We start from the raw sequence: 114289 nt of genomic DNA on the forward strand, positions 1-114289 counted from the left end.
GCTTCGGCTTCGGCTTCGGCTTCGGCTTCGGCTTCGGCTTCGGCTTCGGCTTCGGCTTCGGCTTCGGCTTCGGCTTCGGCTTCGGCTTCGGCTTCGGAAACGTCCTCTTCCACAGGTTCGCCCGCGTCAAGACGCTGGGTGTCCGACTCGGCAACGGCCTCGGCAATATCTTCCGATTTTGGGTCTTCTACCGGCTTTTGATCGGAGTTTTTCTTACCAGCCACCGCAATATTCCCCTTATCGAATCCGAAAACACATGAATAACAGACCAGACCAAGTTAATCGGTGACCCGGTTCCCCTCAACCCGCATCGCGTGTTTCACCAGCTTTTTCACGGCTTTCCTCATTTTCTTGGGCGTCGGTTCCTGCGCGATCTTCAGGCGCTCGTAGGTCAATGAATAAAGGGGCTCGGCTGTTGCCTCGCTTATGGCGGCCAGCCACAACGGCGCTGTTCCGGCCCAGATGTCGGCAAATTGTCGCGCCGAGCGCGGAGAAAACAGTGGCGCGATGACCGGCGTGTCGCCGCCGGCGATCGCGGTCGCTTCGTCGGTCAGAGGCAAAAGGCGTTGCCGATACACCGCCTGTTCCCGCGTCGTCAGCCCGGACGCAGTCAGACGTTCAGCAATCTGTCCACGGCTGTGTTCGCCGCGCAGGTGCAAAAGCGGGCTTTGCGGTCGGATTTGCAGCAGCGTTGCCACCAACTCTTCCGCGGTTCCACCAACCATCTGCGCGTCCCAACCTGCCCCTTTGGCTGTTCCGGTAGTGGCAGGGCCCACGCAATAGGCCGGAAGCCCTGTTGGCACGCCAATGGACGCTGCCGCGTTCACCGCATTGGCAGAAGTAAAAATCAACCCTTCTGCGTCAGAGATGTCCACCTCAACCGCCAGTGGTTTTATTTCAATGATCGGCGAATAGATGACCTGAACCCGAGACCTTGAGCGGGTCGGCAGCTGCGCAACGAACCTTTCCGAGGCAGCGCGAGGGCGGGTCATCAACAAATACAATGGCGGGGCTTTCGGCCTTGGGATTGTTTGCGTCCGCGCAGGGTGCTACCCCGCTTTGCAACTATCGTGTAACGGATTGGGCCGATCGTGCAAACACTTACTGTCCTTGGGCTTGAAAGCAGTTGTGACGACACAGCCGCCGCCGTGGTGCGCCAAAACGATGATGGCACGGCCGAGATATTGTCCTCGGTCGTCCATGGGCAGGCCGAATTGCACAGCGCCTTCGGTGGCGTGGTGCCGGAAATCGCCGCCCGCGCGCATGCCGAGAAACTGGATGTCTGCGTTGAGCAAGCCCTTGATCGCGCCGGGCTTGCGCTGGTGGATCTGGACGCAATTGCGGTGACCGCAGGGCCGGGCCTGATCGGCGGTGTGATGTCAGGCGTCATGTGCGCCAAAGGCCTGAGCGCTGCAACCGGGTTGCCGCTGGTGGGCGTCAATCACTTGGCGGGGCACGCGTTGACACCGCGCCTGACGGACGGGATTTCATATCCCTATCTGATGCTGTTGGTTTCCGGCGGCCATTGCCAGTACCTGATCGCCCATGGTCCCGAGCTGTTCACACGTCTGGGCGGCACGATTGATGACGCTCCGGGCGAGGCCTTTGACAAAACAGCCCGCCTGCTGGGACTGCCGCAACCCGGCGGTCCTGCGGTCGAGAAAGAGGCCCGGTCTGGTGATCCCACACGGTTCCGGTTCCCGCGGCCTCTGTTGGATCGGCCGGGATGTGATCTGTCTTTTTCGGGATTGAAGACCGCGTTGATGCGTATGCGAGATCAGATCGTGGCCGAAAAAGGCGGGCTGACACGGCAAGACCGGGCAGACCTGTGCGCCGGGTTTCAGCAAGCGATTGTTGATACGCTGGCCGAAAAGACCCGCCGCGCAATTGATCGCTATTTGGAAGAAACACCCGCTGAACCGGTGATCGCGGTGGCTGGCGGCGTCGCTGCAAATGCGGCCATTCGGACAGGATTAGAGACTGTTTGTATTGAGAAGGGGGCTCGTTTCACGGCCCCGCCGCTAAGCCTGTGCACAGACAATGCCGCCATGATCGCCTATGCCGGGATTGAGCGGTTTCGGAACGGCGCGCAAGATGGTCTGGATCTGACCGCGCGTCCACGATGGCCATTGGACCAATCCAGCCCCGCGATGCTGGGCAGCGGTAAGAAAGGTGCCAAGGCATGAGCGTCTCGGTCCTGGGTTCCGGTGCTTTTGGCACCGCATTGGCCATATCGCTGGCGGAAAGCGAACGAGTGACACTTTGGTCGCGAAATGCGGATCAGGCTTCGCTCATGCAGAACGACCGCAGAAACGAGGCGCGGCTGCCAAACGTGACTTTGCCGGACGACATCACCGTCACTTCGGATATCGGTGAAGCGGTAAAAAACTCGGTCCTGTTGGTCTCTGTTCCAATGCAACAGCTGCGCACCGTATTGGAATTGCACGCAGCGACCCTTTCGGGGAAAACGCTGGTTGCCTGCTGCAAGGGGATTGAGCTTTCGTCGGGCCTTGGACCCATTTCAATAATCCGTCAGGTAGTCCCGGATGCGCGCCCTGCCCTTTTGACCGGGCCAAGTTTCGCGGACGACATTGCCAAAGGACTACCGACAGCGCTGACGTTGGCCTGCGCAGAAGATGCACACGAACTGCAGCACGCTCTGACGACCACGAACCTGCGTCTTTACCGGACAACCGATGTGATCGGCGCTGAAATCGGCGGCGCGTTAAAGAATGTCATGGCCATTGGCTGCGGCGCTGCGATCGGTGCCGGATTGGGCGACAGCGCGCGCGCGGCCCTTATGACCCGAGGCTTTGCCGAGATGCAACGGTTCGCCCTGATGCGCGGCGCACGGCCCGAGACATTGATGGGTTTGTCAGGCCTCGGAGATTTGGTTCTGACCTGCTCTTCTGAACTGTCCAGAAACTACCGGTTTGGACTGTGTTTGGGTCGAAATCAGACCTTTGATAGCCAGACCACAGTGGAAGGCGTGGCCACCGCCCGCGCAATGGCGGATATAGCCAAATCCGAGAATCTCGACATGCCCATCAGCGCCACTGTGGCAGATCTAAGCCATGGCGCTTACAGTGTAGCCGACGCCATCGAAACATTGCTCAATCGACCCCTCAGGGAGGAATAACATGCTGATCGCCCTAATCGCCCGAGACAAGGACGGAGCCTTGCAAACCCGCCTCGATAACCGTGCAGCGCACCTTGCCTATATCGAGGAGACAGGCGTGGTGTCGCAAGCCGGACCTCTGTTGAATGATGACGCAATGATCGGCTCGCTGATCATCCTCGAGGTCGAGGACATGGCCGCCGCCCAACACTGGGCGGAAAATGATCCCTATGCCAAGGCCGATCTGTTTCAGTCCGTCGAGCTTATCCTTTGGAAAAAGGTCATTGGCTGATGGCGTTTTGGCTTTTCAAATCTGAACCCTCAACCTGGAGCTGGGATCAGCAGGTCGCCAAAGGCGAAGCAGGTGAAGAATGGGATGGCGTCCGAAACTACCAGGCGCGTAACTTTATGCGGGCTATGGAGGTCGGTGATCGGGGGTTCTTTTACCATTCCCAAAAAGACAAGGCGATCGTGGGTATCGTTGAGGTCTGCGCCGAGGCCCACCCGGACAGTACAACCGATGACGACCGTTGGGAGTGCGTTGACATCAAGGCTGTGCGCCCATTTGCAAGGGTGGTGACACTGGACCAGATCAAGGCTGACGAGCGCCTCGCAGACATGGTTCTGGTAAAGAACTCACGTCTGTCTGCCCAGCCAGTCACCGAAGCGGAATGGCGCGTGATTTGCGAGTTTGGGCAAACCCAAGCAGACTAGCGCAGGCAACCGAAGGAAACGCAAAACTTTTCTGTAGTTTGATTAACTGGTATGATGGGCCAGGTTTCATCGAGCGGGTCAATTTCGGCAAAAAAAGACGTGATGTCATCACGCTGGCCGTCGCCTGACCGGCAGTTGTGTGTTTTTTGCGTGAGAGTTCGAACCTGTGTCCGATGTAGAAAGAAGTAGCGGGAAATCCGCAACCAAGGGCGCTGCGCCGGTGCGGCAAACTTGGGAAACGCGCCTTGAGGCGGCGCGTAAACAGCGGGCGATTGCGCTGGAACGCAGCGCGCGCAAGGACTCTGACCCGCGACCCGAAAACCCTGCCAATGTGACGCCGGTGTCCTCGGACGATTCCACTCTGGAAAAGGTGGTTGCGCGTCAGACGCGATCTGACCTTGCGACCACGGGCGCGCAACCCGGAATGCGGCGCAGGGGTATCCCGCTGGCGGTGGCGGCTGCGGTAAGCGCGGCAGTTTTGGTCTGGATAGCGTCCCAGCGGGGCCCGGCGTTTTCCGGTTTGTCCGGGATACTCAGCGATGGCCCAAGATTGCAGTCTCCGGCGTTTGGTCTGAAAGCATACGAGCCCATTTGGGATGCCGGTGTCCGCGTCGCGGACCAAATGCCTGCACCGATCATCTTTTATGGGACACCTTCCGCGTACAGACCGTTGGAACCTCAGACCGAATGGCCCTATGCCCCGGATGCGACTGCCTTTGATCCGTCCGAGCCGCATGACACTGTAGATGTCCCAAGCACGGCCCCGCCATTCGTTGGTGGTGCACCTGAATTTGCCGGACCTGCAGCGAATTTCGATGGTTCCGCGCTGGGCCAGGTCACGCCAACTCCGGTCGCGCTGAATGATGACGCCCGGCCCATCGTTGCGTCGGATCAAGCGCCATTAGCAAAATGGGTGCCGGTTTCGCCGCCCGAACCGGTTTTGGCAGATAGCTTGCCAACAGGACCTGTTCAGGATCTTTCGGGCCGGATCGAGGCGGTGGAAGACTTGCTGGCAGAGTCGCCCACCGATGCCAATCTGGTCCCATCCCTTACGGCCGATGTTTCGCTTTTTGTTCCGAACCAGGTTTCGGAAGGAACCGGCGCGCGCGCGCTGGCATTGCTAAGTAGCGGGCGCGCCAATGTGGTTGATACGGCCCGTGTGGACTATTCCGTCAGAAACACGCAGGTCCGATTTTATCATGCGCAAGATGCCGCGGTTTCCGGACTGGCGGCCGAGGCGCTTGGTGGTACATCCCGCGACTTCACCAATTCAAACAGCAAGACCAGACCCGGCCATATCGAGGTGTATCTAGCGGGCAGTGGACAGCGCGCAACACGCAGCGATACCGAGACGCCAACTGGTTTTGAGCGGTTTCTGGCGCGGCTTCTTAAAGCGGCAAACTGAAAATTAGGGAAGGTCCTGACGGTTCAGAACCTTCCCTGCCCCGCGTGCTCCCAACTCACCACACGCGTATGGAAATTTCTGGTTCTGACCGTCCTGGTCACAATCTGACACTAGCCCAGTTTCCGGACCAAGTACAAACGCCAAGTATCTAAAATTGAAAACGCCCGCCGAACAAACGACGGGCGCGGCAATGGGTTGAAACGGGGTCAGCCGTAAACGGATTCCTTACCGAAATGTTTGGTCAGCATATAGTAGACCACGGCGCGGTACTTGTTACGCTCGGACATACCGTAGGTTTCCATGGCTTTGTTGATCGCTTCCATCAGCTCGGGTCCGTCGGACAAGCCCAGCTTTTTGATGAGGAAATTGTTTTTGACCGTTTCCAGCTCGCCGTCCTGGCTTGCCGCCACGGTGGATGCATCAGCGTCGTATATGGCCGGACCACATCCGATGGTGACCTTCGTCAGCAATTCCATATCCGCGTCCATTCCGCATTTGGACTTCAGGTCGTCGGCATATTTGGCGATCAGCTCGTCGCGTTTTCCCATTATTGTCTCCTGGTTCCGTTGGTTGTCATCCCCATACCCGCCGCACGGTAACGACATCAAAGGATTGCACAAAGGGAAAATTTCCGGGCATTCCCCCTAAGGCATGGCCCCGCTTGTTTCGGCAGTTGATTTTGCAAATGGTTTAATTTAACATTTTTGTTAAATAAAGGATGGAGGAGAATGAAATGCCCGTTTCCCTGCCGAATGAAAGCGCCGAATACCGGGCCGCACGAAACACGCTTTTGGCTGCCGAAACCGATCTCAGAGCGCGGGTTGAGGAAGTCGCCGCCCAGCGCAGAGCGCTGCCCTTGGGCGGCCTGCTGCCGCAGGATTATGCATTTTCCGATTTGACCGGAAAACCTGCGCCTTTGTCATCCTTGTTTGGCCGACATGACACGCTGGCAATTTATTCGCTGATGTACGGGCCCAACGCCTCTGCGCCATGCCCAATGTGTTCGGCCTTTTTGGATGGCCTGGACGGTCAGATTGCGCATATCGAGCAAAATATCTCGTTTGCTGTGGTAGCCGAAAATACTCCGGAAAAGCTGGTAGAGCTTAAAAAGCAAATGGGGTGGGCCAGCTTGCCGCTCTTTTCTGCGGGCGGAACAAGTTATCAGCGCGACTACCTTGCACAAGGCGAAGACGGAAGCCAATTGCCGATCCTGAATGTCTTTCATCGCAATGGCGAAGCGATCCACCATTTCTGGAGTTCCGAGCTGTTTTTTGAACCCAGCGAGTGGCACCCCCGGCATGTAGACGCCGCTTGGCCGCTTTGGAACATTCTGGACTTCACGCCTCAGGGGCGCGGTGATTTCATTCCATCTGTACGCGGGGCTGCTTAGCGGCAATACCCCCAGCCTGGACCTTGCAGATGAAAGTGGTCTGCGTGCAACCGGTTGTAATTTGGTCCCAAAACAACCCGGAACCAGTCACAGGCTCCGCGTCCGATCCGATGTAGAAAGTCGGCTTCTGGGCCGGTCGTCGCCCAGTCCCGTAACAGGTTGAGTTGCCGTCCGTCAGCCAGGTCCATCCCAACGATGTCCACCGAATCCGCGGTGGCATGGCTGCTCCAACCGTTGGCATTGCCCTGCGCTGTGCGCATTTGGCGGCAATTGTAGCTGCCGAGGTGTCGCAATGTGCGCACATCCGTTCCCAGCAATTCCCGCGCAGCAGGTTGAACCACATGGTGTTCCCACATGGCCAGTCTCAGGGTGGTGGTACAACGGGTTTCGACCGGCGGGATGCGGGCCTTGACCAGACGCGAGAGAAGGCCCCGGCCTGCGATGCCGCAATTCTGATCGACGATCAGGTCATCCATGCGCGTAAATGCGGCACCCGCCTGCGAAAGTGCTGCCCGGCACTGGGCCTCATCCGCCAGCGCCCGGTTCAGCTGGTATCTGGTAACAGGTGTGACCGGTGCAGTCACGGTCAGGTCACGTAAAGGGTTCCAATGGTCAGCAAGCGGTGATTTGGGATGCGCCAGCAACACATACCCCGCCGATCCAACAAGAAATAGAAAGACGATGACCGAAAAGAAAGACGCCGCCAGATACATAATCCGGCGGCGTCCTGTGCGTTTGGTCATCCCTGACCCGCGATCAATAGCGGTAGTGCTCGGGCTTGTAGGGGCCTTCCGGTGCCACGCCGATATAGGCCGCCTGTTCGCTGTCCATCTTGGTCAGTTTCACGCCGATGCGGTCCAGGTGCAGACGGGCGACTTTTTCGTCCAGATGCTTGGGCAGGATGTAGACATCGTTCTTGTACTGATCGCCTTTGGTGAAGAGTTCGATCTGCGCCAGAACCTGGTTGGTGAACGAGGCCGACATCACGAAGGATGGGTGACCGGTCGCGTTGCCGAGGTTCAGCAAACGGCCTTCGGACAGCAGAATGATACGGTTGCCCGAGGGCATCTCGATCATGTCCACCTGTTCCTTGATGTTGGTCCATTTGTGGTTCTTCAGGCTGGCCACCTGAATTTCGTTGTCGAAGTGGCCGATATTGCCGACGATGGCCATGTCCTTCATCGCGCGCATATGCTCGATGCGGATCACGTCCTTGTTGCCGGTGGTGGTGATGAAGATATCGGCTGTCGCGACTTCGTCTTCCAGCAGGGTGACTTCGAACCCGTCCATCGCGGCTTGCAGCGCGCAGATCGGGTCGACCTCGGTCACTTTCACGCGGGCACCTGCGCCACGCAGCGAAGCAGCCGAGCCTTTGCCCACATCGCCATAGCCGCACACAACGGCAACCTTGCCAGCCATCATGGTGTCGGTGGCGCGGCGGATGCCGTCAACCAGCGATTCCTTACAGCCGTATTTGTTATCGAACTTCGACTTGGTGACCGAGTCGTTCACGTTGATCGCCGGGAACGGCAGGTGGCCGTCTTTCACCAGCTGATACAGGCGGTTCACACCGGTGGTGGTTTCCTCGGACACGCCCTGGATCTGATCCCGCATCTTGGTGAACCAGCCGGGCGAGGCCGCCATGCGCTTGGCGATCTGTTTCTTGATCACCTCTTCTTCTTCCGAGCCGGGAACAGGGATGATGTCCTCACCTGCTTCGGCACGTGCGCCCAGCAGGATATAAAGCGTCGCATCGCCGCCATCGTCCAGGATCATGTTCGGGCCTTCGTCGAACAGGAAGGACTTGTCCAGGTAATCCCAATGCTCTTCCAGCGTCTGGCCTTTGATGGCAAAGACAGGGATACCCGCCTCGGCAATCGCAGCGGCTGCGTGGTCCTGTGTCGAGAAGATGTTACACGACGCCCAGCGCACATCCGCACCCAAGGCAACTAGCGTTTCGATCAGAACGGCGGTCTGGATGGTCATGTGCAGCGAGCCGACAATGCGGGCACCCGACAGCGGTTTGCTGTCGCCGTATTCGGCGCGCAGGGACATCAGGCCCGGCATTTCTGTTTCAGCGATATCCAGTTCCTTGCGGCCAAAGCCCGCCAGTGAAATGTCTTTAACGATATAGTCCCCGGCCATCAGGTGCTCCACTCCGGTTAATCACGGTCGGCAGAGCCACTAACACCCCTTTTCGGGCGAGGCAATGAAGATGGCCGGAAACAGGAATGAATACCGCATTAATCAGCTTGGTGTTCCCTCTGCTTCAATCTTGGGGATCGCTTCAAAAAAATCTGTGCCGACGGCAACAATACAACTCAGGCCGTTGGCGTGGGTCATAAGAACGGTATAACTTCCCGTTTTCTTCGAGGTCCAAACCTCCATGACCGATTGTGCGCCGCGTGTCTTTTGCAATCCGCCAAATGTCAGCTCTTCCGAGTAGCTGTCCTTTAGCTTGGCAATCACATGTTCACGCTGCGCGCAGCTTTTCTGAGCAAAAGCGGGAGGGGCGGTGGCGGCCATTCCAAAGGCCAAAGCAATTCCAAACAAACGCTTGAACATAACAAGCTCCTTTCGATACGAGTTTCGCTTCGTTCGAGAGGGGCACACCGGGAGGAGCGTGCGCCCCCCTCAGCACTTAATGTCGGGATCGCCATGCGCCGGTTCAAAGCACAAACGCTCAAGAAAAAGTTGGCAGCAGGTGATCTTGACAGGTACATCTTAGCACAAAATTGAGATTTTTATGTGTCCCACTTCACAAGGCATGGCAGAATGGCAACACAACCCAGAGCGTGGCAAAGAATGCTGTCAGGCCGCAGACTTGACCTGCTGGACCCGACACCGGTGGATATCGAAATCGAAGATATCGCGCATGGTCTGGCCTTTGTGGCGCGCTGGAACGGTCAAACGGGCGGCGATTTCGCCTATTCCGTGGCCGAGCATTCCCTGCTGGTCGAAGAGCTTTTTGGCCGGATTGCACCAAAGGCACCGGCAAAATGGCGGCTGGCAGCCCTGTTACACGACGCACCCGAATATGTGATCGGAGACATGATCTCGCCGGTCAAATCCGCCGTTGGGCCGGATTATGGCGCGCTGGATGACCGACTGGCGGCAGCGATCCACATCCGGTTTGGACTGCCTGCCGAGGTGCCGAAGACGGTGAAACGGCAGATCAAGAAGGCTGACAAGATCAGCGCTTGGATGGAGGCGACACAGATTGCTGGTTTCTCTGAAACCGAAGCAACAAAGTTCTTTGGCCGGCCTGACAAGACGGTGATGGAAGGGCTAGAGATCACATTGCGTCCACCGGTTGAGGTGCGCGAGGCTTATGAGGGGCGGCACAAAGCGCTGCTACGTGAGATTGGGCAATAAACCTTTCGCAGGTCAGTAAACTCTTGGGTCAACGCCGTATTCTTGCATCGCGTCACCCAAAAAGCTGTCCGGTGGCACCTCGCTCAAGCCCCAGGTTTTCATCCTCGAATACTGCACTGATCCTGCAAGATGCACCAAATAAGACGTGCTAAAATCGCACACGCGTTTCACGCGCGCGGCGCGGCGTAGCACCATGCGGGGCGGTACAGGATGATGGCTTGCCTCTGGAAGTACCCACTTGTCCTCGTTGTGCTTATGCAAAAGTGACGTCAACGCCAGTGGGCCCAAGGCCTTGTATGGCAATTTTTCCTTTGGAATGGTTCCGTCCGCGTTTTGGTGGGCGCTTAGCTCATTCGAAAACCGTTTTAGCCAGGGAAGATCTATCGTCGGCGCGTGGCAGGACTTGCGTAGATCCGCAAGCGTTTCAGAAGACTTCGGCAAACTGAGCACGGCGTTTGAAACAATATGCTGATGTCTGGCCAGAAAATAATCTGTCTCGAAATCGAACGCCTTAAGCGCCAGAACATCACAGTCTAGCCAATAGTGATTTGTTTTGAAAAGCAATTCGTACCGAAAAAAGTCCGAGAAAGGCGCAAAGGAATCACGCTCTAGGTTCTTGAAAACTCTGTCTTCGGAAACGATGTGGCCTGCATTTCTAACCTCGACACCGTCGGGAACATTTGAGGGTGATCTGTACGAATAAAGAACGGGCTTCATCCCATGTCGCACCTGAGACAACAGCGACAATTGCTCGATCGGGCCAAGCCTTTCGCCAATCCACAACGTCGCTGGTTCTGTTCTTGTGCGAGAATGCATCATTGTACCACAAGATTGTCTGATTTTCTGAACTGACCGACAGCGCAATCACAGTGTTTGCAATCCGTTCGGGCAGCACGACACAATACGGAAAAGCTTTAACCAGCCAACGGCATTGCGCCCTACCGAGGGCTGCGCTTTGCCAATATCCGCTGCAATGTCCGACGGTGCATGTTCAGGCGCCGGGCGGTTTCAGATACATTCCGATCACACAGCTCGTACACCCGCTGGATATGTTCCCATCGCACGCGATCGGCGCTCATGGGGTTTTCTGGCGGCGGGGGCAGTTCGTCGCCTTTGGCCAACAGCGCATTGGTGATGTCTGTGGCGTCGGCTGGTTTGGATAGATAGTCGGTTGCGCCGATCTTGACGGCGGCGACGGCGGTGGCGATGGCTCCGTAGCCAGTCAATACCACGACCCGGCTGTCGGGGCGTTTTTCGCGCAACACTTCGACCACGTCCAGACCGTTGCCATCCTCAAGGCGCAGATCGACGACGGCATAAGCTGGGGGACGCGCGGTCGAGATGGCGCGACCTGCGGCGACGGAACCGGCGGTTTCCACTTCGAACCCGCGCTTCTCCATCGCCTTGGCAAGACGTCTCAGAAACGGCTCGTCATCATCCACCAAAAGCAGGGTTTTGTCAGGGCCGATATCAAGCTGGGAACTGTCTGCCATACGTTGGGTCTTTCCGCTATTTCATGCCTTTGGCTCAATCATGAGTAATAGCAGCGCCACTTCAAAGGTCAAACAGACCGTTGCGTTCTAGAGCTGATCCAGAAAGCAGCCCACCTTGTCCGCCATCTGTTCGGCGGTGTCGTCGCGTTTGAAGAATTCCAGGAATCCATTCTCGGGCGTGACGAGATAAGTAAAGGTCGAGTGATCGACCAGATAGTATTCATCACTTTTGTCATGGGCCTTGTAATAGGTCTTGTAAGCCTGGCTTGCGGCCTTGACCTGGTCCGGAGAACCGGTCAGCGCCATCGTCTTGCCGCCCAGATTGAACGCGTAATCAGCCACGACCTCGGGCGTGTCGCGGTCTGGGTCGATCGAGATGAACAGTGGTGTCACCGATTGGCCCCGCTCGGCCAGAATATCCACGGCTTCGGCATTGCGCGACATGTCAAAGGGGCAGACATCAGGGCAGAACGTATAACCAAAATAGACCAGCGTCGGCTCGGTGATCACATCCGTGTCCGTCACGGTCTCGCCCTTACCGTTGAGCAGTTCAAATGGACCGCCAATTGCTGCAGTACCGCCCGCAATCGAGCCGGACCGGCACTGCGCAAACTTGTCGTCCGCCCCTGCCCCGCGCGTCAACAGCCACATGGCCCCAAGGCCAACGGCCAGAACAACAAGCGCGAGGATGGCATAAAGGCGGGTCATGACGGCGGTCCTGTCACAAGGGATTGTTGATCGTTTCGGCGCGGACACCTATCAAGTTGCACAGCCGATGCAACAGGACATAATCGACCGATGAAGGATTCCAATATCAGTCTTTGGCGCGGGCAGGAACGCAGCAGCTGGATTCGGTTGCGCACATTGATCCTGTTGCGCTGGGTGGCGATCATCGGCCAGATCACGGCCATCACCGTCGCGCAGCGCACCTATCATGTGCAGCTGGATCTGGTCTTGTGCTATCTGGCCATTGGCGTGTCGGTCATGGGCAACCTGACGGCGATCCTGCTGTTTCCTCAGAACAAACGGCTGTCCGAGTTTGAAAACTTTCTGATGGTGCTGTTTGATCTGTCGCAGCTTGCGATCCTGCTGTACCTGACTGGCGGGCTCAACAATCCGTTTGCGTTGCTATTGGTTGGGCCAGTGACGATTTCCGCCTCGGTCATGAGCACACGGTCGACCCTTATCATCGGGGCGGTGGCAGTGGTTTTGACCACTTTGCTTGCCGAGTTTCATCTGCCCTTGCGCACGGACCTGGGTCTGGTGCTGGATATTCCAGACATCCTGCTGTTTGGCAACTGGGCCGCGATCATCATCGCGATTGTGTTTATCGGCGCGTATTCCCACCGTATCAGCTCAGAGGTGCAATCCATGTCCGAGGCGCTCTCGGCCACGCATATGGCGCTGGCCCGTGAACAAAAACTGACCGATCTGGGCGGTGTTGTTGCAGCCGCCGCGCATGAGTTGGGTACCCCGCTTGCCACGATCAAACTGGCCAGTTCCGAGCTCATCGAAGAATTGGACGAACGCCCAGAACTGCGCGAGGACGCGGCCTTGATTCGCGAGCAGGCCGACCGCTGCCGCGATATTTTGCGCGACATGGGGAGGGCCGGCAAAGACGACTTGCATCTGCGCCAAGCGCCGCTGTCTACCGTAATCCACGAAGCCGCCGAACCGCATATCAACCGCGGCAAAAGCATCCATTTTGACGAAGGACCCACCGATGACGGCGACGTTCAGCAGCCCTCGATCCTGCGCAAGCCCGAGATCATTCATGGGCTGCGAAACCTGATCCAGAATGCCGTGGACTTTGCCCGGTCAGATGTTTGGGTCGAGGCTGAGTGGACCTCGGACGTGATCACCGTCAGTATTATGGATGATGGGCGCGGGTATCCGTCGCACATGATCGGTCGGATCGGAGATCCCTTCATGCGCCGCAAACGGGCCGACCGCAGTGCGCGACCGGAATACGAAGGGATGGGGCTGGGACTTTTCATCGCCAAGACACTGCTGGAACGCAGCGGGGCCGAATTGGAATTCGCCAATGGCTCGGACCCGTACCAGACGCTGACCGACCAGCGTGATCGCAGCGGCGCCATCGTGCGGGTGGTTTGGCCCCGCAAGGCCATCGACGCCCAAACCGGAGTATCCCCGGTGCCATCGGGGGCCAATATACCTTTTGAGATCTGAGTTAAGACCCCGTTAACACTTGCCGCCGATAAGTAGGATCTGCAGCATTGCGGAGAAACATCGATGATCGACTGGATCATACTGGGTTTTATCAGTCTGGCCTCGGCCAGCTTTGCGATCTGGTGGTTTGCCCCGCGCCGTATGCCCGGAAATGACGGATTTGGACTGTATTCGAAAGAATGCCTGTTCGATGTGGTCTTCCTGTTTGACGGGGACAGGCTGATCAGCCATTCGGACATCGCCCTTTCAGGTTATGAAGCTGTCCGAAATTGGGATGATCTTCGGCGATTGTTGCAACGTGATTTTCCTGCCTTTCCCGCAACGCCGGAAACTGTTCGCGACGAAGGCAGCTTGGTGGTTTCCGCCATCGACTGCACTGTTGAGCGTGAGGTTCTTTGCGAGTGGATCGACGGCATCGTCCGCGTACAATTGAATGAATTGTCCCAGTTGTCCGGGCCGGCACGACGTGATCCAAACGATCCGATCCGACTGGCGATGGACAAGGCACCCTACCCTGTCTGGCTGCTGGATCATGGCAATCGGGTCAGCTGGTGCAACGCGGCCTATGTCGCGCTGGTGCGCAAGGTGGGCGGGCCGGATGCAGATCTGACCATGCCCCTTGTCCCAGTCGCGCAGGACGACACCCAGCTTGGTCGCAAGTTCCGGGTTTCGGTCCCGGCCAAGGACGGTGAGGCCAAGCTGTGGTTTGATCTGACATCCGTGAAGCGCGATCAGGGCATGCTGTGCTATGCGGTGGACGTCAATGCGATCGTCGAGGCTGAAACGGCACAAAGAAAGTTCGTGCAAACAATGACCAAGACCTTTGCGCAGTTATCCATTGGTCTGGCGATCTTTGACCGTAACCGCCAGTTGGCCCTGTTCAACCCGGCGCTTATTGATTTGACCACCCTGCCCCCGGATTTCCTCAGCTGTCGCCCAAGCCTGTCCAGCTTTTTTGACCGTCTCCGCGACCAGCACATGATGCCTGAACCTAAGAATTACCGCAGTTGGCGGCGTCAGATGGACGATCTTCTTGAGGCCGCGCAGGACGGAAACTACCAGGAAACGTGGTCGCTGCCCTCTGGTTCGGTCTATTCCGTCAGCGGCCGTCCGCATCCCGACGGCGCGGTGGCGTTTCTGTTCGAGGATATCACCGCGGAAATCACCCTGACGCGTCGGTTCCGGTCCGAGATGGACCTGATGCAGGCCATCCTCGACAAGCTAGCTGATGCCATCGCGGTTTTTTCCGATGACGGGACTTTGGCATTCACCAACTTCGCCTATCAGCAGCTTTGGGGTGAAAGCGATCAGGCTGGGTTTGAGGCGGCAACGGCTCTTGACGTGACACGCATGTGGCAGGATCGCTGCCTGGCGACCCCCGCACTGGGAGAGATCAGGGACTTTGTCCAAATGCGGGACCGCCGCGCCGAGTGGTCGACCCAATTGCGCATGCGAGACGGTGCAGAAACGACCTGCACGATCAGCCCGATGCAAAACGGTGCAACCATTGTCCGGTTTTCCAGCTCTGACGGAGTTTCGGGTCAGGCCGAAATGCAAAAAATCAGCGCCTGATCCGGGTTGCAGCCGACCCGGTGCGCGTCCATTGTGGCGCAATGAAATCACCTCTGTCGATCGAACTGAATTCGCCTGAAAAAACCTCTGCTTTGGCGGCGCAATTGGGCTGCAATCTGCAGAAGGGCGACGTTCTTCTTCTTGAGGGAGAGATCGGCAGCGGAAAAACCCATTTTTCTCGAGCATTGATTCAGTCCGCGATGGACATATTCGAAGACGTGCCCTCGCCCACATATACCCTGGTGCAGGTCTATGACACGCAGATCGGCGAGGTCTGGCATTCCGACCTTTATCGTTTGTCTGCGGTCGAAGAAATTGATGAGTTGGGGCTGACCGACGCGTTCGAAACAGCCATAACTCTGGTCGAATGGCCAGAGAAGCTGGAAGCGCTGACGCCACCCTCGGCGCTGGTGCTGCGGTTCAAAGTTGACCCATGCCATCAGGGCGTGCGCCATTTGGATATCTCGTGGTCGGATCCAAAATGGCCCCAGAAGCTAAGGGCAATCGCATGACGAACCGTACCGTTTTGGCCGAGGCCCTGATCGCCCAAACACCGTGGGCCGGAGCGCGCCGAACCTCATTGGCCGGGGACGCGTCCAACCGCAGATACGAGCGGTTACTGGACGACGAAACCGGGCGCACGGCAGTGCTGATGGATGCGCCTCCGGAGAAGGGTGAAAACGTCGAAGCCTTTGTTCGCATGGCAGAGTTTTTGCGATCCTTGGGCCTGAGTGCACCCGAGATTTATGCCGAGGACAAACAGTATGGATTTCTGTTGCTCGAAGATCTGGGCGATGCGTTGTTTGCGCGCGTATTGGTAGAACAACCGGCCTTAGAGCGCACGTTGTACGAGGCGGCAACGGATGTTCTGGTCCATTTGCATGCGGCTCCGACGCTGTCGCTGGACAGTTACGACCCGGCAATGATGGCGGATTTTGCCGCGCTGTCCTTCACCAAATACACACAGGGCATCCTTGGGGCGCATGACGCAATCGCGCGCGATCGTTTCGAACATCGTTTCGCGGATATTCTGCACATCGAAACGGGTGGCACGCGAGTTGTGGTACAGCGGGACTATCACGCTGAAAACCTGATCTGGCTACCGGATCGCGATGACATCGCCCGCGTTGGTCTTTTGGATTTTCAAAGCGCGATGCTGGGTCATCCGGCCTATGACCTGATGTCGCTGCTTCAGGATGTGCGCCGGACCGTGCCCGCCGGGCTCGAGATGCGAATGATTGATCGCTACATCTCCTCGACCGGTGTCGACTCGCATGATTTCCGCACCGCTTACGCGGTACTCGGGGCACAGCGAAACCTGCGCATATTGGGCGGGTTTGCCCGTTTGGCGACGGATTACGGCAAACCGCAGTATATTGATCTGATACCTGCCGCCTGGGCGCATCTGATGCGCAATCTCGAACACCCTGCCCTAGTGCAAATTTCCGATCTGGTGCGCGACGCTCTGCCGCCCCCCACCCCTGAAAACCTGGCGAGGCTGAGGCCACAATGACCGAAACTCCGCAAGCCGCAATGCTCTTTGCAGCCGGCTTTGGCACACGCATGGGCGAATTGACCAAGGACCGACCAAAACCCCTGATCGAAGTGGCTGGTCGAGCCTTGATTGACCACACACTGGACCTTGTGGAAGATGTTCGCCCAGCGCAAGTGGTGGCCAATACGCATTACTTGGCTGATCAGATGGAAACGTATCTGGAGCCAAAAGGCATTGCCATCTCGCATGAGCGGGAACGGATTCTGGAAACCGGTGGCGGCCTGCGCGCCGCCTTGCCCCTGTTGGGATCAAATCCGGTCTGCACGTTAAACACAGACGCCATTTGGGCTGGCCCCAATCCGCTGATGCTGTTGCGTGACGCCTGGAATCCAGAGGCGATGGACGCCTTGCTGATGTGCGTGCCCGTCGAACAGGCGCTTGGCCACTCCGGCCCTAGCGATTTTTCTGCGGACCAAAATGGACGCATCACCCGAGGTCCAGGACTGATTTATGGGGGCGTGCAAATCCTCAAGACAGACGGGCTGCATGAAATTCGGCAGGAGGCGTTCTCGCTAAACCTGTTATGGGACCGGATGCAGGCGCAGGGCCGCCTTTTCGCGCTGGCCTATCCTGGCCGCTGGTGCGATGTCGGCCGCCCCGAGGGGATTGCTCTGGCAGAAGGTCTGCTGGCGGATGTTTGAACCCACTACCCACCCTCGGGTTTTTGGTGTCCCTCCCGGCGTGGACTTTCCTAAGGCATTGGTTCACGGCCTGCGCGAACGTTGTGCTGACTGCCCGCCGGACGCGTTGGCCCATGTTCAGCTTGTGGTCAACACACGAAGGATGGCCCGGAGAATTCGGACCTTGTTCGATCAAGGCCCGGCCTGCCTGCTGCCGCGCATATCGCTGATTACCGACCTTGGCGAACATGTCGATCTGGCACAAGTTCCATCGCCAGTCCCACCGCTGCGCCGCAGGCTGGAATTGACGCAACTCATCTCAAAACTGCTGCAACAGCAACCCGATCTGGCCGCCCGGTCATCCCTTTTTGACCTGTCCGACAGTCTGGCCGCGCTGATCGACGAAATGCAGGGCGAAGGCGTTTCGCCCGAGGCGATACGCCAGCTGGATGTCAGTGACATGTCCGGCCATTGGGCACGGGCAAAAACGTTCATCGACATCGCGGATAATTTCGTCGGGTCAGGTGCGGACGCGCTTGACCCTCAGGCCCGGCAACGGCGCGTGGTCGAGAACCTGATTGAACGTTGGCAAAGCGTGCCACCGGAGCACCCGATCATTCTGGCGGGTTCAACCGGATCGCGCGGCACAACCTTGATGCTGATGGAGGCCGTGGCACGCCTGCCCCAAGGTGCGTTGGTTCTGCCGGGATATGACTTTGACCAGCCGGATCATGTCTGGCGTCAAATGGATGACGCGCTGAAATCCGAAGATCACCCTCAGTTCCGCTTCCGCAAGCTGATGAACCAGCTTGCGCTGACACCCGATCAGATTGCGCTCTGGTCGGATGACAAGCCGCCCTCGCAACCCCGTAACAAATTGATTTCTCTTGCGTTACGCCCAGCGCCGATTACCGATGCGTGGATGTCCGAAGGCCCGCGGCTGACCGATCTGGATGGTGCAACCGCGGATCTCACTCTTGTCGAGGCGACCTCGCCCCGCGCCGAAGCTCTGGCGATTGCCTTGCGCCTGCGCGAGGCGGCGGAAACCGGGCAGACGGCAGCCCTGATCACGCCCGACAGGATGCTGACACGACAGGTCAGCGCGGCGTTGGATCGCTGGGATATCCTGCCCGATGACAGCGCGGGCCTACCATTGCAGCTTTCGCCTCCGGGGCGATTTCTGCGCCATGTGGCCGGGTTGTTTGCGCGGCGGTTGACCGGTGAGGCCTTATTGACCCTGCTGAAGCATCCCTTGAGTCACAGTGGCGGCGACCGAGGCGCCCATCTGCTGCACAGCCGTGATCTGGAACTCGACCTGCGCCGCAATGGCCCGCCGTTTCCTGACAGTGTCAGCCTGACCGGGTTTGCCATCCGGAAAGACGTGCCAGAGGCCTGGACAAAATGGGTCATCGCCCACTTCTGCAATCAGCATGTCGCGGGTGAGCATCCGTTGTCCGACTGGGTCCACCGGCTGCGCAGCCTGGCCGAGGCCATCTCAAGCGGTCCCTCAGGCGAAACTGGCACATTGTGGGCAAAGAATGCCGGGCAAAAGGCGCTGACGGTTCTGTCCAAGCTTGAGGATGAGGCCCATCATGGCGGCAGGATGACCGCCCATGATTTTGCCGATCTTCTTGGCGCGCTGCTTGCGGGTGAAGAGGTCCGCGACCGGGATGCGCCGCATCCACATATCATGATCTGGGGCACGCTCGAAGCACGGGTGCAGGGCGCTGATCTGTTGATTCTCGGCGGCCTGAACGAGGGCAGTTGGCCCGAGTCACCAGCGCCCGACCCTTGGCTGAACCGACAAATGCGTGACAAGGCTGGTCTATTACTTCCAGAACGCCGGATCGGTTTGTCGGCCCATGATTTTCAGCAGGCCATTGCCGCGCCCGAGGTCTGGCTGACCCGAGCGACCCGGTCCGATGATGCCGAAACCGTTCCGTCGCGCTGGCTGAACCGATTAACCAACCTGCTTCAGGGTCTGACCGATCAGGATGGCCCTGAGGCGTTGTCAGCCATGCGCAGTCGGGGCGCGCAATGGTTGAATTGGTCAGAACAGCTAGAGGCCGCGCCAGCGATTGCGCCGGCATTCCGCCCCTCGCCACGCCCTCCGGTCTCGGCCCGCCCGCGCCAACTGAGCGTGACCGAAATCAAGCGCCTGATCCGCGATCCCTATGCGATCTACGCAAAACATGTGTTGCGACTGAGGCCGCTTGATCCGTTGGTACAGGCCCCGGATGCACTGCTGCGCGGCATCGTTGTTCATGAAATCCTTGAGCATTTCGTCAAAGAAAGCATTCTGGACGCTTCTCTGCTGACCCAAGAGAATTTTCTAAAACGTGCCGAGACTCTTTTGGATCAGCATGTTGCGTGGCCGACAGCCCGCAACCTGTGGCTGGCTCGGCTGGAGCGGATCGCCGACGATTTCCTGACGGCCGAATCCGCGCGGCGCTTGGACGGTGGGCCAGTCGCCTTTGAGGCGACCATGAAACTCGGCCTGTCACCGCTCGATTTCATGATTGTGGGACGCGCTGATCGTATCGATCGCAACAGCCGCGGGGCGTTGCGGATCGTGGATTACAAGACCGGAATTCCGCCAACGAAAAGCCAGCAATCGAAATTCGAGAAGCAGCTGCTGATAGAGGCGGCGATGGCCGAACAGGGCGGTATTGACGGATTCGATCCGCTTCCTGTGGCTGAGGCTGTCTTTATCGGCATGGGCGGAAGCTACAAAGAAGTCGCTGCACCCCTGGATTCCGAACCGACGGACAAGGTGCTGACCGAGCTAAAACTATTGATTTCCTCCTATTTAGAGCCTGATCAAGGGTTCTCGGCCCGCCGAATGCTACACAAGGACACCGATATCGGCGACTATGACCATCTTGCGCGTTTTGGCGAGTGGGACCGGACCGACGAAACCGTTCCCGAGGACCTGTCATGACCGCACGCAACGACGCGACAGAGCGGCAGGTGCAGGCGGCACGGCCAGACGCCTCAACCTGGTTGGCGGCCAATGCTGGGTCGGGCAAGACGCGCGTTTTGACCGACCGGGTTGCGCGCTTGTTGCTGGATGGCGTGCAACCTCAGCACATTCTATGCCTGACTTACACCAAAGCCGCCGCCAGTGAGATGCAGAACCGGCTGTTCAAGCGGCTGGGGCAATGGGCGATGTTAGAGAACGACCCCTTGCAGACGCAGTTGGCCGATCTGGGTGTGCAGGGCGCGATTGAGCCCGAAACTCTGGCACAGGCCCGCACCTTGTTTGCCCGTGCAATCGAAACGCCCGGCGGGCTGAAGATCCAGACCATCCATTCGTTCTGCGCATCACTCCTGCGCCGGTTTCCTTTGGAGGCAGGGGTCAGCCCCCAGTTCACCGAAATGGAGGATCGGGCTTCGGCGCTGTTACGCGATGAAATCGTTGAAGATTTCGCCGGTGGGCCGCAGGCCGACTTGATTAAGGACGTCGCCCGGTTCGTGACCGATACCGGATTCGAAAGTCTGACCGCCGCAATAACGCACAGACGCAGCTTTTTTGCACGGAAGCTGAGTTGGGACACGGTTCTGCAGCTGTTTGATTTGCCCGCAGAGTTCGATGAGAACGTTTTGCTGTCCGAGGTTTTTTTGGGCGGTGAGGTTGAATTGATCCGTTCAATCCTGCCCGCGCTGACGGAAAGCGGCGGCAACAATGCGAAAGCTGCCGAAAAACTCAGGGCTGTCTCTCAAGCAGGGATGAACAGCCTACCAGCCCTTGAGAGCGTCTTTCTCACCGGAAAATCCGCCAAAGAGCCGTTTTCGGCAAAGGTCGGCAGCTTTCCTACCAAAGCACTGCGTGAAGGCGTTTTGGCTGACAAGATGCCACAGCTCGAAGCCTTTATGCTGCGCGTCGAAGCGGCGCGCGAACAGCGCCTGGCTTTGGTCGCGGCGCGAAAAACGATGGTGCTACACCGCTTCGCCGCAGCCTTTCTGCCAGAATACGAGCGGCGCAAACAATTGCGCGGTTGGCTGGATTTCGACGACCTGATCCTGCGCGCGCGGCAGGTGCTGAACGATCCGGCGGTGGCAGAATGGGTGCTGTATCGACTGGATGGCGGGATCGACCACATCCTGGTCGACGAAGCACAGGACACCAGCCCGGATCAGTGGGATGTGATCGAAAAACTGGCGCAAGAATTCACCAGTGGGGAAGGGGCCCGATCCGGGGTCGAGCGGACGATTTTCGTGGTTGGAGACAAAAAACAGTCGATCTATTCCTTTCAGGGCGCCGATCCCCAGGCGTTTGACCGGATGCAGGCCGAATTTGGTCGGAAACTCTTGGAATCAGGCTCTAAACTTTGGGATTCTACACTGGAGTATTCATTTCGATCTTCCAGCGCGATCCTGTCCTTGGTGGATATTCTATTCGATAACCATGGTGATGCCGGGTTTCACGAGGACGGCTTGCATCGGGCCTTTAAGGCAGATCTGCCCGGTCGCGTTGACCTGTGGCCGGTCGTGGAGAAAGTGGAAGACGAGGATGATGGTGACTGGACCGATCCCGTGGATCGCCCGGGTTCGCGTCACCATACGGTCCTTTTAGCCGAGAAAATCGCCAGTACCATCAAGTCGATGATCGAAAATGGCGAAACGATCCCGGAAGATGGCGAAACACCCGGCGCATTCGTGCGCCGTCCGGTACGGCCCAGCGATTTTCTGATCCTGGTGCAGCGGCGCTCGGACCTGTTTGCCGAGATCATCCGCGCCTGCAAAGCCAAGAGATTGCCAATTGCCGGTGCAGACCGGTTGAAGGTCGGCGCGGAACTGGCAGTCAAGGACCTTGCCGCTTTGCTCAGTTTTCTGGCGACGCCCGAAGACAGCCTGTCGCTGGCAACGGTGCTGAAATCTCCGCTTTTCGGGTGGAGCGAGCAAGACCTGTTTGATCTGGCCCACAAACGGCAGGATCAGTTCCTTTGGGCGGCCTTGCGCAATCGTGCAGAGGATTTTCCCAAGACGCTGGCCGTTTTGAATGACTTGCGCGCGCAGATCGACTTTCTCCGCCCTTATGATCTGATCGAACGCATTCTGACCCGCCATGATGGGCGGCGCAAACTGTTGGGTCGTCTGGGGGCCGAGGCCGAGGACGGCATTAACGCGCTGCTATCCCAGGCTTTGGCTTATGAGCGCACGGACATTCCCAGCCTGACGGGTTTCCTTGTCTGGATGCAAACCGATGATCTGGAAATCAAGCGACAAATGACCGGCGTCGGAAACATGATCCGGGTGATGACCGTGCACGGCTCGAAAGGACTTGAAGCGCCGATCGTGATCCTGCCGGACACGGCAAAACGACAGGCCCCGCGCGATGCCGAGATCATGGTTGCGGATGGCGTGCCGCTTTGGAAAGTGCCTGCGGATGCCTCGCCAAAGCTGATCGGGCAGGCGCGTTCCGAGGCGCGGAGCAGGGAAGAGAATGAGCGGTTGCGACTGCTCTATGTGGCTCTAACACGGGCCGAAAAGTGGTTGATTGTGGCGGCGGCAGGCGACGTCGGAAAGGATGGAACCAGTTGGTACCAGATGGTCGAAGCCGCGATGAAGCGGGCAGGAGCGACAGCTTTGCCCGGCTCGGACATGATACGGTTGAGCCACGGGGATTGGACCGGACCGCCCCTTGTCGAACGCCAAAGGGAGATATCCGAATATCAGGCCTTGCCCCCGCAATTCCTGTCACCTGCACCGCCGCCCAGGCAAGAACCGGACACGTTCAGCCCGTCTGATCTGGGTGGGGCCAAAGCGTTGCCGGGCGATACGGGCCTTGATGAAGACGCCGCAAAGCTGCGCGGCACCCGGCTGCACACTTTGCTGGAACACTTGCCGTCAGCACCGCCGGAACACTGGCCCGAGCTTTGCGCGCGGGTTCTGCCGGATATGCAAGCCGCGGACCGTCAGGAATTGCTGAACGAGGTGACAACGGTTCTGACGACCAATCATTTACAGCCCGTCTTTGCCGCAAGTGCTTTGGCCGAAGTCCCTGTCACAGCCGAGGTGAACGGGCACCGCCTGCACGGGGTTATCGACCGCCTGATCATCACGGAATCAGAGGTACAGGTCATTGATTTCAAATCAAATGCTTTGGTTCCCGACACTGCCAAGCAATGCCCGGAAGGCCTGCTACGGCAAATGGGGGCTTACGCGCGGGCGCTGTCGCAGATTTATCCGGATCGCCCCATTCGCACCGCGATCCTTTGGACCCGGACTGCGCAGTTGATGTGGTTGCCACACGATCTTGTGACGGATGCACTGGCGCGCACCCAGATATCTTGACCTCGGAATACCTCGCACATAGGTTCAGTGACCAAGCATTCCCCATTCAGGAGACAGAATATGTCGACCGTAGCCGTAACCGACGATACATTTGACGCCGAGGTCAAGAACTCTGACATCCCCGTGGTTGTCGACTTCTGGGCCGAGTGGTGTGGCCCCTGTAAGCAGATCGGCCCCGCTCTGGAAGAGCTGGCCACTGAGTACGGCGGCAAGGTGAAGATCGCCAAGGTGGATGTTGACAGCAACCCGAACGCAGCCGCTGCCATGGGCGTGCGCGGCATTCCGGCGCTGTTCATCTTCAAGGACGGTCAGGTCGTGTCGAACCGCGCAGGCGCGGCACCTAAAGCGGCGCTGCAAAGCTGGATCGACGAATCCATCTGATCCCTCAGGTTTCCTGACAAAAAGAGCGTCCGTAGCGGCGCTCTTTTCTTATTCCTCACCCATCCATTCTGCGGGTAACGCCAGTGCGGGGACATGCGCCCTATGCGGCACATCCAAAGGATGCGGCAGGGATTTGACCGGATTTAAGTGTTTCACCCGGTCGCGGCGCAAAAAAGTTGCCTCGATCACGCGGGGAAATTGGACACCTTCGACCTCAACCGTTCCGGATGCGTTGTTTGGATGCAGATGCGCGCAGGCAAAGCCATCGTGCAAGGCGGACAGTGCAGGCTGCGCCTGTCTGAACCGCCGTTCTTTCGTCAGGATCGAAGGGATGCCGTGAAGCTCTAGCACGATGATCCGAAACCGTTTCAGGTCTATGACGGGCAGGGGCGTCAGCACTTTGTACTCGGCACCCTCGATATCCATTTGCAGGATCAAGTCACCCGTTTTGGGAGCGCACTGCGCCATCCAATCGGCCAATGAGATCACCCCGTCCCCCGTCTCGTCTGCCAGATGTTTCTGAATGAACTCGGCCCTGGGAACGTTCAGCACCGGGGCATCGACCGACCCATCCGCCATGAACGACGGGATGCCATGTTTTGCAAGGTCCATCTCAAAGCTGGACTGCAACGACACGCCGGGGGAAAAACACGCGGCGATCCCGTCCAGATCGTTTGGCAGCAGATAACCACCATCGCCGAATTCACCGACGCGAAACATCTTGTGACCCAGATCAAAGGGTCGGATGACATCGGCAAGGAACGCCCGGCGCTGTTCGACGGTGGTTTCCGTAACAATAGGCTGGGGCATGAGACCTCTGCTGTGACAACACCCGACTAGACAGCCTTGTGTGTCACGGGGCGGCTTTTGTTTCAAGCGGCGCCGGACTGACTTGCCACTTGCCCCAAAAAGAAAAAAGCCGCCTGGGCGAACCGGCGGCTTGTCTCGTCATATCTGGTAGATCGGGGATCAGATCTTTGCGATTTCGGCGCGGGTAATGCCGATATCTTCCAGTTGTTCGTCACTCAGATCCGACAGAAGCTTGCGGGTCTTGCGTGTGTTGTTCCATTCGACGACGTTCTCGTAAGCGCCGATAAATGCGTCCACTGCATGCAGGATGGTGACTGCTCCGAGCGGCGCGTGGGATTGTGCTGTAGTAGCCATTTGCGCGTTCCTTTTAACTGAAACAGCCGACCTCGTGTCGGTTGTAGGGCTCATGTAACGTCCGCCACTGAGTCCAACAATTGCTAGTCCGGTAACCCCGAAATGCACACAGTGCATATCTTTTGGGCAGTTTGTGAACGGTTGCGCTGCGCGCGCGTGCGGCCCATATAGGGTGCCGGAAAGAACGGAGGCTTTGATGGCAGACAGCGATTTTCCCGGTTGGCACGGCACGACAATCATTGGCGTCAAGAAAGATGGCCATGTAGTGATCGCCGGGGACGGGCAAGTGAGCCTCGGCCAAACCGTGATCAAAGGCACTGCCCGCAAGGTCCGACGCCTGTCGCCGGGCGGGTTCGAGGTTGTCGCCGGGTTCGCCGGATCGACGGCTGATGCCTTCACTTTGCTGGAACGGCTGGAGGCCAAGCTTGAGGCGACGCCCGGTCAGCTGGCCCGCGCTTCGGTCGAACTGGCCAAGGACTGGCGCACCGACAAATATCTGCAAAAGCTCGAGGCGATGCTGATCGTCACGGACGGCAAAGATTTGTTGGTCATCACCGGGGCCGGCGATGTGCTAGAACCCGAGCACAATGTGGCGGCCATCGGATCGGGCGGCAACTTTGCCCTCGCCGCTGCGCGCGCAATGATGGACAGCGACAAAGACGCTGAACAGGTCGCGCGCGAAGCTATGGCGATCGCCGCGGATATTTGCGTTTACACCAATGGCAACCTGACGGTTGAGACAATCTCAGGCTAGCAGCGCCTTAATCTCTTTTCCCCTCCAACGCAGTTGCATCCCGATCAAGCCCAGCACGGCCGTCGCGATGACGATGTAGTAGGGCAGTCGGATATCAAAGCTCATCAGCCCGCCGCCGATCAGGGACATGATGCCTCCGGCCAGACAGAAGACGGCTGTGGTCACACCCATGACCCAGCCCTGATCCGTTTCACTGACGGCAGAGGAAAACAGGCCCAGAAGGGTTGGGTATGAAACGCCGAAGAAGAAGTAGAAAAAGAATACGGGTACATAGCTGAGAACACCGCTTGGGCTGAAGGCAAAGCCAAACCCACAGATCACCATGACCACCAATGAGGTAAAGATGATCTGGTGTTTGCTGAACCTCTCTTGCGCGGGTTTCACAAGGAAGGTGCTAGAGAAAGCCAGCGCAAAGCCGATAACCACCATCGCCATGCTACCTCCGATCACGCCATAGCCCCAGGCCGAGGTCAGGAAGTTGTCGACAAACACATAGAAGGTGACATTGGCAACCATGAACAGTGCATAGACGGGCAGGATTTTCAGAACCATTGGATGGTCACGCACCGCAATCAGGCTGTCGGTAATGTCACGCGGGCGGAATACAAACGCGGTGCGCTCGGTCCGCAGATCCTTAAAGAAGAACAGCACCAGAAAGATCGCGATCAGCACCAGAACGAAAGCCCCGTAGAACGGTGTTTTCAGCGTTGCGAAATTGCCCAGCAGGGCCGCGTCCGACAGGACAGCGCCAATGATGGGTCCGCCGACCAGGCCAAAGCTGACGCCGGTGATGATATAGCCCATATTGCGGTCCCGGTCGGCGGCATCCGTACTGCCATCAATCATCGCCGCTTGTGCGATGGGTTGGTTGCCTGCCGTAAACCCCGTGATCGATCGGCCGATGATCAGCAGCAACAGGCTGTTGAGATAAAGGGCTGCAATTGTCAGCGCATATCCCGCCAGCGCACCACCCAGGCAGACCAGCAACGCGTTCTTGCGCCCGATCGAATCCGATACTTTGGACACGTAAACCACGCCCAGAAACCAGGACAAAAAGAAACACCCGATCACCAGACCATAGTACAAATGCCGCGTACCCATGGCGGTACCTTCGGGCAGGAATCCGGATTTCGTCTCCATAATCAGTGAGTTGATGATCGGAAAGACCAGCCCCTGTCCGATCAGGTCCACAAACACCACAAACAGCAGGGTGATCTTGGCAATATTTGTCATCTTGGCGCTCCTGACCCTCAAGGCATTGAAATCACTGTATCAGAGGGGGCGGGTTTCGCCTAAGGAAAGCATTTGCAAACGGGATGGCGCATTGTTAACCAGCGCTGCCGCTGTTGTTTTCGCCAAGGCGGTGATTACCTAAGCCGCATTCGACCCAAGCCGACCGAAAGGACTGCCCCCGTGACCGACCTGACCCCGCGCGAGATTGTCTCGGAACTGGACCGTTTCATCATCGGGCAGAAGGATGCCAAGCGCGCGGTCGCCGTGGCCCTGCGCAACCGCTGGCGGCGCAAACAACTGGCTGACGATATCCGGGACGAGGTCTATCCCAAGAACATACTGATGATCGGCCCCACCGGCGTCGGGAAAACCGAAATCAGCCGTCGTCTGGCGAAACTGGCGCGTGCGCCGTTCATCAAGGTCGAAGCCACCAAATTCACCGAGGTCGGATATGTCGGTCGCGACGTGGAACAGATCGTGCGCGATCTGGCGGACGCGGCAATCCTGCAGACCCGCGAATTCATGCGCGAAGATGTGAAGGCCAAGGCCCATCAAGCGGCAGAAGATCGCGTGATCGAGGCCATTGCCGGTGAAGATGCCCGAGAAGGCACGCGTGAGATGTTTCGCAAAAAGCTGAAAGCAGGGGAACTGGACGACACCGAGATCGAACTGGAACTCTCGGACACGTCAAGCCCGATGCCGATGTTCGATATTCCCGGCCAGCCCGGTGGACAGATGGGGATGATGAATCTGGGCGATATCTTTGGCAAGGCCTTTGGTGGGCGCACCGTCAAGAAACGCATGACCGTCGCCGAAAGCTATGATGCGTTGATCGGGGAAGAGGCCGACAAGCTGCTGGACGACGAAACCGTCAATCGCGTCGCTTTGGAATCCGTCGAGCAGAACGGCATCGTGTTTCTGGATGAGATCGACAAGGTGTGCGCGCGCTCGGACGCGCGTGGTGGCGATGTCAGCCGGGAAGGCGTGCAGCGCGACCTGTTGCCTCTGATCGAAGGCACCACCGTCAGCACCAAACATGGACCAGTGAAAACCGACCATATCCTGTTCATCGCATCGGGCGCGTTCCACATCGCCAAACCCTCGGACCTGCTGCCCGAACTTCAGGGCCGCCTACCGATCCGGGTTGAGCTGCGTGCGCTGACTGAAGAGGATTTCGTGCGTATTCTGACCGAGACAGACAACGCCCTGACCCTGCAATACACCGCATTGATGGGCACTGAGGAAGTAACGGTCAGCTTTACCGATGACGGCATTGCTGCACTGGCCAAAATCGCCGCGGATGTGAACCAGAGCGTCGAGAACATCGGCGCGCGGCGGCTTTATACTGTGATGGAACGCGTGTTCGAGGAACTGTCCTTTACCGCACCCGATCAGGCCGGAACCGAGATCACAGTAAACGCGCAGTTCGTCGATGATAATCTGGGCGAGTTGACCAAATCCACTGACCTCAGCCGTTACGTTCTGTAACAGAAGCAGCCAGAAATTGCCGTCCATGCGCCAAGGCAGTTCTGGACCTAGGCCGAGAATGCGATAGCGTAGCCGTGTGATTTACCTAAGGGCTTGTCGTGCTGCGCTACGTTTTCATAATTCTGGCCGCAACTTCGTTGACCGCCTGTGTTGATCGTCGGATTTCCGAAACCGTGCCGTCGGCTCTGGACATCGGCACGCCCGAAACCGTCTACGCGACGACAACCCGTGCGCGTGAGGTCGACGGTTCCTACGGGTTTCAGCGCGGCGACGATCTGAAATATCTGGAAATGACGGTCTCAATCCCACCCGACCACACGCCGGGGACTTTGAACTTTTCCTATTCCGATCCCGATCCGAAGTCGCAATTTGTTATGGCCGGTGTTGACGAGCTTGCGGGTCCGCAGGATCTTAAGACCAGACTGGCCGGAGTGGATGAGGTTTCGATCTTTGTTCACGGCTATAACACGACACAATCGGAAACCGCATTCCGAGCCGCACAGCTGAGCCGCGATATTGGTATTCCGGGCGCGACGATGGTCTATTCCTGGCCCAGCCGGGCCACTGGATACGGGTACGCCTATGATCTGGACAGCATGCTGTTTGCTCGCGACGGGTTGGAACGAACGGTTCGGCAACTCAAGGGGATGGGCATCCAGCGGGTTATCATCGTGGCGCATTCGATGGGCAGCGCCCTGACGATGGAGACGATGCGACAGGCTGAACTGCGCGAGCCCGGTTGGGCGAGCCGCAACATCGAAGGCGTGGTGTTGATCGCACCGGATCTGGACGTTGATCTGTTCCGGTCACAAATGGACAGTATCGGCACCCTGCCGGAACCGTTTGTCGTGATGGTTTCGCAAAAGGACAAGTTGCTGAACATCTCGGCCCGAATGCGCGGCACAGCCAAAGGCGAAAGGCTGGGTAATATCAGTTCGGCCGAGACACTTTCGGAATACAAGATCAGCATTCTGGACACGACGGCCTTCAACAACGACGCCGAGTCGTCACATTTCGTCGCGGCAACCTCTCCGGCGTTGTTGGCAATTTTGAATTCGGCGCGTCGGGTTGGCCGAACGTTTGGCAATGACCGCAGGGGTATCGACGTGCTTGTCCCAGAAAACGCGCGCAACGCGGATGGCGCGACCGAGATTGTTCTGACGGAAAGTGGGCAGGCCAAGGTCAGCTCTCCGTGACAGAGTTCAGCCTGCGCCGGTATTTGCAGGACAACGCGTCCTGGCTGAGTGCCGGCGTTCTGCTGACCTTTCTGTCCTGTTTTGGACAGACCTTTTTTATCTCGATCTTTTCCGGGCAGATCCGATCCGAGTTCGGAATCAGCCACGGGCAGTGGGGCGGGCTGTATTCGCTGGCGACAACCGTCGCCGCCATTGTCATGATCTGGGCCGGTGGACTGACTGATATCCTTAGGGTGCGGGTGCTTGGTCCTGCTGTTCTGAATGGATTGGCGCTGGCGGCACTGGCCATGGCGTTCAACACATGGCTGATCCTGCTGCCACTTGTGATCTTTCTGCTGCGCCTTTTGGGTCAGGGCATGAGCACGCATCTGGCACAGGTCGCGATGGCGCGCTGGTTTACGTCAACGCGGGGTAAAGCTTTGTCCATCGCGACCATAGGCTTTTCCATAGGTGAGGCGCTATTGCCGCTTGGCTTTGTTGCCGCGATGACGGTGCTGGACTGGCGTTGGCTTTGGGTGATTTCGGCCGGGGTCACGCTGTTGGGCATTCCACTTTTGACGCGCCTCCTGCGTCAGGAGCGAACACCGCAAAGCCTGGCCAGCGCGCATGCGGCCACCGGAATGCAAGGACGTCATTGGACACGCCGCGAAACGCTTTTTCATCCACTGTTCTGGCTGATGGCCCCGGCTTTGCTGGGCCCGTCAGCATTCATCACCGCCTATTTCTTTCATCAGGTCCATCTGGCCGAAACCAAAGGCTGGCTGCACCTTGAGCTGGTGGCTTTGTTTCCCGTCTTCACCGGCATCTCATTGCTTTCGATGTTCGGGGCGGGTTGGGCGCTTGATAAATGGGGAACGGCCCGATTGATGCCTGTGTACCAATTGCCCATGGCACTGGGATTTACGATTGCGGGCACAACAAGTTCGATCATCGGCGCGATCGTCTCATTGATCTTTCTGGGCCTTACGGTTGGTGCCAACAGCACATTGCCCAGCGCCTTCTGGGCAGAATTTTACGGCACTCGCCATATCGGGTCGATCAAAGCATTGGCCACTGCGGTCATGGTTCTTGGATCGGCCATCGGGCCGGGCTTGACCGGCGTTCTGATTGATCGTGGCGTACCGCTCGACACCCAGTTTCTGTGGATCGGCGGGTTTTTCGTGCTGGTCTGCGCAATGGCCTGGACGGGAGTCTCGCGCGCGGCGCGCACCCTTTAGCGAATGCGCCGGAGATAGACGTAATAAGCGCCGTCGCCGCCATGGCTGATATGTGCGGGCGTTACCTGTAAGACGGCTTGCGCCAGTGGAGGGATCGACAGCCAATGCGGCACCTGATTGCGCAGCACGCCGCGCGGCGTTGGGATCGGTCCGGGCTCGTCCCGGTCCTTCCCTTTGCCGGTCACAACAAGAACAAGCCGTTTGCCGGAGGCTTGCGCCGTCAAAACAAAACGGATCAAAGCTGGATGAGCCGTGTCGACACGCATTCCATGCAAGTCCAGCTTACCTTCGGGTTTGAGTTTGCCGCGCCTCATCCGCGTGTAGGCCTTGGTGTCCATTTGAACCGGGCTGGCCCGCAGACTGTCCGGTAGCGATGGTTTGAGCGTATGGCGCGCGGGTTTACTAAGGGCCTTCTGCCCAAGCTCGAAACTTTCGACCCTAACCTTGGGTGTTTTGGATGGTTTTGGTTTGGGCAGTGTCGTCGGATGAACGCTTTGCGGGATGTCCGGATGCAAGCGCTCAGCCTGTTTGGTCACTTTGCGCCACAGGTCAATCTCGTCAGCGGTCAATTTGCGGCGTGCCATCAGAACTCATCCGGCAAAAGAGCATAGGCGCGCTGAATTGGCAGCAACAGGACCATACGGCCAGGGTCTTTCAATCGGCCTGCGGCCTGACCGGCCTCATCTCCTGTTCCAAAGAATATGTCTGCCCGCTGCGCGCCCTTAATGGCAGCCCCGGTATCCTGTGCGATCATCAATCGGCGCAACGGGGATTTGCCGTCTTTTTCGACCCAAACTGGCGCGCCCAATGGGGTATAGGCCGGATCAGCGGCAATGCTGCGCATGGTCGTGACCGATCGGTTCATCGCGCCAAGCGGTCCAAACTCGGGCGCAACTCGGGTCACCTCGCGAAAGAAAACGTATGATGGGTTGTGAAACAGCAGCTCAGCCCCAGCCACGGGATTGGCGCGCACCCACGAGCGTATCCTCTGGGCGCTGACCTGATGCGCACCCAAGGCGCCGCGCCGGATCAGTTCCGCGCCGATCGACCGATACGGGTGACCATTTGCGCCACCATACCCGACCCGCAATGCGCTACCATCCGGCAAACGCACCCGGCCCGAGCCTTGGATTTGCAGAAAAAACAGCTCAACGGGGTCATCAACCCAAGCAATCTCGAGCCCGCGATTGGCCATGACATCGCCGGTCAGGATCTGACGGCGGCTAAGCCAGGGATTAGCAGACCGGGCTTCGGGCGGCATTTTGTATATGGGATATTTGAAACGCTCGGTCCGCGTCAGCGATCCATCCAGTTCGGGTTCGAAATACCCGGTGAATAGCGCCTCATTCCCGTCTTCGACCAGAACGGGGCGAAAGAACAGCTCAAAAAACGCCCGCGCGGCATCTGATTCATAGGTCCGGGCCACGCCGCATAACGCGCGCCAGTCGGGGTCGTTCAGATCACCGCAGGTGTTCAGGAAAACAGAAAGGGCCGCTCCGTGATCGTCATCGGCCCAGCCATCCAGGTCGTCGAATGACAGAATGGACCGCGTCGCTTCGGCGCTGGCAGAGGTTGCCATCACAGCCCCCAGCAATAACGACCGAAGCGCAGCAATCATGCGTCCGTGGCAACAAGCAGCCAGTTCGGATCGTCCGAGCCCATGACCCGGGCAAACGTCCAGCTGTCCTTTTGGCGTTTGACCGTGTTCGGATTGCCTTCGATGATATCACCGCCCCGATCGCGCACGACCGAAGTCAATTCGCCGACAAACCGCATGGTGATCTCGGCCTCGTTGGAATCCTTGTCGAATTTCACATCGGCCAGGGTTGTCTCACGCACGCCGATGAACTCGGCCTCGATTGTCAGGCCCTGATCTTCTCGCGCGGCCACCACATCAACGAATGTGTCAAAAACTTCTTCAGACAGGAAAGGCTGGATTTCGTCCAGATTGCCTTTTTCGAACCCCATCACGATCATCTCATATGCACCGCGCGCGCCTTGCACGAATTCGCTGACCGAAAATGCAGGCTCGACCCGCTTCATGGCCGCCAGCGTTTGCGCCTGAGGGCTGTCCTCGGCCACGTGGTCGGTGATGTCGTGATCCGGCCCGCCTTCGATCACCTCGAAATCACGGCGCGACTTGCTTGTATCCGGCTGTTGCTGCAGCGGTGGTTTTTCAAACCCTTCACGCGTTCCCAACACACTTTTCAGGCGCAGGATCAGAAAGATGGCTATTCCGGCCAGCACCAGAAGCTGGATCAGGGGTGAGTTCATTTCGTCCTCATTTCAGAACCCGGGCTTTGTATACACAGCCCTCTGCCACTATGTAGGTGACAGTTGGGGGCAAGTCCACAGCCCGGCACATGCTAAAGGGTAACGCATATGTATCTGTTTTTGGCTTTTTTGTTGGTTCCGATCATCGAGATCGCCCTGTTCATCCAGGTTGGCGGTCTGATCGGGATGTGGCCAACGCTGGCAATCGTTGTCCTGACCGCTGTTTTGGGTACTGTTTTGGTGCGGACACAAGGTCGCATGGCGTTGGCCAACCTGCAGCGATCCTTTGCCGAACTGGACGACCCGACCGAGCCGTTAGCGCACGGCGCAATGATCTTGCTGTCCGGCGTCTTGTTGCTGACGCCTGGGTTCTTCACGGATGCCGTTGGTTTTGCCTTGCTTATCCCCGGAGTTCGCGTTGCCGTCTTTCGCTACATCAAGTCGAAGGCCACCATCACCCATTTTCAAATGGGGACCGGCGCGCAGTTCAAAACAGGGCCTGATCCGTTTCCGCAAGATGACGTGATCGATGGCGAATACACCGAAGTCCGCCCACGCCAAACCCCATCAAAGCCATCGAAATGGGTGGAAGGCTCGTGACCTGCATTGAGGTGCATCGCTCAACTTGCTAAGCAGTGGCGGATTTCATTTTCGGAGTAGATAAATGGCCGACGAAGACGCCAAAGAAAACACAGAGGCACAAGCCGCACCACAGATTCAAATGCGTGTTCTGGGACAATTCATTCGCGACATGTCCTTTGAAAACGTGATGGCCCAGAAAGGTGTGTCGGGCGATGTGCAGCCTGAGATTTCGGTTCAGGTCAACCTGGACGCAAAAAAGCGCCCCGCTGACCACCAGTTCGAAGTCTCGATCAAGCTGAATCTCAAGTCGAAAGCCAAGGGGATGGAAGACATCCTGTTCCTGTTCGAGATCGACTATTGCGGCTTGTTCCACGTGGAGGGCGTGGCCGAAGATCAGATGCACCCCTTCCTGATGATCGAATGCCCGCGCATGATTTTCCCGTTCCTGCGCCGCATCGTCAGCGACGTCACCCGCGACGGTGGCTATCCGCCGGTCAATCTGGACAATATCGACTTTGTTGCGCTCTATCGGAATGAGCTGATGCGCCGTCAAGCAGAAGCTCAGAAAACCGAAGCCTGACCGAGATGACCCGCGCCGGGGTCGTCTCAGGCGCGGGTCCAAAGGGCGGCTTCGCCCAATTTCTCAACAAATGCGTCATGAGCCGCGCGTTCGTCTTCGGTGATCCGGGACGGCAAGGCATTTGCCCGCGCTGATGGTCGCCATTCGTCACCACCCCCGGCGCCCGCCGAAGCTGCTGTCGACAAACCGAAATCCGGCTGACGACCACCGATCAGCTCCAGATAAACTTCGGCCAAAATCTCGGAATCAAGCAAGGCCCCGTGCAGTACCCGGTTCGAGTTGTCGATATTGAACCGTCGGCACAGCGCATCCAGCGAGGCTGGGGAGCCGGGGAACCGCTTGCGCGCGATTGCCAATGTGTCCAGCGCCTGCTCCATCGGGATCAGCGGCAGGCCCATCCATCCCAATTCGGCGTTTAGGAACTTCATATCGAAAGAGGCATTGTGGATGACCAGCTTTGCGTCGCCGACGAAATCCCGAAACCCTTGACCCACCTTGGCAAACACCGGTTTGTCTCTCAGCGTCACTTCGCCCTTTTCCGGTGGGCGGGGAGTTTCAAGCAAATCGGGGCCGATGCCGTGTACGCCGAACGCCTCTTCGGGCATGGAACGTTCGGGGTTGATATAGACGTGGTAGGTTTCGCCCGTGGCCACATGGTTCCAAAGCTCGACCGCGCCGATTTCTACGATCCGGTCCCCGCTTTCGGGATCAAACCCTGTGGTTTCGGTGTCCAGAACAATCTCACGCATCTGCCATTCCCGCCCGTATTTGCCTGACCACATCCTGCACCTGCGCGCGGGCATGGTCCAGAGAGTCAGTGACAATCACAAAATCCGAGCGCCCGCATTTTTCGTCATTCGGCATCTGCTTGGACAGAATCTGTTCGAACTGCGTCTCGCTCATTGTTCCGCGTTCCATTACCCGGCGTTTTTGTTCTTCTGCGGGGACCGACACGCAAGCAACGGCATCCATTGCCGTATGTCCACCGGTCTCAAAGAGCAGGGGAATGTCAAAGACCAAAATATCCGACTGCGCAAGATCGCGAAATGCAGAACGATCTGCAGCAACCAGCGGGTGCACAATACTCTCGATGACCTTCAACATGGTCGGGTCTTTGGCGATGATATGTTTCAGCGCATCCCGGCTGACCGCACCATCAACAATTGCCAAGGGAAATGCGTCCCGCATCGGCGCAACCGCTGCACCACCCGCTGAATAAAGCCTGTGCACCGCCGCATCCGCATCCCAGACTGCGCAGCCTTCGTCGGCAAACATCTGTGCGGTCGTGCTTTTGCCCATCCCGATGGAACCGGTCAGGCCAAGCGCAAACCTCATGCCAGCACCACGGCGCGAAGTTCGTCATCCACCTCGGGGCGTACCCCAAACCAGCGTTCAAATCCGGGGATCGCCTGGTACAGCAACATGCCAAGGCCGTCGACTGCGGTGCATCCGGCTTCTTCCGCCGATTGCAGCAAGCGGGTTTTCAGCGGCGTATAGACCAGGTCGGTCACAACAGCGCCAGGCTGCAAGCCGTCCAAAGGCACGCGAAGCTCGGGCTGACCCTGCATGCCTAAAGACGTCGTATTGACCACCAATTCCGCATTTTCGATGACGTTTCCGGCCTGAACCCAATCCACTACTGTGATACGTTTCCCGAATTCCTCTTTCAGATGGTCCGCGCGGGTCCGAGTCCTGTTGGACAGCAAAATCTCGGGCACGCCAGCCTCGGCCAGCGCCTGCAACACCGCGCGCGCTGCACCGCCTGCGCCAAAAACCACCGCTGGCCCATCCGCAGGGTTCCAATCCGGTGCGCCGCTGCGAAGGTTTTGCATGAATCCAAAGCCATCCGTGTTGTCGGCGTGGATCGATCCATCCTCGCGAAACACCAGCGTATTGGCCGCTCCGATCACCGAGGCCCGGTCCGAGACATGATCAGCCAGTCGCATCGCGGCTTCTTTATGCGGGACGGTCACGTTGGTTCCGACGAACCCTGCCTTGGGCAGAGTGCGTAAAACGGTTTCAAGATCTGCAGGCGCAACATCCATCGGCACATAGTGACCAGCCAGCCCGTGTGATTTCAGCCAATGACCGTGCAGCTTGGGTGATTTGGAATGCGCAACCGGATGGCCGATGACGCCGGCCAAAGGGATTTGGTGGTCCATCATTGATCGATCACGCCTTTCACAGCCAGAAAATTGAGTAGTTCCAACAGAGGCATACCCAAAACGTTAAAATAGTCGCCGTCAATGGTTGCAAACAGGCGCACGCCTTCTTCTTCCAATTTATATGCTCCCACCGCATGCCGGATGCTGTCCCAGTTGCGGTCAATGTAATCCCGCAGGTAAGCGTCGGAACTCATGCGCATCCGCAGACGCACCTGACCGACATGCCGCCAGATCGGTTCGCCACTTTGATAGATGACAGCCGCCGACAACAACATATGCCGCTTGCCGCGCATGGACTTCAGCTGCGCTATTGCATCTTCGGGCGTCTGCGGCTTCGACAGCAAACCGCCTTCAAAATCCAGAACCTGATCACAGCCCAAAACCATCGTGCCGGGGTTCTTGTCGCTGACCTTGCGCGCCTTCATCTCGGCCAGAGTATCGGCGATGTCGCGCGGACTGGCACCCTCGGCCAACAAGGCCCGTTTGGCGCTGTCTTCATCGACCCGTGCAGTTTGCACAGTGAATGGCACGCCCGCATTCTGCAAAAGCTGCGCGCGAATGGAGGACCCCGAAGCCAGAATGATGGGGACAGACATGTGGAAAACCCCCTGAGCAAATCGTTGAGCGTTCTGGCATGGTTTGTATGGTTTTCCTGTTGACACGCAAGCCCGGGATTTTTTGGTGAAACGTCCCGGATTCGCTCGAACCCTGTCCATCTGGGGCAAGGATAACTTGGATCAGCGGGATAACCGAATTCTCCGAAGTTACCCAACAGGTTATCCCCAGAAGTATCGAGCCTGTATGCCATTAAACGTTTGATTTATATCAGTAAAATATTCTCTTAACAGAATCACATCTCGCATCCGGATTTCTATCCACCTGGGGAAAACGCATGTGTAAAAAAGTAATCCACCGAATTTAATCTCCCTACAAAACCATCATCCTTTTTCTTTTCTATTTTTTTTATTAGGGAGTGTTCCGAGAACTGTCCGGAGCCGGAATGTCTGATCTTCTTTTCACGATCTACCCTTGGGTGAAGTCGGTGCACATCATGGCCGTGATCTCATGGATGGCAGGGTTGTTCTACTTACCGCGACTGTTTGTGTATCATGTCGAAAAGGCGCAGGCTGTCGACGGTGCGGAACCCATTTTCTTTGAAATGGAAGAAAAGCTGCTGCGCGTGATCATGCGCCCCGCAATGATTGCCGCTTGGGTTTGTGGTCTGATCATGGTTTTCACACCGGGTATCGTCGGGTGGGACTTTGCATGGCCTTGGGTCAAGGGTGCTGGCGTGATCGCGATGACCTGGTTTCATCATTGGCTGCTGGCACGGCGCAAGGATTTCTTTGAAGGGCGAAACAAGCTCACTGGGCGGCAGTTTCGCATGATGAACGAGGTTCCGACCCTTTTGATGATCTTTATCGTTCTGGCGGTCGTTCTGAAGTTCTGAGGCGCTGTTTGACTCCGGTCGCTGACGCGCTTATGTAGGGATCAACGCGCCCGTCCGGGCGAAGTGCATCCCGTATTGAAATTCCATCCCGTGCCGCGATCCTTGCGGCCAAGGTTCGTATCATCATGACAACTGAATCCCTGAATCTGGCTGACCTGAAGGCCAAAAGCCCCAAAGACCTTCTGGCGATGGCCGAAGAACTGGAGATCGAAAACGCCTCGACCATGCGTAAGGGCGAGATGATGTTCCAGATCCTGCGCGAACGCGCGGATGAGGGCTGGACCGTCGGCGGCGACGGTGTGCTTGAGGTGCTGCAGGACGGGTTCGGCTTTTTGCGTTCGCCTGAGGCGAACTATCTGCCGGGTCCAGACGACATCTATGTCTCGCCCGACATGATCCGCCTGCATTCGCTGCGCACCGGTGACACCGTTGAGGGCGAAATCAAGGCCCCTGACGACAATGAGCGTTACTTCGCGCTGACCAAGGTTACCAAGATCAACTTTGAAGAGCCTGAGAAAGCAAAGCACAAGATTCTGTTCGACAACCTGACGCCGCTCTACCCCGAAGAGCGTCTGAAGATGGAGATCGAGGATCCCACCATTAAAGACAAGTCGGCCCGAGTGATCGATTTGGTCTCGCCCATTGGTAAAGGCCAGCGGTCGCTGATCGTGGCGCCGCCGCGGACGGGTAAGACAGTGATCCTGCAGAACATTGCGCACTCGATCGAACAGAACCACCCGGAGTGCTATCTGATCGTCCTTCTGATCGATGAACGCCCGGAAGAGGTGACGGACATGCAGCGCTCGGTTAAGGGTGAGGTTGTGTCCTCAACTTTCGACGAACCCGCAACGCGCCACGTAGCCGTATCCGAAATGGTGATCGAAAAAGCTAAGCGTTTGGTCGAACATAAACGAGATGTTGTTATTCTTCTAGATTCAATCACAAGACTTGGTAGGGCGTTTAACACAGTGGTCCCGTCCTCGGGTAAAGTTCTGACCGGTGGTGTGGATGCGAATGCGCTGCAAAGGCCCAAGCGTTTCTTTGGTGCGGCCCGGAACATCGAAGAGGGTGGTTCGCTGACCATTATCGCGACTGCTCTGATCGACACCGGTAGCCGGATGGACGAAGTGATCTTCGAAGAATTCAAAGGCACCGGTAACTCGGAAATCGTGTTGGACCGCAAGATCGCTGACAAGCGCGTGTTCCCGGCGATCGACATCCTCAAGTCCGGCACCCGGAAAGAGGATCTGCTGGTCGACAAGGGCGATCTGGCGAAGACCTTCGTTCTGCGCCGCATCCTCAACCCGATGGGTACGACCGACGCAATCGAGTTCCTGTTGTCCAAGTTGAAACAGACGAAGACAAATGGCGAGTTCTTCGATTCGATGAACACCTGACACAGGTCTTAACTGACGCGAGGCCTTCGAATGGATACGATATTCGCCTTGGCCAGCGCGCAAGGCAAAGCCGGGGTGGCGGTCATCCGCCTCTCTGGTCCCTTGGCGCATGATGCTGCGGCCAGTTTGACCAGCGATGCTTTGCCAAAACGCGGAATGCGGGTGCGGACCTTGCGAACGCCGGATGGGTCTCGGCTTGATGATGGGCTGGTTCTGACATTCCAGGCCCCGGCGAGTTTCACTGGCGAGGATGTGGCCGAGCTGCAGATTCACGGCAGTATTGCAACGGTGAATGCCGTCATGCGCAGCTTGTCGGATACCGATGGTCTGCGATTGGCAGATCCCGGTGAATTTACCCGCCGTGCGCTTGAAAACGGCAAGATGGACCTGACTCAGGTCGAAGGCTTGGCCGATCTGATTGACGCCGAAACCGAAATACAACGAAAGCAAGCACAGACCATTCTGACAGGCGCTTTGGGAGATCTGGCGGAACGGTGGCGCAAGGACTTAATCCGAGCGGCGTCTTTGTTGGAGGCGGTCATAGACTTTGCTGACGAAGAAGTTCCCACAGACGTGACGCCCGAAGTGCGTTCGCTCTTGTCCGGTGTGATGACCGAGCTGAAGCGCGAAGCACAAGGGGTTCAGATCGCTGAGCGTATACGAGCCGGATTTGAAGTTGCGATTGTTGGTCCTCCCAATGCAGGAAAATCCACCCTGTTAAACGCCTTGGCTGGGCGAGATGCGGCGATAACATCAGAATATGCCGGAACAACTCGGGATGTCATCGAGGTTCGTATGGATCTTGCGGGCTTGCCGGTGACGCTTTTGGATACAGCGGGGCTGCGCGAAACCGAGGATCATGTCGAAAATCTGGGTATCTTGCTTGCCAAGAAACGCGCGGAAGGGGCTGACTTGCGCGTGTTCTTGACAGATGACCCGGCGGAGCTTGGAGTTGAGGTACAGCCTGACGACATACAGGTACTCCCTAAGGCCGACCTTCGGAAAATCGCCGATGGCGGTATTTCCGGAAAAACCGGGCAGGGGATTGATCGTCTTGTAGAGCAGATTTCGCGTGTACTGGTTGCCAGGACCACTAGCCATGGTGTTGCAACCCGCGAGAGGCACCGCGTTGCGCTGAATAAGGCAGGTGATGTTTTGGGTGTTGCGCTGGAGGTTCTGGAATCGGGATCGGATATGTATGATGTGGCAGCAGAAGAACTGCGCGCGGCCATCAGAGCTTTGGAGTCACTGGTGGGGCGAATCGGTGTTGAAGATTTGCTGGACGAAATATTCTCGAGCTTTTGCTTGGGTAAATGAGGAGTGTTTCACGTGAAACATTCAAAATTCGATGTGATTGTCATTGGCGCAGGGCATGCGGGGACTGAAGCCGCGCATGCGGCGGCGCGTATGGGTGCCGAAACAGCGCTTGTCACCCTGTCGGCGTCAGATATTGGTGTAATGTCCTGTAATCCGGCGATCGGTGGATTAGGAAAAGGCCACCTCGTTCGTGAAATCGACGCTATGGATGGCGTGATGGGGCGCGTTGCTGATCAGGCTGGAATCCAGTTTCGGCTTTTGAACCGCAGGAAAGGCCCCGCGGTACAAGGGCCTAGAACGCAAGCAGATCGAAGCCTGTACCGAATGGCTATGCAGGCGGTGACGCACTCCCAAAAGGGGCTTTCCGTCGTCATTGGTGAGGTCGTTGACTTTCTGATGTCCGGCTCACGTGTGGCTGGTGCCAAGCTGACTGATGGGTCCGAGTTGCACGCTGACGCCGTCATTCTCACGTCTGGAACCTTTCTGCGCGGCGTCATCCACATTGGCGACTACGCCCGCCCGGGCGGGCGTATGGGAGATCGCCCATCCGTTAAATTGGCTGAACGGCTCGACAGTTTTGAACTTCCGCTTGGACGCTTGAAGACCGGAACGCCGCCCAGGTTGGATGGGCGATCGATCGACTGGTCAGACCTTGAACGACAGGATGGGGACGAAGACCCAACCTTGTTTTCGTTCCTGTCAACAACGGTTACGGCTCCGCAAATTTCGTGTGGGATCACGCATACGAACACCCGCACCCATGAAATCATTGAAAAAAACCTGTCACGATCTGCCATGTATGGGGGTCATATCGACGGGGTAGGCCCAAGGTATTGCCCATCGATCGAAGACAAGATCGTGCGATTTGGCGACAAGGAATCCCATCAGATTTTCCTTGAGCCAGAAGGTGTTAACGACCACACTGTTTATCCAAACGGAATTTCGACGTCATTGCCACAGGATGTACAGCTGGAATACGTCCGCTCGATCAAGGGGCTGGAGCGCGCCGAAATCCTGCAGCCGGGTTATGCCATTGAGTATGACTATGTCGATCCGCGTGTGCTAACATCATCGCTTGCACTTCCGGATGTGCCCGGGCTCTTCCTGGCCGGGCAGATCAATGGAACAACGGGATACGAAGAGGCGGCCGCCCAAGGCTTGGTGGCCGGTCTGAATGCTGCTTTAAGCGTTTTTGGAAAAGACCCCGTCCAGTTTACCCGTTCCGATAGCTATATAGGTGTCATGATTGATGATCTAACAACGCGCGGTGTCGCGGAACCCTACCGCATGTTCACGTCTCGCGCAGAATTCAGGTTATCATTGCGCGCGGATAACGCTGACCAGCGGCTGACTCCCGTTGGGATTAAGTTGGGTTGCATCGCGGACAACAGGAATCGGTCCTTTCATACCAAAATGGTAAAAATTGATGCGGCCAAATCTCGTTTGACAGCGCGCGCATATACACCAACAGAAATGCGGGCGGCTGGAATTGACGTCAATCAGGATGGCAACAGAAGAGATGGCATCGCGATTTTGGCGTTTCCGAAAGTTTCTTTTGATGATCTCATTCTTTTGGAACCCGATCTGGAAAACGTTGAACCGGACATCCGTTTACAGGTGGAGCGTGACGCGCTTTACGCGAATTACATCGAGCGACAGAAAAACGACGTTGCGGCGATGCGACGGGATGAATCTTATGAAATACCAAGGGATTTTGATTATTCGTCGCTGAACGGTCTTTCGTCTGAGATGAAGCAAAAACTATCGCATGCCCGGCCGGAGAATATCGCTCAGGCGGGTCGGGTTGAAGGCGTTACTCCGGCTGCGCTTACTTTGATACTTGCGAAGCTGCGTCGCACCCAAAAAGCCCTCAAGGCATGAATCAAGTGGATTCAAGAGCTTTGGGTGTTTCACGTGAAACATTCGAGAGGCTTTCGACATATGTGGACCTTGTCCAACGCTGGAATCCCAGGATAAATCTGGTTTCTCGCAATAGCCTTCAGGAAGTTTGGACAAGGCATATCCAGGATTCCGTTCAAGTCTACCGCTGTGCCGGGCAATTCGAGCACTGGGTCGACCTGGGTAGCGGAGGCGGATTTCCAGGGATGGCGTGTGCCATAATGGCAATGGAATATGCACCTAACGCACGATTCACACTTGTGGAAAGCGATCAACGCAAATGCGCATTTCTTCGCAATGTTGCCAGGGAAACAGGCGCAGCCTGCACGGTAATCTCAAAACGAATCGAGGCGGTTGACCCCTTGAATGCCGATATTGTTTCAGCGCGTGCCTTGGCTGATCTCTGCAAGCTATTGTCCTTTTGCGACAGGCATTTAAGCAGAACTGGAATAGCATTGTTGCCGAAAGGCGCGACCTGGAAAAAAGAGCTGCAAGACGCACGGGAAGAATGGAATTTCGACGCTGAGGTGATTACAAGCTTAACCGAGCCTCAGGCTGTAATCCTCAAGGTCAAAGGAGTGTCACGTGGTTGATTTGTCTCGTCCCTCAGGACCCAGGATAATCGCGGTCGCAAATCAAAAGGGCGGCGTCGGTAAAACAACAACCGCGATCAATCTGGCCGCTGGCTTATCCGAGGCGGGTTGCAAGGTTCTGGTGGTTGATTTGGACCCACAGGGCAATGCATCTACTGGCCTGGGCGTCGAAGACCGCGACTGGACGACCTATGATCTTATTTTGGACGACGCCCCACTTGAGGCGGTTGTGCAGGAAACTGAAATCGATGGGCTGTTTGTCGTCCCGGCAACCGTTGACTTGAGCTCTGCGGATATTGAGCTCATCTCAAACGAAAAACGCAGCTATCTGTTGCACGATGCCCTGCGGCAAACCGCGATTGACAAGTTCGACCTGGATTTTGTGTTGATCGACTGCCCGCCATCTCTGAATTTACTGACCGTAAACGCAATGGTCGCGGCCCATTCCGTATTGGTTCCACTTCAAAGCGAATTCTTTGCGCTTGAAGGGTTGTCGCAGCTGATGCTTACGATCCGAGAGGTTCGCCAGACGGCGAATCCGGATCTCAGAATCGAAGGTGTTGTGTTGACCATGTATGACAACCGCAACAACTTGTCCCGTCAGGTGGAAAAAGACGCGCGTGACAATCTGGGTGAGATGGTATTTAAAACCAAGATACCCAGAAATGTGCGTGTCAGCGAGGCTCCGTCTTACGCCTTGCCGGTACTGCAATATGACTCCGGGTCTTTGGGGGCGATGGCATATCGACACCTGGCGCGGGAGGTCATGCACAAAAACAACAAGGTCGCTGCATAGGCGACAGTGAGGAGCGTATCGTGGCCGTCAAAAAATCCAAACCTCGTGGCTTGGGCCGGGGACTTTCCGCCCTGATGGCGGATGTAACGCAAGAGGCGGACGGGCATTCCCTATCCGATCCTCGTCGCCCGGACATGAAAGTTCCAATCGAAAAGCTGAAGGCAAACCCAAACCAGCCCAGACGGACGTTCCTTCCGGAACAGCTGGCAGAGCTTGCTGCTTCGGTTAAGGAAAAAGGAATTATTCAGCCTCTGATTGTACGGGAAATCGACGGCGGAGAGTACGAAATCGTGGCCGGCGAACGTCGTTGGCGCGCGGCCCAGATGTCTCAGCTTCATGAAATCCCGGTTATTGTGCGTGATTTCGACGATACCGAAGTTTTGGAAGTCGCCATTATCGAGAACATTCAGCGTGCCGATCTGAACGCAGTGGAAGAGGCAGCGGGCTACAAACAACTCATGGACCGGTTCGGCCATACGCAGGAAAAACTGGCCGAGGCGCTAGGAAAAAGTCGCAGTCACATCGCGAACCTTCTGCGGTTGTTGTCTCTGCCTTTGGATGTGCAGAAACTGGTGATCGAGGGGAAACTGTCCGCCGGACATGCGCGTGCGCTGATAACAGCGGAGAACCCGTCCGAGCTGGCGAAAATCGTTGTGCGCGACGGTCTTTCGGTGCGCGCGACCGAAGCGTTGGTTAAGAAACAACAGGATGCACCGGTCAAGTCAGCCTCACAATCCAGGAATCTGGACGCGGGTAAGGACGCAGATACCCGTGCGCTGGAGAAGGACCTCTCGGCAATTCTGGCCATGAAGGTTTCGATCAACCACGAGGCTGGGACCGAAACCGGGCAAGTGGTGCTGACCTATGAAAATCTGGACCAGCTCGACGATCTGTGCGCCAAGCTCAGCCGTTAGGTCGGGTCCAGATAAAGGTCAATACGCCACACAAGACCACGGCCTGAATGAGAAGCACATAGGTCGGGACAGATATCAGAATGGAAATGCCAAAGACGGCAGCGATCGAGAGGGTCGCAGCTTTCTTGGCGGTCGGACGAATGGCGCCCGAGCTTTGCCAATCCAAAATCATGGGCCCGAAGGTCTGGTGGCTGATCAGCCAGGTGTGCAACCGAGATGAGGATCGGGCGAAGAAAAAGGCTGCCAACAGCAGAAAAGGTACGGTGGGCAACAAGGGCAGGGCGATGCCAATTACGGCAAGTGCAATGCAGGTCAATCCCAATGAAGCCCAGAGGTAACGCATCCCTTAACTCAGCAGCTCCCGGATCACTGAATTCAGGACAGCGCGCCCGTCCTTTGTGGCGATCAAGTGGCTCTCTGTCCGATGCACCATGCCAATATCGCTCAGTTCACTTATCTTGTCGTCAGACAATGAGTGTTCGGACATGGCGTTAAACCTACCTATATTTAGTCCTTCCGCAATTCTTAAACCCATCATAAGGTATTCGCTTGATTGATCTTGGTTGGGCAGCGGGGACCGCACGACTTCGCCATTGCCTGTCTTGACCGCCTTCAACCACCCTGCCGGGGACAAATGGGTCTCTGTCGCATATCTCTGCCCATCCAGCGTAACCCGACCGTGCGCGCCAGGGCCGATACCAACATAGTCGCCATAGCGCCAGTAGATCAGGTTGTGCCGCGATTCAGCCCCGCGCCGCGCGTGGTTTGAGACCTCATAAGCGGGAAGGCCATGCGCCTCGCAAATCTCTTGCGTGGCAAGATACATGTCGGCGGCGTTGTCATCTTCGGGCAGGCCACGCAGCTTGCCTAGTGCATAGCGGTCGCCAAAGGCGGTGCCGTCTTCGATGGTCAGCTGATACAACGACAAGTGATCGACCGCCATCGAGAGTGCTTCGGTCAATTCGGCACGCCACGCCTTCAAAGTCTGATGTTGGCGGGCATAGATCAGGTCAAAACTGACCCGATCGAAACAAGCGCGGGCAATGTCAAATGCGGCGCGGGCCTCGGCCACCGAGTGAATCCGCCCCAAACGGTGAAGGTCTTCGTCGTTCAACGCTTGTACGCCCATCGAGATTCGGTTGACCCCGGCGTCGCGATAGGCAGCGAACCGTCCCGCCTCGACCGAGCCGGGATTGGCCTCCAGCGTGACTTCCATGTCATTGGCAGGTCGCCAGAGCGCGCGGGCTTCGTCAATGACGGCAGCCACGGTTTCGGGATTCATCAGGGACGGGGTGCCACCGCCGAAAAAGATCGTGTTCAGCACCCGGTCAGGCGTTTCCGAGGCGGCGCGCCGCAATTCGGCCAAGTAGGCGTTAAGCCATTGTTTTTGATCTATATTGCGGGAAACATGACTGTTGAAGTCGCAATAGGGGCACTTGGCCTCGCAAAAGGGCCAGTGCACGTACAGGCCAAAGCCCCCGTTGCGCCAATCATCCGCCAAAACAGCCTTTCACGAACATCTCAACCGCGCGGCCGCGATGGCTGATCTTGTTCTTTTCCCAGCGATCCATCTCGGCAAAGGTAATGTCGTGGCCTTCGGGGACAAACATTGGGTCATAGCCGAACCCACCCTCGCCGCGGATGGGCCAGACCAAATGTCCGGGGGCGATGCCTTCGAACACCTCGTCGTGCCCGTCGGGCCAGGCTAAAACCAGCGTACTGCGGAACTGGGCAGTGCGGGGATGGGGCGCGTTCTTCGCGTCCAGCTCAGTGTGCGCGCGGGTCATGGCCATCAGAAAATCACGGCCATTGCCGGTTTCGGCCCAATCAGCAGTGTACACACCGGGTGCGCCGTCCAGCGCATCGATGGTGATCCCGGAATCGTCCGACAGGGCAGGCAGGCCGGTTGCTTGCGCGGCGGCATGGGCTTTGATCCGGGCATTGCCGACAAAAGTATCTTCGGTCTCGTCCGGTTCGGGCAGGTTCATGTCTGCTGCGCCCACCACAGTGACACCAAAGGGTTCGAGGAGATGCGCCATCTCCTCAAGCTTGCCCTTGTTGTGGGTGGCGACCAACAGTCTGTCACTGTCGAACTTGCGGGTCATGCGGTGGCGGCCTTTTGCGCAGCGGCCAGTTCTCCCACGCCTTTTTCAGCCAGATCCATCAGCTGATCCATCTGCGCGCGGCTGAAAACCGAACCTTCAGCGCTCATCTGCACTTCGATCAGCTTGCCTGAGCCTGTCATGATAAAGTTTCCATCCACGCCGGCTTCACTGTCTTCTGGATAATCCAGATCCAACACCGGCTGACCGGCGTAAATTCCACAAGAAACCGCCGCAACAGGGTCTACCAAAGGATCAGAGATCACATCACCGGTCTTCATCAATTTGTTCACCGCCAAACGCAGTGCAACCCAGCCTCCGGTGATCGACGCGCAGCGAGTGCCACCATCGGCCTGGATGACATCGCAGTCGACGGTAATCTGGCGTTCGCCCAACGCGACCCGGTCCACACCGGCCCGCAATGCACGGCCAATCAGGCGTTGGATTTCAACGGTGCGGCCGCCTTGCTTGCCCGAGGCTGCCTCACGCCGCATCCGTGTGTTTGTTGCGCGCGGTAGCATGCCGTATTCCGCCGTTACCCAACCCAGGCCCGAGCCTTTGATAAACGGCGGCACGCGATCCTCGATGGTGGCGGTGCACAGCACATGGGTGTCACCCATCTTGATGAGGCAAGACCCCTCGGCATGTTTGGTAAAGCCCGTCTCGATTGAAACGGCGCGCATTTCGTTTAGATCACGTCCTGAGGGTCGCATGTAAATTCCTTTGTTGGCTGGGTTTGGGATACCGCCCCGCGGCGTTACGATGCAACCCCGATTGACCTTTCATTTTCCTGCGATTTAATGACGTTCCAGCAGGGGACCGCCGATGAGCGAAGCAAGAAAAATTCTGGATGAGATGAACGACCGATCACGCGAAGTGTTTCGTTTGATCGTCGAAAGCTATCTGGACAGCGGCGAACCCGTCGGCAGCCGCACCCTGACCCGCACCCTGTCGGAAAAGGTTAGCGCCGCCACGGTGCGGAACGTGATGCAGGATCTGGAATTCCTGGGGCTTCTGGACAGTCCACATATCAGCGCAGGGCGCATTCCCACGCAGCAGGGGCTGCGGATGTTTGTCGATGGACTTCTTGAGGTCGGCGACCTGGGCGCGGATGACAAGAAAAAGCTGAATGACACATTAGGCTCTAACGCAGGCGATGTAGCCGGAATGTTGGACCGAGTGGGTTCAGCGCTGTCGAATGTGACACAAGGCGCCTCTCTGGTGCTGACGCCCAAGCATGAGGCGGAGATCAAGCATATCGAGTTTGTCTCGTTGGGCCATGATCGCGCTTTGGTGGTCTTGGTGTTCTCGGATGGCCATGTGGAAAATCGCCTGTTCACACCTCCGCCCGGTCAAACACCCAGTTCCATGCGCGAGGCGGCGAATTTCCTGAATGCTTTGATCGAGGGGCGCACGATCAGCGAAGTGCGTCGGCAGATGCTGTCGCAGATCGACGCGCGGAAACAGGAAATTGACGTTCTGGCGCGCGAGATGGTGGAAAGCGGGATTGCTGCTTGGGACAGTGAAGGGGGCGACTCGGCACGCCTGATTGTGCGCGGTCGGGCGAATCTTTTGGCAGATTCGGGAGAAACCGAAGAACTGGATCGCATCAGAACCCTGTTTGACGACCTGGAACGCAAACGTGACATCGCCGAATTTCTGGAATTGACCGAGGAAGGCGAAGGTGTGCGCATTTTTATTGGCTCTGAGAACAAACTTTTCTCACTTTCGGGTTCCTCTTTGGTGGTCTCTCCATATATGAACGCTGATCGTAAGATAATCGGTGCGGTTGGGGTCATCGGACCCACACGTCTGAACTATGGGCGGATCGTACCTATCGTGGATTATACGGCGCAACTGGTCGGCAAGTTGATTTCCGACCGGAGCTAAGGGGTAGAAGATGGCAGAGCCCAAGAACGAAGAATTTCTGGACGACATCATGTCCGCAGAAGCCGAAGAGCTGGCCGAGGAAATTGCCGAGATCAGTGATGAAGCGCTGGAGCTGGATGAATTGCGGGCGCAGCGGGACGATTTCAAGGACAAGTTTATGCGCGCATTGGCAGATGCCGAAAACGCGCGCAAACGCGGCGACAAAGCGCGCCGGGATGCGGAGCAATATGGTGGCTCGAAGCTGGCGCGGGACATGCTGCCGGTTTACGATAATATGAAACGCGCGCTTGAGGCTGCGACCGACGAGCAGAAAGAGGTTGCCGCCGGTCTGCTGGAAGGTGTCGAGTTAACGATGCGGGCACTGAAAGATGTGTTCCAGAAACACGGGATCGAAGTGATCACGCCTCAGGTCGGCGATCGGTTCGACCCGAATGTACATGAGGCGATGTTTGAAGCCCCGGTGCCGGGGACACGCGCGGGGGATATCATTCAGGTTTCTGCTGAAGGGTTTATGCTGCACGACCGATTGCTGCGTCCGGCGCAGGTAGGCGTGTCGTCGACACCTGCAAGCTGATTGGCCTCTACGAGGCCAAGCCTCCGGCGGAAGTATTTTGAACAGAAGAAGGGGCGGTCAGGATTTGGCCGCCTCTTTCAGTTTGTAGATTAGATCAAGCGCGTCCCGGGGGCTGAGTTCGTCCGGCAGGATATCGTGAAGCATATCCGTAACCGGAGTAGCCTTTGGTGCAGGCGGCGGTGGTGGTGGCGCTGCCGAGAAAAGGGGCAGGTCGTCAATCAGCGCTTTTTGTTTGCCACCCTCGCGTTCTGTCTTTTCCAATTGATCCAGGACGACGCGCGCGCGCTCGACCACTGAGGGCGGCAGCCCGGCGAGTTGGGCGACCTGCACGCCATAGGATCGATCAGCGGCACCTTTGTGGACTTCGTGCAGGAAGATGACCTCGCCCTCCCATTCCTTGACGGCGACAGTGGCGTTGTCGACGCCTTCCAGCTTGCCTGCCAGTGCGGTGAGTTCGTGGTAGTGGGTGGCGAACAACGCGCGGCATTGGTTGGCGGCATGGAGATGTTCCAGCGTGGCCCAGGCGATGGAAAGCCCGTCATAGGTGGCCGTTCCGCGCCCGATTTCATCCAGAATAACCAGCGCGCGATCATCGGCTTGATTGAGGATAGCGGCGGTTTCCACCATTTCGACCATAAAGGTCGAGCGGCCACGGGCCAGATCGTCCGAAGCGCCGACACGGCTGAACAATTGGCTGACGGCGCCGATATGGGCCTGTTCGGCGGGGACATAGCTGCCCATTTGGGCGAGCAATGCAATCAACGCGTTCTGGCGCAGGAAGGTTGATTTACCGGCCATGTTTGGGCCGGTCAGCAGCCAGATTGCGGAACCCTGATCGGCACTGAGGTCGCAGTCATTGGCGATGAAGGCATCGCCTGATTGTTGACGCAGCGCGTGTTCCACGACCGGGTGGCGGCCTGCTTTGATGTCGAACGCGCGGGAGGTGTCGACTTGGGGACGGCACCAGTTTTCCCCGCGTGCCAGATCGGCCAGAGCGGTGGTCAGATCCAGCTCGGCCAGCCCTCGGGCGGCTTGGTTCAGGCGGGCGGCGAGAGCGAGAATTTCACCAGAAAGCCTTTGATAGAGCCTCTTTTCGATTTCCAGTGCCAGATTCCCTGCGTTCAAGATGCGGGTCTCGATTTCCGAGAGTTCGACAGTGGTGAACCGCACCTGATTGGCGGTGGTCTGGCGGTGAATATAGGTTTCACTGAACGGTGGATTCAGCATCTTCTCGGCATGGGTGGCCGTGGTTTCGATGAAATAGCCCAGCACATTGTTGTGCTTGATCTTCAGCGAGGTGATGCCGGTATGTTCTGCGTATTTCTGCTGGAATCCCGCGATGACCGAACGGCCTTCGTCTCGCAATGTGCGGGCTTCATCCAGTTCTGTGTCGAAACCGGGGGCGATAAAGCCTCCATCGCGGGCCAGCAGGGGTGGTTCGGCCACAAGGGCTTCGTCCAGCAGGTTCATCAGGTCGTCGAACCCCACAAAATTTTGCAGAGCGGTCGACAGCAGAACGGGTAGATCCTGCGCGTCGCAGATTTCGGCAATTGCAGCCGCCTGAGTTAGGCCATTGCGGATGGCGGCCAGATCGCGCGGGCCGCCACGCTCCAGCGACAGGCGCGACAAGGCGCGGTCCAGGTCGGGGGTTTTGCGCAACGCCTCGCGTAGATCCGAAGCGATCAGGCTGTCCTCCGTGGCGAAACTCACAGCATCCAGCCGCGCGTGGATCACGTCCAGACTGCGCGACGGGCTGGACAGGCGCTGTTCCAGCAGACGTGCGCCGCCCGGTGTCACGGTGCGGTCGATGACCGAAAGCAATGATCCGGAGCGTCCGCCCGACAGCGACCGCGTCAGTTCCAGATTACGGCGCGTGGCGGCGTCAATCTGCACCACGCGGTCCTCGGATTCCTTGAGCGGCGTCTGTAGCAGGGGCAGTTTGCCCTTCTGTGTGATCTCCAGATAGTCGATCAGTGCGCCCATGGCCGAAATCTCGGCACGGCTGAACGACCCGAACGCATCCAGCGCGCCCACGTGAAACAGTCCGCAAATGCGTTTTTCCGCAGCTGTGCTGTCGAAGCTGGCGCGGCCAATGGGGGTTAGCGAGATACCCAGATCGCGGACGGTTTCGTTTAACGCCTGCTCCATCCCATCGCCCACGATCAATTCGGATGGGGCCAGCCGCGCCAGTTCGGGGCTTAGACGGACGGATGTCAACGGCATTACGTGAAACGCACCGGTCGAGATATCGGCCCAGGCCAAAGCGGCCTCATCCCGGACCTCGGCATATGCGGCCAGAAAGTTGTGGCGGCGGGCTTCCAAAAGCGCGTCTTCGGTCAGCGTGCCGGGGGTCACCAGACGCACGACATCGCGCCTAACCACTGATTTAGAGCCTCTTTTCTTCGCCTCGGCCGGGCTTTCCATCTGTTCGCATACGGCCACGCGAAAGCCCTTGCGGATCAGGGTCAGCAGATAACCCTCGGCCGAATGCACCGGCACGCCGCACATGGGGATATCCTCACCATTATGCTTGCCGCGTTTGGTCAGGGCGATGTCCAGCGCCTCGGCGGCGTTCACCGCGTCCTGAAAGAACATCTCATAGAAATCGCCCATGCGGTAGAACAGCAGGGCATCTGAATGGGCCTCTTTGATCTCAAGGTATTGCGCCATCATTGGCGTGACTGTGGACAAAAGCGGCCCCCTTTTGGCGTCTTCCGGGGGCGACCTTACAAATCCGCCCCGCGCGGCGAAAGGTGTAAACGTATTGTCGTTGAGGCGCAGCCCCGCCTGCGTTATGACGCATCAGCCCCGAAGTCATGGAAACGACCCAAAAGATGCCCAAAGCGAAGATCACCAAAGAAGAGGCGCTGGCCTTTCACCTGGACCCGACCCCCGGCAAGTGGGAGGTGCAGGCCACCGTTCCCATGACCACCCAGCGCGACTTGTCGCTGGCCTATAGCCCCGGTGTGGCCGTGCCCTGCGAGGCCATCGCCGAAGCGCCCGAGACGGCGTATGACTATACCAACAAGGGCAATCTGGTGGCCGTGATCTCGAACGGGACCGCCGTGTTGGGTCTTGGAAACTTGGGTGCGCTGGGCGGTAAGCCGGTGATGGAGGGTAAGGCGGTTCTGTTCAAACGCTTTGCTGACGTGAATTCGATCGATATCGAACTGGATACCGAAGACCCGGACGAGTTCTGCCGCGCGGTGAGGCTGATGGGGCCGACATTCGGCGGCATCAATCTGGAAGACATCAAAGCGCCCGAATGTTTCATCATTGAACAGCGCCTGAAGGAAGAAATGGACATCCCGGTCTTTCACGACGACCAGCACGGAACAGCGGTGATCTGCGCGGCCGGGCTGCTGAATGCGCTGCACATATCGGGCAAGAAGATCGAGGATGTGAAGATCGTTCTGAACGGGGCGGGCGCAGCGGGGATTGCCTGTATCGAATTGCTCAAGTCGATGGGTGCAAAACACGACAATTGCATTGTCTGTGACACTAAGGGCGTGATCTATCAGGGCCGGACCGAAGGGATGAACCAGTGGAAATCGGCCCATGCGATCACCACCGAATTGCGCACACTGGAAGAGGCCATGAAAGGGGCTGACGTGTTCCTTGGCGTGTCGGTCAAAGGTGCGGTCACGCAGGACATGGTTGCCAGCATGGCCGACAACCCGGTGATCTTTGCAATGGCAAACCCCGACCCCGAGATCACTCCGGAAGAAGCACACGAGGTGCGCGTGGATGCAATCGTGGCCACGGGGCGCAGCGATTACCCAAATCAGGTGAACAACGTATTGGGGTTTCCCTATCTGTTCCGCGGCGCGCTGGATATCCACGCACGCGCGATCAATGACGAGATGAAGATCGCCTGTGCCCATGCGCTGGCCAATCTTGCGCGTGAGGATGTGCCCGATGAGGTGGCGATGGCTTATGGCAAGACCCTGAGTTTTGGTCGGGACTACATCATCCCCACTCCGTTCGATCCACGCCTGATCCACCGCATCCCGCCCGCCGTGGCAAAGGCCGGGATGGATACCGGCGCCGCGCGGCGTCCGATCATCGATATGGAGGCCTATGAGCTGAGCCTGAAATCCCGCATGGACCCGACGGCCAGCATCCTGCGTGGCCTGAACGCAAGGGCGCGTCAGGCCCAAAGCCGGATGATCTTTGCCGAGGGCGACGACCCGCGCGTGCTGCGTGCGGCGGTGACATACCAGCGCTCGGGCTTTGGAAAGGCGCTGATTGTCGGGCGACCCGATGATGTAAAGGAAAAGCTGGATGCCGCCGGGCTTGGAGATGCCGCTCGCGAGCTTGAGGTCGTGAATGCGGCCAACACGATGCACTTGGGTACTTACAAGGAATTCCTGTATCAACGGCTGCAACGCAAGGGGTTTGACCGCAAGGATATTCATCGACTTGCCGCACGGGACAGGCACGTGTTTTCGGCTCTGATGCTGGCTCATGGGCATGCGGATGGTCTGGTGACCGGTGCGACGCGCAAATCGGCGCATGTGCTGGATCGGATCAATCATGTGTTTGATGCGGACGCCGCCCATGGCGCCGCAGGGGTGACCGCCTTGTTGCACAAAGGGCGGATCGTGCTGATCGGTGACACGCTGGTCCATGAATGGCCCGACGAAAACGATCTGGCCAACATCGCGGAACGATCGGCTGCGGTAGCGCGCCATATGGGGCTTGAGCCGCGCGTGGCATTCGTCAGTTTCTCGACCTTTGGCTATCCGGTGTCCGAGCGGGCCGAGAAAATGCATCGCGCCCCTGCGGTGCTGGACCGGCGCGGCGTCGATTTCGAGTACGAAGGCGAGATGACCGTGGATGTGGCTCTGAATGTGGATCAGCAGGCCAGCTATCCGTTCCAGCGTTTGACCGGCCCCGCGAATATCCTGATCGTGCCGGCGCGACACTCGGCCTCGATTTCGACCAAGCTGATGCAAGAGATGGGCGGCGCAACTGTCATCGGCCCGATTCTGTCCGGTATCGACAAGCCGATTCAGATTTGTTCTACGGTTTCCACGGCGAATGATATATTGAATATGGCTATCCTTGCTTCGTGCGATATTGGGTAAGTTATGACGATCTGGAACCTCGGCTCGATCAACGCGGACATGATTTATGACGTGCCGCACCTGCCCGCGCCGGGCGAGACGCTGTCCGCCAATCGGCTGGATCGTTTTCTGGGCGGCAAGGGTGCGAACATGTCTGTTGCGGCGGCGCGAGCCGGGGCACAGGTGGCGCATATCGGGGCTGTCGGTTCAGACGGTCGTTGGGCGAAGGATCGGCTGACTGAATACGGCGTGGACACGCGCCGTATCACGCAAGTTGAAATGCCGACGGGCCACGCCATCATCGCCGTGGATGCCAAAGGTGAGAACAACATCATTCTGTTTCAAGGTGCAAATCATGCGATAACCGAGGATCAGTTGGGGCAGGCATTGTCATCCGCCGCGCAAGGCGATCTGCTGGTGATGCAGAATGAGACCAACCTGCAGGTGGAAACTGCTCGGATGGGGCGTGATCTTGGCCTGACGGTCTGCTACGCTGCTGCACCCTTTCAGGCCGAGGCCGTGCAGGCCGTTCTGCCATATCTGGATTTCCTGATCCTGAACGAAGTTGAAGCCGAGCAACTGCGTGACGCAACCGGGCAATCTGTCACCGAATTGAACGTCTCGCATGTGATCATCACTCTGGGAGCCGACGGAGCAAGGTATTACCATGCAGGGGCCGCGGCAGATTTCCCGGCGCACAAGGTGAAGGCTGTGGATACAACAGGCGCGGGTGACACATTCACGGGTTATGTCTTGGCTGGTATGGACCGGGGAATGCCGTTGCCTCAGGCCATTTCACATGCGAACCGTGCCGCGGCCTTGATGGTCACGCGGCACGGTACGGCTGATGCCATCCCCGATTTGAAAGAGGTGCTTGCGGCGCGGTTCGATTAAGAACCTGCGAAAGGTGCCTCGTTGCCCCACAGCTGCTTGACGCGTGCATCCCGCCCGCAGGCTTTGCGATATGCTTTGTACGCGCTGTGCTGGCGTTTGGGTCCGAAACGCGTAAGGACCAGCTTTTTGCCCTTGTAATAGTCCTGATGGTATTCTTCGGCCGGGTAAAACGTTCCGGCTTGCAGGATCGGAGTCACCACGGTTTGGCCCAAAGCATTCTGCGCATTGGTCTTCGCGCGCTGGGCCGTTGCCTTTTCCCCAGCATTAGAGACGAATATGGCCGTGCGGTAGCTGTCGCCCCGGTCACAGAATTGACCGCCCGCATCGGTAGGGTCAACCGAGCGGAAGAACATGTTCAACAAGGTTTCGCGGGACACGCGCGCAGGGTCATACGTGATCTGGACAGCCTCATAGTGGCCGGACCCGCCCTTGGACACTTGATCGTATGTCGGGTTGGCCAGTTTGCCGCCGGTAAAGCCCGATACGGCCCCAATCACGCCTGGGACAGATTCAAAATCGGATTCGACGCACCAGAAACATCCCCCGGCAACCGTCAGGGTCTCGGTCCCAGCTGCGGGGGCTGGCGCAGCGCGCAGCAGGGCTGCAACGGTGATCAGAGCAAAAAGAAGCGTTGGTTTGACGTAGTCGAGGTAAGCAGTCCGAGTCATGGCAAGTCTCCTTCCATGGTCAGGCTGCCTTGACTTTGCACCCGGCGCAATCGGCTGAAATCGAATGTCACGGGCAGGTGAGACGAGTTTATCCCAGCAATTGCCCCAGCTTCATCGCCACGCCCACATTGCCCGAAATTTTGAGCTTGCCCAGCGCCACGCCGGTCATCGGGTTCAGTTTGCCGGTCAGCAGTTTGGTCAGATTTTCGCGTGAAAGGCGGATCGTGCAGTCGGTTTCTTGATCCGTGGTCACGGCCTGATTGTCGGCTAGAACAATGACGCCATCGTCACCGCAATCGAATTTCAGCGATCCCTCAAAGCTGCGTCCAGTCAGATTTTTCTGAATGTCCTCGGCTATCATGCTCAGCGTCATAGGTCCCCTCCGTGTTGCGCGAGAGTACGGTTAGGGGCCCGGGGCAAACCGCACAAGAGCTTGACTTCATTGACCTCGGGTCAGGGATTCGAGGTTTTCCTGGCGTTCCTCAAATCCGGGATGGGTGCTCAGCCAGTCGGGGCCCTGATCTCCGATTTCTTCGTGCAGCACGTCAAAGAACTCGGACAGGCCGTTTGGGTCGAAACCGGCGCGCGCGGCCAGATCCACTCCGAACCGATCGGCGGCCAGCTCGTGTTGGCGGGAATAGGACAATGACAAGATCAGATTGCCCTCAAGCAGCAGCCGCTCCAGCATCGGTCCGGTGTCTCCGGCCATCATCGTGATCAGAATAAAAGCGCCAAGCGAGCGATACACCTGTGTCAGGCCATGATGTTCGACCACATGCCCGATTTCATGGCCGATGACGCCGGCCATCGCATCCGTTGAAATCAGGGTCACCAGATCGTCTGTGACAACGATTGTGCCATCCGGCAGCGCGAATGCATTGGGGCCAAGGCCTGGAAAGTTGCGAAACTTCAACTTGAAATTGTGGTCGTCGGCCGTGGGTCCCATTGCGGTCAAAATGCGATCAAAGCTGTCCTGCACCTGGGCTTTTTCTTCGTCGGTTAAGGCGCTGGGTTCGGCCATGACCTGATCAACCGCCTGCATGATGCCGATATCGATGGCGGTCACCAGCGGCGCAGGGGTCATCCAAACCGCCAGCGCGACCAGAACGGTCAGGCCATATTTCCAAATGCCCCATGTTCCGGCGACACATGCCAGCGCCACCAAAACAAGGCGCGGGTGAAACCTTTCGTAACTGTGCAGGCGGGAGCCGCTTTGATCCGCAGTCAGATGTTCGAGGGCAGCGTGTTTTTTGGTCAGAAACAGAGTGCAATCGGGAAATTGAACGCGCCGTTCCGTGGATCCCACGCGGGATTCGATTGCCAGCTTATCCGGTTCGCAGCGGGTCAGAACTTGGCCCTGATCATCAATCAGCCAGACAGTATTGGTGCCAACGGCCAGTCGCGCGGGTATCTCGCGCGAACTGTGCGGCGGGTAGGCGCGTCCGGTGACGGGCGCGCCCTGTTCTTCTGGAAAGCTGTCCAAAGGCCTAGACCGCGATACCGATATCGAAACCTTCCAGATCACCATATGCGTCGCCGATTGCGCTGACATTTGCGGTCACGCCACCAACGAACTCGTCCAGCGAACCAGCGGGAATGAACCTGGTGTGATTGGCAAGATAGCGTACCCGGCGCACATGCGCCCACGGCAACATCAGCCCAAGGGTCAGCGCGACGACCACTAGGTTCGACGCGGTGATCCACAACAGTCGCAGCGGGGACACGTCTGAGTGAAACCGGTGGCCATCCCCCAGAACCGTGTGATTATAGACCGTATTGCGGACCATCGCATGATAGATGACCGTGGTGGGAACCAGCACCAGAATCAGCACGCCGTAGAGTGTCAGGATCGGCACCAGCGCCGCAATATCCTCGGGGTTGGAGTCCAAGGCCCGGAACGAGGCCGCGATGTTCGATACGCTCAGGCCAACCAGGGCAAGGGCAACGGTCATGCCGACAACCACCCAGGCTATTGCGGCAAACAACGCCTTGTAGAACGGTGCGATTGGGCTGTCGAAGGACATTGGAGTTGTCCCGAACGAATGGTTGTTCACGTGAAACCGCTGGATCGAGCGAGTCACAAAGGGCCACGTGGTATACAGTGTTAGCGCAGCAATGATCGGATACAAAAAGTAGTTTGCAGCAGCCGAGCCCCAAGTGCCCTGAAAATCGAAACGGACATTCGACCAGCTGGATACGCGGGCATTGAACCGAAGCGCGCGAACCAGAAGGTAGGGGATCAGAAACACCAGCCCAAGCAACAGGATCAGGCCGACCAGAGGGATCGAGGCCAATATTGTGTAAGCCACGATGCCTGCAATCACGATCAAACGCCCCAGCAGGATCTGCTTACCTGTGGCGTGGTAGTCGAAACTGCGCCCCGCAACATAGGTGTTTTGATAGAAGTATTTCTTTGTGCGCACTTTTGCCCATGCGCTGTAGATGCCGAGCGTCACGATCGACAGCAAAAGGTTCACGATCCAGATGCCGAAATATTCCGAGGCCGATCCCCGGAATTCGAATTCAGTTGGTGTGCCTTGTGATTGGTTTGCCTGCATTTAAGCCTCAAAGCGATTGATTATGAACGGGCCAACCCCGGCAGGGTCGACCCGTTTTCACTGTTCGCTCAACAAGGCAATTCTGCGGCAATGCTGCGGCGCAAAAGAAACTTTCAACTTATTCGTGTGCCACGAGTCAGTTTCTTAGGCGTTTGTCCCGGGCTGCCAAAAGCTTGAGCCGCAGGGCGTTCAGCTGAATGAACCCTGCCGCATCGGTCTGGTCATAGGCCCCGGCGTCATCCTCAAACGTCACATGTTCTTCGGAATACAACGAGTGATCCGACCAGCGGCCTACGGTCGAAGCCAAACCTTTGTACAGCTTCAGCCGGACGGTGCCGGTGACATGTTCCTGAGATTTGTCGATGGCTGCCTGCAACATCTCGCGTTCGGGGCTGTACCAGAAGCCGTTATAGATCAGTTCGGCATATTGCGGCATCAGCTGATCTTTCAGGTGCATCGCGCCGCGGTCCATGGTGATGGACTCGATCCCGCGATGCGCTTCCAGCAGGATGGTGCCGCCAGGCGTTTCATAGATGCCGCGCGACTTCATACCGACGAAGCGGCCTTCGACCAGGTCCAGACGACCAATGCCGTGCTTGCCGCCATAATCATTCAGCTTGGTCAGGATCGTCGCGGGGCTCATCGCCTCGCCATTGATGCTGACCGCGTCGCCTTTTTCGAACCCGATCTCGATGAATTCGGGCTCGTTCGGCGCGTCTTCGGGGTGCACGGTGCGCTGATAGACATAATCGGGCGCCATATCGGCGGGGTCTTCCAACACCTTACCCTCGGACGAGGTGTGTAGCAGGTTGGCGTCGACCGAGAACGGAGCCTCGCCTCGTTTGTCCTTGGCAATCGGAATCTGATGCGCTTCGGCCCATTCGATCAGACGGGTCCGACTGGTCAGATCCCATTCGCGCCACGGCGCGATCACCTTGATATCGGGGTTCAGCGCATAGGCGGCCAGTTCGAACCGCACCTGATCGTTGCCCTTGCCGGTTGCCCCATGCGCCACGGCATCGGCACCGGTTTCGGCAGCAATCTCGACCAGACGTTTTGAAATCAGAGGCCGCGCAATGGATGTGCCCAGCAGATACAGCCCCTCGTAAACCGCATTGGCGCGGAACATCGGGAAGACAAAATCGCGGACGAATTCCTCACGGATGTCCTCGATATAGATGTTCTCGGGGCTGATCCCCAGCATCTCGGCCTTTTGTCGTGCTGGTTCCAGTTCCTCACCCTGACCCAGATCGGCGGTGAAGGTGACAACCTCACAGCCATACTCGGTCTGCAACCATTTCAGAATGATCGAGGTATCAAGGCCACCGGAATAGGCCAGAACAACTTTCTTGGGCGCGGACATTTCACTTCCCTTTATGCGTAGAACGAGTGGCCCCTAGCGGGTTTTGCGACGCGGGGCAAGTTATCTGCGTTGACGCACAGCGGGAATTAGGGTGAAACGATGCGAAAGAGAACAATGATTGGTTGAAGAGGCAGATTTCAGGATGTTGGGTTGGCAGATTTTCATACACTCCGTGCGGATGGTTTTTGGAAACCTCAAGCAGGTACTGCAGATTACAATAGGGCCAGCAGCCATCGCAACCGCGGTGATCATAGGGGCTGTTGTTGCCCTGGATTTTCCTCTGGATGCACTGGACAGCGCCACCGGGCAACTCCCGCCCGGTACGTCTGCAGGGTCGATCTTTCTATTTCTGTTGGTGCTGGTCGTCGCATTGATCCTCACAATGTTTTGGATCGCCGTATCGTGGCACCGCTTTATTCTGCTGGAAGAATATCCAAGTGGCTTGCTGCCTACGTTCCGCTTCGATCGCATTCTTGCCTATCTTGGGCGGTTTCTGATGCTGATCATCCTGTTTGCCGTGGCTTGGTTGCCCCTTAGTTTGGTGATTTCGGCAATGGGCGGAGGGCTTGAGGTCGTCTCTTTCGTTTTAACAATTGCCTACACAGTGTTCCTGGTTGTGTGTTTCTATCGTTTGTCTATCATCCTTCCGGCGGCAGCGATTGGCAGCCCGATCACGATTGGCCAAGCGTGGAACAACACCGTTGGGGCATCAGGATCGGTTCTTGTGCTTCTGCTCGTGGCATTCTTGTTTCAAGTCGTCATCCAACTTCTCTTCACGGCTTTGGCCGTCATTCCGGTTTTGGGAATACTGATCAGCGTGTTCTTCGGAACGCTCATCCTGCCGATGATCAATGTCAGCATCTTCACAACCATGTACGGCGTCTTCATCGAAAAACGCGAGCTTGGCTAACCGCCCGTACACATATGTATTCCTTGCCCTAAAAGCCTGGATGGTCCAGTGAAACGGTCATGACTGATTTCATGACCTGCGCCCGTGCCGCCGAACAGGCGATGCGCACCGTGTTTCCGGCGACACCGTTGCAGCGGAATGCCCATCTGTCTGATCGCTATGGGGCCGACGTCTGGCTGAAACGAGAAGACCTCAGCCCCGTGCGGTCCTACAAAATCCGCGGTGCGTTCAATGCGATGCGCAAGCAGCAAGGGCAGGAGTTGTTCGTTTGCGCAAGCGCGGGCAACCATGCGCAGGGTGTTGCGTTTATGTGCAAGCACCTGAACGTTCGGGGCGTGATCTTCATGCCGGTGACGACACCGCAGCAGAAGATCCAGAAGACCCGCATCTTCGGTGGCGACAACATCGAAATTCATCTGACCGGAGACTATTTCGATGACACGCTGACCGCTGCGCAAGACTGGTGCGCGCAGCAGGGCGGGCACTTTCTGTCTCCCTTCGATGATGAAGACGTGATCGAGGGGCAGGCCTCTCTGGCCGTTGAGATCGAATCTCAGCTGGGTGGTGTTCCTGATCACATCCTGCTGCCGGTCGGGGGTGGAGGAATGTCTTCGGGCGTGGCAACATGGTTCGGTGATCGCACCCATTGTTTGTTTGTCGAACCCAAGGGCGGTGCTTGTCTGCACGCTGCTATGGCGGCAGGCCATCCCGTCGCCTTGGATCATGTGGACAATTTTGTTGACGGCGCGGCGGTCGGCCGGATCGGGTCAAAACCGTTTGAATTGTTAAAATCGCACCACCTGTCTGACGTGCTGGTTCTGTCCGAAGACCGCATCTGCGCCACAATGATTGAAATGCTGAATGTCGAGGGCATCGTTCTGGAACCTGCAGGCGCGTTGGCGATTGAGGCCGTGGCGGATGTTCAGAGCTTTGTTCGCGGAAAAACAGTCGTGTGCGTCACGTCGGGTGGCAATTTTGATTTCGAACGTCTGCCCGAGGTCAAGGAACGCGCGCAGCGCTATTCCGGCGTCAAGAAGTACTTCATCCTGCGCCTGCCGCAGCGCCCCGGCGCGTTGAAAGAATTTCTGAACATCCTCGGCCCCGAGGATGATATCGCCCGGTTCGAATACATGAAGAAATCAGCACGCAATTTCGGCTCGGTCTTGATTGGGATCGAAACTCGCAAGCCCGAGAATTTTGCCCGTCTGTTCGCGCGTCTGGACGATGCCGGTTTCACCTACACCGACATCACTGACGACGAGACGCTTGCGCAATTTGTCATCTGACCGGAGCAAGCTGATCTTTCAGCCCGCTTTCGAATTCTGACCGAGAGGTTTCGAAGCTTGCGAATATGGCCGTTAAATCCACGTCTTCCGCTTGCCCGGCGGCAGATCGCCGTTCGCCGTCCTGACACAGTTTCGAAAACTGCTCAAAACCCAGGCTAAGGCCGCTGCCTTTTAGGAAGTGCAGGTTCTGTTCGATCTCGCGGCGCTGTGTGTCACTGCGAAGCCGGGCGAGCACCTCTTGCACTTCTTCCAGAAAGATCTCGACCACTTCGTCGAATTCTTCCGCGCCCACTTCGTCGCGCAACTGTCTGACCCTGGGCCAAAGTATCATCGGCTTCCTCCGTCTGTGCCTTGTCTACAGACCTACGGGTAAACATCGCGTTAAGTGGCAAGGACAATCGGGATTTCACCGATTGTTAAACTGTCGGTCCTAGCGTCTGGGCTTGAGCGGACAGGGGCAGTGCAGGGGAATCAAGTGCCGGAAACCAGCCTATCTGACGACAGGGTCGAGCTGGACTTCGGTGCCATCCGAAAGGTCCTGGTCGTCGACGACAGCCGTTTGCAGCGGCGAATCCTTGTCGCTTCGCTGAAGAAATGGGGATTTGCCGTGCTAGAGGCAGACAATGGCGAGGACGCCATTGCCATGTGTCAGGCGGAACTTCCCGATCTGGTGCTTAGCGACTGGGTTATGCCGGGCATGAGCGGGCTGGAATTCTGCCGCGCCTTTCGCGCGTTGGAGAAGGACCAATACACTTATTTCATCCTGCTGACCTCCAAAAGCGAAAAACAGGAGGTCGCGCGCGGTCTGGATGCTGGCGCAGATGACTTCTTGATCAAACCGCTCGAGGCGGACGAGTTGCGTGCCCGCATCTCTGCCGGTGCGCGCATTTTGGACATGCAGCGTGAGCTGTCGGAAAAGAACCGTCTGATCGAATCCGCGTTAGACGAATTGAAACTGGCCCATGACGCCATCGACAAAGACCTGATGCAGGCGCGTAAGATCCAGGAATCTCTGGTGCCGGAACTGACGCGAGACTTCGGAAAGTCCAGTGTTAGTCTCTTGCTAAAGCCATGTGGTCACATCGGCGGCGATCTTGTGGGCATGTTCTCACCCGGAGTGAACCGGCTTGGGTTCTACAGCATCGATGTGTCCGGGCATGGCATTACATCTGCAATGATGACGGCGCGACTGGGCGGGTATCTTTCAAGCACGCATTTTGACCAGAACGTCGCCATGGAGCGGCGGTTCAACAAATTCTTCGCACTGCTTCCGCCTGAGGACGTGGCTGAAACCTTGAACGCACGCCTGATGGCAGATGCGGGGATCGAGGAATATTTTACCATGGTCTATGCCATCGTCGATCTGCGGAACGGGCATCTGAGAATGGTGCAGGCGGGGCATCCGCATCCTCTTTTGATGCGGCCAGATGGCAGCACCGAGTTTTTGGGGCAAGGCGGGTTGCCTGTCGGGCTGATGCCCGATGTCACGTTCCAGCAAACGGAAACCTATCTGCAACCCGGCGACAAGCTGATGCTGTATTCCGATGGCTTCACCGAATGTCACCTGAAAGACGGCGGATTGCTCGACGAAGATGGGTTGCGCCAGATGGCGTTGGACTGCGCATCAGCGCGCAATGGATCAGAGTTTCTGGACGACATGTTCTGGCGATTGACGCAGGTCATGGCGTCGGATGGGGGAATGGACGACGACGTGTCTGCGGTTTTCTTTGAATATAACGGCAACTAAAGCGATTGCAGGTGCTGTTCCGCAAAGAACCGGTCGCCTGAATTTCCCAGCATTTGTGCGGCGTCCGCCGTGTCCATCCAAAGCGCCTCATGAAACGGTTCGGTTGGCGGACCAAGGCGACGCACAGGGCGGGCGCTGTAAATCAAACACATCTTTTCCGCCCAAAGGTCATATTCCGGCATATAGGTGAACCTGCGAAAGGCACCGACCCGACGTGGCGATGCCACAACCCAACCGGTTTCTTCGAAAACCTCACGGTGCAGGGCCGATATCGGCGATTCGCCGGGGTCAATGCCGCCGCCGGGCAGTTGCAGATCGGGTCCGGGCTCCATTTGGCAGGTCAGCAAAAGATGTCTGCCACGCGGCAACAAAGCATATACGCCAACGCGGCGGGTGTATTTACGCCCAGCCTGAGGGGTTTCACCGAACCTTCTGATCATGTATGGCCCCTTACAACCCAAATTGTTCGACCTATATGCTGGCGGTATGCCAACCTGTGGCGTGTAAGGAAACCCCATGTCTCTTGGAACGAAAATCGCGTGGGACGATACCGTCCTGCCCTTTCAACTCGACGTATCGGATATGCGTGGCCGCGTGGCCCGGCTGGACGGAGTGCTTGATGGCATTCTGAAGCAGCACGACTATCCCGAAAAGGTCGAGGCTTTGGTGGCCGAGATGGCCTTGCTGACCGCGCTGATCGGGCAGACCGTTTCGCTGCGCTGGAAACTGTCGCTGCAGGTGCAGTCCAAAGGTGCTGTGCGCATGATTGCGACCGACTATTATGCCCCCAAGACTGAAGGCGAACCGGCGCGTATTCGCGCATATGCCAGCTTTGACCGGGACAAGCTGACCGACGCCGCGCCCTTCGATCAGGTTGGTGAGGGTTATTTTGCGATCCTCATTGATCAGGGCGAAGGCACGCAGCCCTATCAGGGCATCACCCCCTTGGCTGGCGGCTCGCTGAGCGCTTGCGCCGAAGCCTATTTCGCGCAGTCCGAACAACTGCCAACGCGGTTTTCGCTGAGTTTCGGGAAATCGACAGAGCCCGGAGTTGGTGAGCACTGGCGCGCAGGCGGGATCATGCTGCAGCATATGCCCAAGGCGTCTCCGTTCGCGGCATCGGGCGAAGGGTCGGGTGAGATTCTGACCGCATCCGATCTGGTCGATGGCGAAGAAGGCGAAAACTGGGGCCGCGTCAATATCCTGCTGGATACGGTCGAAGATCTGGAGATGATCGGCCCATCGATCGCGCCCACCGACCTTCTGATCCGCCTGTTTCACGAGGAACAGCCACGTGTCTATGACGCGCAGTCCGTGCAGTTTGGTTGTACCTGTTCCGAGGATCGCGTGCGCCAAAGCCTGTCAATCTATTCGGCGCGCGACATCGAAAAGATGACCACGCCCGAAGGCAAAGTCACCGCAGATTGTCAGTTCTGCGGAGCGCATTACATCCTTGATCCCGACACGGTCGGATTTGATGCTGACGGGGCCTGATCTATCAGAACAGCTTAGGGCGGCGCTCAGCCGCCCGGGCCACGGGTCGAGCGATTTTGACCTGAACCCCGGCACTGTCCTGCCCGAAAACCGCAAGCTTCGCCCTGCTGGTGTTCTGGTTCCGATAACGGTTGCGGGCGGCTCGCCCCGGGTGATTCTGACCAAACGGTCCTCGGCGCTCAAGCATCACCCCGGCCAGATTGCCTTTCCTGGCGGAAAACAGGACGCGAGCGACGCGGATGTCACCGCAACTGCCCTACGCGAAGCCCATGAAGAGATTGGGTTGCCGCCGGATCAGCCCGAGATTCTGGGCCACCTGTCGCCGCATGAAACCGTCACCGCGTTTATGGTTACCCCGGTCGTGGCCATCCTGCGGGATCGCTTTGAACCCGTGCCGGAGCGCGGGGAAGTGGACGAAGTGTTTTCGGTTCCGCTTGCACATCTGCTGGACCCGACAAATTATGTCGTTGAATCGCGCCGCTGGCGCGGTCAAAGGCGATACTATTTCACGGTGCCTTTTGGACCCTATTACATCTGGGGCGCGACGGCCCGTATGTTGCGAGGGTTGGCAGCGCGTGTGAGTGAATGACGCGGATCACTGAAAACTGGGTTACGGAACCTGCAACGCAAAATGTATGCTCGGCACTGACTGATGCCGGGGCGCGGGCTTTTTTTGTGGGCGGATGTGTGCGCAACGCCCTGCTGGGCGCGCCGGTTTCGGATATCGACATCGCCACGGATGCCCACCCCGCACGGGTGGTTGAACTGGCGCAGGCGGCAGGTCTTAAACCTATCCCAACCGGGATCGACCACGGCACCGTGACAGTCGTCAGTAAAGGCATCCCGCACGAGGTCACCACGTTCCGCCGGGATGTCGAAACGGATGGTCGCCGCGCGGTTGTGGCCTTTTCCGACAATGTCGAAGAAGACGCCGCGCGTCGTGATTTCACGATGAATGCTCTTTATGCACTGCCCGATGGCAGTGTAATTGATCCGCTGAACGGTCTCCCAGACCTGTTAGAGCGCCGGGTGCGCTTCATAGGTACAGCAGAACACCGCATTCGCGAGGACTATCTGCGCTCGCTGCGCTATTTTCGCTTCCATGCCTGGTACGGCGATGCGGATGCTGGATTTTGTCCCGACGCCTTGGCGGCCATCGCTGCCAATCTGGACGGTTTGGCGGCGTTGTCGCGCGAAAGGGTCGGTGCGGAATTGCTGAAACTGCTGGGCGCATCGGATCCGGCCCCATCCGTTGCAGCGATGCGCAGCGCGGGCGTTCTGGCGTCTGTTTTGCCGGGCGCTGAGGACCGCGCGCTGGCACCCCTCGTGGACTTGGAGCGGCAGGCAGGTGCGGCACCAGACCCCATCCGCCGACTGGCTTCCATTGCGACGCCCGAGATCGCTAAAACCCTTCGCCTCAGCCGGGCGCAGCTTCAACGCCTGACGCGGATGCGCGATGAGGCCGCCGGAAACGCCACAGTGGCCGAGCTTGGATTTCGATATGGCGCCGAAGGCGGGCTGCACGAAACCCTTTTGCGATGCGCGATGCTGGAGCAGCCCTGGACCGATGAGATGCAACATGCCCTGCACCAAGGGGCCGCCGCCAGCTTTCCAATCAAAGCGGCTGATCTGATCCCCGAGTTCACCGGTCCTGCGTTGGGCCGCAAACTGGCCGAGTTGGAGGCGCGCTGGATTGCGTCCGGATTCACCCTGAGCCGCAATGAATTGCTGAGCGGTCAGAGTTAAGTCTCAAAAGGGGATGACAAGTTGCATCGATTGTGGTTACGTGCGCCTGTCACTTGTTTGGAGGGAGGCATGCGAATGTATTACGGGATCTGGTTCGGCTAAAGCCGGAACGCTCGACCCGTAGGGGTGGTGTTCTGGCACCATCTTTCTCGCACGCCTTAATTTTTTGCTCAATCGGAGCACTCTCCAATGTTTCGCTATTTCGAAAACCTCGTTGACCCCTTTGTTGCCTATAAGGAATCCGACACACCGCCCACGCGGCTTTGGCCCTTCATGCTGGACTACACCAAGCCGTTCAAAGTGGTGTTCTTTTGGGCCGCGCTGATATCCGTCGTTGTTGCCGCCGTTGAGGTCGGGTTGATTTACTACATGGGTCGCGTGGTAGACCTTTTGTCCGGGCCGCCTGCTGATGTGTGGCAGGCGCATGGAACTGAACTGACCCTTGTGGCGGTATTCGTTTTACTTCTGCGGCCCATGCTGCATGTGGCTGATGTGTTGCTGCTGAATAATGCAATTCTGCCGAACATTGGCACGATTTTCCGCTGGCGGGCACATAAGCACGTTTTGCGCCAATCTGTGGGCTGGTTTGAAAACGATTTTGCGGGCCGGATCGCCAACCGGATTATGCAGACGCCTCCGGCAGCGGGTGAAGCCGTGTTTCAGGTATTCGATGCGATTTCCTTTTCGCTGGCCTATCTGATCGGTGCTGCCATTCTTCTGATGGCTGCGGACCCGCGTCTGCTTTTGCCTTTGTTGATCTGGTTCTTGCTTTACGGCCTGTTGGTCAGCTGGACAGTAAAGCGTGTCGGTCCCGCGTCGCAGGCGGCATCGGATGCGCGTTCGGCTGTAACCGGTCGTGTGGTGGACAGTTACACCAACATCCACTCGGTCAAGATGTTTGCCCATGATGCGCAAGAACTGGATTATGCTCGTGAAGCCATCGAGGAAACGCGTCGGACCTTCCAGGTCGAGATGCGGATATTCACCATCATGGATGCCGCTCTGGTCACATTGAATGGGGTGCTGATCGTCGGAGTGGTGGGTTGGGCTATTTCGCTTTGGATGCAGGGCAGCGCCTCGGTTGGAGTTGTCGCCGCTGCAACGGCGCTGACCCTACGGCTGAATGCGATGACCGGGTGGATTATGTGGGCGCTGACCAGCTTCTTCCGCCAACTTGGCGTCGTCGCCGAGGGGATGGAGACGATTGCTCAACCGATCGACCTGCTGGATTCAGCAGACGCACAGCCGTTAAGGCTGACCAATGGCCAGATCGATATCCTCGATCTGTCGCACCATTACGGGCGCAAGGCCGGTGGCTTGGATCATGTCAATCTGACCATTCATCCGGGTGAAAAGATTGGTCTGATCGGGCGGTCTGGTGCGGGAAAATCGACCCTAGTAAAGCTGCTTTTGCGATTTTACGACGTCGAACAGGGTGCGATCCTGATCGATGATCAGAACATTGCAAATGTCACTCAGGACAGTTTGCGCAGCCATATCGGCATGGTGCAACAGGACAGTGCGCTGCTGCACCGGTCGGTGCGCGACAACATTCTGTATGGTCGGCCCGAGGCCACCGAAGAGCAGATGATTGCCGCAGCCAAACAGGCCGAAGCGCATGAATTCATCCTCGACCTGCAGGACCCGCAGGGGCGCACTGGTTACGACGCGCATGTCGGTGAGCGGGGTGTGAAACTGTCAGGCGGTCAGCGGCAGCGGGTGACGCTGGCGCGGGTGATCCTGAAAGACGCGCCGATCCTGTTGTTGGACGAGGCGACATCTGCGCTAGATTCCGAGGTCGAAGCGTCGATTCAGGAAACTCTCTACGGCATGATGCAAGGTAAAACCGTGATCGCCATCGCCCACCGGTTGAGCACGATCGCTCAGATGGACCGGATTCTGGTCATGGATGGTGGTCGGATCGTGGAACAGGGCGCGCATGCAGAGCTTCTGTCGCAAGGCGGTCTTTACGCGCAATTCTGGGCGCGGCAATCTGGTGGTTTCCTGAACCCGGAGGCAGCGGAATGAAGTTCGCCGATCTGATCCAACCGTTCAGACCCATGGAAACGCCCCCGCCGCAAACGCTGGGGGCGTTCATTCGCTGGAGCCTGTCGGGCGCCTGGCCGATGATCTTTGTCGCGGCGTTTTTCTCGGCCACCGCAGGCGCGATGGAGGCCGGAACCGCGTGGATTCTGGGCCGTGTCGTCGATGTCGCCACAGAAAGCGGGCCGGATGCGTTTCTGAGCGGCGGAAATCTTTGGATCATACTGGGCAGTGTGGCCTTCTTTATGCTGCTGCGCCCGGTGTTCTTTGGTCTTTCGGCCTTTTCGAACAACTATATCGTCATGCCCAACATCACACCCTTGGTTTTGGCCAAGTTGAACCGGTGGACTTTGGGGCAGTCGGTTACCTATTTCGATGACGATTTTGCCGGGCGCATCGCGCAAAAGCAAATGCAGACCTCAAACGCGATGGCCTCGGTGGTGTCGGAAACGATCAGCGCGATTGTGTTTGCGCTGGCTTCACTTGTGGGCTCTTTGCTTTTGTTAGGGTCTATTCATCCGCTTGTTATGCTTCCGTTTGCGCTTTGGCTGGTGGTCTATTTCCTGCTGATCCGCTGGTATTTGCCGCGCATCCGAAAACGGTCTGCCGCACGGGCCGGGGCGCGGGCGACGGTTTCGGGGCAGGTGGTGGACACGATCACCAACATAAAAACCGTGAAACTTTTCGCGCATTCCGCCTTCGAGGATCAAGCGGCGCGGAACGCCATGGTGGACCTGCGCGGCAAGTCGCTTGAATTTGGCAAGCTTTCGGCCAGTTTCCGGGTGATCCTTATGGTTTTGGCCGGAGTTCTGCCGGTGCTGCTGATGGGCGCAACGCTGGCGCTGTGGCGCACAGGGGCGGCAACGCCCGGTGACATTGTTGCTGCCGGCGCCGTTTCGATCCGCATTGCGCAAATGACCGGCTGGGTCAGTTTCACGCTCATGGGCCTTTATGCCAATGTAGGTGAGATTGAAAACGGCATGATCACTCTGGCACGGCGTGACCGGGTCGACGATGCAGTGGGTGCAACGGAACTGTGCGTATCCGAAGGCCGGATTGAATTTGACGGCGTGAGCTTTGCCTATGGTCGTGACATCGGCGGAGTTTCGGACGTGACCATCACGGCCCAACCCGGCGAAAAGCTGGGGATCGTGGGGGCGTCAGGGGCCGGGAAATCTACGTTGGTTTCCCTGCTGTTACGGCTCTATGATGGGGAAAATGGGGCCATACGAATTGACGGGCAGGATGTCAGCCAAGCGACGCAAGACAGTTTGCGCCGTCAGATCGGAATGGTCACGCAGGAAACGGCGATGTTCAACCGATCCGCGCGCGAGAACATTTTGTATGGTCACCCAGACGCGTCCGAAGAGGAAATGATCGCGGCGGCCAAAAAGGCCGAGGCGCATGAGTTTATCCTCAGCCTGCAAGATGGGCACGGCCGCACCGGGTATGACGCGCATCTGGGCGAGCGCGGCGTAAAGCTCAGCGGGGGTCAGCGGCAGCGGATCGCTCTGGCCCGAGCGATCCTGAAGGATGCACCGATCCTGGTGCTGGACGAGGCGACATCGGCACTGGATTCCGAGGTCGAGGCGTCAATCCAGACAGCGCTGCATCGGGTTATGCAAGGCAAGACGGTACTGGCGATCGCGCATCGGCTTTCAACCCTCAGCGAGATGGACCGCATCGTGGTTCTGGATCAGGGCCGTGTCGTGGAAACCGGTACCCATGAGGCCTTGTTGGACCAAGGTGGCCTGTATGCCCGGTTTTGGCATCGTCAATCAGGTGGGTTCATTCAGGCTGAGGCCGCGGAATAAGGGTTTTGTTGCGCTCAAAGCCCCGCTATCAGGCCCGTCATGACACAGCAGTTCACAATTACTCGCCTGGGCCATCAGGGGGACGGCATCGCAGATGGCCCTGTCTTCGCGCCGCGTACCCTGCCCGGAGAGGTGGTCAGCGGCACGCTTGAAGGGCAGACCCTTTCGGAAATCAGGATTGAGACGCCGTCAGACCAGAGGGTCAAGGCCCCGTGTCGCCACTATAACGCGTGCGGTGGATGCCAGTTGCAGCACGCTGCGGACGGTTTTGTGGCCAATTGGAAAGTTGATGTGGTGCGCAGCGCCTTGGCGGCGCAAGGGCTTGCGGCTCAGATGTGCCCCATCCACACGTCTCCGGAAAGGTCGCGTCGCCGCGCAACGATTGCGGTTCGGCGCACGAAAAAGGGTACGTTGGCCGGGTTCCATGGGCGTGCCTCGGGCACGATCACTGAAATACCCGATTGCCGCCTGCTGCACCCTGCGCTGATTTCCGCGATTCCGATAGCCGAGTCGCTGGCCATGCTGGGTGGCAGCCGCAAGGGCGTGCTGGCAGTGACCCTAACCCTGTCCGAGGCCGGGCTGGATGTTGCAGTGCAGGGCGGCAAGCCGTTGGACGGCCCGCTGGAGCTAGCATTGGCGCAGGCGACGGAACAGAATGGGTTGGCCCGGCTGAGTTGGGGGGATGAGGTGATCGCGATGCGCGAACCTCCGGTCCAGCGCTTTGGCCCGGCTGAAGTTGTTCCGCCACCTGGTGCCTTTTTGCAAGCCACGAAGGACGGAGAACAGGCTCTGTTAAAGGCAGTTTTTGAGGCCACACAAGGCGCGAAGCGCGTTGCAGACCTGTTTGCAGGCTGCGGGACGTTCTCACTGCCGCTGGCGCAGACGGCCGAAGTTCACGCGGTTGAAGGCGAAGCTGCAATGACAAAGGCTATGGATCAGGGTTGGCGCAAGACACAGGGGTTGAAGCGGGTCACGACCGAGGCGCGCGATCTGTTCCGCCGCCCGCTGATGCCGGATGAACTGAAATCCTTTGATGCCGTGGTGTTGGACCCGCCGCGCGCCGGGGCCGAGGCACAAGTGGCCGAGCTGGCGCTGGCGCAGCGCCCGGTGATTGCCTATGTGTCCTGCAACCCGGTGACATTTGCCCGCGACGCAAAGACGCTGGTTAACGCCGGATATACCCTTGAATGGGTGCAGGTGGTTGACCAGTTTCGATGGTCGTCACACACCGAACTTGCTGCACGGTTCAATCTGAACCCCAAAACCTGACAGGAGACCACCCGAATGGGGATCACCCAGCGCCTGCTGACCATCATCGAGGCCCCGATTTTCGGGCAATTCATCACCGGTGTCATTCTGTTCAACGCCGTGTTGTTGGGGATGGAAACCTCACCAACCCTGATGGAATTCGCTGGCCCGGTGATTGTGGCGCTGGACAAGATGTGCCTCGCCATCTTTGTCATAGAGATCGTGATGAAACTGATCGCCACGGGACGCAGGTTCTTTACAAGCGGCTGGAATGTCTTCGACTTTGTAATCGTTGGAATCGCGCTGGTCCCAAGCGCAGGGGCGCTGTCGGTGCTGCGGGCCCTGCGAATTCTACGGGTGCTGCGCGTGATTTCGGTTGCGCCGCGTCTGCGTCGGGTGGTTGAAGGGTTCATCTCAGCCCTTCCGGGCATGGCCAGCGTGTTCCTGTTGATGGCCATTCTGTTCTATATCGGCGCAGTGATTTCGACCAAACTGTTCTCGGAAAGCTTCCCGGACTGGTTCGGTGATCTGGGCCTGTCGGCCTACACTCTGTTCCAAATCATGACGCTGGAAAGCTGGTCTATGGGCATCGTGCGTCCGGTGATGGAGGCCTATCCCTACGCCTGGTTGTTCTTCGTGCCCTTCATCATGGTCACGACCTTTGCGGTGGTGAACCTGCTGGTTGGTCTGATTGTGAACTCGATGCAAGATGCCCACCACGCCGAGGATGAAGTAAAAACGGATGCCTACCGGGATGAAGTGCTGGAGCGCCTGGAATCCATCGAACGCCGATTAATTGAGCAGTCGAACAGCAAAAAGTGATTTCAGTTTTGCCCAAATTTGGCATAATAGCCGGAAAAAAGAACATCAGGCAGTGAAACATGGATCGTCGAGCATTTGGATTGGGTGCGATTGCAACGCTGAGCCTTTCGGCATGCGCCTCGGCCAGTCCCAGATTTCTTTCTTATAATGGCCCCGAGGTGACCTCATTGGTCATCAACAAAGGTGCGCGCAAACTTTATCTGCTGCATAACGAGCAGATTTTGAAGGAATACGAGGTGGATTTGGGCTTTGCGCCGACAGGCACAAAGACCAAGAAGGGGGATGGGCGCACCCCCGAAGGGACCTACCGGATCGATCGTCGCAACCCGCGCAGCCGGTATCACCTATCGCTGGGCATCTCGTATCCCAACTCCAAGGATATTGCCCAGGCCAAGGCGGCGGGCGTTGATCCGGGCGGGGACATTTTCATTCATGGCCAACCCAATCTGCGGTCCGAGTTGAAGCGGGCCAAGAAAACCACGGACTGGACCGCTGGTTGCATCGCCGTGAAGAACGAAGAGATGGAAGAGATCTATGCGATGGTGAATGAAGGAACAGTCATCACCTTGCGCCCTTAAATCCGTCTAGATCGGTGTCCACGATTTGAAACCAAAGGTCAGATAATCCCGCGGATATGCCGCGGCGGCCTTCTCTTCCAGCTCGGCATCGTAGATCTGGGACAACGAAAACGGTGCATCCGGATCTGCTCGGCTTGGCGCAGGCGCGTGTGCTGATCCCAGTTGTCGCGCCAGATCGGGCAGGGCGAAAGGCATTTCTTCTTCCCGCAGGATCAGATCAGGCGTGGCAAACCCCGCCATGCCTTCCAGTGTCTGCGCCTGCCCGCACCACGTCCCGTCCAAACGGATCGGGGTTTGCTCGGCCAGAATTGGGCGCAACATCCCAAGAAACGCCGAAAACCCCGCGTAGTGTTGATCTAGACTGTAAGTGCCCATCTCGTCCTTACCGGGCAAAGGAACCTTGTAGCGCCTTTGCAGCATGTTTCGGATCGTCATGTATGTGCCCGGACCAAGGCTAAGGATATGGCGGCAAAATACGCTGTGGGCACGCGCCACCGGATGGCGCAACACAGTGAATTTTCGGTGGTCGGCGTGATCTTGCATCCATAGACGCATCTGCTTCTGATTGCGCCCCGTCAACAGGGCATCCGTTTGTACGCCATCCAGATCGGCCATCCATTGTGCAACTTCTGCCTCGGGGCCACCGCGCACGGGCAGATACATAAGCGGAGTACTGACCCCGCAGACATAACGCGATACCGCAGGCCCCCGGCGCGGTTCGAATTTTGGCATTTGATACAGGTTGAAGCGGTCCAGATGCCCCAGCGTCTGCTCCATCTCTCGCGGGTTGCTGACTTTTGACAGGGCCGGTGCCGGGTTTTGACGTTTCAAACGCTGGTTCAACTCAGTCAGTCGGTCGCTGACACCCAACCATGCCGCGAGGCCATTCAGAACTTCGATGTCGTTCAGATCGTCATAATCCAGATGGAACGGAGTCTGACCGGTTATTTGCAAATGGTTCAGAACGGTGCGTTGGAACTCCTGCCGCGTTTGCAGCTGGTCTGTGAATTCGTCAGCATCGAATGCAACGGTCGCCTCGCGCCGCTGTTTGATATTCACTAGCTTCCACTGCTTTGTTTCCATGGCAATTTTCCATGAAATGTAGCTGTCGAGCGGATTGCGGGCCAGGATGATTTTTGCGCATCGGGGGTCCTGTAACGCAGGCTGCAGGATACGATGGTCATGGTCGCTGAAGAACCGAAACCCGTTCAGCTCTCCCGGGGCGTTTCGAATGGCGTTAATCAATCCCGTCGGATCGCGTTCACGGTCGTCCAGAGAAAAGCCCAGGACTTCGTCCAGCTTTGGAAGACCGACAAAAAAAGGATTGAACGCTTCTCCAAAACAGGTGACGCCGTCCAGGGCGTTCAGATGCGATTCCAACAAGTTCGAGCCAGTGCGCATGTCCGCCAGAACGATGAAGTAGTCGAACTTGGAACTCATGTCGGGTTATTGCACCAGATAGGGTTTCTGAAACCGCCGGGTGCGGGGGCCAAATACGTCATCCGCCGGGAAATCCCCCACCAGATAAGGATGCATGCCCTGGTTCTTGAGGTTTTGCAGGAACCGCCCGAACCCCGTGAGGTCAACAGGCTTGGGCGCTTCGGTCAGGTAGCCGGGATGCGACAGGCCAATCTCTTCGGTCACGGATTGCAGGGCATCCATCGGGGCCTCCATAAAATCCGCCAAAGACCAGATATGTATTCGTGCCTTTGCGCGCGCAGAATCTAGAATTTCCAGTTGCTTTGTCTCAATTTGCTGCAGGCGTGCGGCTTCGCATCGGATGTCCTGAAAGTTCTGGTTTGAATGAAACAGCCGAATAGCCCAGGCCCCCGTGACGATCGAAATCTGGGCATTCTTATCCCGCGCCAGAAAGCCGTTGATGTCCTGAGAGTCGACTGGATCGAACTGAAAACACTGACGTTCCCCCCGCGTGTTCCAGACCAGATTGGTCAGAAAAGCGGTTGGGTTATAGTCCCGCAGATGCGCGCAATCGCTGAGTGAACCATTCATCAGATGCCCACCGTCCGAGAATTTTGCGCGCTCCGGAGAAAACAGGTGCCCATGAACCCGTGCACCAGTTGTCCGAGCAAGCCAGGTTTCAAAATCCTCGAAAACTTCGGTGAACCCCTGAAGCACCGAGTAGGGAAAGGCTGTCAGGCCAAATTCGGTGCTTTGACGGGGAAAACAGCCTTGCATGTAAAGACCGTCTCGGCCGCGAGTTCTACGCTCGACCGCTTTGGAAAACAGACGATCTATTTTCCCGGGGTTCGGTTCGGCAAGGGCCATCGCCATTGTTTGGTTGGTCAGGAACGCCTGGTACAGCCGGTCGGCACGAGGCCAGACCTTGCGGGCCACAAAGCAATCCGATCGGCGCAAAAGCTGCAGATGGTCGTCATAGAACATGTGCGGTCGCCCCTGATAATCGAACTTTGACAAGGTCAGCGACCGGCTTTCGATATGCGTGGAATATAGTCGCGCCAAGGTCTGAAAATAGCTTTCGTCAGGGATCCAGACCTTTCGGAAGTACCGATCATAGCTTGTGCGCTTGGGGTCTTGCAATATCGCCGAAAGGGTCTGACGGGTCAGGCACCACCACTGGCTGCCCATGTGCGGCACCAACCCCGCGGGCACCTTGCGATGCAGGCCAAGGGCGCGTTGTAGCCTGACATAGGCGTCAAACAATTTGCGTTGCTTGCGCCATGAAAAGGGGAACCGCAGGGTAAACCGCTCAAGATCCAGTCCCCCGATTGTCCAGGTCACGTCGCGGGTTGTCGCACTTTCGATAAAGTCGATGCGGGGTCGGTCGGCGAGATAGTCAATCAGCTCGACCACCGGGCGCAGAGGCAGGCATGCGCCCGAGGACAGATACACATGCCGGACGTTCGGGAAACGCTCCAAGATCAACGCGGCCGCGCTTTGAGAGGCGGATACGATGCCCCACCCGCCCCAGTCGCAGACGTGCCGTTCGGAAAAAAGGATCAGAGGATCGTCGGCGCAGGCGCCCACGAACTTTGTAAAAACAGATTTTCGGACTTTGCGGTCCACATGGATGACCACCGGGCAACCTGATGCGGTCCAGTGACGGGCCACTTGTTCCGCCCGGTCCAGTGCAGTGTGCACCAGCATGACGATGCCCAGACTGCTCATGCCCAATTGCCTTTGGACATCAGACCCAGAATCTCAAGCTGTCGCCAGTTGATGTATTTTTCGGACCATTCATTCCAGAATACCGGTTTTTCCTGAAGCTGTTCGGCATAGGCGCGATACTCGCCTGACGCACGATAATGCTGCCCGCGTCGCAGTTCTTCGGTGGCTTTGTCGCCCAGCGTGTTGATCAACTTGGCGTGCAACAGGGCACCGCTGGTCTTTTCCCCACCTTGTTCCTCGTAGACCTGGTTAAGGCCGCGCGGCAGAAGGGCGTGGGTCGAGCTGACATAAACATACCGTTTGTGCCATTTCACCAGGGGAATCTTGTTCAACGCCGGTGCTTTTGCGGGGGTATCCTGAAAAAACACCCGGCTGCGTGGGCCACCTTGAATCCACAGATTTCCATAGGTCGGATTGCGCGAAATCATGTAATTTCCGGAATCGAACCAGGGCGCGATTTCAAACGGGTCCTGACCTTCGTGGTACGACGTATCCTCGATCGGTCCATCGGGGTACATATCGATCAACATGGTGCCGAAGCTGCGCACGCCCGTATCGTCCAGCCAGTCGGTCAGCGCGGGCAGGGGCCGTGTGTCGCAGAAGGGATAGATAAAAAACTCATCCGGATCGACCGTCAGCACCCAATGCCCATGCGCAAATTTTCGCAGCAAATAGTTGGACCAATCAATCCCAAACGTCGAGCGTTTGTAGCTGGCCGAGGTTCGCCAGACCGAGACATCCGGCTGAGTCGCCAGATACGCACCTGTGCCGTCATCGCTGTTGTTGTCGACAAACAGAAAATGCGTGATGCCCAGCTTGCGATAGTAGGACAGGAAGTACGGCAGGCGGATCTTTTCGTTCCGCACAACGCTCATCAAAAGGATATCACCCGGCTTGATGGCGGATGTCGTGTTCTTCACGGGTCTAAGTTCGCGCCGCTTCCGAATGCACCGCAGCAGGCGGCGCTTGCGCCGCAATCTCATGCGATAGGAATCGAATAGGCTCACGCGACTGCCCAACCCTCTTATAATACGCGAGCATGCCCGGGGTCGGCTGAGGCCTGAGTGGTGCCGGACAATTAACGTTTTATGACACTTTTACACCTTGCGAGGCAACGGGTTTAAATCCGGTATACTTCCCCGCGAAATACCGATTTGGCGTTTCGCTCACCAACCCCCGGGTTTCATCAATCCAAGCCGGGCCAGTTGCTCCCATCCTTTAAGGCGCACCGATTGCGGTGTCCAAAGGGTCGGTGCCATCAGAATTCCATCGTAATAGACACAAAATTCGTCCGGATTGTGGAAATGCTGCCTGCGCTGTTTCTCGTCCCGCGACTTCTCGATCACGTCCGGCAGAAACTTTGTGTGCAGCAGGACACCGGACGGCATTCGGCCGCCAGGACCGTCATACGCGGCGTTCAATACGCGGGGCAAAGCCGAGTGGCTGGAATTGACGTAAGCGTAGCGGCGCGACCATCGCACGAGGGGGATTTTGTTCAGGGTCGGCGATCGCTCTGGCCTGTCGGCAAAGAACGCACGGTCCCGCACGCCGCCCTGCACCCATAGGTTTCCGAGCGGGGACTGGCGTTGTTGGCGATATGGCCCGCTGTCAAACCAGTTCAGCAGTTCTGTCGGGTCTGATTGCGGGTCATAGTCCTGATCCCCAAGCGCGCCTTCGGGATAAAGGTCCAGCATCAGCGCGCCGAAGGCGGTCTGGCCCTGGCCGTCGAGCCAACAGGTCAGGTCTTGCAAAGACCGGATATCGTGATGTGCGTAGATCAGCAATTCATCCGCGTCGACCATCAGCGTCCAATGGTCGTGCCCATAGCGCATTTGCAGCCAGGTCAGCCAATCCAGCCCAAACCGAGCCTCGCGATAGCTTGCATCTGTTTGCCACAGCGAAACATCGGGCTGGTTCAGCAGATATTGCGCCGTTCCATCGTCGCTTCCGTTGTCGACCATCAGAAAGTGATCGACACCCAGACGGCGGTAGTGACGAAAGAACCACGGCAGACGCGTGACTTCGTTGCGCAGCACGGTAAACGCCAAAACACCTTGCGGGGCTATCAGTCGCGTTCGATCCGCCAGACAGGTCAAGTGATGCCGGCTTCGAAACGACCGCCACAACAGGCGACGGCGTTTCAAGCGCAAACGATACTGATCCAGCCATCCGATGGGCGCGATGGTCGGGTCAGGCTGTGACTGCGGCACGCTATTTCTCGTAGTGGCCATTCTGGTGCCAGCGCCATGCATCGGTGATCATCGTCTCTAACGTTGATCTTTTTGGCCGCCAACCAAGTTCTGACTCGGCCCGGACAGAGCCCGAGACCAGCCGGGTGCAATCTCCGTCGCGCCGGGGTCCTGTTGTATAGGGGACCTGACGGTTGGTGACGGCGTTCGAATGCTCGATCACCTCCATCACTGAAAACCCGCTGCCGGTGCCCAGGTTGAAAATCCGGCTTTCTTTGCCCTGTTCCAGCCATTTCAAACCCAGGACATGCGCATCGACCAAGTCACAGACATGGACGTAGTCGCGAATACATGTTCCATCGGGCGTGTCATAATCGGTGCCAAACACGGTCAGCCCGTCACGCTTTCCGTCTATCGCGTCCAACATCAGCGGCACCAGATGAGTTTCTGGCCGGTGAAACTCGCCCACTTCGGCATCCAGGTCGGCACCGGCCACATTAAAATACCGGAAGATCACGGTGTTCAGACCGTGGGCGCTTTGAAAGTCCCGCAATATGTCCTCGATTGCGCGTTTCGAAGCCCCGTAGGCGTTCAGCGGGTGCTGAGGCGTGTTTTCGTCCAGCACGACGTTGTCGTGATCGCCATAGGTGGCGCAGGTGGATGAAAAGACGAAATTCATGCATCCGGCTTGAACCGCCGCTTCGATCAGGTTCAGAGATCCGGTGACATTGTTTGACCAGTAGACACCGGGCTGCGTCATCGCCTCGCCCACCTGGCTGAGCGCTGCGAAATGCATCACCGCAGCGGGTTGGTATTTTGCAAAGACCTCGTCCAGCCGAGCGCGATCCATCAGGTCGCCCTGCTCAAACGGACCAAACTTGACCGCATCCTGCCAGCCGGTGACCAGATTGTCGTACGTGACCGGGACATATCCCGCCTGCGCCAGTGCCTTGCACGCATGCGACCCGATGTAACCGGCGCCGCCCGTGACCAGAATATGCGTCATCCGCTCCCTCTTTGCCGCTGATCAGTCGAGGCCCATTGCGGCCATCATTTCTTCGATCTTTGCCACATCCTGCGGGTTGTTCAACTCCCAGAACTGACGGCCTTTGGCTTCAACCTCTACGCACAGAACTTTGCGACCGTTTTCCATGAAACGCAGCTGTTCCAACCCTTCAAGTGTTTCCAGTGGGCCGATCGGCCAGCCGGGATATGCGCTCAGCGCGTCGGGTCGATAGGCGTAGACACCGACGTGGTGGTAAACCGGCGTCGGGTCAGCGCTGCCGTAGCCGTCCGAGGTAAAGGGGATCACCTCTTTTGAGAAGTACATTGCACTGTGATCATTAGCAAAAACGGCCGTTGTCCCCCCCACACGCCCATGTTTGCGGTCGTTCAGCAAACCGTTAAGCGCATCGCCATCACAGCGCAGCACTGCCGTCGCTACGCCGGCCTCAGGCGCGGCGCGCAGACCTGTGACCAGGTCTTCGATGAACCAATGCGGGGTCAAAGGCGCGTCGCCCTGCAGGTTGACCACGATCTCATATCCGCCGCCCAAGACCTCATGCGCCTCGGCACAACGTTCGGTCCCGTTTCGGCAAGCTTCCGAGGTCATGACAACTTGGGCCCCGAACCTTTCGGACGCCTCGCGAATTCTGTCATCGTCGGTGGCGACGACAACCTTGTCCACACCGGATACCGCCATGGCCGCGCGCCATGACCGTTCAATCAATGTCATCGAAACACCACTGGCCCCGGTCAATGGCACCAAAGGCTTCCCCGGAAAACGGGTCGAGGCATAGCGGGCTGGAATTGCGATCAGGACGGACATCAGGCCTCTTTCAACTCAATGCCCGGAGCGTAAGCGATAAAGAACGGGTTGGCATAGCCCTCCTTGCCATACTCCAGTGGGGAATGGTCATCAAACCGCACCACTTTACCGCCCGCCCCCGCGAGAACAGCGTGCCCTGCGGCAGTATCCCATTCCATAGTACGGCCAACGCGCGGGTACAAATCGGCCTCGCCCGTTGCGACCAAGCAGAACTTGAGAGATGACCCCGCGCTTTTGCTGTCCTGAACCTGATATTTGCTGATATAGTCGTCGGTCGCCTGATCGCGATGGGACTTGGATGCAACAACCAAAAGCGCCGAATTGTCAGGTTTAGACACTGAAATCGGCGCAAGATCGCCCGGTTGATCCTTATTCAAAGCACCGGTTTCTTCGACGGATTGACCGTCGGCCTGCGTATAAAACATCCGATTGCGGGCCGGAGCATAGACGACCCCGCGTGTCGGAACGCCGTTTTCGACCAGAGCGATGTTCACAGTGAAATCACCGCGCCGATTGATGAATTCTTTGGTGCCGTCCAGCGGATCAACAATCAGGAATGTCTCGCCCTTTTCAGAATGCGAGGCGGCCTGCTCTTCGGTTACCAGCAAAACGTCCGGGAATGCCGCACGCAGACCCGCCGAGATCAAGGCATCCGCCGCCTCATCCGCCTCGGTCACAGGGCTGGCGTCTGATTTGACCTTAACGTCGAAATCATCGGCCTCGTAGATCTGCATGATCTTGTCCCCCGCTTCCAGGGCCAGGCGTCTGATGACGGGAATGAGGGCGTCGTAGGTCACAAAAATGCTCCGTTCCTGTGGTTTGTTGATTCAAAATCCTGACGGACTTATGATGCGCCGGATACGGAACAGCAAGAATTTCGTGCCATAATTCGAGAGTGACACAGCAGGAAAGACACGACAGGTGTTCCACTTTAAAAGAAATCAGACGCTGCTGGGCGGCGCGTTCACAACAGCCGAGCTGATTTTTCACGCCGTGGTGCGCAACATACGCTCGCAACACGCCAATGCAGTCATCGCCATCTTGATGAACATTGTTCAGGTCATCATCGTGGCCTCGGCGTTCTATTTGATCATGTCCTTCATGGGCGCCCGGATCGCAAAGATCCGGGGCGAGTTTGTCCTGTATCTGTTGTCCGGTGTGTTTCTGTTCATGACGCATGTCAAATCCGTTGGCGCGATTTCTGGGGTCGGGACGGGGAACAACCCGATGATGCTGCATTCGCCGATGAACATGATGGTCATGTTGGCGGCTGCGGCGCTGGGCACGTTTTACACTCAGATGGTGTCCATCCTGGTAATCCTGTTTGTCTACAGTGTGTCGATCGCACCGCTAGAGATTCAGGAACCAGGTGGTGCCTTCGCTATGCTGGTTCTGGCCTGGTTCACCGGATGTTCGGTTGGCCTTGTGTTTCTGGCCATCAAGCCCTGGTTTCCGAATGTGGCGACCGTTCTGACCAATGTGTATCGTCGGATGAACATGGTGTTCTCGGGCAAGATGTTTGTGGGCAACGCGCTGGGCGGCTTCATGCTGACGATGTTTGCCTGGAACCCCTTGTTTCACATAATCGACCAATGCCGGGGCTTTGTCTTCCGCAACTATTTCCCGCGCAATTCCAGTTGGGAATACGCGTTCTGGGTGGGCGTGACACTGATGATGATCGGCTTGATGGCCGAATTCTATACGCGCAAGCAGGTCTCTCAAAGCTGGGAGGCGCGTCGCTGATCATTTTCGGGCGCGCAACTTGGCCTGAAGACAGACTCCCACTTTTTTGGATTGTGTCTTAGGTCGCAACCCGAAGCGTCAGGTTGACGCGTCCGCCTTTAGGCAGCAGCTTCGAGGACCCGAACCGGATGCGGTCCACCCCGTGATAGGTCAGCCGCGCGGGGCCTCCCATGATCACCACATCACCGGAATTCAGCCAAATCGATTCCGTCTTGCCGCCGCGCGTCGTGTTGCCAATACGAAACAGCGCGTCATCGCCCAGCGAAACGGACAGCACCGGCCAGGATAAATCTGCCTCGTCCTTGTCCTGATGCAGGCCCATCTTTGTGCCTTCGCCGTAATAGTTGATCAGGCAGCAATCGGGGTCGCGGTCCGCGCCGGTCAAGTCTTGCCAGATCGCAAGGATCTCTTCCGGAATTGCGGGCCAGGTCATGCCCTTCGGATGGGTCTCCTGATATCGATACCCGGACCGATCCGTTACCCAACCCAACGCTCCGGCCGAAGTCATGCGCACCGACATTTCTTTGCCCGATGGTGTCACTGGTCGGTAAAGCGGCGCGGCTTTCAGAATCGGACGCAGCAGTTCAATCAGCCGGGATTGAGCCGTGCCATCCAGATAGCCTTTGCGGATATCAAATCCGCGCAAAAGCAGTCGCGCCATTCAAGATTCCCCAAACCTTGCCAAAACCTTGCCCAAAAAGGCCACAGAATCCTTAAAACCTGCCTTTCTGAACGCTTGCAGGCCCCTGATCCCGCCCTTATATACGCCTCGACGCGCGATGGTGTAGTGCTGTCGCGCACATCAATCGGGGATGGGATGCCATAACGGGTCCGACCCTCGGGACATCGCCTTGAAGAGAAAGGGATTGAAAATATGGGAAAAGTAATCGGGATTGACCTCGGAACCACCAACTCGTGCGTGGCCATCATGGACGGCTCGCAGCCGAAGGTCATCGAAAACGCCGAAGGGGCGCGGACCACGCCCTCGATCGTCGCCTTCACCGAAGATGAGCGACTGGTCGGTCAGCCGGCTAAACGTCAGGCGGTCACCAACCCCGACAACACGATCTTTGGCGTCAAGCGTCTGATCGGTCGTCGTGTGGATGATGCCGAAGTCGAAAAAGACAAGAAAATGGTGCCGTATGCCATCGTGAATGGCGGCAACGGCGACGCATGGGTTGAAGCCCGCGGTGAGAAGTACTCCCCAAGCCAGATCTCGGCCTTCACTCTGGGCAAGATGAAGGAAACCGCAGAAAGCTATCTGGGTGAGGAAGTCACGCAGGCGGTTATCACCGTTCCGGCCTATTTCAACGACGCACAGCGTCAGGCCACCAAAGATGCCGGTAAAATCGCCGGTCTGGAAGTGCTGCGGATCATCAACGAACCGACAGCGGCTGCGCTGGCCTATGGTCTGGACAAAGAAGAAACCCAAACCATCGCGGTCTATGACCTTGGTGGTGGTACCTTCGACGTGACCATTCTGGAAATCGACGACGGCCTGTTCGAAGTTAAGTCGACCAACGGTGACACCTTCCTGGGTGGTGAAGACTTTGACATGCGCATCGTCAACTACCTGGCGGATGAGTTCAAAAAGGAACACGGCGTCGATCTGTCTGCCGACAAGATGGCCCTGCAGCGTCTGAAAGAAGCTGCCGAGAAAGCCAAGATCGAACTCAGCTCGACCTCGCAGACCGAGATCAACCAGCCGTTCATCTCGATGGGCGCAAATGGTCAGCCGCTGCACATGGTCATGAAACTGACCCGTGCCAAGCTGGAATCGCTGGTTGGCGACCTGATCAAGAAGTCGATGAAGCCTTGCGCCGCCGCTCTGAAAGACGCCGGTCTGTCGGCTGCTGACGTGGACGAGGTTGTTCTGGTTGGTGGTATGACCCGGATGCCGAAAGTGATCGAAGAGGTCACCAAGTTCTTCGGCAAAGAACCGCATAAGGGTGTGAACCCGGACGAAGTGGTTGCCATGGGCGCCGCCATTCAGGCCGGTGTTCTGCAGGGCGACGTCAAAGATGTTGTTCTGCTGGACGTGACCCCGCTCAGCTTGGGCATCGAGACGCTCGGTGGCGTATTCACCCGCCTGATCGACCGCAACACGACCATTCCGACCAAAAAGTCTCAGGTCTTCTCGACCGCCGAGGACAACCAGAATGCCGTAACCATCCGCGTGTTCCAGGGTGAGCGTGAAATGGCCGCGGACAACAAGATCCTGGGTCAGTTCAACCTTGAAGATATCCCACCCGCACCGCGCGGTATGCCTCAGATCGAGGTGACTTTTGACATCGACGCCAACGGCATTGTCTCGGTTTCGGCCAAAGACAAAGGCACCGGCAAAGAACAGAAGATCACCATTCAGGCCTCGGGCGGTCTGTCGGATGACGATATCGAAAAGATGGTCAAAGACGCCGAAGAGAACGCGGAAGCCGACAAGGAACGCCGCGAGCTGGTCGACGCAAAGAACCAGGCGGAAAGCCTCATCCATTCGACCGAAAAGTCGATGGAAGAGCATTCCGACAAGGTCGATCCGACAACCATCGAAGCCATCGAGCTGGCCATTGCCGCGCTGAAGGACGAGCTGGAAACCGAGAATGCCGACAAGATCAAGTCGGGCATCCAGAACGTCACCGAAGCGGCGATGAAGCTGGGCGAGGCGATCTATAAAGCGCAGTCCGAAGAGGCTGATGATGAGCCTGCGGCGGCGGACGCTGCGCCAGGTGATGATGATATCGTCGATGCCGAGTTCGAAGATCTGGACGACGACAAGCGTAACTAACGGGCAACCGGGCCAATGTGGGCCGGTCCGGATACCGGGCCGGCCCATATACGTTGAGGCACAAGGAAACACTGATGTCCAAACGCGACTATTACGAAGTGCTCGGCGTGTCCAAGGGCGCTTCGACGGATGAGATCAAAAAAGGTTTTCGCAAGAAAGCCAAAGAACTGCATCCCGATCGCAACAAGGACAACCCCGACGCTGAGTCACAATTCAAAGAAGCCAATGAGGCATACGACGTCCTGCGCGATGCCGACAAAAAGGCTGCTTATGACCGGTTTGGCCACGCGGCCTTTGAAAATGGCACTGGTGGGGGCCGTCCGGGCGGCGGTTTTGGTCAGGGCGACTTTTCCAGCGCGTTTTCAGATGTTTTTGACGATCTGTTTGGCGATTTCATGGGTGGTCAGCGCGGCGGCGGCGGCGGACGGCGCGCCGCGCGCGGCTCGGACCTGCGCTACAATCTACGCGTAACGCTGGAAGAGGCGTATGCGGGTCTGCAGAAAACCATCAATGTCCCTGCTGCCGTGGCCTGTTCGGCGTGTGACGGTTCGGGCGCCGAAGGTGGTGTTGAGCCGACGACGTGCCCCACTTGTTCTGGCATGGGCAAGGTTCGTGCGCAGCAAGGGTTCTTCACTGTTGAACGCACTTGTCCGACATGTTCGGGTCTTGGGCAGATCATCAAAAACCCCTGCAAATCCTGTGGTGGCGCAGGCCGCGTGGAAAAAGAACGCGCCTTGTCCGTGAACATCCCTGCCGGTGTGGAAACCGGCACCCGCATTCGCCTGGCGGGCGAAGGTGAGGCCGGAATGCGCGGCGGCCCTCCGGGTGATCTCTATATCTTTGTCGAAGTTTCGGACCACAAGCTGTTCGAGCGTGACAGCGTCAACCTCTATTGCCGCGTGCCTGTCAGCATGGCTAAGGCAGCGCTGGGCGGATCGATTGAGGTTCCCACCATCGACGGTGGCCGAGGTCGCGTTCAAATTCCTGCCGGTAGCCAATCGGGCCGCCAGATGCGTCTGCGCGGCAAAGGTATGCCCGCGTTGCGTGGCGGCGGGGTTGGCGACATGTTCATAGAACTTGCGGTGGAAACGCCGGTCAACCTGACAAGCCGCCAGAAAGAGCTGCTGAAAGAGTTCGAAGATCTGGGTGAAGATAACCATCCGGAATCCAAAAGCTTTTTCTCATCTGTCAAATCCTTCTGGGACGGAATGAAAGGCTGAATTGCATTGGTTAGGGGGCTCTGCCCCCGCCGCCCTTTGGGCGACTCCCCCGGGGATATTTATGGCCAGATGAAGCTGGGATCCGTTCTTCATCTGGCCACAAATATCCCGGAGCGCGAGGCAGGGCCTCGCAGAATCCTCTTGATTATTTCTTCCGCGACTGAGATGTTCCGCGCCAACCGTTGGGGTGCCCTAATAGGGGGCTGAGAGGTGCTGCTGCATCAACCCATCGAACCTGATCCGGGCAATACCGGCGGAGGGAACGGTCTTAACACGTCAGACGTTTTCCACGCCACCGTTGCCCCAATACAGATGGAGCACGCGGATGACGCCCATTGCGTTGACAATCGCCGGATCGGACAGCGGCGGCGGGGCTGGTATTCAGGCCGATCTAAAGGCCATGTCCGCCTTGGGGGTTTATGGGGCCAGCGTCATCACGGCGGTGACCGCGCAGAACACGCAGGCGGTGACGGCGGTGCATGGCATCCCGATAGATGTGATCACGGCACAGATCGATGCGGTTCTTGCTGATCTGGACGTGCGCGCGATCAAGATCGGTATGCTTGCGACACCGGATATCATTCACGCAGTGGCAGGTGCCATCGACGGGTTTGATGGCCCGATTGTTCTCGACCCGGTCATGATCGCCAAGTCCGGAGACGCATTGTTGGCGGATGAGGCGGTGCAGACGCTGCGCGAGGTCCTGCTGCCGCGGGCAACGGTGTTGACGCCAAACCTGCCCGAAGCTGCACGACTGCTTGACCAACCTGCAGCAGAAGCACCAGACGACATGGTTTCTCAGGGTTGCGGGTTATGCGCCCTTGGTGCCTCATCCGTTCTGATGAAGGGTGGGCATGGGTCCGGGGATGTGTGCCATGACATTCTGATTGATGGCGCGGGTATCGTGGGTGAGTTCAAAGCGCCGCGACAGGATACCAAGAACACCCATGGCACCGGTTGTACCTTGTCCTCGGCAATCGCTGCGGGTCTGGCCCGAGGGCTGTCACTAACCGATGCGGTCGCGCAGGCGCATTACTATCTACAGGGCGCGATTCTGGCTGCAGATGATTTGCAGATCGGGCAGGGGCACGGACCCGTCCATCACTTTCACCGAGTCTGGTCCGCGTGACCGTTTGGTCTGTCATAGGGGCGGGGGTGGCCGGGTTGGCAGTGGCCAGTGAGATGGTCGCGCGCGGGGTGCCGGTTCAGGTGTTCGATCCCGGCGGCCCTCCGGGTCCGCATGGGTGCTCGTGGTGGGCTGGTGGGATGCTGGCACCTTGGTGCGAATACGAAAATGCGGAAGAGCCGGTGTTGCGGTTGGGTCAACAAGCCATCGATTGGTGGGCGGCGCGAACCCGCTTGGATCGCCGTGGAACGTTGGTAGTTGCAAGTGCGCGGGATGTGCCCGACTTGCGCCGCTTTGCCCGCCGCACGCATGGGGTTCAGGATGTAGATCGTGGCGAAATGGCCAAATTAGAGCCTGATCTACACGGATTCGCCAAAGGCCTCTATTTTGCGGAAGAGGCGCATTTGGATCCTCGTCAGGCGCTGCAGGATATGTATCGGAACCTGACGGAGGCGGGCGTTACCTTTCACAGGAAACTTGCGCCCACGCGTCTTGAAAACGCCATCGATTGCCGTGGTCTACATGCGCGCGAGGTCCTGCATGACTTGCGCGGCGTGAAGGGCGAAATGCTGGTGATCCGCTGCCCGGACGTGACTTTGACCCGGCCCGTGCGTCTGCTGCACCCGCGCATGCCGCTTTACATCGTGCCGCGTGGGGATGGCATCTACATGCTGGGTGCGACGATGATCGAATCCGAGGACAGCGGTCGGATCACTGCGCGCTCGATGCTGGAACTGCTCAGTGCGGCCTATGCGTTGAACCCTGCATTCGGTGAGGCCGAAGTGCTGGAAATCGGCGTTGATCTGCGACCTGCCTTTCCAGACAACATGCCGCGTATCCGGCGTTTGGGTCGGACGATCTACGCCAACGGGCTGTATCGCCACGGCTATCTGCTGGCCCCTGCTCTCGCGCAGGGCGTGGCCGATCTGGCCCTTGAGAACAAATATTCGGAGATGGTCGATGAAGATCGTGCTTAACGGCGAGGCGCGCGAGGTGCGGGCGGAAACTCTGGCGGCACTGCTCGAGGAATGCGGATTTTCGGGCCGCGTCGCGACGGCGGTGAACGAGAGTTTTGTGCCCTCGAGCCTGCGCATCGCCCAACAACTGACCGATGGCGACCGGGTTGAGGTCGTCGCACCGATGCAGGGGGGCTGAGGATGAAGACGTTCTACGGCACCAGATTGCCCAACCCGCTGATGCTGGGCACTGCGCAATATCCCAGCCCTGCCATTCTGGAACAGGCGTTCCGCAACAGCGGCGCGGGGGTGGCCACGGTCTCTCTGCGGCGTGAATCCGGGGCAGGGCAAACATTTTGGCAGATGATTCAGGACCTCGGCGTGCTGATCCTGCCGAACACCGCCGGGTGCCACACGGTGAAAGAAGCGGTAACCACGGCGCAGATGGCACGTGAAGTGTTCGATACCAAATGGATCAAGCTGGAACTGATCGGTCACACAGACAGCCTGCAGCCGGATGTGTTCCAGCTGGTCGAGGCCGCGCGCATTCTGACCGCGGACGGGTTTCAGGTTTTCCCCTACACCACTGACGATCTGATCGTAGGTGAACGTTTGCTTGAGGCTGGATGCGAGGTGCTGATGCCGTGGGGTGCTCCGATTGGGTCGGGGCGGGGATTGAACAACGAATATGCCTTGCGCGCAATGCGGGCCGAATTCCCGGACGTGCCGCTGGTGATTGACGCAGGTGTAGGCCTGCCCAGCCATGCCGCGCACGCGATGGAACTGGGCTATGACGCCGTTCTGCTGAATACCGCCGTCGCCCGCGCCGGAGACCCCGCGATGATGGCCCGCGCCATGATGCGCGCGATCGAGGCCGGGCAACTGGCCCATCAGGCCGATCCGATTGAGGCGCGCGACATGGCCGAACCCTCAACCCCTGTGATCGGAAAGGCCTTTTTGTCATGACGCTGGATCGTTTCTATCCGATCTTCGATCATTCGGATTGGCTGCGGCGGATGCTGCCTTTGGGCGTGAAGCTGGTGCAGTTGCGTATGAAGGATCAGCCTGAGGAAGCAGTGCGCGATCAGATCATTCTGTCGCGCGATCTGTGCCGGAACCACGACGCGGTTCTGGTGGTGAACGACTATTGGAGGCAAGCGATCGATCTGGGCTGTGACTGGATACATCTGGGGCAGGAGGATCTGGACGACGCCGATCTGAAAGCCATCCGCAAGGCGGGCCTCAAGCTGGGTGTCTCCACCCATGATGATAATGAGCTTGAGCGGGTGCTGGCCATGAACCCGGATTATGTGGCACTGGGCCCGGTCTATCCGACCATCCTGAAAAAGATGAAATGGCATCAGCAGGGCCTGCCGCGCGTCACCGAATGGAAGGCGCGGGTGGGCGAAATTCCTCTGGTCGGGATCGGCGGGATGAGCGTGGGACGCGCGCCGGGTGTGCTGCAGGCTGGGGCCGACATTGTCTCGGTCGTTACGGACATCACCCTGAACGATGACCCCGAAGCACGGGTGCGTCAATGGATCGAGGTCACCAGATGAACCGCTACGCCCGCCAAACCTTGCTGCCCGAGGTCGGGGCCGAAGGGCAGGCGCGCCTGTCTTCGGCGCGGGTTCTTGTGGTCGGGGCTGGTGGGCTGTCTGCCCCTGTCCTGCCATTGCTGGCTGGCGCTGGTGTAGGACGGATCATGATTGTCGATGGAGACGCGGTGCACCTGTCGAACCTGCATCGCCAGACCTTGTTTACCCAGGCAGATTGCGGCCAGCCCAAAGCCGAGATCGCCGCAGAGCGTTGCCGCGCCCTAAATAATGAGATTGATGTCATCAGTCAAAAACAGGCTCTAACCAACGAGAATGCACCCAGTTTGGTCGCCCAAACAGACGTGATCCTAGATTGCGCCGACAGCTATGCCGCCAGCTATATCCTGTCGGATACCTGTCTGACGCAGGGCAAACCGCTGATCAGCGCCTCGGTTCTGGGGCTGTCGGGTTATGTCGGTGGCTTCTGCGGCGGCGCGCCTTCCTTGCGGGCCCTGTTTCCTGATGCGCCCGATAGCGGGGCCAGTTGCGCCACGGCGGGCGTTCTGGGTCCGGTGGTTGGAACGATCGGCGCGATGCAGGCGCAGATGGCGCTGAATCTGATCCTAGGTATTGAGCCGTCTCCTTTGGGTCAGATGGTCCAATATGATGGCCGCACCCTGCGCAGCAGCGGTTTCCGATTCGACGATGCGCCTGAGCCGAGCAGGTGTTTCCGCTTCCTCTCGGCCAGTCAGCTGACGGCCGAGGATCAGATCATCGAACTGCGTGGTCCCGACGAAGCGCCCGTTCCCGTGCATCCCTGCGCGGCGCGCGTTTCACCCGACAGATTGCAAGAAATCGACCCTAACATGGGAAAAAGACTGGCGCTGTGCTGCGCCACCGGCCTGCGCGCGTGGCGCGCGGCGGAGAATATTCAACCGGATTGGCCGGGCGAGATTGTCCTCGTCGCGGCCTCAACCTCGTGAAAGAAGGAAACGCGAGATATGAAAAAACTGATCGCTGCAATTGCCCTGCTGGCTGCCGCGCCCGCCTGGGCCGAGGACAAGATGACCGTTCTGCTGGACTGGTTCATCAACCCCGACCACGGCCCCATCATCGTGGCGCAGGAGAACGGCTATTTTGCCGAGCAGGGGCTTGAAGTCGAAATCGTCCCGCCTGCCGACCCGTCCGCTCCGCCGCGTCTGGTGGCCGCTGGTCAGGCCGATCTGGCCGTGTCCTACCAGCCGCAATTGCACCTGCAAATCCACGAAGGCCTGCCGCTGAAACGCGTTGGCACGCTGGTCGCCACGCCGCTGAACTGTCTTCTGGTTCTGGAAGACGGCCCGATCCAATCGCTGGCTGACCTGCGCGGCAAGAAGATTGGTTTCTCGGTTGCCGGTGTCGAAGAGGCGATCCTGACCACATTGCTGGGCCAGCACGATATCGGTCTGAATGAGATCGAGATGATCAACGTCAACTTCTCGTTGTCGCCTTCACTGATGACCAAGCAGGTCGATGCCGTGATCGGTGCGTTCCGCAATTTCGAGCTGAACCAGATGGATATCGAAGGCGTCGCGGGCCGGTGCTTTTATATCGAAGAGGAAGGCATCCCCTCCTATGACGAACTGATCTATGTCGCCAACCCCGATACCATGGACGCCGACAAGGTTGCGCGCTTTCTGGCAGCGACGGAAAAAGCCACGCAGTATATCGTCAACAACCCGGAAAAAAGCTGGGAGATCTTCTCGGCCACGTCGCCCGAATTGCAGGACGAACTGAACGCTCGCGCCTGGGTCGATACACTGCCGCGGTTTGCTTTGCGTCCGGCAGGCTTTGATGCGGGTCGGTATGCAAGGTTCGAGCAGTTCCTGAAGGACAGCGGCATGATAGACAGCCTGAACCTAGTCAGTGACATCGCGATCGATGTGACTGCGCAATGAACGATTATGGCAAAGCCTTCGCCCTGATGCGCGACGCGGCGCAGGACCCGTGGCGGGACTACACCCGCCACGCCTTTGTCGAAGGGCTGAAGGACGGGTCTCTGCCGCGCGCGGCGTTCCTGCATTATCTGCGACAGGATTATGTGTTTCTGACCCATTTCAGCCGCGCCTGGGCGCTGGCCGTGGTCAAGGCACAGACGCATGAGGAAATGCAGGTCGCCGCGGCCACGGTGAACGGTCTGATGCATGAAGAAATGATGCTGCATGTCGGTGTCTGCGAGGCCGAGGGTATTTCCCGCGAAGACCTGATGGCCACACCGGAACGGCCTGAAAACCTCGCCTATACCCGGTTCGTGCTCGAATCCGGGTATTCCGGCGACTATCTGAACCTGCTGGCGGCGCTGTTGCCCTGCGTGATCGGTTATGCCGAAATCGGCGCGCGTCTGGCGACCGAGGCGGCGTCTGAAACCTATCGTCCGTGGATCGACACCTATGCGGGCGATCAGTATCAAAGCTATTGCCATGACATCGGCGCGCTGATGGACAGTGCTTTGGAGCGACGGCTGGGATCGGATTATGCGTCACTGCCGGTCTGGGCCGATCTGTGCAAGACGTTTGAGATGGCAACCCAGCTCGAGGTCAACTTCTGGCAAATGGGCCTGACCCCGTGACACCGGTACCCGATCTGACCATCAGCGGTTCGGCCACAATCGACGGTGCGCCCTTGTTCGCGCCGTTGACCCTGACCCTTGGGGCGGGGCAGTGGACGTGCCTGCTGGGCGGGTCGGGCGTTGGAAAGACCACCATTTTGCGGCTGATTGCCGGGTTAGAGACCGGGGCTGCGTTCACCGGCCAGATCACTGCAAGCGATAGGCAGACCGTTCAGAACCGGGTGGCCTATATGGCGCAGGACGACCTGCTGCTGCCCTGGGCGAGTGTTTTGCAAAATGTCTCGTTGGGGGCTCGCTTACGCGGGGAGGCAATTGATCTGAATCGACGCGACCTGTTGATCGAACGGATGCGCCTTCAGGATCATAAGACCAAGAAGCCTTCGGAACTGTCCGGCGGTCAGCGTCAGCGCGTGGCCCTTGCCCGCACGCTGATGGAGGACCGCCCCATCGTGTTGCTGGACGAGCCCTTCTCGGCCCTCGATGCCCGCACCCGCGCCGATATGCAGGATCTGGCTACCGAAGCGCTGCAGGGTCGAACCGTGTTGCTGGTCACCCATGATCCGGGTGAGGCGGCTCGGCTGGGCCAGTCGATCATGGTGATGACTGCGCAGGGGCTGACGCCTTGCGATCCACCCTCGGCCCCGGCCCCGCGGCATGTGGATGATCTGGAAACGCTGGAAACGCAAGGCGCATTGTTGAGATTGCTGAGAGAGGCGGCATGAAGCTTTTGTCCGCCCTTGCCGCGACCGTGTTCGCCCTTTCCGTCTGGCAGGCGATCGTCAGCCTGACTGGCCTGCCAAAATTCATTCTGCCCGGCCCGGCGCTGGTGGCGGAAACATGGTGGCAAAACCGCTGGGTGATTGCTGAACACACATGGATCACGGCGGTCGAGGTGGTAATTGGTCTGATATGCGGAACGGTGCTGGGCGTCGTCACAGCACTGCAACTAGCCAATTCGCGGGCCGCGCGGGTGCTGGTGCAGCCGATGCTGGTGTTCACGCAGGCGTTGCCGGTCTTCGCTCTGGCCCCGTTGCTGACGCTGTGGCTGGGTTACGGGCTTTGGTCCAAGGTCGCGATGGCCGTGTTGATCATCTATTTCCCGATTACGTCGTCCTTTTTTGACGGGTTGATGCGAACTCCGGCAGGGTATCTTGACCTTGCAAAGACGATGCAAGCCAGCAAGCGTTCGGTTTTGTGGCACATCCGTATTCCAGCGGCCTTGCCGTCGCTGGCCTCGGGGATGCGGCTGGCCGCAGTTTACGCCCCGATCGGAGCTGTGATTGGCGAATGGGTCGGATCCTCGCAGGGCTTGGGATATCTGATGCTGTTGGCCAATGGTCGCGCCAAAACCGATCTGATGTTTGCCGCGATGCTGACATTGGGCGTGTTCTCGATCCTGCTGCATCTACTGGTTCGACGCGCCACGGCGCGCATGGCGGGTGAGACGCGTTAACCATTCAGAAACCGATTCTGCGTCAGAGTTGCGACATGACACAGGATGCCTTTGCCGAAGCCCCCATGCTGTTTGAAACGGACGAAGCGCCGGCGCAGCCGTTGCCGTCCGGTCGACTACCCTCCTACATCAAAGACCATCGTAAACGGTTGCGGGAACGGTTTATGTCCGGTGGCTCAGCAGCAATGCCGGACTATGAGCTTTTGGAGCTGGCTTTGTTTCGATCCATCCCCCGGCAGGACGTCAAACCTCTGGCGCGGGCGTTGATGGACACTTTTGGTGACTTCAACCGTGTACTGACCGCGCCCGAGGATCGGCTGCGTCAGATCAAGGGCGTGGGCGACACGGTCATCACCGACCTAAAAATCCTCGAGGCTTGTGCCCATCGGATGGCCCGCGCACGGGTCATGCAGCGTCACGTAATTTCGGGCTGGGACGCGTTGCTTGACTATTGCCACACCACAATGGCGCATCGCGAGACCGAGCAGTTTCGGGTGTTCTATCTGGATCGCAAGAACGTCCTAATCGCGGATGAGGAACAGGCCAAAGGCACCGTGGATCATGTCCCGGTCTATCCGCGTGAGGTGGCAAAACGCGCGCTGGAACTCAACGCCTCAGCCTTGATTTTGGTGCATAACCACCCTTCGGGCGATCCAACACCATCACAATCCGACATCGACATGACGAACCGCATTCAAGACGCCTGCACCGCACTGGGCCTGACGTTGCACGACCATCTGATCATCGGCAAATCGACCGAGCTTAGCTTTCGGTCCCAAGGATACCTTTAGGCGTTATTGAACCCAAACCTCGACCCTGCGATTGACCTTGCGGCCCCATTCAGTGTCATCGCAGGCCATGGGCATCGCTTCACCGAACCCGTCCGCTGCAATCTCAATACTGTCCGGAATGGCGGTTTCGACCGCAGCGATCACCGCGTTGCGCACGGTCTGAGCGCGGCGCAAAGCAATACGCGTGTTGGTGGCCGCCGCGCCCTCGCCGTCGCTGAAGCCGACAAACAGGATTTTGCTTGTATCAAGCGTGCCGTTTTCCAGAGCCTGGGCCAATTGCAGGATGTTTGACCGCGACTGCGCATCTGGCCGGGAAGAGCCTGGTTCGAACCGAAACGACAGTGAAAGGCGCATCATGGGCCGCAGGGTAGCGACCATTCTCTGCAGTTCGTCCAGCCCGACCTCTGTGCCGCCGTTGACAATGGCATTGGCCAGCCTGTCCCCTTGCAGGCCGACACGGACCGTCTCGGGCAATTGATCCACGAAACCGGCCTGCCGAATGACGGCCTGAGCAGGATCGCTGAGCGCATATGCAAGAAACTGCCGGGCGACACGGGGCAGGCGCCGGTGCGGCAGATACAGGAACATCGGTGATGTCAGCGGGTAATCTTCTGTTTTTACAGACTGGCGGGTGGCCGACAGTGCATGGCCGCAACCGCCGGTCAGTGGCAGCGCTCGTGTATCACCGACTTCGGCATGGCTGGCTATCCCTATAGCAAAGGGATCACGAGAAACGGCGCGTATCTGATCGGAACTACGTTTGACCGTGCCTGACAAAGTGGCACCCGCTGATTCCAACAGCCTGTCTTCAATCGCTTGCGATACGCCCGATCCTTTGGGCGGCAGGTACAGATGAATCGGTGCATCGGGTCCGCCAAGCTGCGTCCAGTTGGTGATCTTGCCCGAAAATACGGCCGTCAGATCGCTGGGCGAAATCTGACGGACTGGATTGTCGGGTGACACCACCGGAACCACCGCATCCAACGCAACGACTCGTGACCGTCGGGGTTTGGTCAAATCGCCAAGCCCCGCCTCTTTGGTCAGTTCTATCTCTGCCGGGCGAATTTCTCGCTGGGCCAAAACGATATCTGCGGTGTTCTCCGCCAGATCGAAAAAGCCGCGCCCTGTGTTGCCGGCCTTGAAGATCATGCGCGCCAATGGGGCTTTTCTGTCGCCCTGATACAGCTCAAAAACATGAAGCGCGGCCCCATTGGCCTGGTATTGGACCGCTAAACCTTCTTGTGTGGCAAAGTCTTGGATCAGCGCAGGAAAAAGAGTGTCCGCCATCACGGATGAACCGGAAAACCGGATTTCCGCAACAAAATCAGTCAAGTTCGGACAGGCGGGGCCGTCGCAGGTCACGCCCGACCCATCAATGGTCAGCTCTCCGAATTGTGTGTCCAGTCGGTAGAACTCGCCGTCAAACCCCAACAGCGTCCCGACGACTTCGACCTTGCCGTCGTGGGATGTCAGCGAAATATCCTGCGCCATCGCGGTCGTCGCGAATGAAACGCCAATCAAAGCGGCCATGGCCGCCCGAGTTACAGTCATTGTGAACCGATGTTTTGCCCGTGCCTATTTTGCGGCGATTGTCAGGTCTTGGAACAGATTATTCAACACCAGAAAATCCCCAACCGCATCGCAATCGGGAATGCTCAGGGTCGTTTCCTGCGTTTGCAGACGTTGGTTGGCGCTCAACTGCAGCGACAGCACGTCCAGGTTTTGCCCACAATTGGCTGCGGTTACTTCGGCTTCGACCGAAAGTTCAATCGCACCGGCATCTTCCGCAGACTGCGTCGGAAAGGAATAGACCTCGATATTTCTGGCTTGCGCCGTCTCGCCAAAACCCAAATGCGCGACCGAGCCTGCGCCGGCAGAGTCGGCACCGGACCAGACATGACCATCCTCGCCATAACTTGCACCAAATTCCAAGGCGTGAAGCTGCAGCTCTGTTTCGCCACGCCACTGTAGGGCCACCCGTTCGAATTTGGTGATCTCGGGTACGTGGGTCGTGGCAACTGTGCCGTTCTGATCTTCCATAGAAATGAGGAAAATCGCGTATTCCGACAAGGCGGGCACGTTGATGTCCAACCGTCCTGACGCATCTGTCATGGCCGAGAATATCAGGCCGCTGTGGTGGATTTCAACGACCTCTTCTGCGTTGCACGATGCCTTGACCTGCAGACGCACATTGGCGTCTGCAATGGTGGTCGCCCGCGCACTCAGGTTGCAATTCGACGTGGATCGAGGCTGAACCGCCAGCGGCAGCGACGATTTGGGCGCGGACACGACCTTGGCCTGTGACGGCGACGCCGAAGTCAACATGACGTCCTGCAGCCCGGCCAAACCCGAGCCTTGCGCCGAGGCAACTGCAACGCCGTCAGAAACCGGATCGGCTTTGGGGTGCAAAGCCGTATCGTTCTGCATCAAGTATCCGATGGCCAGGGCGCAGGCAACGGTTCCGCCCGTGGTCACGTAGTTCTTTATTACAAACAAGACACCCTCCCCAGTTGAAGGAGCGAGTCGCACATTGTCTCCGAATCGAGGCCAATATGTGGCCGACCGGCGGACTCATTGTGACTTGGTTCACATAACGTTAGGTCAACCTACCGTGGCAGTGTTTGAATTTCTTGCCTGATCCGCAGGGGCATTTGTCGTTGCGCGACGGGTTGCCCCAAGTGCTGGGATCGTCCTCGACAAAGCCTGGACGCGCGTCGCCCGAAGCTTGGGCTTCAGCCATTGCTTCGGCTCGATCCGTGGCCTGTTCGACCGTCTTTTGGGCTGCCGACTGCTGTGCGGCCATCTGCGCCAGCATTTCTTTTTGTTCTTCTTCCGTCAGCGGGCGCACGCGGGATAGCTGCTGCGTGACCGTTTCGCGCAGCCCATCCAGCATGGATTCGAACAGTTGGAAGCTTTCGTTCTTGTATTCGTTCAAAGGATCGCGCTGGGCATAACCTCGGAACGCCACGACCGAGCGCAGATGTTCGAGCGTCAGAAGGTGTTCGCGCCATTTGCCGTCGATGGTCTGCAAGAGAACCTGCTTTTCGATGTTGCGCATATTTTCGGGGCCAAAGGCGACGGCCTTCTGGGCCATCATCTCATCGGCGGCCTTCACAAGGCGCTCGCGAATTTGTTCATCATCCACGCCTTCTTCGGCGGCCCAGTCCTGAACCGCTGCGTCGATGGATAGCTTGTCTTTGACCGCTTCGTGCAAGCCATCAGTGTCCCACTGATCTGCATAGGATTTCGGCGGCATATACTCGTCAATCATGTCGTCGATCACCTGCTCGCGCATGTCCGACACGATTTCGGACAGGTCATCTGCCGACATGATTTCGCGCCGCTGGCTGAAGATCACCTTACGCTGATCATTCATCACGTCATCGAATTTCAACACGCTTTTGCGGACGTCAAAGTTGCGACCTTCGACCTTGGATTGCGCGCGCTCCAGTGATTTGTTCACCCAAGGGTGGATGATCGCCTCGCCTTCCTTCATGCCCAGCGTAGTCAGAACCTTGTCCAGACGTTCGGACCCGAAGATGCGCATCAGGTCGTCTTCGAGGCTGAGGTAGAATACCGTGCGGCCCGGATCGCCCTGACGGCCTGACCGGCCCCGCAACTGGTTGTCGATGCGGCGGCTTTCATGCCGTTCCGAGGCCATCACGTAAAGGCCGCCGGCGGCCAGAACCTTTTCCTTTTCCTCGGCGTGGTGCGCCTCTTCCTTGGTGCGCAGTTCGGCCGGGTCGGCATCGGGGTTCTCGGCCAGCGCCTTGAGAACCTTCATTTCGACATTGCCGCCCAACTGAATGTCGGTACCGCGCCCGGCCATGTTGGTGGCTATGGTCACGGCACCCAGACGACCGGCATCAGCAACGATCTGCGCTTCTTGCTCGTGCTGGCGGGCGTTCAGGACATTGTGTTCAATGCCTTCTTTGGTCAGCATCTGGCTTAGCAATTCCGACTTCTCGATCGAGGTGGTGCCCAGCAGAACCGGCTGGCCAGTTTCCTGCGCCTTCTTGGTTTGCTCGATCATGGCGTTGTATTTTTCGGTCGCCGTGCGATAGACCTGATCGTCCTTGTCCTCGCGGGCGATTGGCTTGTTGGTTGGAACTTCAACCACGCCCAGACCGTAGATTTCACTGAATTCTTCGGCTTCTGTCAGCGCCGTGCCGGTCATACCACTGAGTTTGTTATAAAGGCGGAAATAGTTTTGGAACGTGACGCTGGCCAAAGTCACGTTTTCCGGCTGAATCTGCACGCCTTCCTTGGCCTCGATCGCCTGATGCAGCCCTTCGGACATGCGGCGGCCTGGCATCATCCGGCCCGTGAATTCGTCGATCAGAACGACATTTCCGTCCCGCACGATATAGTCCTTGTCGCGCTGGAAAAGTTTATGCGCCCGAAGCCCCTGGTTGACGTGGTGCACGACGGTCGTGCTTTCGGGGTCATACAGAGAATGCCCTTCTTCGATCAGACCATTGGCGTGCAGCTGTTCTTCCAGAAACTCGTTGCCTTCATCGGTGAAGGTCACGGTGCGGTTCTTCTCGTCCAGCGCAAAGTGATCGTCTTGCAGCAGCGGGATCAGCCCGTCGATTGCTGTGTACAGATCCGAACGATCCTGCGATGGCCCCGAAATGATCAGAGGCGTCCGGGCCTCATCGATCAGGATCGAATCCACCTCATCCACGATCGAGAAATTGTGGTGCTTCTGATAGACCTGATCCAGATCGGCCTTCATGTTGTCGCGCAGGTAATCGAACCCAAGCTCGTTGTTGGTGGCATAGGTGATGTCGCAGCAATAGGCAGCCATCTTCTCGTCATCCGGCTGCCCGGACCAGATCACGCCTGTGGTCATGCCGACGGCGGCAAAAACCTTGCCCATCCATTCCGAGTCGCGCTTGGCCAGGTATTCGTTCACTGTCACCACATGAACGCCTTTTCCGGTCAGCGCGTTCAGATAAGCCGGGAAGGTGGCAACCAGCGTCTTGCCCTCACCCGTCTTCATTTCCGAGATATTGCCCTGATGCAAAAACGCCCCGCCCATCAGCTGCACATCAAAGGCACGCAGACCCAGCGCGCGTTTCGCACCCTCGCGCACGTTGGCAAAGGCTTCGGGCAGCAGCGCATCCAGCGCCTCGCCATCCAGCGCCCGTTTGCGCAGCTCGGCGGTCTTTTCGATCAGCCCCTCATCGGACAGTTTCTCGAACTCGGGCTCAAGCGCGTTGATCTGTTCGATCAGTGGGCGGGTCGCCTTGATCTTGCGGTCGTTCGGTGTTCCGAACACCTTTTTGGCGAGCGTTCCGAGTCCCAGCATGTTCACTCCAGCGGATCTGTTCTTGTCTTGGTTGCGACAGGCTTGCCCACCTTGCGCGCAACCCATAGATACGGGGGGTGAAAGGCGGCCCTGTCCAAGGCTTCAAAGCGATGTAAGCGGCAGGTTCCACAGTGTCAACGCCACGCCCTGTCGCGGCAAAGAAATAGGATGAATCCATGCCCAAAGGCCTCACTTTTCTGCCATCTCTGGCCCTGACCGCCATGATGGCGCTGCCGCTGGCCGCTGAAACCAAGCCCGATGCAGGTGCAGTCGTGGCGCGCATCAACGGGGACGAGATCACTTTGGGTCACATCATCGCGTCCGCCGCCAATCTGCCGCCGCAATATCAGCAGTTGGAAGACGACGTTCTGTACGACTTTATTCTCGAACAACTGATCCAGCAGCAATTGCTCAGCCAGGATCAGCAGGACCTGACGCCCCTGAATACCCTGCGGCTGGAAAACGAAACACGGTCGCTGCGCGCAGTGCAGGCTGTTGAGATCATCTCGGACGGCGCGGTGAGTGATGAGGCCATTCAGGCCGCCTATGATGAACAATTTGCGAGATTCGAGGGCGAACAGCAATTCAACGCAAGTCATATTCTGGTCGAAACTGAAGACGAGGCCAAAGCTCTGAAAACGCAACTGGATGACGGCGCAGATTTTGCCGAGCTGGCGAAAGAGCATTCGACCGGCCCTTCGGGTCCGAATGGCGGCTCTTTGGGCTGGTTCGGCAAGGGCCAGATGGTGCCCGAGTTTGAAAACGCGGTCCTTGCGCTGGAAAGCGGACAGGTTTCCGACCCGGTGCAGACCCAGTTCGGCTGGCATCTCGTAGTTCTGAACGACACACGCAAGTCCGAGGCCCCTGCGCTTGACGTCGTTGCACAGGACATCGCGCAGAACATTCGGCAAGAGGCGATTCAGGCGCGGGTCGAGGAGTTGACCCAAAAGGCGCAGATCGATCGCCCGGCGCTCGAGGGGGTCGGTCCCGAGGTCATCCGTCAACTGGACCTGATTCAGGAGTAACCATCCGTGGCAACGATCACCAAAGTCTCGCCGTTGGCCCCAGCGGCCTTCCCTGACCTGCCCGCAATCGACGGGGTGCGTTTTGCCACTGTTGCAGCTGGTGTGCGGTATCAGGGTCGGACGGATGTGATGCTGGCAGTTCTGGATCCCGGCACATCGGTGGCCGGGGTATTCACCAAATCCGCAACGCGCGCGGCCCCGGTGCTGGATTGTCAGGACAAGATCGGTGGGACCAGCGGTGGACCTGCCGCGATACTGGTCAATTCGGGCAATGCCAACGCCTTCACCGGACACTACGGACAGACCTCGGTGGCCGAAGTGACGCAGGCCGTGTCACAGGCCACAGGTGTCGCGGTCGAGCGAGTCTTTACGTCCTCGACCGGTGTGATTGGTGAGCCACTGCCCCATGACAAGATCGTATCACAGCTTGAGACGCTGAAAGCAGGCCTTAGCCGTCACGCCATCGAAGACGCGGCGCGGGCGATCATGACCACCGACACTTTCCCGAAAGGGGCATCCGCGCAGGTGCAGATTGACGGCAAAACAGTCTCTATTGCAGGGATTGCGAAGGGATCGGGGATGATCGCGCCGGACATGGCGACGATGCTGGTTTACATCTTCACCGATGCGCAGGTCGAACAATTGGCGCTGCAAACTATGCTGGGTGCGCAAACGGATCGCACGTTCAATTGCATCACGGTCGACAGCGATACCTCGACGTCGGATACGCTGCTGCTGTGCGCGACCGGAGCTTCGGGCGTCGACGCCACCGGCAGCGCCGCGTTTGAACAGGCGCTTGAGACGGTGATGCTGGACCTCGCGCAGCAGGTGGTGCGCGACGGTGAAGGGGCCACGAAATTCGTAGAAATTCGTGTAACCGGGGCCGCCACGGATGCCGACGCCAAAACCCACGGACTGGCCATCGCCAACTCGCCCTTGGTCAAAACCGCCATCGCGGGCGAGGACCCCAACTGGGGCCGCATCGTCATGGCCATCGGCAAATCCGGAGCTGGCGCCGACCGCGACCTGCTGAGCATCTCTTTCGGTGACATCCTTGTGGCTGAAAAAGGCTGGGTTAGTCCCGATTACAGCGAAGAAGACGCCGCCGCCTACATGAAAAACCAAGACCTTGTGATCTCAGTCGATCTTGGGTTGGGCGAGGGGCAATCTACTGTTTGGACCTGCGACCTGACCCACGGCTATATCGAGATCAACGCGGATTATCGCTCGTGAAACCCAAGCAATTCCAGCAAAAGTGGAGCCCGGTTTTGCGTCCGGGATTGCGACCATGAAAACAGTCTTAGTGTCTGCTGTCGCTCTGATCGACATCGAGTGCCGCGTCCTGCTGGCCCAACGCCCCGAAGGCAAATCCATGGCTGGTCTATGGGAATTCCCCGGTGGCAAGATCGAACCCGGCGAAACCCCCGAGGCCGCCCTCATCCGCGAATTGCACGAGGAACTTGATATCGACACCTGGGCCTCCTGCCTCGCGCCGCTGACCTTCGCCAGCCACAGCTATGACGATTTCCACCTGCTCATGCCGTTGTTCGCCTGCCGCAAATGGGAGGGTATCCCGCAGTCCAAAGAAGGTCAGGCTCTGAAATGGGTGCGCGCGAATGACCTGCGGAATTATCCGATGCCTGCGGCGGATGTACCGCTGATTCCGATTTTGCGGGATTGGTTGTAGGGCGGAGTGCCTAATTATCGGATAGAGTTTGGCAGGGTCAATTCCAGTTGCTTAAGACAATTACAATTATTTCAGGTCTCGTGCTGATCGCTTTGTTCGGCTATTTGCCTTTCGAACTCGCCGAATGCGACAAGATGATGAAGGAACATGGACCGGTCTTTATCTGCATACCAGTCACCTTTGTTGCGATCCCAGCGTTGGCCACAGTCTTTCTCGCGTTGCTTGTCGTCCTCGTGATCGCGAAAGCGAGAAGATAAAGACCCCATTTGGCCTTTTTTCCGACTTTCGTACATTTGGAACAAAATGAAACTGCATGCCTTCAGAGCTGTTACAATTCGTAAGAATTGAGAAAACATCAGGCAAAACTTGACGCTGATCGTGCCGATGTCCCTTAATCGGGGCGTTGGCGTTCGGGTGCAATCCCGAACCCGCCAGTTTCGGCCCCGGAGGACGGGTCGGATGGGGAGGAGAAGTAGATTGGCTCAGACGCAGTCGGGCGCGGACGGGATGGTGTCTCTTCCGGCGCTGTTACATCGCAATGCGACGCAGTTCGGGGATGCTCCGGCTTATCGGGAGAAGGAATTCGGGATCTGGCAGTGTCGGACATGGTCCGAAGCAGCTGCCGAGATTCGCAAACTGGCGCTGGGGTTTCTGGAGATCGGCGTTGAAAAGGGTGACCATATCGCCGTGATCGGGCGTAACCGTCCGGCGCACTACTGGTCGATGGTCGCAGCGCAGATGGTGGGCGCGGTGCCCGTACCGCTGTATCAGGACTCGGTCGCCGAAGAGATGGCCTATGTGCTGGAACATTGCGGTGCGAAATTCGTGGTCTGCGGCGATCAGGAGCAGGTCGACAAGGTCATCGAGATTCAGCAGGGACTGCATCAGGTCAAGCATATCCTCTACACCGATAAGCGGGGGATGCGGAAATACGACCACAGCCAGATGAACGCGCTGGACGACATCATGGCCGAGGGCGGCGCCGGGCATGCGCGGTTTGATGCGGAACTGGACAAGCGCATCGCGGCGATCACTTACGATGATACCTGTGTGATGCTCTATACCTCGGGCACGACGGGCAAGCCTAAGGGCGTGGTGCTGTCGAACCGCAATGTCATTGAAAGTGCTAAGAATTCAGCCGATTTTGACCATCTTACCCGGAATGAAGATATCCTGTCCTACCTGCCGATGGCCTGGGTGGGCGATTTCATCTTTTCCATCGGTCAGGCCTATTGGTGCGGCTTCTGCGTGAACTGCCCCGAAAGCGCCGACACGATGATGACGGACCTGCGCGAAATCGGGCCGACCTATTTCTTCGCCCCGCCGCGCGTGTTTGAGACCCAGCTCACCAATGTGATGATCCGGATGGAGGATGCGGGCAAGCTGAAGCAGCGCATGTTCCGCCACTTTATGGATCACGCCAAGAAGGTCGGCGGCCTGTTGCTGGACGGAAAACCGGTCGGTGCCATGGACCGAATGAAATATGCGCTGGGCAATATGCTGGTTTATGGCCCTCTGAAGGACACACTGGGCTATGGCCGGTTCCGCGTGGGCTATACGGCGGGTGAGGCGATCGGGCCGGAAATTTTCGATTTCTATCGCTCTCTGGGCATCAACCTGAAACAGCTTTACGGGCAGACCGAAGCGACTGTCTTCATCACCGTTCAGCCCGATGGTGAGGTCCGGGCGGATACGGTCGGTGTACCGGCGCCGGATGTCGAACTGAAAATCGACGACAAGGGCGAGATTCACTATCGCTCGCCCGGAGTGTTTGTTGAGTACTACAACAACCCGGAATCCACCGCCTCGACCAAGGATGCCGAAGGCTGGGTTGCCACCGGAGATGCTGGATTCATCGAGGAAGGTTCCGGCCATTTGCGGATCATCGACCGCGCCAAGGATGTCGGCAAGATGGCCGACGGGTCGATGTTTGCGCCGAAATATGTCGAGAACAAGCTGAAGTTCTACCCGGATATTCTTGAGGTTGTGCTGTTCGGCAATGGCAAGGATCGCTGCGTGGCCTTCATCAATATCGATCTCACAGCGGTCGGTAACTGGGCGGAACGCAACAACGTGGCGTACGCGTCTTATCAGGAGCTGACCGCAAATCCAGCTGTGTTAGAGACGATCAAGTCCCATGTGGAGGAGGTCAACAAGTCCGTTGCCGCCGATGAGATGCTGTCGGGCTGTCAGGTGCATCGTTTTGTTGTACTGCACAAGGAACTGGATGCAGATGATGGGGAAATGACGCGGACCCGCAAGGTGCGTCGCGGCTTTGTGGCGGAGAAGTTCCAGGACATTATCGATGCGCTTTATGATGGGTCTCCGAGTGTTTCGACCACAACGGAAGTAACTTACGAGGATGGCCGAAAGGGCTCGATCAGCGCAACGTTGGAGATTGTCGACGCACCGGTTGTTGCGGCGACCCAACATAAGGTCGCGGCGGAATGAGGGCCGTTCGAGCGTCGCTTGACCTTGCGGTCGTCGCCCCGCCCGCCGTCCCGTTTTCCGCATCTCAGGGAGTGATTGATGCTGGATAATTCCGAAGGATATGTCACCGAAGACGGCCGCAAGATCGGCGGTGTGGTGATGGAGATGAAAAACATTACCCTGCGGTTTGGCGGTGTGGTGGCGATCAAGGATATCTCGTTTGACATTCGTGAGGGCGAGATCCGCGCGATCATCGGGCCGAACGGGGCCGGGAAATCCTCGATGCTGAACGTGATCTCGGGGTTCTATGTCCCACAAGAAGGTGAAGTTTGGTTTCACGGCTCCAAACGCCCACCGATGCGGCCTTTTGAGGTGGCGCAGCAGGGAATCGCGCGGACGTTTCAGAACATTGCTCTGTTCGAAGGGATGAGTGTTCTGGATAACGTCATGACCGGGCGTTTGGGCTTTATGAAGACCAACATCTTTCAGCAAGCGTTGTGGAAGGGGAAGGCCGAGGCCGAAGAGACCGAAAACCGCGAGGCCGTCGAGAAGATCATCGACTTTCTGGAGATCCAGCACATCCGTAAAACGCCTGTGTCGCGCCTGCCCTATGGGTTGAAAAAGCGCGTCGAACTGGCACGTGCTCTGGCTGCCGAGCCAAAGTTGTTGCTGCTGGATGAGCCGATGGCCGGAATGAACGTCGAAGAGAAAGAGGACATGAGCCGCTTTGTTCTGGACGTGAATGATGAGTTCGGCACCACGATTGCCCTGATCGAGCACGACATGGGTGTGGTCATGGACCTGAGCGACCGCGTAGTGGTGATGGATTACGGCCGCAAGATCGGGGACGGCACGCCCGATGAAGTGCGTAACAATCAGGAAGTCATCGACGCCTATCTGGGGGTGAGTCATGACTGAGCATCTGACGGACATGAGAGGGGGCGGGCATGCCTGATCAGCTGATTTTCGCGATGGAGGTCATCCTGAATGGCCTGATGGCCGGGGTGCTTTATGCTCTGGTCGCGCTGGGCTTTGTTCTGATCTACAAGGCATCGGGAATTTTCAACTATGCTCAAGGGGTTATGGCACTGTTTGCGGCGATGACGCTTGTGGGCATCATGAACGGGCAGGTACCGTTTTCGCATATGATCAACGCGATCTTTGGTACGCATATCCATTATTTCGGTTGGAACGTGCCCGCCATCGTGGCGATTATCCTGACCATGGCGGTGATGGTGCTGCTGGCCTGGGCTGTGCAGCGGTTCGTCATGCGCCATCTGGTGGGGCAGGAGCCGATCATCCTGTTCATGGCGACCATCGGTTTGGCCTATTTCCTGGAAGGCGTCGCCGACCTGATGTGGGGGTCCGAGATCAAGACGCTGGATGTAGGTCTGCCGCAGGGTATCAACCTGTGGATCGACGAGAGCACGTTTAACATCTTTGGCTACGGCTTCTTTATCGACAACCTGGACATTGTGGCGACCGTGATTGCGGCATTACTGGTGGCGGCTCTGGTGGCGTTCAGTCAGTACACCAAGCAAGGCCGGGCCATGCGTGCTGTGGCCGATGACCATCAGGCGGCGTTGTCGGTCGGGATTTCGCTGAACTTCATCTGGGTGATGGTGTGGTCGGTCGCCGGATTCGTCGCGCTGGTGGCCGGCATCATGTGGGGTACCAAGTCGGGCGTTCAGTTCTCGCTGTCTCTGATCGCGCTCAAGGCGCTGCCGGTGCTGATGCTGGGCGGGTTCACTTCGATCCCCGGTGCCATCGTGGGCGGGTTGATCATTGGCGTGGGTGAGAAGCTGTTCGAATTCGCCATTGGCCCATTGGTCGGCGGAGCGACCGAGAACTGGTTCGCCTATGTGCTGGCGCTGATCTTCCTGGTGTTCAGACCACAGGGTCTGTTCGGCGAGAAAATCATCGAGAGGGTTTAGCGATGCAGAAGTTCCTCGCCATCACCAACGTCATCGCGTGGGCTGGGTTCTGGGCCTTTGGATACATCGCGCTCACTTCGGACGATCTGACGGATGGGCAGGTGACAATCGCGGCGATCCTGGCCTTTGCAGGGCTGGTCATGGGCATTCTGGCCTATCTGAAACTGGTCCGCGCCTCTGAGGCGAGCGGGTACGCCAAAGGGTCAAACCAACTGGATGCGGCGGCGCGCAACCGGGCGCAGGAAGAATGGGGAAAGTAAGATATGTTCTATCGTGAGGCCGGAGATTTCAAAGTCTCCTACGCAGATGACAGCCAGACTTTCCCGATCAAATTTGACCGGTATCGGTATTATGTCGTGCTGGCGGTGGCGTTCGGGATCATCCCGTTCATCATCAACGACTATTGGGCTAATGCGCTGCTGTTGCCCTTCCTGATTTATGCGATCGCTGCGATCGGGCTGAACATTCTGGTGGGCTATTGCGGGCAGGTTAGCCTGGGAACCGGGGGGTTCATGGCTGTGGGGGCTTACGCCTGCTACAAGCTGATGACGGCCTTCCCGGATGTGAGCATGTTCATACACGTCATCCTTGCCGGAGGCATCACCGCGCTGGTCGGTGTGCTGTTCGGCCTGCCGAGCCTTAGGATCAAAGGGTTTTATCTGGCGGTGGCGACACTCGCGGCGCAGTTCTTCCTCGTTTGGCTCTTCAACCGGGTGCCGTGGTTCTACAATTACTCGGCCTCGGGCCAGATCAACGCGCCGGAACGGGATGTGTTTGGCATCATCATCACAGGCCCGAATGCACCCGCCTGGGCGACTTACCTGTTCTGCCTGATCTTCCTGGCTGTTTGCGCCGTAATTGCCCGCAACCTGACGCGAGGTACCACAGGACGCAAATGGATGGCGATCCGCGACATGGATATCGCAGCCGAGATCATCGGGGTGAACCCGCTGCGGGCCAAGCTGACTGCCTTTGCGGTGAGTTCCTTCTTTGTCGGCATCTCGGGCGCGCTGTTCTTTGCGGTTTATCTGGGCGCGGTCGAAGTGGGCGAAGTGTTCGGTATCCAGAAATCATTTCTGGTGTTGTTCATGATCATTATTGGCGGATTAGGGTCGATTTTCGGGTCTTTCGCCGGGGCGGCCTTCCTTGTGCTGCTGCCGGTTGTGCTGAAGGTCGTCGGCGCGGACATGCTGGGCTGGCCCACGGATATCGTGGCGCACCTCAACCTGGTGATCGTCGGCGCACTGATCATCATGTTCCTGATCCTCGAACCCCATGGGCTGGCGCAGCTCTGGCGCGTGGCAAAGGAAAAACTCAGACTCTGGCCGTTCCCGCACTAAGCGGGAAGGCCCAATCAGATAACGGGTGCAAAGCCCGAATTCACCATCGGATAAACCAAGGGAGGATACACCCGATGAAATTGAAACTGGCAACCGTGGCGCTGGGCGCCGCAATGGCGGCAGGTCCGGTCATGGCCGACCTCGTATTCCCGTCGCTCAGCTATCGTACCGGGCCTTATGCGGCGGGTGGCATTCCGTTCGCGGATGGCTATGCCGATTACTTTACCTTGCTCAACGAACGCGATGGCGGCATCGGTGGCGTTGCGACCAAGGTGATCGAATGCGAGACCGGTTATAACACCGAAAAAGGTGTGGAATGCTATGAATCGACCAAGGGCGAAGGCTCATTGGTGTATCAGCCGCTGTCGACCGGGATTACGTATCAGCTGATCCCCAAAACCACGGCCGACGGCATTCCGATGCACACGATGGGCTATGGCCGGACTTCGGCCAAGAATGGCGATGTGTTCAGCCATACGTTCAACTATCCTGCAAACTACTGGGATGGTGCCTCAGGCGCTGTAAACTATCTGCTGGAAGAGAATGGCGGCGACCTGAACGGTAAGAAAATCGCGCTGGTCTACCACAACTCAGCCTACGGTAAGGAACCGATCCGCACGCTGGAGGAGCTTTCGGCCAAGCATGGCTTTGAACTGGTGGCCTTGCCGGTTGACCATCCAGGTCAGGAGCAGAAGTCACAGTGGCTGCAAATTCGCCGTGACCGTCCCGACTATGTCCTGATGTGGGGTTGGGGCGTGATGAACCAGGTGGCCGTACAAGAGGCTGCAAACATCCGCTTCCCGATGGAAAACTTCATCGGCATCTGGTGGTCCGGTTCCGAAAACGACGTGCTGCCTGCCGGTGAAGCCGCAAATGGCTATAAGGCGTTGACTTTCCACAACGTGGGCACCGATTTCCCGGTCTTTGACGACATGCAGAAATACGTTGTTGATGCCGGGAAAGCGGCCGGCGCGGGCGATCAGGTCGGTACGGTTCTCTATAACCGTGGTCTCTACGCTGCGATGCTGGCTGCCGAAGCCGCTAAGAAGGCACAGGAAATCCACGGCACTGCCGACATCACCCCTGCGATGATGCGCGATGGCATGGAAGCTCTGGAAATCACCGAAGCCAAGATGTCCGAACTTGGTCTGCCGAACTTTGGTCCGGCCTTCTCGGTCTCGTGCGCAAATCACGGCGGTGATGCCTTGGTTGGCGTGACCCAGTGGGACGCGGCCAATCAGACCTGGAGCCTGATTTCCGAGTTCAAAGCCACCGATGGCGACGTGATCGGTCCGCTGATCACCGAAGATTCGGGCGCATATGCTGCGGAAAACAACATCGACGGTCGTTGCTGATCCGTCGCAAAAACAAACCGGGGTGGCGGTTACCTGCCGCCCCGATCCCAACACAAGCCTGAGGACACGCTCTGATGCTGGATGCGGCTCAAAACACCGAAGTGCAGGCCGAAACCCTGCTTGAGGTCAACAATATCGAGGTGATCTACAACCACGTGATCCTTGTTTTGAAGGGCGTCAGCCTGACCGTGCCCAAAGGGGGCATTACCGCTCTGCTCGGCGGCAATGGCGCTGGCAAGACCACGACGCTCAAGGCGGTGTCGAACCTGCTGCATTCGGAACGCGGTGAGGTGACCAAAGGCACGATCAAGTATCGCGGGTCCAGCGTACACGAAAGTGACCCGGCGGATCTGGTGGAAAAAGGTGTTATCCAGGTGATGGAAGGCCGTCATTGTTTCGAACACCTGACCGTCGAGGAAAATCTGCTGACCGGGGCCTATACCCGAAAGGATGGCAATGCAGCGATCCAGCAGGACCTTGATCTGGTCTATACGTATTTCCCCCGCCTTAAGGAACGCCGCCGGTCACAGGCAGGCTATACCTCGGGCGGTGAGCAGCAAATGGTTGCCATGGGGCGCGCATTGATGTCGCGGCCCGAGACGATCTTGCTGGATGAACCCTCGATGGGTTTGGCGCCGCAGCTGGTCGAAGAGATTTTCGGCATCGTGAAGGACCTCAACGAAAAAGAAGAGGTGTCTTTCCTGTTGGCCGAGCAGAACACCAATGTGGCTCTGAGATTTGCGCATTACGGCTATATTCTGGAATCCGGTCGTGTCGTGATGGACGGCCCGGCGGCCGAATTGCGCGAGAATCCGGATGTGAAAGAGTTTTATCTCGGCATGTCCGAAGAGGGCCGCAAAAGTTTCCGCGACGTACGGTCTTATCGCCGCCGCAAGAGGTGGCTGTAAACGGATGGAGGATCTGGCGATGACAAAATACTATGACGCGCTCGAAACCCGTTCAGCGGATCAACGCGCCGCCGATCAGGCGCAGGCGTTGCGGGTTCAGTTGGACCGGGCCCAATCCGCTCCGGGCTTTCAGGCCCATCTGGCCGGTGTTGATACGGATGCGGTGAAATCCATCGAGGATCTGGTCAATTTACCGGTTTTGCGCAAATCCGATCTGGCGCGGGCGCAGGCGTCGCGGCCTCCGTTCGGTGGGTTCACGGTCAAACCCGCGCGGCATTTTCATCACGTATTTCAGTCTCCGGGCCCGATCTATGAACCCGGCAGCACCGATCCCGACTGGTGGCGCATGGGTCGTTTTCTGCATGCGGCAGGCGTGGGGCCGGGCGACATCGTGCAGAACTGCTTCGGCTATCACCTGACGCCTGCTGGCATGATCTTTGAAAGCGGTGCACGGGCTGTGGGGGCCGCTGTGCTGCCCGCGGGCACCGGCCAGACCGAACTGCAAGTGACAGCTGCGCGCGACGTGGGCTGCACCGCGTATGCCGGAACGCCCGACTATCTGAAGATCATTCTGGACAAGGCTGATGAGATGGGCGTGGAGTTGCAATTCACCACGGCTGTTGTGGGCGGCGGTGCGTTGTTCCCTTCGCTACGGCAGGACTATGCGGATCGCGGGATATCCTGCCTGCAATGTTACGCCACCGCCGATCTGGGCAACATCGCCTACGAAAGCCCCGCGATGGAAGGGATGATCCTGGACGAACACGTCATCGTCGAGATCGTCACCCCTGGAACAGGCACCCCCGTGGCCGAGGGCGAAGTGGGTGAGGTGATCGTGACCACGCTCAACCCCGACTACCCATTGATCCGGTTCGCAACAGGCGATCTGTCGGCGATCATGCCTGGTCAGTCCCCCTGCGGCCGGACCAATGCGCGGATCAAGGGCTGGATGGGCCGCGCCGATCAGACCACCAAGATCAAGGGCATGTTCGTGCGCCCCGAACAAGTGGCGGCTCTGGTAGACAAACACGATGAGATCGTTAAGGCCCGTGTCATTGCCGCCCGTCAGGGTGAGATGGATACGATGACCGTGCAGATCGAAAGCCCGCACAGCGATGACATGGCCTATGCCAAATCCGTGGTTGAGGTGTTGAAACTCAAAGGCGCGATTGAGGTGGTGGCCCCCGGATCGCTTCCCAAGGACGGGCTGGTGATCGAGGATCAACGCGTCTACGAATGAAGCTGGAAAGTCTGCGGCAGTTTGTGTCGCAGATTTGTTGACCGGCCCACTGGCGTTTCTTAGCGTTTTGGTCGATTAAAGGCTAAGCCCGTCCGGGGCCGCCCATCAAAACGCCGGAGCCATGGCCGAAGTCGAATACTCAGAACACGGGACGCGCAATCGCGGTGCCTTGGGGACCCGGCTGGTCGGTGGCGTCGCCTATCTGGTTGCGGCCGCCTGCCTTCTTCCGATGCTGGCCGTCGTGCTGGCGGCGGTCACGGGTGGAACGGATACGATCTCGCATCTGATGGACACGGTGTTGCCGCGCTACGCGATGACGACGGCGGTGCTGGTCGTTCTGGTGTCCATCGGCACGTTCTCCATCGGCGTCGGCGCGGCCTGGCTGGTGACGATGACGCGCTTTCCCGGCGTGCGCGTTCTGGAAATCGCGCTGGTGCTGCCGCTGGCCTTTCCGGCCTACGTGCTGGCCTATGCGTATACGTTCATTCTGGATCATCCCGGTATCGTGCAATCGACCTTGCGTGATGTGACCGGCTGGGGGCCGCGCGATTACTGGTTCCCCGAGATCCGCTCGACCGAGGGCGCGGCGGTCATGCTGATCCTGGTCCTTTATCCTTATGTTTACCTGCTGGCACGCGCCGCGTTTCTGCAACAAAGCGCCACCGCCTTTCTGGCCGCGCGGGCGCTGGGCAACGGGCCGTGGTCGGCCTTCTGGCGCGTCTCATTGCCGATGGCGCGTCCGGCAATTGCCGGTGGCGTTCTTCTGGCGGTGATGGAGACCATCGCCGATTTCGGAACGGTGGCCTATTTCGGGGTGCAGACCTTTGCGACCGGCATCTATACCAGCTGGTTTTCAATGGCGGACCGCGCGGCGGCGGCGCAATTGGCGCTGTGTCTGTTAGCGTTTGCCCTGGTCATGGCTGTGTCCGAACGGACGCAGCGCGGCAAGGCGAAATACTATCAGGCTGGCAAACGCCATGCGGTTCTGCCAGCCGCGCAATTGAAAGGATGGCAATCACTGGCCGCTTTCCTTCTTTGCGCGACCCCTGTTTTGTTCGGCTTTCTCTTGCCGGTCGTAATCCTTGTGCAGATGGGACTGGAATCAGAACAGAACCTGCTGTCGCGCCGTTATGTGGGGTTCATCCAAAACTCGCTGATTTTGGCTGGAACAGCGGCCATAGTCACGGTCGCTGCTGCGGTTTGCGTGGGGTTCTTTCAAAGGCTCAGACCGGGGCGCGGCTCGGCGATGGCGTCTTATCTGGCGCGGCTGGGCTATGCGGTTCCGGGCGGAGTGATTGCCGTGGGCCTGATTGTTCCCTTCGCCGGTTTGGATAACGCACTGGACGCATGGATGCGCCAGACCTTTGATATTTCAACCGGATTGCTGGTCACCGGGTCAATCTGGCTGCTGGTTGCGGCCTATATGGTGCGGTTTCTGGCGGCCGCGCTCAGCGCTTATGAGGGCGGTCAGAGCACGGTGCATGCCAACATGGATGCTGCGGCCCGGTCCTTGGGGCAAAGTCCTCTGGGCACGTTGCGCCGGGTGCATCTGCCGATCCTGACGCCATCGCTGCTGACCGCCTTGCTGATCGTCTTTGTCGATGTGATGAAAGAATTGCCTGCCACCTTGATCATGCGACCATTCAATTTCGACACTTTGGCCGTTCAGGCCTATCGCCTGGCATCGGATGAGCGTCTGGAGGGCGCGGCCGTTCCCTCGCTTGTTATTCTGGCGGTGGG

At 58.0% G+C, this 114289-nt stretch carries 110 protein-coding genes, 1 pseudogene and 1 riboswitch (1 of these 112 cut by a window edge); of the genes and pseudogenes, 69 read left to right on the forward strand and 42 right to left on the reverse strand.

The annotated features are described in order from the left end of the window. Both ACR0CR_RS11555 and ACR0CR_RS11560 read right to left on the reverse strand, forming a co-directional pair. Positions 1-224: pseudogene (locus ACR0CR_RS11555) on the reverse strand (hypothetical protein); the annotation flags it as partial. 54 nt (positions 225-278) lie between these two features. After that, positions 279-992 carry a uroporphyrinogen-III synthase gene (locus tag ACR0CR_RS11560; protein WP_480599128.1) on the reverse strand — a complete coding sequence of 238 codons (714 nt, stop codon included), beginning with the start codon at positions 990-992 and terminating at the stop codon, positions 279-281. A gap of 96 nt (positions 993-1088) precedes the next feature. Between ACR0CR_RS11560 and tsaD the strand changes: the two genes are divergently transcribed. The 5 genes from tsaD (at position 1089) to ACR0CR_RS11585 (ending at position 5237) form a co-directional block, all read left to right on the forward strand. Further along, a complete protein-coding gene (gene tsaD, locus ACR0CR_RS11565) occupies positions 1089-2186 on the forward strand; it encodes a tRNA (adenosine(37)-N6)-threonylcarbamoyltransferase complex transferase subunit TsaD (RefSeq protein WP_480599573.1) in 1098 nt (365 codons plus the stop codon). Continuing rightward, a complete protein-coding gene (locus ACR0CR_RS11570; protein ID WP_480599130.1) occupies positions 2183-3139 on the forward strand; it encodes an NAD(P)H-dependent glycerol-3-phosphate dehydrogenase in 957 nt (318 codons plus the stop codon). Before tsaD ends, ACR0CR_RS11570 begins: the two co-directional genes overlap by 4 nt. 1 nt (position 3140) lies before the next feature. Next, on the forward strand, positions 3141-3410 hold the full coding sequence (locus tag ACR0CR_RS11575) for a YciI family protein (RefSeq protein WP_480599132.1): 270 nt from the start codon (positions 3141-3143) through the stop codon (positions 3408-3410). After that, on the forward strand, positions 3410-3832 hold the full coding sequence (locus ACR0CR_RS11580) for an EVE domain-containing protein (RefSeq protein ID WP_480599133.1): 423 nt from the start codon (positions 3410-3412) through the stop codon (positions 3830-3832). The genes ACR0CR_RS11575 and ACR0CR_RS11580 overlap by 1 nt, the downstream gene beginning before the upstream one ends. 166 nt (positions 3833-3998) lie before the next feature. Further along, entirely contained in the window at positions 3999-5237 is a 1239-nt protein-coding gene (locus ACR0CR_RS11585) for a hypothetical protein (protein ID WP_480599135.1), read from the forward strand. 206 nt (positions 5238-5443) lie between these two features. Here ACR0CR_RS11585 and ACR0CR_RS11590 read toward each other — a convergent pair whose 3' ends face one another. After that, complete coding sequence (locus tag ACR0CR_RS11590) at positions 5444-5785, reverse strand: DUF2853 family protein (RefSeq protein ID WP_480599136.1); 342 nt, start codon at positions 5783-5785, stop codon at positions 5444-5446. A gap of 185 nt (positions 5786-5970) precedes the next feature. Between ACR0CR_RS11590 and ACR0CR_RS11595 the strand changes: the two genes are divergently transcribed. Further along, entirely contained in the window at positions 5971-6627 is a 657-nt protein-coding gene (locus tag ACR0CR_RS11595) for a DUF899 family protein (RefSeq protein WP_480599137.1), read from the forward strand. On the opposite strand, the gene ACR0CR_RS11600 is transcribed toward ACR0CR_RS11595, so the two are convergent. The 3 genes from ACR0CR_RS11600 to ACR0CR_RS11610 form a co-directional block, all read right to left on the reverse strand. Further along, entirely contained in the window at positions 6624-7370 is a 747-nt protein-coding gene (locus ACR0CR_RS11600; RefSeq protein WP_480599139.1) for an extensin-like domain-containing protein, read from the reverse strand. The genes ACR0CR_RS11595 and ACR0CR_RS11600 overlap by 4 nt on opposite strands. A 13-nt stretch (positions 7371-7383) precedes the next feature. After that, positions 7384-8772 (reverse strand): adenosylhomocysteinase, encoded by a 1389-nt coding sequence (ahcY, locus tag ACR0CR_RS11605; RefSeq protein ID WP_480599140.1) that lies wholly within the window; start codon positions 8770-8772, stop codon positions 7384-7386. Between the two features lie 102 nt (positions 8773-8874). Then, a complete protein-coding gene (locus ACR0CR_RS11610) occupies positions 8875-9192 on the reverse strand; it encodes a hypothetical protein (protein ID WP_480599142.1) in 318 nt (105 codons plus the stop codon). 210 nt (positions 9193-9402) lie between these two features. Here ACR0CR_RS11610 and ACR0CR_RS11615 point away from each other — a divergent pair, with 210 nt between their 5' ends. Continuing rightward, positions 9403-10002 carry an HD domain-containing protein gene (locus ACR0CR_RS11615; protein WP_480599144.1) on the forward strand — a complete coding sequence of 200 codons (600 nt, stop codon included), beginning with the start codon at positions 9403-9405 and terminating at the stop codon, positions 10000-10002. Positions 10003-10014: 12 nt separating this feature from the next. On the opposite strand, the gene ACR0CR_RS11620 is transcribed toward ACR0CR_RS11615, so the two are convergent. From ACR0CR_RS11620 to ACR0CR_RS11630, 3 genes are all read right to left on the reverse strand, one after another. Next, on the reverse strand, positions 10015-10719 hold the full coding sequence (locus ACR0CR_RS11620; protein WP_480599146.1) for a hypothetical protein: 705 nt from the start codon (positions 10717-10719) through the stop codon (positions 10015-10017). 221 nt (positions 10720-10940) lie between these two features. Continuing rightward, positions 10941-11495: an ActR/PrrA/RegA family redox response regulator transcription factor gene (locus ACR0CR_RS11625; protein WP_353008442.1), complete on the reverse strand. Its 555-nt coding sequence runs from the start codon at positions 11493-11495 to the stop codon at positions 10941-10943. A gap of 87 nt (positions 11496-11582) precedes the next feature. Beyond that, positions 11583-12203 carry an SCO family protein gene (locus ACR0CR_RS11630; protein WP_480599148.1) on the reverse strand — a complete coding sequence of 207 codons (621 nt, stop codon included), beginning with the start codon at positions 12201-12203 and terminating at the stop codon, positions 11583-11585. 90 nt (positions 12204-12293) lie between these two features. Here ACR0CR_RS11630 and regB point away from each other — a divergent pair, with 90 nt between their 5' ends. The 8 genes from regB to trxA all read left to right on the forward strand — a co-directional run bounded on the left by regB (position 12294) and on the right by trxA (position 24110). Next, positions 12294-13685: a sensor histidine kinase RegB gene (regB, locus tag ACR0CR_RS11635; RefSeq protein ID WP_480599150.1), complete on the forward strand. Its 1392-nt coding sequence runs from the start codon at positions 12294-12296 to the stop codon at positions 13683-13685. Between the two features lie 63 nt (positions 13686-13748). Beyond that, positions 13749-15257 carry a PAS-domain containing protein gene (locus ACR0CR_RS11640; RefSeq protein WP_480599152.1) on the forward strand — a complete coding sequence of 503 codons (1509 nt, stop codon included), beginning with the start codon at positions 13749-13751 and terminating at the stop codon, positions 15255-15257. A 41-nt stretch (positions 15258-15298) separates the two neighbouring features. Continuing rightward, the gene (tsaE, locus tag ACR0CR_RS11645) at positions 15299-15769 is read left to right on the forward strand and encodes a tRNA (adenosine(37)-N6)-threonylcarbamoyltransferase complex ATPase subunit type 1 TsaE (protein ID WP_480599154.1); all 471 of its coding nucleotides are present in this window, start codon (positions 15299-15301) and stop codon (positions 15767-15769) included. After that, the gene (locus tag ACR0CR_RS11650) at positions 15766-16770 is read left to right on the forward strand and encodes an aminoglycoside phosphotransferase family protein (RefSeq protein WP_480599156.1); all 1005 of its coding nucleotides are present in this window, start codon (positions 15766-15768) and stop codon (positions 16768-16770) included. Before tsaE ends, ACR0CR_RS11650 begins: the two co-directional genes overlap by 4 nt. Beyond that, positions 16767-17453 carry a nucleotidyltransferase family protein gene (locus tag ACR0CR_RS11655; protein ID WP_480599157.1) on the forward strand — a complete coding sequence of 229 codons (687 nt, stop codon included), beginning with the start codon at positions 16767-16769 and terminating at the stop codon, positions 17451-17453. Before ACR0CR_RS11650 ends, ACR0CR_RS11655 begins: the two co-directional genes overlap by 4 nt. Next, on the forward strand, positions 17446-20373 hold the full coding sequence (gene addB, locus ACR0CR_RS11660; protein WP_480599159.1) for a double-strand break repair protein AddB: 2928 nt from the start codon (positions 17446-17448) through the stop codon (positions 20371-20373). The genes ACR0CR_RS11655 and addB overlap by 8 nt, the downstream gene beginning before the upstream one ends. Next, entirely contained in the window at positions 20370-23729 is a 3360-nt protein-coding gene (gene addA, locus ACR0CR_RS11665) for a double-strand break repair helicase AddA (protein ID WP_480599161.1), read from the forward strand. The genes addB and addA overlap by 4 nt, the downstream gene beginning before the upstream one ends. A 60-nt stretch (positions 23730-23789) precedes the next feature. Then, complete coding sequence (gene trxA / locus ACR0CR_RS11670) at positions 23790-24110, forward strand: thioredoxin (protein ID WP_039542610.1); 321 nt, start codon at positions 23790-23792, stop codon at positions 24108-24110. Positions 24111-24158: 48 nt separating this feature from the next. On the opposite strand, the gene ACR0CR_RS11675 is transcribed toward trxA, so the two are convergent. After that, positions 24159-24920, reverse strand: coding sequence for an FkbM family methyltransferase (locus tag ACR0CR_RS11675; protein WP_480599163.1), 762 nt, complete (start codon positions 24918-24920; stop codon positions 24159-24161). A gap of 159 nt (positions 24921-25079) precedes the next feature. Next, on the reverse strand, positions 25080-25274 hold the full coding sequence (locus tag ACR0CR_RS11680) for a DUF1127 domain-containing protein (protein WP_480599165.1): 195 nt from the start codon (positions 25272-25274) through the stop codon (positions 25080-25082). A gap of 196 nt (positions 25275-25470) precedes the next feature. Here ACR0CR_RS11680 and hslV point away from each other — a divergent pair, with 196 nt between their 5' ends. Then, the gene (hslV, locus tag ACR0CR_RS11685) at positions 25471-26028 is read left to right on the forward strand and encodes an ATP-dependent protease subunit HslV (protein ID WP_480599167.1); all 558 of its coding nucleotides are present in this window, start codon (positions 25471-25473) and stop codon (positions 26026-26028) included. On the opposite strand, the gene ACR0CR_RS11690 is transcribed toward hslV, so the two are convergent. Continuing rightward, a complete protein-coding gene (locus ACR0CR_RS11690) occupies positions 26020-27261 on the reverse strand; it encodes an MFS transporter (RefSeq protein WP_480599169.1) in 1242 nt (413 codons plus the stop codon). The two genes, hslV and ACR0CR_RS11690, sit on opposite strands and share 9 nt — an antisense overlap. A gap of 180 nt (positions 27262-27441) precedes the next feature. On the opposite strand from ACR0CR_RS11690, the gene hslU reads away from it, so the two are divergent. From hslU to ACR0CR_RS11705, 3 genes are all read left to right on the forward strand, one after another. Further along, complete coding sequence (gene hslU, locus ACR0CR_RS11695; protein ID WP_480599171.1) at positions 27442-28749, forward strand: ATP-dependent protease ATPase subunit HslU; 1308 nt, start codon at positions 27442-27444, stop codon at positions 28747-28749. 98 nt (positions 28750-28847) lie between these two features. Then, entirely contained in the window at positions 28848-29945 is a 1098-nt protein-coding gene (locus ACR0CR_RS11700; RefSeq protein WP_480599173.1) for an alpha/beta hydrolase, read from the forward strand. Then, positions 29942-31162, forward strand: coding sequence for an MFS transporter (locus tag ACR0CR_RS11705; RefSeq protein WP_480599175.1), 1221 nt, complete (start codon positions 29942-29944; stop codon positions 31160-31162). The genes ACR0CR_RS11700 and ACR0CR_RS11705 overlap by 4 nt, the downstream gene beginning before the upstream one ends. On the opposite strand, the gene ACR0CR_RS11710 is transcribed toward ACR0CR_RS11705, so the two are convergent. Genes ACR0CR_RS11710 through ACR0CR_RS11720 form a run of 3 tightly spaced genes read right to left on the reverse strand, consistent with a single transcriptional unit; the run spans position 31159 to position 33436 of the window. Next, complete coding sequence (locus ACR0CR_RS11710) at positions 31159-31746, reverse strand: Smr/MutS family protein (RefSeq protein WP_480599177.1); 588 nt, start codon at positions 31744-31746, stop codon at positions 31159-31161. The genes ACR0CR_RS11705 and ACR0CR_RS11710 overlap by 4 nt on opposite strands. Then, the gene (gene mltA / locus ACR0CR_RS11715; RefSeq protein WP_480599179.1) at positions 31746-32780 is read right to left on the reverse strand and encodes a murein transglycosylase A; all 1035 of its coding nucleotides are present in this window, start codon (positions 32778-32780) and stop codon (positions 31746-31748) included. Before mltA ends, ACR0CR_RS11710 begins: the two co-directional genes overlap by 1 nt. Continuing rightward, the gene (locus ACR0CR_RS11720; protein WP_480599181.1) at positions 32777-33436 is read right to left on the reverse strand and encodes a Tim44/TimA family putative adaptor protein; all 660 of its coding nucleotides are present in this window, start codon (positions 33434-33436) and stop codon (positions 32777-32779) included. The genes mltA and ACR0CR_RS11720 overlap by 4 nt, the downstream gene beginning before the upstream one ends. Before the next feature lie 108 nt (positions 33437-33544). Between ACR0CR_RS11720 and ACR0CR_RS11725 the strand changes: the two genes are divergently transcribed. Together ACR0CR_RS11725 and secB are read left to right on the forward strand one after the other, a co-directional pair. Next, a complete protein-coding gene (locus tag ACR0CR_RS11725; RefSeq protein ID WP_480599183.1) occupies positions 33545-34036 on the forward strand; it encodes an FxsA family protein in 492 nt (163 codons plus the stop codon). A gap of 64 nt (positions 34037-34100) precedes the next feature. Next, positions 34101-34598, forward strand: a complete 498-nt coding sequence (secB, locus tag ACR0CR_RS11730; protein ID WP_480599185.1) for a protein-export chaperone SecB — start codon at positions 34101-34103, stop codon at positions 34596-34598. Positions 34599-34624: 26 nt separating this feature from the next. Here secB and dnaQ read toward each other — a convergent pair whose 3' ends face one another. Genes dnaQ through ACR0CR_RS11750 form a run of 4 tightly spaced genes read right to left on the reverse strand, consistent with a single transcriptional unit; the run spans position 34625 to position 37359 of the window. After that, entirely contained in the window at positions 34625-35347 is a 723-nt protein-coding gene (dnaQ, locus tag ACR0CR_RS11735; protein WP_480599187.1) for a DNA polymerase III subunit epsilon, read from the reverse strand. Next, on the reverse strand, positions 35340-35933 hold the full coding sequence (coaE, locus tag ACR0CR_RS11740; protein ID WP_480599189.1) for a dephospho-CoA kinase: 594 nt from the start codon (positions 35931-35933) through the stop codon (positions 35340-35342). Before coaE ends, dnaQ begins: the two co-directional genes overlap by 8 nt. Beyond that, positions 35930-36763: a shikimate dehydrogenase gene (locus ACR0CR_RS11745; protein ID WP_480599191.1), complete on the reverse strand. Its 834-nt coding sequence runs from the start codon at positions 36761-36763 to the stop codon at positions 35930-35932. The genes coaE and ACR0CR_RS11745 overlap by 4 nt, the downstream gene beginning before the upstream one ends. Continuing rightward, complete coding sequence (locus ACR0CR_RS11750; protein ID WP_480599193.1) at positions 36760-37359, reverse strand: Maf family protein; 600 nt, start codon at positions 37357-37359, stop codon at positions 36760-36762. Before ACR0CR_RS11750 ends, ACR0CR_RS11745 begins: the two co-directional genes overlap by 4 nt. 404 nt (positions 37360-37763) lie before the next feature. Between ACR0CR_RS11750 and ACR0CR_RS11755 the strand changes: the two genes are divergently transcribed. The 7 genes from ACR0CR_RS11755 to ACR0CR_RS11785 all read left to right on the forward strand — a co-directional run bounded on the left by ACR0CR_RS11755 (position 37764) and on the right by ACR0CR_RS11785 (position 45129). Then, positions 37764-38213 carry a CopD family protein gene (locus ACR0CR_RS11755; protein ID WP_480599195.1) on the forward strand — a complete coding sequence of 150 codons (450 nt, stop codon included), beginning with the start codon at positions 37764-37766 and terminating at the stop codon, positions 38211-38213. Between the two features lie 125 nt (positions 38214-38338). Continuing rightward, positions 38339-39610 carry a transcription termination factor Rho gene (gene rho, locus ACR0CR_RS11760; protein WP_480599199.1) on the forward strand — a complete coding sequence of 424 codons (1272 nt, stop codon included), beginning with the start codon at positions 38339-38341 and terminating at the stop codon, positions 39608-39610. Positions 39611-39640: 30 nt separating this feature from the next. Beyond that, a complete protein-coding gene (mnmE, locus tag ACR0CR_RS11765; protein ID WP_480599202.1) occupies positions 39641-40927 on the forward strand; it encodes a tRNA uridine-5-carboxymethylaminomethyl(34) synthesis GTPase MnmE in 1287 nt (428 codons plus the stop codon). A 12-nt stretch (positions 40928-40939) separates the two neighbouring features. Beyond that, positions 40940-42808 carry a tRNA uridine-5-carboxymethylaminomethyl(34) synthesis enzyme MnmG gene (mnmG, locus tag ACR0CR_RS11770; RefSeq protein WP_480599204.1) on the forward strand — a complete coding sequence of 623 codons (1869 nt, stop codon included), beginning with the start codon at positions 40940-40942 and terminating at the stop codon, positions 42806-42808. Beyond that, the gene (gene rsmG, locus ACR0CR_RS11775; protein ID WP_480599207.1) at positions 42805-43419 is read left to right on the forward strand and encodes a 16S rRNA (guanine(527)-N(7))-methyltransferase RsmG; all 615 of its coding nucleotides are present in this window, start codon (positions 42805-42807) and stop codon (positions 43417-43419) included. The genes mnmG and rsmG overlap by 4 nt, the downstream gene beginning before the upstream one ends. Further along, positions 43412-44215 carry a ParA family protein gene (locus ACR0CR_RS11780; RefSeq protein ID WP_480599208.1) on the forward strand — a complete coding sequence of 268 codons (804 nt, stop codon included), beginning with the start codon at positions 43412-43414 and terminating at the stop codon, positions 44213-44215. Before rsmG ends, ACR0CR_RS11780 begins: the two co-directional genes overlap by 8 nt. Before the next feature lie 20 nt (positions 44216-44235). Further along, the gene (locus ACR0CR_RS11785) at positions 44236-45129 is read left to right on the forward strand and encodes a ParB/RepB/Spo0J family partition protein (protein ID WP_480599211.1); all 894 of its coding nucleotides are present in this window, start codon (positions 44236-44238) and stop codon (positions 45127-45129) included. Here ACR0CR_RS11785 and ACR0CR_RS11790 read toward each other — a convergent pair. The 4 genes from ACR0CR_RS11790 to rph are packed head-to-tail and all read right to left on the reverse strand — an operon-like array spanning position 45119 to position 47944. Then, entirely contained in the window at positions 45119-45472 is a 354-nt protein-coding gene (locus ACR0CR_RS11790; RefSeq protein ID WP_480599213.1) for a YbaN family protein, read from the reverse strand. The two genes, ACR0CR_RS11785 and ACR0CR_RS11790, sit on opposite strands and share 11 nt — an antisense overlap. Before the next feature lie 3 nt (positions 45473-45475). Then, positions 45476-46630 carry a radical SAM family heme chaperone HemW gene (gene hemW, locus ACR0CR_RS11795; protein WP_480599216.1) on the reverse strand — a complete coding sequence of 385 codons (1155 nt, stop codon included), beginning with the start codon at positions 46628-46630 and terminating at the stop codon, positions 45476-45478. Beyond that, positions 46620-47234 (reverse strand): RdgB/HAM1 family non-canonical purine NTP pyrophosphatase, encoded by a 615-nt coding sequence (gene rdgB / locus ACR0CR_RS11800; protein WP_480599218.1) that lies wholly within the window; start codon positions 47232-47234, stop codon positions 46620-46622. Before rdgB ends, hemW begins: the two co-directional genes overlap by 11 nt. Then, positions 47231-47944 (reverse strand): ribonuclease PH, encoded by a 714-nt coding sequence (rph, locus tag ACR0CR_RS11805; protein ID WP_299950113.1) that lies wholly within the window; start codon positions 47942-47944, stop codon positions 47231-47233. The genes rdgB and rph overlap by 4 nt, the downstream gene beginning before the upstream one ends. 112 nt (positions 47945-48056) lie before the next feature. Here rph and hrcA point away from each other — a divergent pair, with 112 nt between their 5' ends. Continuing rightward, positions 48057-49121: a heat-inducible transcriptional repressor HrcA gene (gene hrcA, locus ACR0CR_RS11810; protein ID WP_480599221.1), complete on the forward strand. Its 1065-nt coding sequence runs from the start codon at positions 48057-48059 to the stop codon at positions 49119-49121. A gap of 10 nt (positions 49122-49131) precedes the next feature. Then, complete coding sequence (locus ACR0CR_RS11815) at positions 49132-49695, forward strand: nucleotide exchange factor GrpE (RefSeq protein WP_480599224.1); 564 nt, start codon at positions 49132-49134, stop codon at positions 49693-49695. A 57-nt stretch (positions 49696-49752) separates the two neighbouring features. On the opposite strand, the gene mutS is transcribed toward ACR0CR_RS11815, so the two are convergent. Beyond that, on the reverse strand, positions 49753-52368 hold the full coding sequence (mutS, locus tag ACR0CR_RS11820; RefSeq protein ID WP_480599575.1) for a DNA mismatch repair protein MutS: 2616 nt from the start codon (positions 52366-52368) through the stop codon (positions 49753-49755). 161 nt (positions 52369-52529) lie between these two features. Here mutS and ACR0CR_RS11825 point away from each other — a divergent pair, with 161 nt between their 5' ends. Together ACR0CR_RS11825 and ACR0CR_RS11830 are read left to right on the forward strand one after the other, a co-directional pair. Beyond that, entirely contained in the window at positions 52530-54785 is a 2256-nt protein-coding gene (locus ACR0CR_RS11825) for an NADP-dependent malic enzyme (protein WP_480599226.1), read from the forward strand. Between the two features lie 3 nt (positions 54786-54788). Further along, positions 54789-55658 carry a ribokinase gene (locus ACR0CR_RS11830; protein ID WP_480599228.1) on the forward strand — a complete coding sequence of 290 codons (870 nt, stop codon included), beginning with the start codon at positions 54789-54791 and terminating at the stop codon, positions 55656-55658. On the opposite strand, the gene msrA is transcribed toward ACR0CR_RS11830, so the two are convergent. From msrA to ACR0CR_RS11855, 5 genes are all read right to left on the reverse strand, one after another. Continuing rightward, on the reverse strand, positions 55655-56326 hold the full coding sequence (gene msrA / locus ACR0CR_RS11835; protein WP_480599230.1) for a peptide-methionine (S)-S-oxide reductase MsrA: 672 nt from the start codon (positions 56324-56326) through the stop codon (positions 55655-55657). The genes ACR0CR_RS11830 and msrA overlap by 4 nt on opposite strands. Before the next feature lie 88 nt (positions 56327-56414). Further along, a complete protein-coding gene (locus tag ACR0CR_RS11840) occupies positions 56415-56699 on the reverse strand; it encodes an SCP2 sterol-binding domain-containing protein (RefSeq protein WP_480599231.1) in 285 nt (94 codons plus the stop codon). Positions 56700-56765: 66 nt separating this feature from the next. After that, positions 56766-57878: a M48 family metallopeptidase gene (locus tag ACR0CR_RS11845; protein ID WP_480599232.1), complete on the reverse strand. Its 1113-nt coding sequence runs from the start codon at positions 57876-57878 to the stop codon at positions 56766-56768. After that, positions 57814-58884 carry a YjgN family protein gene (locus tag ACR0CR_RS11850; protein WP_480599234.1) on the reverse strand — a complete coding sequence of 357 codons (1071 nt, stop codon included), beginning with the start codon at positions 58882-58884 and terminating at the stop codon, positions 57814-57816. The genes ACR0CR_RS11845 and ACR0CR_RS11850 overlap by 65 nt, the downstream gene beginning before the upstream one ends. 136 nt (positions 58885-59020) lie before the next feature. Beyond that, on the reverse strand, positions 59021-60247 hold the full coding sequence (locus ACR0CR_RS11855; RefSeq protein WP_480599236.1) for an argininosuccinate synthase: 1227 nt from the start codon (positions 60245-60247) through the stop codon (positions 59021-59023). Positions 60248-60365: 118 nt separating this feature from the next. On the opposite strand from ACR0CR_RS11855, the gene ACR0CR_RS11860 reads away from it, so the two are divergent. Beyond that, entirely contained in the window at positions 60366-61157 is a 792-nt protein-coding gene (locus tag ACR0CR_RS11860) for a hypothetical protein (RefSeq protein WP_480599238.1), read from the forward strand. Positions 61158-61216: 59 nt separating this feature from the next. Further along, complete coding sequence (gene ilvA / locus ACR0CR_RS11865) at positions 61217-62443, forward strand: threonine ammonia-lyase IlvA (protein ID WP_480599241.1); 1227 nt, start codon at positions 61217-61219, stop codon at positions 62441-62443. Here the strand turns inward: ilvA and ACR0CR_RS11870 are convergent. Beyond that, the gene (locus tag ACR0CR_RS11870; RefSeq protein ID WP_480599243.1) at positions 62436-62774 is read right to left on the reverse strand and encodes an Hpt domain-containing protein; all 339 of its coding nucleotides are present in this window, start codon (positions 62772-62774) and stop codon (positions 62436-62438) included. The genes ilvA and ACR0CR_RS11870 overlap by 8 nt on opposite strands. Positions 62775-62918: 144 nt before the next feature. On the opposite strand from ACR0CR_RS11870, the gene ACR0CR_RS11875 reads away from it, so the two are divergent. After that, positions 62919-64190, forward strand: a complete 1272-nt coding sequence (locus ACR0CR_RS11875; protein WP_480599246.1) for a PP2C family protein-serine/threonine phosphatase — start codon at positions 62919-62921, stop codon at positions 64188-64190. Here the strand turns inward: ACR0CR_RS11875 and ACR0CR_RS11880 are convergent. Continuing rightward, positions 64187-64630 carry an NUDIX hydrolase gene (locus tag ACR0CR_RS11880; RefSeq protein ID WP_480599248.1) on the reverse strand — a complete coding sequence of 148 codons (444 nt, stop codon included), beginning with the start codon at positions 64628-64630 and terminating at the stop codon, positions 64187-64189. The two genes, ACR0CR_RS11875 and ACR0CR_RS11880, sit on opposite strands and share 4 nt — an antisense overlap. 76 nt (positions 64631-64706) lie before the next feature. Between ACR0CR_RS11880 and hslO the strand changes: the two genes are divergently transcribed. The 8 genes from hslO (at position 64707) to ACR0CR_RS11920 (ending at position 73935) form a co-directional block, all read left to right on the forward strand. Continuing rightward, on the forward strand, positions 64707-65684 hold the full coding sequence (gene hslO / locus ACR0CR_RS11885; protein ID WP_480599250.1) for an Hsp33 family molecular chaperone HslO: 978 nt from the start codon (positions 64707-64709) through the stop codon (positions 65682-65684). Further along, entirely contained in the window at positions 65668-66273 is a 606-nt protein-coding gene (locus ACR0CR_RS11890) for a CoA pyrophosphatase (protein WP_480599252.1), read from the forward strand. The genes hslO and ACR0CR_RS11890 overlap by 17 nt, the downstream gene beginning before the upstream one ends. Continuing rightward, positions 66270-67430 (forward strand): CCA tRNA nucleotidyltransferase, encoded by a 1161-nt coding sequence (locus tag ACR0CR_RS11895; protein WP_480599253.1) that lies wholly within the window; start codon positions 66270-66272, stop codon positions 67428-67430. Before ACR0CR_RS11890 ends, ACR0CR_RS11895 begins: the two co-directional genes overlap by 4 nt. Positions 67431-67619: 189 nt before the next feature. Continuing rightward, the gene (locus tag ACR0CR_RS11900; RefSeq protein ID WP_480599256.1) at positions 67620-69458 is read left to right on the forward strand and encodes an ABC transporter ATP-binding protein; all 1839 of its coding nucleotides are present in this window, start codon (positions 67620-67622) and stop codon (positions 69456-69458) included. Next, complete coding sequence (locus ACR0CR_RS11905) at positions 69455-71287, forward strand: ABC transporter ATP-binding protein (protein ID WP_480599258.1); 1833 nt, start codon at positions 69455-69457, stop codon at positions 71285-71287. Before ACR0CR_RS11900 ends, ACR0CR_RS11905 begins: the two co-directional genes overlap by 4 nt. 39 nt (positions 71288-71326) lie before the next feature. Next, complete coding sequence (locus ACR0CR_RS11910) at positions 71327-72556, forward strand: class I SAM-dependent RNA methyltransferase (RefSeq protein ID WP_480599260.1); 1230 nt, start codon at positions 71327-71329, stop codon at positions 72554-72556. 15 nt (positions 72557-72571) lie between these two features. Beyond that, entirely contained in the window at positions 72572-73357 is a 786-nt protein-coding gene (locus ACR0CR_RS11915; protein ID WP_480599263.1) for an ion transporter, read from the forward strand. Between the two features lie 59 nt (positions 73358-73416). After that, a complete protein-coding gene (locus tag ACR0CR_RS11920; RefSeq protein ID WP_480599264.1) occupies positions 73417-73935 on the forward strand; it encodes a L,D-transpeptidase family protein in 519 nt (172 codons plus the stop codon). 6 nt (positions 73936-73941) lie between these two features. Here the strand turns inward: ACR0CR_RS11920 and ACR0CR_RS11925 are convergent, their stop codons facing one another. The 7 genes from ACR0CR_RS11925 to cysQ form a co-directional block, all read right to left on the reverse strand. Next, positions 73942-75375: a nodulation protein NodH gene (locus tag ACR0CR_RS11925; protein WP_480599267.1), complete on the reverse strand. Its 1434-nt coding sequence runs from the start codon at positions 75373-75375 to the stop codon at positions 73942-73944. A gap of 6 nt (positions 75376-75381) precedes the next feature. Further along, the gene (locus tag ACR0CR_RS11930; RefSeq protein WP_480599269.1) at positions 75382-77082 is read right to left on the reverse strand and encodes a DUF5927 domain-containing protein; all 1701 of its coding nucleotides are present in this window, start codon (positions 77080-77082) and stop codon (positions 75382-75384) included. After that, positions 77079-78065, reverse strand: a complete 987-nt coding sequence (locus ACR0CR_RS11935) for a glycosyltransferase family 2 protein (RefSeq protein ID WP_480599577.1) — start codon at positions 78063-78065, stop codon at positions 77079-77081. Before ACR0CR_RS11935 ends, ACR0CR_RS11930 begins: the two co-directional genes overlap by 4 nt. Before the next feature lie 183 nt (positions 78066-78248). Continuing rightward, entirely contained in the window at positions 78249-79313 is a 1065-nt protein-coding gene (locus tag ACR0CR_RS11940; protein WP_480599271.1) for a glycosyltransferase family 2 protein, read from the reverse strand. Continuing rightward, complete coding sequence (gene galE, locus ACR0CR_RS11945) at positions 79294-80277, reverse strand: UDP-glucose 4-epimerase GalE (RefSeq protein WP_480599272.1); 984 nt, start codon at positions 80275-80277, stop codon at positions 79294-79296. The genes ACR0CR_RS11940 and galE overlap by 20 nt, the downstream gene beginning before the upstream one ends. 21 nt (positions 80278-80298) lie before the next feature. Then, complete coding sequence (locus tag ACR0CR_RS11950) at positions 80299-81099, reverse strand: 3-deoxy-manno-octulosonate cytidylyltransferase (protein WP_480599274.1); 801 nt, start codon at positions 81097-81099, stop codon at positions 80299-80301. After that, complete coding sequence (cysQ, locus tag ACR0CR_RS11955; protein WP_480599277.1) at positions 81099-81896, reverse strand: 3'(2'),5'-bisphosphate nucleotidase CysQ; 798 nt, start codon at positions 81894-81896, stop codon at positions 81099-81101. The genes ACR0CR_RS11950 and cysQ overlap by 1 nt, the downstream gene beginning before the upstream one ends. Positions 81897-82020: 124 nt before the next feature. On the opposite strand from cysQ, the gene ACR0CR_RS11960 reads away from it, so the two are divergent. Continuing rightward, complete coding sequence (locus ACR0CR_RS11960) at positions 82021-82842, forward strand: ABC transporter permease (protein WP_480599279.1); 822 nt, start codon at positions 82021-82023, stop codon at positions 82840-82842. A 58-nt stretch (positions 82843-82900) separates the two neighbouring features. On the opposite strand, the gene ACR0CR_RS11965 is transcribed toward ACR0CR_RS11960, so the two are convergent. Next, positions 82901-83503 (reverse strand): alpha-ketoglutarate-dependent dioxygenase AlkB family protein, encoded by a 603-nt coding sequence (locus ACR0CR_RS11965; protein ID WP_480599282.1) that lies wholly within the window; start codon positions 83501-83503, stop codon positions 82901-82903. Between the two features lie 213 nt (positions 83504-83716). On the opposite strand from ACR0CR_RS11965, the gene dnaK reads away from it, so the two are divergent. From dnaK to radC, 13 genes are all read left to right on the forward strand, one after another. Next, positions 83717-85624 carry a molecular chaperone DnaK gene (dnaK, locus tag ACR0CR_RS11970; protein WP_480599284.1) on the forward strand — a complete coding sequence of 636 codons (1908 nt, stop codon included), beginning with the start codon at positions 83717-83719 and terminating at the stop codon, positions 85622-85624. Positions 85625-85698: 74 nt separating this feature from the next. Continuing rightward, complete coding sequence (dnaJ, locus tag ACR0CR_RS11975; protein ID WP_480599287.1) at positions 85699-86844, forward strand: molecular chaperone DnaJ; 1146 nt, start codon at positions 85699-85701, stop codon at positions 86842-86844. Between the two features lie 173 nt (positions 86845-87017). Next, positions 87018-87123: riboswitch (TPP riboswitch) on the forward strand. A 46-nt stretch (positions 87124-87169) separates the two neighbouring features. After that, positions 87170-87973: a bifunctional hydroxymethylpyrimidine kinase/phosphomethylpyrimidine kinase gene (thiD, locus tag ACR0CR_RS11980; protein WP_480599290.1), complete on the forward strand. Its 804-nt coding sequence runs from the start codon at positions 87170-87172 to the stop codon at positions 87971-87973. After that, a complete protein-coding gene (locus ACR0CR_RS11985; protein ID WP_480599292.1) occupies positions 87970-88947 on the forward strand; it encodes an FAD-dependent oxidoreductase in 978 nt (325 codons plus the stop codon). The genes thiD and ACR0CR_RS11985 overlap by 4 nt, the downstream gene beginning before the upstream one ends. Further along, the gene (gene thiS / locus ACR0CR_RS11990; RefSeq protein WP_480599294.1) at positions 88931-89125 is read left to right on the forward strand and encodes a sulfur carrier protein ThiS; all 195 of its coding nucleotides are present in this window, start codon (positions 88931-88933) and stop codon (positions 89123-89125) included. The genes ACR0CR_RS11985 and thiS overlap by 17 nt, the downstream gene beginning before the upstream one ends. 2 nt (positions 89126-89127) lie before the next feature. Then, positions 89128-89892: a thiazole synthase gene (locus ACR0CR_RS11995; protein ID WP_480599297.1), complete on the forward strand. Its 765-nt coding sequence runs from the start codon at positions 89128-89130 to the stop codon at positions 89890-89892. After that, the gene (locus tag ACR0CR_RS12000; protein WP_480599299.1) at positions 89889-90485 is read left to right on the forward strand and encodes a thiamine phosphate synthase; all 597 of its coding nucleotides are present in this window, start codon (positions 89889-89891) and stop codon (positions 90483-90485) included. Before ACR0CR_RS11995 ends, ACR0CR_RS12000 begins: the two co-directional genes overlap by 4 nt. Beyond that, positions 90482-91447 carry a HesA/MoeB/ThiF family protein gene (locus tag ACR0CR_RS12005; protein ID WP_480599301.1) on the forward strand — a complete coding sequence of 322 codons (966 nt, stop codon included), beginning with the start codon at positions 90482-90484 and terminating at the stop codon, positions 91445-91447. The genes ACR0CR_RS12000 and ACR0CR_RS12005 overlap by 4 nt, the downstream gene beginning before the upstream one ends. Before the next feature lie 18 nt (positions 91448-91465). After that, entirely contained in the window at positions 91466-92401 is a 936-nt protein-coding gene (locus ACR0CR_RS12010; protein WP_480599303.1) for an ABC transporter substrate-binding protein, read from the forward strand. Continuing rightward, a complete protein-coding gene (gene tenA / locus ACR0CR_RS12015) occupies positions 92398-93072 on the forward strand; it encodes a thiaminase II (protein WP_480599305.1) in 675 nt (224 codons plus the stop codon). Before ACR0CR_RS12010 ends, tenA begins: the two co-directional genes overlap by 4 nt. Continuing rightward, positions 93069-93794 (forward strand): ABC transporter ATP-binding protein, encoded by a 726-nt coding sequence (locus ACR0CR_RS12020; protein ID WP_480599307.1) that lies wholly within the window; start codon positions 93069-93071, stop codon positions 93792-93794. The genes tenA and ACR0CR_RS12020 overlap by 4 nt, the downstream gene beginning before the upstream one ends. Continuing rightward, the gene (locus tag ACR0CR_RS12025) at positions 93791-94525 is read left to right on the forward strand and encodes an ABC transporter permease (RefSeq protein WP_480599309.1); all 735 of its coding nucleotides are present in this window, start codon (positions 93791-93793) and stop codon (positions 94523-94525) included. Before ACR0CR_RS12020 ends, ACR0CR_RS12025 begins: the two co-directional genes overlap by 4 nt. 35 nt (positions 94526-94560) lie before the next feature. Then, positions 94561-95316 carry a RadC family protein gene (gene radC, locus ACR0CR_RS12030; RefSeq protein ID WP_480599312.1) on the forward strand — a complete coding sequence of 252 codons (756 nt, stop codon included), beginning with the start codon at positions 94561-94563 and terminating at the stop codon, positions 95314-95316. A gap of 3 nt (positions 95317-95319) precedes the next feature. On the opposite strand, the gene ACR0CR_RS12035 is transcribed toward radC, so the two are convergent. The 3 genes from ACR0CR_RS12035 to secA all read right to left on the reverse strand — a co-directional run bounded on the left by ACR0CR_RS12035 (position 95320) and on the right by secA (position 100630). Then, a complete protein-coding gene (locus tag ACR0CR_RS12035) occupies positions 95320-96867 on the reverse strand; it encodes a phosphate ABC transporter substrate-binding/OmpA family protein (RefSeq protein WP_480599315.1) in 1548 nt (515 codons plus the stop codon). Between the two features lie 24 nt (positions 96868-96891). Further along, complete coding sequence (locus tag ACR0CR_RS12040) at positions 96892-97812, reverse strand: hypothetical protein (RefSeq protein ID WP_480599317.1); 921 nt, start codon at positions 97810-97812, stop codon at positions 96892-96894. Positions 97813-97912: 100 nt separating this feature from the next. Beyond that, positions 97913-100630: a preprotein translocase subunit SecA gene (secA, locus tag ACR0CR_RS12045; RefSeq protein ID WP_480599320.1), complete on the reverse strand. Its 2718-nt coding sequence runs from the start codon at positions 100628-100630 to the stop codon at positions 97913-97915. Positions 100631-100806: 176 nt separating this feature from the next. On the opposite strand from secA, the gene ACR0CR_RS12050 reads away from it, so the two are divergent. From ACR0CR_RS12050 to ACR0CR_RS12105, 12 genes are all read left to right on the forward strand, one after another. Then, a complete protein-coding gene (locus tag ACR0CR_RS12050) occupies positions 100807-101655 on the forward strand; it encodes a peptidylprolyl isomerase (RefSeq protein WP_480599322.1) in 849 nt (282 codons plus the stop codon). Between the two features lie 6 nt (positions 101656-101661). Further along, complete coding sequence (argJ, locus tag ACR0CR_RS12055) at positions 101662-102888, forward strand: bifunctional glutamate N-acetyltransferase/amino-acid acetyltransferase ArgJ (protein ID WP_480599325.1); 1227 nt, start codon at positions 101662-101664, stop codon at positions 102886-102888. Between the two features lie 55 nt (positions 102889-102943). After that, entirely contained in the window at positions 102944-103342 is a 399-nt protein-coding gene (locus ACR0CR_RS12060; protein ID WP_480599328.1) for a (deoxy)nucleoside triphosphate pyrophosphohydrolase, read from the forward strand. Between the two features lie 507 nt (positions 103343-103849). Beyond that, on the forward strand, positions 103850-105793 hold the full coding sequence (locus tag ACR0CR_RS12065; RefSeq protein WP_480599578.1) for an AMP-binding protein: 1944 nt from the start codon (positions 103850-103852) through the stop codon (positions 105791-105793). Between the two features lie 78 nt (positions 105794-105871). Next, positions 105872-106690 (forward strand): ABC transporter ATP-binding protein, encoded by an 819-nt coding sequence (locus ACR0CR_RS12070; protein WP_480599331.1) that lies wholly within the window; start codon positions 105872-105874, stop codon positions 106688-106690. 29 nt (positions 106691-106719) lie between these two features. Next, positions 106720-107706, forward strand: coding sequence for a branched-chain amino acid ABC transporter permease (locus ACR0CR_RS12075; RefSeq protein ID WP_480599333.1), 987 nt, complete (start codon positions 106720-106722; stop codon positions 107704-107706). Between the two features lie 2 nt (positions 107707-107708). After that, on the forward strand, positions 107709-107966 hold the full coding sequence (locus ACR0CR_RS12080; RefSeq protein ID WP_480599336.1) for a hypothetical protein: 258 nt from the start codon (positions 107709-107711) through the stop codon (positions 107964-107966). A 3-nt stretch (positions 107967-107969) separates the two neighbouring features. After that, on the forward strand, positions 107970-109046 hold the full coding sequence (locus ACR0CR_RS12085; RefSeq protein ID WP_480599338.1) for a branched-chain amino acid ABC transporter permease: 1077 nt from the start codon (positions 107970-107972) through the stop codon (positions 109044-109046). Between the two features lie 74 nt (positions 109047-109120). Beyond that, positions 109121-110401: an ABC transporter substrate-binding protein gene (locus ACR0CR_RS12090; protein ID WP_480599340.1), complete on the forward strand. Its 1281-nt coding sequence runs from the start codon at positions 109121-109123 to the stop codon at positions 110399-110401. Between the two features lie 74 nt (positions 110402-110475). Next, positions 110476-111309: an ABC transporter ATP-binding protein gene (locus tag ACR0CR_RS12095; RefSeq protein ID WP_480599343.1), complete on the forward strand. Its 834-nt coding sequence runs from the start codon at positions 110476-110478 to the stop codon at positions 111307-111309. A 19-nt stretch (positions 111310-111328) separates the two neighbouring features. Then, positions 111329-112549 carry a phenylacetate--CoA ligase family protein gene (locus ACR0CR_RS12100; protein WP_480599346.1) on the forward strand — a complete coding sequence of 407 codons (1221 nt, stop codon included), beginning with the start codon at positions 111329-111331 and terminating at the stop codon, positions 112547-112549. A 121-nt stretch (positions 112550-112670) separates the two neighbouring features. Continuing rightward, positions 112671-114289: the 5' portion of an ABC transporter permease gene (locus ACR0CR_RS12105; RefSeq protein ID WP_480599349.1), read on the forward strand. It continues 46 nt past the right edge of the window; the window shows 1619 of its 1665 coding nt (coding positions 1-1619); it begins with the start codon at positions 112671-112673; the stop codon falls past the right edge of the window.

It is taken from the genome of Ruegeria sp. AM2 (assembly GCF_056540685.1).

Coding starts and splice junctions, on each gene's coding strand:
- ACR0CR_RS11905 (WP_480599258.1), top strand. CDS start 69,455: ATGAAGTTCGCCGATCTGATCCAACCGTTCAGACCCATGGAAACGCCC.
- ACR0CR_RS11640 (WP_480599152.1), top strand. CDS start 13,749: ATGATCGACTGGATCATACTGGGTTTTATCAGTCTGGCCTCGGCCAGC.
- ACR0CR_RS11900 (WP_480599256.1), top strand. CDS start 67,620: ATGTTTCGCTATTTCGAAAACCTCGTTGACCCCTTTGTTGCCTATAAG.
- secB (WP_480599185.1), top strand. CDS start 34,101: ATGGCCGACGAAGACGCCAAAGAAAACACAGAGGCACAAGCCGCACCA.
- rho (WP_480599199.1), top strand. CDS start 38,339: ATGACAACTGAATCCCTGAATCTGGCTGACCTGAAGGCCAAAAGCCCC.
- rdgB (WP_480599218.1), bottom strand. CDS start 47,234: ATGACCCGCAAGTTCGACAGTGACAGACTGTTGGTCGCCACCCACAAC.
- ACR0CR_RS12060 (WP_480599328.1), top strand. CDS start 102,944: ATGAAAACAGTCTTAGTGTCTGCTGTCGCTCTGATCGACATCGAGTGC.
- ACR0CR_RS11915 (WP_480599263.1), top strand. CDS start 72,572: ATGGGGATCACCCAGCGCCTGCTGACCATCATCGAGGCCCCGATTTTC.
- ACR0CR_RS12050 (WP_480599322.1), top strand. CDS start 100,807: ATGCCCAAAGGCCTCACTTTTCTGCCATCTCTGGCCCTGACCGCCATG.
- dnaJ (WP_480599287.1), top strand. CDS start 85,699: ATGTCCAAACGCGACTATTACGAAGTGCTCGGCGTGTCCAAGGGCGCT.
- ACR0CR_RS11850 (WP_480599234.1), bottom strand. CDS start 58,884: ATGCAGGCAAACCAATCACAAGGCACACCAACTGAATTCGAATTCCGG.
- rsmG (WP_480599207.1), top strand. CDS start 42,805: ATGAATCAAGTGGATTCAAGAGCTTTGGGTGTTTCACGTGAAACATTC.
- ACR0CR_RS11560 (WP_480599128.1), bottom strand. CDS start 992: ATGACCCGCCCTCGCGCTGCCTCGGAAAGGTTCGTTGCGCAGCTGCCG.
- mnmE (WP_480599202.1), top strand. CDS start 39,641: ATGGATACGATATTCGCCTTGGCCAGCGCGCAAGGCAAAGCCGGGGTG.
- ACR0CR_RS11590 (WP_480599136.1), bottom strand. CDS start 5,785: ATGGGAAAACGCGACGAGCTGATCGCCAAATATGCCGACGACCTGAAG.
- ACR0CR_RS11710 (WP_480599177.1), bottom strand. CDS start 31,746: ATGGCACGCCGCAAATTGACCGCTGACGAGATTGACCTGTGGCGCAAA.
- ahcY (WP_480599140.1), bottom strand. CDS start 8,772: ATGGCCGGGGACTATATCGTTAAAGACATTTCACTGGCGGGCTTTGGC.
- ACR0CR_RS11680 (WP_480599165.1), bottom strand. CDS start 25,274: ATGGCTACTACAGCACAATCCCACGCGCCGCTCGGAGCAGTCACCATC.
- dnaK (WP_480599284.1), top strand. CDS start 83,717: ATGGGAAAAGTAATCGGGATTGACCTCGGAACCACCAACTCGTGCGTG.
- ACR0CR_RS12070 (WP_480599331.1), top strand. CDS start 105,872: ATGCTGGATAATTCCGAAGGATATGTCACCGAAGACGGCCGCAAGATC.
- tsaE (WP_480599154.1), top strand. CDS start 15,299: ATGAAATCACCTCTGTCGATCGAACTGAATTCGCCTGAAAAAACCTCT.
- tenA (WP_480599305.1), top strand. CDS start 92,398: ATGAACGATTATGGCAAAGCCTTCGCCCTGATGCGCGACGCGGCGCAG.
- ACR0CR_RS11840 (WP_480599231.1), bottom strand. CDS start 56,699: ATGACGCTGAGCATGATAGCCGAGGACATTCAGAAAAATCTGACTGGA.
- ACR0CR_RS11655 (WP_480599157.1), top strand. CDS start 16,767: ATGACCGAAACTCCGCAAGCCGCAATGCTCTTTGCAGCCGGCTTTGGC.
- ACR0CR_RS11745 (WP_480599191.1), bottom strand. CDS start 36,763: ATGATGGACCACCAAATCCCTTTGGCCGGCGTCATCGGCCATCCGGTT.
- trxA (WP_039542610.1), top strand. CDS start 23,790: ATGTCGACCGTAGCCGTAACCGACGATACATTTGACGCCGAGGTCAAG.
- ACR0CR_RS12005 (WP_480599301.1), top strand. CDS start 90,482: ATGAACCGCTACGCCCGCCAAACCTTGCTGCCCGAGGTCGGGGCCGAA.
- ACR0CR_RS11650 (WP_480599156.1), top strand. CDS start 15,766: ATGACGAACCGTACCGTTTTGGCCGAGGCCCTGATCGCCCAAACACCG.
- galE (WP_480599272.1), bottom strand. CDS start 80,277: ATGACGCATATTCTGGTCACGGGCGGCGCCGGTTACATCGGGTCGCAT.
- regB (WP_480599150.1), top strand. CDS start 12,294: ATGAAGGATTCCAATATCAGTCTTTGGCGCGGGCAGGAACGCAGCAGC.
- ACR0CR_RS11890 (WP_480599252.1), top strand. CDS start 65,668: ATGCTGACGGGGCCTGATCTATCAGAACAGCTTAGGGCGGCGCTCAGC.
- ACR0CR_RS11790 (WP_480599213.1), bottom strand. CDS start 45,472: ATGCGTTACCTCTGGGCTTCATTGGGATTGACCTGCATTGCACTTGCC.
- ACR0CR_RS12095 (WP_480599343.1), top strand. CDS start 110,476: ATGCTGGATGCGGCTCAAAACACCGAAGTGCAGGCCGAAACCCTGCTT.
- hslO (WP_480599250.1), top strand. CDS start 64,707: ATGTCTCTTGGAACGAAAATCGCGTGGGACGATACCGTCCTGCCCTTT.
- ACR0CR_RS11675 (WP_480599163.1), bottom strand. CDS start 24,920: ATGCCCCAGCCTATTGTTACGGAAACCACCGTCGAACAGCGCCGGGCG.
- mutS (WP_480599575.1), bottom strand. CDS start 52,368: ATGATGGCGCAATACCTTGAGATCAAAGAGGCCCATTCAGATGCCCTG.
- ACR0CR_RS12085 (WP_480599338.1), top strand. CDS start 107,970: ATGTTCTATCGTGAGGCCGGAGATTTCAAAGTCTCCTACGCAGATGAC.
- ACR0CR_RS11845 (WP_480599232.1), bottom strand. CDS start 57,878: ATGTCAGCGCAATCGGCGACGCATATGGTGATCTGGAAGGTTTCGATA.
- ACR0CR_RS11855 (WP_480599236.1), bottom strand. CDS start 60,247: ATGTCCGCGCCCAAGAAAGTTGTTCTGGCCTATTCCGGTGGCCTTGAT.
- ACR0CR_RS11930 (WP_480599269.1), bottom strand. CDS start 77,082: ATGAGCAGTCTGGGCATCGTCATGCTGGTGCACACTGCACTGGACCGG.
- dnaQ (WP_480599187.1), bottom strand. CDS start 35,347: ATGCGTGAGATTGTTCTGGACACCGAAACCACAGGGTTTGATCCCGAA.
- ACR0CR_RS11610 (WP_480599142.1), bottom strand. CDS start 9,192: ATGTTCAAGCGTTTGTTTGGAATTGCTTTGGCCTTTGGAATGGCCGCC.
- radC (WP_480599312.1), top strand. CDS start 94,561: ATGACACAGGATGCCTTTGCCGAAGCCCCCATGCTGTTTGAAACGGAC.
- ACR0CR_RS11935 (WP_480599577.1), bottom strand. CDS start 78,065: ATGAGATTGCGGCGCAAGCGCCGCCTGCTGCGGTGCATTCGGAAGCGG.
- coaE (WP_480599189.1), bottom strand. CDS start 35,933: ATGAGGTTTGCGCTTGGCCTGACCGGTTCCATCGGGATGGGCAAAAGC.
- ACR0CR_RS12010 (WP_480599303.1), top strand. CDS start 91,466: ATGAAAAAACTGATCGCTGCAATTGCCCTGCTGGCTGCCGCGCCCGCC.
- ACR0CR_RS11595 (WP_480599137.1), top strand. CDS start 5,971: ATGCCCGTTTCCCTGCCGAATGAAAGCGCCGAATACCGGGCCGCACGA.
- ACR0CR_RS11755 (WP_480599195.1), top strand. CDS start 37,764: ATGTCTGATCTTCTTTTCACGATCTACCCTTGGGTGAAGTCGGTGCAC.
- ACR0CR_RS11830 (WP_480599228.1), top strand. CDS start 54,789: ATGACGATCTGGAACCTCGGCTCGATCAACGCGGACATGATTTATGAC.
- ACR0CR_RS11940 (WP_480599271.1), bottom strand. CDS start 79,313: ATGGCCACTACGAGAAATAGCGTGCCGCAGTCACAGCCTGACCCGACC.
- ACR0CR_RS11920 (WP_480599264.1), top strand. CDS start 73,417: ATGGATCGTCGAGCATTTGGATTGGGTGCGATTGCAACGCTGAGCCTT.
- ACR0CR_RS12035 (WP_480599315.1), bottom strand. CDS start 96,867: ATGACTGTAACTCGGGCGGCCATGGCCGCTTTGATTGGCGTTTCATTC.
- ACR0CR_RS12000 (WP_480599299.1), top strand. CDS start 89,889: ATGACGCTGGATCGTTTCTATCCGATCTTCGATCATTCGGATTGGCTG.
- ACR0CR_RS11750 (WP_480599193.1), bottom strand. CDS start 37,359: ATGTCTGTCCCCATCATTCTGGCTTCGGGGTCCTCCATTCGCGCGCAG.
- ACR0CR_RS11630 (WP_480599148.1), bottom strand. CDS start 12,203: ATGACCCGCCTTTATGCCATCCTCGCGCTTGTTGTTCTGGCCGTTGGC.
- ACR0CR_RS11995 (WP_480599297.1), top strand. CDS start 89,128: ATGAAGACGTTCTACGGCACCAGATTGCCCAACCCGCTGATGCTGGGC.
- ACR0CR_RS12080 (WP_480599336.1), top strand. CDS start 107,709: ATGCAGAAGTTCCTCGCCATCACCAACGTCATCGCGTGGGCTGGGTTC.
- secA (WP_480599320.1), bottom strand. CDS start 100,630: ATGCTGGGACTCGGAACGCTCGCCAAAAAGGTGTTCGGAACACCGAAC.
- ACR0CR_RS11925 (WP_480599267.1), bottom strand. CDS start 75,375: ATGAGTTCCAAGTTCGACTACTTCATCGTTCTGGCGGACATGCGCACT.
- ACR0CR_RS11580 (WP_480599133.1), top strand. CDS start 3,410: ATGGCGTTTTGGCTTTTCAAATCTGAACCCTCAACCTGGAGCTGGGAT.
- ACR0CR_RS12065 (WP_480599578.1), top strand. CDS start 103,850: ATGGTGTCTCTTCCGGCGCTGTTACATCGCAATGCGACGCAGTTCGGG.
- ACR0CR_RS11575 (WP_480599132.1), top strand. CDS start 3,141: ATGCTGATCGCCCTAATCGCCCGAGACAAGGACGGAGCCTTGCAAACC.
- rph (WP_299950113.1), bottom strand. CDS start 47,944: ATGCGACCCTCAGGACGTGATCTAAACGAAATGCGCGCCGTTTCAATC.
- ACR0CR_RS11910 (WP_480599260.1), top strand. CDS start 71,327: ATGACACAGCAGTTCACAATTACTCGCCTGGGCCATCAGGGGGACGGC.
- ACR0CR_RS11815 (WP_480599224.1), top strand. CDS start 49,132: ATGGCAGAGCCCAAGAACGAAGAATTTCTGGACGACATCATGTCCGCA.
- ACR0CR_RS11615 (WP_480599144.1), top strand. CDS start 9,403: ATGGCAACACAACCCAGAGCGTGGCAAAGAATGCTGTCAGGCCGCAGA.
- ACR0CR_RS12025 (WP_480599309.1), top strand. CDS start 93,791: ATGAAGCTTTTGTCCGCCCTTGCCGCGACCGTGTTCGCCCTTTCCGTC.
- ACR0CR_RS11825 (WP_480599226.1), top strand. CDS start 52,530: ATGCCCAAAGCGAAGATCACCAAAGAAGAGGCGCTGGCCTTTCACCTG.
- ACR0CR_RS11880 (WP_480599248.1), bottom strand. CDS start 64,630: ATGATCAGAAGGTTCGGTGAAACCCCTCAGGCTGGGCGTAAATACACC.
- hslV (WP_480599167.1), top strand. CDS start 25,471: ATGGCAGACAGCGATTTTCCCGGTTGGCACGGCACGACAATCATTGGC.
- hrcA (WP_480599221.1), top strand. CDS start 48,057: ATGAGCGAAGCAAGAAAAATTCTGGATGAGATGAACGACCGATCACGC.
- thiD (WP_480599290.1), top strand. CDS start 87,170: ATGACGCCCATTGCGTTGACAATCGCCGGATCGGACAGCGGCGGCGGG.
- ACR0CR_RS11600 (WP_480599139.1), bottom strand. CDS start 7,370: ATGACCAAACGCACAGGACGCCGCCGGATTATGTATCTGGCGGCGTCT.
- mltA (WP_480599179.1), bottom strand. CDS start 32,780: ATGATTGCTGCGCTTCGGTCGTTATTGCTGGGGGCTGTGATGGCAACC.
- ACR0CR_RS11570 (WP_480599130.1), top strand. CDS start 2,183: ATGAGCGTCTCGGTCCTGGGTTCCGGTGCTTTTGGCACCGCATTGGCC.
- ACR0CR_RS12090 (WP_480599340.1), top strand. CDS start 109,121: ATGAAATTGAAACTGGCAACCGTGGCGCTGGGCGCCGCAATGGCGGCA.
- ACR0CR_RS11725 (WP_480599183.1), top strand. CDS start 33,545: ATGTATCTGTTTTTGGCTTTTTTGTTGGTTCCGATCATCGAGATCGCC.
- ACR0CR_RS11720 (WP_480599181.1), bottom strand. CDS start 33,436: ATGAACTCACCCCTGATCCAGCTTCTGGTGCTGGCCGGAATAGCCATC.
- ilvA (WP_480599241.1), top strand. CDS start 61,217: ATGACTGATTTCATGACCTGCGCCCGTGCCGCCGAACAGGCGATGCGC.
- addB (WP_480599159.1), top strand. CDS start 17,446: ATGTTTGAACCCACTACCCACCCTCGGGTTTTTGGTGTCCCTCCCGGC.
- ACR0CR_RS12100 (WP_480599346.1), top strand. CDS start 111,329: ATGACAAAATACTATGACGCGCTCGAAACCCGTTCAGCGGATCAACGC.
- ACR0CR_RS12075 (WP_480599333.1), top strand. CDS start 106,720: ATGCCTGATCAGCTGATTTTCGCGATGGAGGTCATCCTGAATGGCCTG.
- ACR0CR_RS11895 (WP_480599253.1), top strand. CDS start 66,270: ATGACGCGGATCACTGAAAACTGGGTTACGGAACCTGCAACGCAAAAT.
- ACR0CR_RS11620 (WP_480599146.1), bottom strand. CDS start 10,719: ATGAAGCCCGTTCTTTATTCGTACAGATCACCCTCAAATGTTCCCGAC.
- thiS (WP_480599294.1), top strand. CDS start 88,931: ATGAAGATCGTGCTTAACGGCGAGGCGCGCGAGGTGCGGGCGGAAACT.
- ACR0CR_RS11950 (WP_480599274.1), bottom strand. CDS start 81,099: ATGTCCGTCCTGATCGCAATTCCAGCCCGCTATGCCTCGACCCGTTTT.
- ACR0CR_RS11965 (WP_480599282.1), bottom strand. CDS start 83,503: ATGGCGCGACTGCTTTTGCGCGGATTTGATATCCGCAAAGGCTATCTG.
- addA (WP_480599161.1), top strand. CDS start 20,370: ATGACCGCACGCAACGACGCGACAGAGCGGCAGGTGCAGGCGGCACGG.
- ACR0CR_RS11625 (WP_353008442.1), bottom strand. CDS start 11,495: ATGGCAGACAGTTCCCAGCTTGATATCGGCCCTGACAAAACCCTGCTT.
- ACR0CR_RS11690 (WP_480599169.1), bottom strand. CDS start 27,261: ATGACAAATATTGCCAAGATCACCCTGCTGTTTGTGGTGTTTGTGGAC.
- ACR0CR_RS11870 (WP_480599243.1), bottom strand. CDS start 62,774: ATGATACTTTGGCCCAGGGTCAGACAGTTGCGCGACGAAGTGGGCGCG.
- msrA (WP_480599230.1), bottom strand. CDS start 56,326: ATGACTCGGACTGCTTACCTCGACTACGTCAAACCAACGCTTCTTTTT.